The 115,343-nt window shown below is 44.4% G+C and carries 85 protein-coding genes, 3 pseudogenes and 1 other annotated feature (2 of these 89 running past the window's edge); of the genes and pseudogenes, 19 read left to right on the top strand and 69 right to left on the bottom strand.

Translation table 11 applies throughout. From position 1 onward, the window contains the following. The 5 genes from ACUTVW_RS12485 to metH all read right to left on the bottom strand — a co-directional run. On the bottom strand, window positions 1–477 hold the 5' portion of the coding sequence (locus tag ACUTVW_RS12485; protein ID WP_445646148.1) for a deoxyribonuclease IV. The gene continues 372 nt to the left of window position 1, outside the view; the window shows 477 of its 849 coding nt (coding positions 1–477); it begins with the start codon at window positions 475–477; the stop codon falls past the left edge of the window. Beyond that, entirely contained in the window at window positions 467–1,288 is an 822-nt protein-coding gene (locus ACUTVW_RS12480) for an Fpg/Nei family DNA glycosylase (protein ID WP_445646093.1), read from the bottom strand. The genes ACUTVW_RS12485 and ACUTVW_RS12480 overlap by 11 nt, the downstream gene beginning before the upstream one ends. Window positions 1,289–1,295: 7 nt before the next feature. Beyond that, window positions 1,296–2,105: a TIGR01457 family HAD-type hydrolase gene (locus ACUTVW_RS12475; RefSeq protein WP_445646092.1), complete on the bottom strand. Its 810-nt coding sequence runs from the start codon at window positions 2,103–2,105 to the stop codon at window positions 1,296–1,298. A 350-nt stretch (window positions 2,106–2,455) separates the two neighbouring features. Next, the gene (gene rnz, locus ACUTVW_RS12470; protein WP_445646091.1) at window positions 2,456–3,400 is read right to left on the bottom strand and encodes a ribonuclease Z; all 945 of its coding nucleotides are present in this window, start codon (window positions 3,398–3,400) and stop codon (window positions 2,456–2,458) included. A 75-nt stretch (window positions 3,401–3,475) separates the two neighbouring features. Next, the gene (gene metH / locus ACUTVW_RS12465) at window positions 3,476–6,916 is read right to left on the bottom strand and encodes a methionine synthase (RefSeq protein WP_445646090.1); all 3,441 of its coding nucleotides are present in this window, start codon (window positions 6,914–6,916) and stop codon (window positions 3,476–3,478) included. 178 nt (window positions 6,917–7,094) lie between these two features. Here metH and ACUTVW_RS12460 point away from each other — a divergent pair, with 178 nt between their 5' ends. After that, a complete protein-coding gene (locus ACUTVW_RS12460) occupies window positions 7,095–7,640 on the top strand; it encodes a cupin domain-containing protein (RefSeq protein WP_445646089.1) in 546 nt (181 codons plus the stop codon). A gap of 147 nt (window positions 7,641–7,787) precedes the next feature. On the opposite strand, the gene ACUTVW_RS12455 is transcribed toward ACUTVW_RS12460, so the two are convergent. The 8 genes from ACUTVW_RS12455 to ACUTVW_RS12420 all read right to left on the bottom strand — a co-directional run bounded on the left by ACUTVW_RS12455 (window position 7,788) and on the right by ACUTVW_RS12420 (window position 14,876). Further along, window positions 7,788–8,462, bottom strand: a complete 675-nt coding sequence (locus ACUTVW_RS12455; protein ID WP_445646088.1) for a GntR family transcriptional regulator — start codon at window positions 8,460–8,462, stop codon at window positions 7,788–7,790. 105 nt (window positions 8,463–8,567) lie between these two features. Next, window positions 8,568–10,211, bottom strand: coding sequence for an ABC transporter substrate-binding protein (locus ACUTVW_RS12450; RefSeq protein ID WP_445646087.1), 1,644 nt, complete (start codon window positions 10,209–10,211; stop codon window positions 8,568–8,570). Between the two features lie 37 nt (window positions 10,212–10,248). Continuing rightward, window positions 10,249–11,121: a carbohydrate ABC transporter permease gene (locus tag ACUTVW_RS12445; protein ID WP_090916763.1), complete on the bottom strand. Its 873-nt coding sequence runs from the start codon at window positions 11,119–11,121 to the stop codon at window positions 10,249–10,251. 12 nt (window positions 11,122–11,133) lie between these two features. Beyond that, window positions 11,134–12,063, bottom strand: a complete 930-nt coding sequence (locus ACUTVW_RS12440; RefSeq protein WP_445646147.1) for an ABC transporter permease — start codon at window positions 12,061–12,063, stop codon at window positions 11,134–11,136. 665 nt (window positions 12,064–12,728) lie between these two features. After that, window positions 12,729–13,520, bottom strand: coding sequence for an HAD family hydrolase (locus ACUTVW_RS12435; RefSeq protein ID WP_445646086.1), 792 nt, complete (start codon window positions 13,518–13,520; stop codon window positions 12,729–12,731). Window positions 13,521–13,548: 28 nt separating this feature from the next. After that, window positions 13,549–14,061, bottom strand: coding sequence for a hypothetical protein (locus ACUTVW_RS12430; protein WP_445646085.1), 513 nt, complete (start codon window positions 14,059–14,061; stop codon window positions 13,549–13,551). Window positions 14,062–14,193: 132 nt separating this feature from the next. Beyond that, window positions 14,194–14,403 carry a DUF896 domain-containing protein gene (locus ACUTVW_RS12425; protein WP_434750740.1) on the bottom strand — a complete coding sequence of 70 codons (210 nt, stop codon included), beginning with the start codon at window positions 14,401–14,403 and terminating at the stop codon, window positions 14,194–14,196. Between the two features lie 95 nt (window positions 14,404–14,498). Beyond that, window positions 14,499–14,876 carry a LysM peptidoglycan-binding domain-containing protein gene (locus tag ACUTVW_RS12420; RefSeq protein WP_445646084.1) on the bottom strand — a complete coding sequence of 126 codons (378 nt, stop codon included), beginning with the start codon at window positions 14,874–14,876 and terminating at the stop codon, window positions 14,499–14,501. Window positions 14,877–15,171: 295 nt separating this feature from the next. Between ACUTVW_RS12420 and lexA the strand changes: the two genes are divergently transcribed. Then, a complete protein-coding gene (gene lexA / locus ACUTVW_RS12415) occupies window positions 15,172–15,798 on the top strand; it encodes a transcriptional repressor LexA (RefSeq protein ID WP_056689962.1) in 627 nt (208 codons plus the stop codon). A 158-nt stretch (window positions 15,799–15,956) separates the two neighbouring features. On the opposite strand, the gene ACUTVW_RS12410 is transcribed toward lexA, so the two are convergent. Beyond that, window positions 15,957–17,261, bottom strand: a complete 1,305-nt coding sequence (locus ACUTVW_RS12410) for an aldehyde dehydrogenase (RefSeq protein ID WP_445646083.1) — start codon at window positions 17,259–17,261, stop codon at window positions 15,957–15,959. 419 nt (window positions 17,262–17,680) lie between these two features. On the opposite strand from ACUTVW_RS12410, the gene ACUTVW_RS12405 reads away from it, so the two are divergent. Further along, a complete protein-coding gene (locus ACUTVW_RS12405) occupies window positions 17,681–17,992 on the top strand; it encodes a hypothetical protein (protein ID WP_445646082.1) in 312 nt (103 codons plus the stop codon). A 57-nt stretch (window positions 17,993–18,049) separates the two neighbouring features. Further along, a complete protein-coding gene (locus tag ACUTVW_RS12400; RefSeq protein WP_445646081.1) occupies window positions 18,050–18,388 on the top strand; it encodes a hypothetical protein in 339 nt (112 codons plus the stop codon). Between the two features lie 566 nt (window positions 18,389–18,954). Here ACUTVW_RS12400 and glnA read toward each other — a convergent pair. The 19 genes from glnA to ACUTVW_RS12305 all read right to left on the bottom strand — a co-directional run bounded on the left by glnA (window position 18,955) and on the right by ACUTVW_RS12305 (window position 43,863). After that, window positions 18,955–20,283, bottom strand: coding sequence for a type I glutamate--ammonia ligase (glnA, locus tag ACUTVW_RS12395; protein ID WP_445646080.1), 1,329 nt, complete (start codon window positions 20,281–20,283; stop codon window positions 18,955–18,957). A 130-nt stretch (window positions 20,284–20,413) separates the two neighbouring features. Then, a complete protein-coding gene (locus ACUTVW_RS12390) occupies window positions 20,414–20,827 on the bottom strand; it encodes a MerR family transcriptional regulator (protein ID WP_056689944.1) in 414 nt (137 codons plus the stop codon). A gap of 82 nt (window positions 20,828–20,909) precedes the next feature. Further along, window positions 20,910–22,163 carry a methionine gamma-lyase family protein gene (locus ACUTVW_RS12385; protein ID WP_445646079.1) on the bottom strand — a complete coding sequence of 418 codons (1,254 nt, stop codon included), beginning with the start codon at window positions 22,161–22,163 and terminating at the stop codon, window positions 20,910–20,912. Between the two features lie 97 nt (window positions 22,164–22,260). Further along, window positions 22,261–23,547: a GTPase HflX gene (hflX, locus tag ACUTVW_RS12380; protein WP_445646078.1), complete on the bottom strand. Its 1,287-nt coding sequence runs from the start codon at window positions 23,545–23,547 to the stop codon at window positions 22,261–22,263. A 111-nt stretch (window positions 23,548–23,658) separates the two neighbouring features. After that, window positions 23,659–24,630 (bottom strand): AAA family ATPase, encoded by a 972-nt coding sequence (locus ACUTVW_RS12375; protein WP_445646077.1) that lies wholly within the window; start codon window positions 24,628–24,630, stop codon window positions 23,659–23,661. A 113-nt stretch (window positions 24,631–24,743) separates the two neighbouring features. Next, complete coding sequence (locus ACUTVW_RS12370) at window positions 24,744–25,307, bottom strand: DUF402 domain-containing protein (protein ID WP_110899344.1); 564 nt, start codon at window positions 25,305–25,307, stop codon at window positions 24,744–24,746. A 313-nt stretch (window positions 25,308–25,620) separates the two neighbouring features. Further along, entirely contained in the window at window positions 25,621–28,284 is a 2,664-nt protein-coding gene (locus tag ACUTVW_RS12365; RefSeq protein WP_445646076.1) for a PBP1A family penicillin-binding protein, read from the bottom strand. A gap of 167 nt (window positions 28,285–28,451) precedes the next feature. Beyond that, the gene (hfq, locus tag ACUTVW_RS12360; RefSeq protein WP_090916826.1) at window positions 28,452–28,694 is read right to left on the bottom strand and encodes an RNA chaperone Hfq; all 243 of its coding nucleotides are present in this window, start codon (window positions 28,692–28,694) and stop codon (window positions 28,452–28,454) included. A gap of 424 nt (window positions 28,695–29,118) precedes the next feature. Then, a complete protein-coding gene (gene miaA, locus ACUTVW_RS12355) occupies window positions 29,119–30,075 on the bottom strand; it encodes a tRNA (adenosine(37)-N6)-dimethylallyltransferase MiaA (protein ID WP_445646075.1) in 957 nt (318 codons plus the stop codon). Beyond that, entirely contained in the window at window positions 30,056–30,841 is a 786-nt protein-coding gene (locus tag ACUTVW_RS12350; RefSeq protein WP_445646074.1) for a class I SAM-dependent methyltransferase, read from the bottom strand. Before ACUTVW_RS12350 ends, miaA begins: the two co-directional genes overlap by 20 nt. Before the next feature lie 17 nt (window positions 30,842–30,858). Further along, window positions 30,859–33,165, bottom strand: coding sequence for a DNA mismatch repair endonuclease MutL (gene mutL, locus ACUTVW_RS12345; RefSeq protein ID WP_445646073.1), 2,307 nt, complete (start codon window positions 33,163–33,165; stop codon window positions 30,859–30,861). Window positions 33,166–33,187: 22 nt separating this feature from the next. Then, the gene (mutS, locus tag ACUTVW_RS12340; protein WP_445646072.1) at window positions 33,188–35,935 is read right to left on the bottom strand and encodes a DNA mismatch repair protein MutS; all 2,748 of its coding nucleotides are present in this window, start codon (window positions 35,933–35,935) and stop codon (window positions 33,188–33,190) included. Window positions 35,936–36,135: 200 nt separating this feature from the next. After that, window positions 36,136–37,386 carry a putative amidoligase domain-containing protein gene (locus ACUTVW_RS12335; RefSeq protein WP_445646071.1) on the bottom strand — a complete coding sequence of 417 codons (1,251 nt, stop codon included), beginning with the start codon at window positions 37,384–37,386 and terminating at the stop codon, window positions 36,136–36,138. Between the two features lie 215 nt (window positions 37,387–37,601). Next, a complete protein-coding gene (locus ACUTVW_RS12330) occupies window positions 37,602–38,162 on the bottom strand; it encodes an outer spore coat protein CotE (protein ID WP_123065763.1) in 561 nt (186 codons plus the stop codon). Window positions 38,163–38,237: 75 nt separating this feature from the next. Beyond that, a complete protein-coding gene (locus ACUTVW_RS12325; protein ID WP_445646070.1) occupies window positions 38,238–39,215 on the bottom strand; it encodes an aromatic acid exporter family protein in 978 nt (325 codons plus the stop codon). A 350-nt stretch (window positions 39,216–39,565) separates the two neighbouring features. Continuing rightward, a complete protein-coding gene (locus ACUTVW_RS12320; protein WP_445646146.1) occupies window positions 39,566–40,327 on the bottom strand; it encodes an ABC transporter permease in 762 nt (253 codons plus the stop codon). Window positions 40,328–40,407: 80 nt separating this feature from the next. Next, window positions 40,408–41,202 carry an ABC transporter ATP-binding protein gene (locus ACUTVW_RS12315; RefSeq protein ID WP_445646069.1) on the bottom strand — a complete coding sequence of 265 codons (795 nt, stop codon included), beginning with the start codon at window positions 41,200–41,202 and terminating at the stop codon, window positions 40,408–40,410. Between the two features lie 6 nt (window positions 41,203–41,208). After that, a complete protein-coding gene (locus ACUTVW_RS12310; protein ID WP_445646068.1) occupies window positions 41,209–42,216 on the bottom strand; it encodes an ABC transporter substrate-binding protein in 1,008 nt (335 codons plus the stop codon). 132 nt (window positions 42,217–42,348) lie between these two features. Further along, the gene (locus ACUTVW_RS12305) at window positions 42,349–43,863 is read right to left on the bottom strand and encodes a carboxypeptidase M32 (protein ID WP_445646067.1); all 1,515 of its coding nucleotides are present in this window, start codon (window positions 43,861–43,863) and stop codon (window positions 42,349–42,351) included. A 226-nt stretch (window positions 43,864–44,089) separates the two neighbouring features. On the opposite strand from ACUTVW_RS12305, the gene ACUTVW_RS12300 reads away from it, so the two are divergent. The 4 genes from ACUTVW_RS12300 (at window position 44,090) to ACUTVW_RS12285 (ending at window position 46,292) form a co-directional block, all read left to right on the top strand. Further along, window positions 44,090–44,665, top strand: a complete 576-nt coding sequence (locus ACUTVW_RS12300) for a beta-class carbonic anhydrase (protein ID WP_445646066.1) — start codon at window positions 44,090–44,092, stop codon at window positions 44,663–44,665. A gap of 173 nt (window positions 44,666–44,838) precedes the next feature. Next, window positions 44,839–45,405, top strand: coding sequence for a PadR family transcriptional regulator (locus tag ACUTVW_RS12295; RefSeq protein WP_251505293.1), 567 nt, complete (start codon window positions 44,839–44,841; stop codon window positions 45,403–45,405). Window positions 45,406–45,507: 102 nt separating this feature from the next. After that, window positions 45,508–46,005: a hypothetical protein gene (locus ACUTVW_RS12290; RefSeq protein WP_445646065.1), complete on the top strand. Its 498-nt coding sequence runs from the start codon at window positions 45,508–45,510 to the stop codon at window positions 46,003–46,005. 5 nt (window positions 46,006–46,010) lie between these two features. Further along, window positions 46,011–46,292: a YxcD family protein gene (locus tag ACUTVW_RS12285; protein ID WP_090916857.1), complete on the top strand. Its 282-nt coding sequence runs from the start codon at window positions 46,011–46,013 to the stop codon at window positions 46,290–46,292. 170 nt (window positions 46,293–46,462) lie between these two features. Here the strand turns inward: ACUTVW_RS12285 and tyrS are convergent, their stop codons facing one another. The 5 genes from tyrS to ACUTVW_RS12260 all read right to left on the bottom strand — a co-directional run bounded on the left by tyrS (window position 46,463) and on the right by ACUTVW_RS12260 (window position 50,839). After that, the gene (gene tyrS / locus ACUTVW_RS12280; RefSeq protein WP_445646064.1) at window positions 46,463–47,725 is read right to left on the bottom strand and encodes a tyrosine--tRNA ligase; all 1,263 of its coding nucleotides are present in this window, start codon (window positions 47,723–47,725) and stop codon (window positions 46,463–46,465) included. A gap of 113 nt (window positions 47,726–47,838) precedes the next feature. Then, window positions 47,839–48,079 (bottom strand) — a binding site (T-box leader). A gap of 61 nt (window positions 48,080–48,140) precedes the next feature. Beyond that, window positions 48,141–48,353 carry a hypothetical protein gene (locus ACUTVW_RS12275; RefSeq protein WP_445646063.1) on the bottom strand — a complete coding sequence of 71 codons (213 nt, stop codon included), beginning with the start codon at window positions 48,351–48,353 and terminating at the stop codon, window positions 48,141–48,143. After that, window positions 48,350–48,817: an Imm63 family immunity protein gene (locus ACUTVW_RS12270; RefSeq protein ID WP_445646062.1), complete on the bottom strand. Its 468-nt coding sequence runs from the start codon at window positions 48,815–48,817 to the stop codon at window positions 48,350–48,352. The genes ACUTVW_RS12275 and ACUTVW_RS12270 overlap by 4 nt, the downstream gene beginning before the upstream one ends. Before the next feature lie 72 nt (window positions 48,818–48,889). After that, the gene (locus ACUTVW_RS12265) at window positions 48,890–50,359 is read right to left on the bottom strand and encodes a protein adenylyltransferase SelO (protein WP_445646061.1); all 1,470 of its coding nucleotides are present in this window, start codon (window positions 50,357–50,359) and stop codon (window positions 48,890–48,892) included. Window positions 50,360–50,530: 171 nt separating this feature from the next. Beyond that, complete coding sequence (locus ACUTVW_RS12260) at window positions 50,531–50,839, bottom strand: Dabb family protein (protein WP_445646060.1); 309 nt, start codon at window positions 50,837–50,839, stop codon at window positions 50,531–50,533. Between the two features lie 210 nt (window positions 50,840–51,049). Between ACUTVW_RS12260 and ACUTVW_RS12255 the strand changes: the two are divergent. Continuing rightward, window positions 51,050–51,325, top strand: a pseudogene (locus ACUTVW_RS12255) (AraC family ligand binding domain-containing protein); the annotation flags it as partial. Between the two features lie 247 nt (window positions 51,326–51,572). Here ACUTVW_RS12255 and ACUTVW_RS12250 read toward each other — a convergent pair. Further along, the gene (locus tag ACUTVW_RS12250) at window positions 51,573–52,307 is read right to left on the bottom strand and encodes a pseudouridine synthase (RefSeq protein ID WP_445646059.1); all 735 of its coding nucleotides are present in this window, start codon (window positions 52,305–52,307) and stop codon (window positions 51,573–51,575) included. 285 nt (window positions 52,308–52,592) lie between these two features. Between ACUTVW_RS12250 and ACUTVW_RS12245 the strand changes: the two genes are divergently transcribed. The 4 genes from ACUTVW_RS12245 (at window position 52,593) to ACUTVW_RS12230 (ending at window position 57,085) form a co-directional block, all read left to right on the top strand. After that, window positions 52,593–53,801: an MFS transporter gene (locus tag ACUTVW_RS12245; RefSeq protein ID WP_445646058.1), complete on the top strand. Its 1,209-nt coding sequence runs from the start codon at window positions 52,593–52,595 to the stop codon at window positions 53,799–53,801. 107 nt (window positions 53,802–53,908) lie between these two features. Next, complete coding sequence (locus tag ACUTVW_RS12240; protein WP_445646057.1) at window positions 53,909–55,147, top strand: aspartate aminotransferase family protein; 1,239 nt, start codon at window positions 53,909–53,911, stop codon at window positions 55,145–55,147. A gap of 57 nt (window positions 55,148–55,204) precedes the next feature. Next, on the top strand, window positions 55,205–56,242 hold the full coding sequence (locus ACUTVW_RS12235; protein ID WP_445646056.1) for a zinc-dependent alcohol dehydrogenase: 1,038 nt from the start codon (window positions 55,205–55,207) through the stop codon (window positions 56,240–56,242). A 99-nt stretch (window positions 56,243–56,341) separates the two neighbouring features. Continuing rightward, window positions 56,342–57,085, top strand: a complete 744-nt coding sequence (locus tag ACUTVW_RS12230; RefSeq protein WP_445646055.1) for an HAD family hydrolase — start codon at window positions 56,342–56,344, stop codon at window positions 57,083–57,085. 162 nt (window positions 57,086–57,247) lie between these two features. On the opposite strand, the gene ACUTVW_RS12225 is transcribed toward ACUTVW_RS12230, so the two are convergent. The 7 genes from ACUTVW_RS12225 to ACUTVW_RS12195 all read right to left on the bottom strand — a co-directional run bounded on the left by ACUTVW_RS12225 (window position 57,248) and on the right by ACUTVW_RS12195 (window position 83,002). Continuing rightward, window positions 57,248–57,430 (bottom strand): YjfB family protein, encoded by a 183-nt coding sequence (locus ACUTVW_RS12225; protein ID WP_445646054.1) that lies wholly within the window; start codon window positions 57,428–57,430, stop codon window positions 57,248–57,250. Window positions 57,431–57,610: 180 nt separating this feature from the next. Then, the gene (locus ACUTVW_RS12220; protein WP_445646053.1) at window positions 57,611–67,435 is read right to left on the bottom strand and encodes an amino acid adenylation domain-containing protein; all 9,825 of its coding nucleotides are present in this window, start codon (window positions 67,433–67,435) and stop codon (window positions 57,611–57,613) included. Between the two features lie 36 nt (window positions 67,436–67,471). After that, the gene (locus ACUTVW_RS12215) at window positions 67,472–79,426 is read right to left on the bottom strand and encodes an amino acid adenylation domain-containing protein (RefSeq protein ID WP_445646052.1); all 11,955 of its coding nucleotides are present in this window, start codon (window positions 79,424–79,426) and stop codon (window positions 67,472–67,474) included. A gap of 268 nt (window positions 79,427–79,694) precedes the next feature. Next, a complete protein-coding gene (gene fabD / locus ACUTVW_RS12210) occupies window positions 79,695–80,900 on the bottom strand; it encodes an ACP S-malonyltransferase (RefSeq protein ID WP_445646051.1) in 1,206 nt (401 codons plus the stop codon). Between the two features lie 199 nt (window positions 80,901–81,099). After that, window positions 81,100–81,954 carry a Cof-type HAD-IIB family hydrolase gene (locus tag ACUTVW_RS12205; RefSeq protein ID WP_445646050.1) on the bottom strand — a complete coding sequence of 285 codons (855 nt, stop codon included), beginning with the start codon at window positions 81,952–81,954 and terminating at the stop codon, window positions 81,100–81,102. A gap of 50 nt (window positions 81,955–82,004) precedes the next feature. Then, window positions 82,005–82,463, bottom strand: a complete 459-nt coding sequence (locus tag ACUTVW_RS12200) for an SMI1/KNR4 family protein (RefSeq protein WP_445646049.1) — start codon at window positions 82,461–82,463, stop codon at window positions 82,005–82,007. Window positions 82,464–82,480: 17 nt separating this feature from the next. Beyond that, a complete protein-coding gene (locus ACUTVW_RS12195; RefSeq protein ID WP_445646048.1) occupies window positions 82,481–83,002 on the bottom strand; it encodes a GNAT family N-acetyltransferase in 522 nt (173 codons plus the stop codon). A gap of 230 nt (window positions 83,003–83,232) precedes the next feature. On the opposite strand from ACUTVW_RS12195, the gene ACUTVW_RS12190 reads away from it, so the two are divergent. Then, window positions 83,233–84,393 carry a S8 family peptidase gene (locus ACUTVW_RS12190; RefSeq protein ID WP_445646047.1) on the top strand — a complete coding sequence of 387 codons (1,161 nt, stop codon included), beginning with the start codon at window positions 83,233–83,235 and terminating at the stop codon, window positions 84,391–84,393. A gap of 229 nt (window positions 84,394–84,622) precedes the next feature. Here the strand turns inward: ACUTVW_RS12190 and ACUTVW_RS12185 are convergent, their stop codons facing one another. The 7 genes and pseudogenes from ACUTVW_RS12185 to ACUTVW_RS12155 form a co-directional block, all read right to left on the bottom strand. Beyond that, window positions 84,623–86,065, bottom strand: coding sequence for a 6-phospho-beta-glucosidase (locus ACUTVW_RS12185; RefSeq protein ID WP_445646046.1), 1,443 nt, complete (start codon window positions 86,063–86,065; stop codon window positions 84,623–84,625). A gap of 42 nt (window positions 86,066–86,107) precedes the next feature. Continuing rightward, complete coding sequence (locus ACUTVW_RS12180) at window positions 86,108–88,021, bottom strand: beta-glucoside-specific PTS transporter subunit IIABC (RefSeq protein WP_445646045.1); 1,914 nt, start codon at window positions 88,019–88,021, stop codon at window positions 86,108–86,110. Between the two features lie 343 nt (window positions 88,022–88,364). Further along, the gene (gene licT / locus ACUTVW_RS12175) at window positions 88,365–89,204 is read right to left on the bottom strand and encodes a BglG family transcription antiterminator LicT (protein ID WP_445646044.1); all 840 of its coding nucleotides are present in this window, start codon (window positions 89,202–89,204) and stop codon (window positions 88,365–88,367) included. Between the two features lie 243 nt (window positions 89,205–89,447). Beyond that, window positions 89,448–89,753, bottom strand: a complete 306-nt coding sequence (locus ACUTVW_RS12170) for a hypothetical protein (protein WP_445646043.1) — start codon at window positions 89,751–89,753, stop codon at window positions 89,448–89,450. A 192-nt stretch (window positions 89,754–89,945) separates the two neighbouring features. Beyond that, window positions 89,946–90,035, bottom strand: a pseudogene (locus tag ACUTVW_RS12165) (shikimate kinase); the annotation flags it as partial. A gap of 110 nt (window positions 90,036–90,145) precedes the next feature. Next, a complete protein-coding gene (locus ACUTVW_RS12160; protein ID WP_445646042.1) occupies window positions 90,146–91,234 on the bottom strand; it encodes an acyltransferase in 1,089 nt (362 codons plus the stop codon). A gap of 96 nt (window positions 91,235–91,330) precedes the next feature. Then, window positions 91,331–91,912 (bottom strand): 5' nucleotidase, NT5C type, encoded by a 582-nt coding sequence (locus ACUTVW_RS12155; protein ID WP_445646041.1) that lies wholly within the window; start codon window positions 91,910–91,912, stop codon window positions 91,331–91,333. A 168-nt stretch (window positions 91,913–92,080) separates the two neighbouring features. Here ACUTVW_RS12155 and ACUTVW_RS12150 point away from each other — a divergent pair, with 168 nt between their 5' ends. Continuing rightward, a complete protein-coding gene (locus ACUTVW_RS12150) occupies window positions 92,081–93,115 on the top strand; it encodes a hypothetical protein (RefSeq protein WP_445646040.1) in 1,035 nt (344 codons plus the stop codon). 56 nt (window positions 93,116–93,171) lie between these two features. Here the strand turns inward: ACUTVW_RS12150 and ACUTVW_RS12145 are convergent, their stop codons facing one another. The 4 genes from ACUTVW_RS12145 to zwf form a co-directional block, all read right to left on the bottom strand. Then, window positions 93,172–94,275, bottom strand: a complete 1,104-nt coding sequence (locus ACUTVW_RS12145; RefSeq protein WP_445646039.1) for a metallophosphoesterase — start codon at window positions 94,273–94,275, stop codon at window positions 93,172–93,174. A 254-nt stretch (window positions 94,276–94,529) separates the two neighbouring features. Continuing rightward, window positions 94,530–95,948, bottom strand: coding sequence for an NADP-dependent phosphogluconate dehydrogenase (gene gndA, locus ACUTVW_RS12140; protein ID WP_445646038.1), 1,419 nt, complete (start codon window positions 95,946–95,948; stop codon window positions 94,530–94,532). A gap of 69 nt (window positions 95,949–96,017) precedes the next feature. After that, window positions 96,018–96,683 (bottom strand): fructose-6-phosphate aldolase, encoded by a 666-nt coding sequence (gene fsa / locus ACUTVW_RS12135; RefSeq protein WP_434750677.1) that lies wholly within the window; start codon window positions 96,681–96,683, stop codon window positions 96,018–96,020. Between the two features lie 44 nt (window positions 96,684–96,727). After that, window positions 96,728–98,251: a glucose-6-phosphate dehydrogenase gene (gene zwf / locus ACUTVW_RS12130; protein WP_445646037.1), complete on the bottom strand. Its 1,524-nt coding sequence runs from the start codon at window positions 98,249–98,251 to the stop codon at window positions 96,728–96,730. Window positions 98,252–98,363: 112 nt separating this feature from the next. On the opposite strand from zwf, the gene ACUTVW_RS12125 reads away from it, so the two are divergent. Then, on the top strand, window positions 98,364–99,269 hold the full coding sequence (locus ACUTVW_RS12125; protein ID WP_445646036.1) for a LysR family transcriptional regulator: 906 nt from the start codon (window positions 98,364–98,366) through the stop codon (window positions 99,267–99,269). A 117-nt stretch (window positions 99,270–99,386) separates the two neighbouring features. Here the strand turns inward: ACUTVW_RS12125 and ACUTVW_RS12120 are convergent, their stop codons facing one another. The 5 genes from ACUTVW_RS12120 to ACUTVW_RS12100 form a co-directional block, all read right to left on the bottom strand. Beyond that, the gene (locus tag ACUTVW_RS12120; RefSeq protein WP_445646035.1) at window positions 99,387–101,393 is read right to left on the bottom strand and encodes a chemotaxis protein CheW; all 2,007 of its coding nucleotides are present in this window, start codon (window positions 101,391–101,393) and stop codon (window positions 99,387–99,389) included. Window positions 101,394–101,407: 14 nt separating this feature from the next. Beyond that, complete coding sequence (locus ACUTVW_RS12115) at window positions 101,408–101,833, bottom strand: chemotaxis protein CheW (RefSeq protein WP_445646034.1); 426 nt, start codon at window positions 101,831–101,833, stop codon at window positions 101,408–101,410. A 21-nt stretch (window positions 101,834–101,854) separates the two neighbouring features. Then, window positions 101,855–103,447 carry a methyl-accepting chemotaxis protein gene (locus tag ACUTVW_RS12110; RefSeq protein WP_445646033.1) on the bottom strand — a complete coding sequence of 531 codons (1,593 nt, stop codon included), beginning with the start codon at window positions 103,445–103,447 and terminating at the stop codon, window positions 101,855–101,857. Between the two features lie 549 nt (window positions 103,448–103,996). After that, on the bottom strand, window positions 103,997–104,680 hold the full coding sequence (locus ACUTVW_RS12105) for a hypothetical protein (protein ID WP_445646032.1): 684 nt from the start codon (window positions 104,678–104,680) through the stop codon (window positions 103,997–103,999). 148 nt (window positions 104,681–104,828) lie between these two features. Next, window positions 104,829–105,425: a cupin domain-containing protein gene (locus ACUTVW_RS12100; protein WP_445646031.1), complete on the bottom strand. Its 597-nt coding sequence runs from the start codon at window positions 105,423–105,425 to the stop codon at window positions 104,829–104,831. 251 nt (window positions 105,426–105,676) lie between these two features. Here ACUTVW_RS12100 and ACUTVW_RS12095 point away from each other — a divergent pair, with 251 nt between their 5' ends. Further along, window positions 105,677–107,215, top strand: a complete 1,539-nt coding sequence (locus tag ACUTVW_RS12095) for a hypothetical protein (RefSeq protein ID WP_445646030.1) — start codon at window positions 105,677–105,679, stop codon at window positions 107,213–107,215. 162 nt (window positions 107,216–107,377) lie between these two features. Here the strand turns inward: ACUTVW_RS12095 and ACUTVW_RS12090 are convergent, their stop codons facing one another. Further along, window positions 107,378–108,445 (bottom strand): ankyrin repeat domain-containing protein, encoded by a 1,068-nt coding sequence (locus ACUTVW_RS12090; protein ID WP_445646029.1) that lies wholly within the window; start codon window positions 108,443–108,445, stop codon window positions 107,378–107,380. A gap of 134 nt (window positions 108,446–108,579) precedes the next feature. Between ACUTVW_RS12090 and ACUTVW_RS12085 the strand changes: the two genes are divergently transcribed. Next, a complete protein-coding gene (locus tag ACUTVW_RS12085) occupies window positions 108,580–109,581 on the top strand; it encodes a serine hydrolase domain-containing protein (protein ID WP_445646028.1) in 1,002 nt (333 codons plus the stop codon). Between the two features lie 165 nt (window positions 109,582–109,746). Here the strand turns inward: ACUTVW_RS12085 and ACUTVW_RS12080 are convergent, their stop codons facing one another. The 5 genes and pseudogenes from ACUTVW_RS12080 to ACUTVW_RS12060 all read right to left on the bottom strand — a co-directional run. Beyond that, window positions 109,747–110,769: a serine hydrolase domain-containing protein gene (locus ACUTVW_RS12080; RefSeq protein WP_445646027.1), complete on the bottom strand. Its 1,023-nt coding sequence runs from the start codon at window positions 110,767–110,769 to the stop codon at window positions 109,747–109,749. Between the two features lie 14 nt (window positions 110,770–110,783). Continuing rightward, on the bottom strand, window positions 110,784–111,500 hold the full coding sequence (locus tag ACUTVW_RS12075; protein ID WP_445646026.1) for a DUF1361 domain-containing protein: 717 nt from the start codon (window positions 111,498–111,500) through the stop codon (window positions 110,784–110,786). A gap of 226 nt (window positions 111,501–111,726) precedes the next feature. Next, entirely contained in the window at window positions 111,727–112,707 is a 981-nt protein-coding gene (locus tag ACUTVW_RS12070; RefSeq protein WP_445646025.1) for a sigma-70 family RNA polymerase sigma factor, read from the bottom strand. A 35-nt stretch (window positions 112,708–112,742) separates the two neighbouring features. Next, window positions 112,743–113,189, bottom strand: coding sequence for a carboxymuconolactone decarboxylase family protein (locus ACUTVW_RS12065; protein WP_445646024.1), 447 nt, complete (start codon window positions 113,187–113,189; stop codon window positions 112,743–112,745). Between the two features lie 413 nt (window positions 113,190–113,602). Further along, a pseudogene (locus ACUTVW_RS12060) lies at window positions 113,603–114,208 on the bottom strand (cupin domain-containing protein); the annotation flags it as partial. 180 nt (window positions 114,209–114,388) lie between these two features. Here ACUTVW_RS12060 and ACUTVW_RS12055 point away from each other — a divergent pair. Next, the gene (locus ACUTVW_RS12055) at window positions 114,389–114,682 is read left to right on the top strand and encodes a hypothetical protein (RefSeq protein WP_445646023.1); all 294 of its coding nucleotides are present in this window, start codon (window positions 114,389–114,391) and stop codon (window positions 114,680–114,682) included. A 120-nt stretch (window positions 114,683–114,802) separates the two neighbouring features. Here ACUTVW_RS12055 and ACUTVW_RS12050 read toward each other — a convergent pair whose 3' ends face one another. Further along, window positions 114,803–115,343, bottom strand: partial view of an SMI1/KNR4 family protein gene (locus ACUTVW_RS12050; RefSeq protein WP_445646022.1) — the 3' portion only. It continues 71 nt past the right edge of the window; 541 of the gene's 612 nt are visible here — the last part of the coding sequence; its start codon lies beyond the right edge, outside the window — the gene reads right to left on this strand; its stop codon occupies window positions 114,803–114,805.

The raw sequence follows: 115,343 nt of genomic DNA, 5'->3' as shown, positions 1-115,343 counted from the left end.
TGTTCCCATGGGTCCATGATCTCCTGCCTGATTTTCAAGCAAAATCTTAGATTCACCTTGCCACCCTTCCAGCGCGGTATCCAAACAGTGAATCAAATTCCGATATCCCTCCAGTGGATCTTGGGTTTGAACATGGCCAAAATGAACGACCGTTCCAACAGAGCCACAGGCGTCCGAAATCTCAAGATCGTTGCGAATCGAAGAAACAATTGCATGAAACCCCGCCTCTCCACGGGTCGTGCCAAGTGCCGGATTCGTGGGATAGGGCGAGTGAGCGATGGATGCTAGTCCATGCTCCGCGCACCACCCCCTGCAATGTGCAGCATCCTTCAGATCCAGACGTTTCAGACTGAGACTGCGCGGGTTTTTCGGAAAATATTGAAAAGCCGTTGCTTCCATCTCATATGCTCTCTTGGCCGCCTGCAAAAATCCACCTCTGGTGCTGACATGTGCGCCGATACCGGTTTTAGGCCTCATGCTGACATTTCGGACAGAAAAATGCCTTTTTGCCCGTAATTTCAACTCTCTCAATCGTTCCCCCGCAGCGAGGACAAGCTTCGCCTTCCCGGTCGTAAACCCGGCACTGCTCGTCAAACTTACCTGTTTTGTTATCTCCCTGCATCAATGGCATTTCCATATAACCGCCCTCAGACGCAGCTTCACGCAGCACGGACTGCATGGAGTGGTACAACCGCTCGGTTAGTTCTGTCGAGTTTGCAATATTCTGCGTTTTGGAGCTTGGTCTAAGTCCAGCCGCAAAGGCAATTTCATCTGAATAACAGTTACCGATGCCTGCAATAATATGTTGATTTACCAAGGTTGTTTTGAGTGTTCCCCGGCGTCCTTTAAGCAACCCGGCAAAACGCTCCTTGCTCATCCGGCGATCCAGGGGCTCTGGACCAAGATCGGACATCGCTTCTTCCGTTTCTTTGGAAGTCATCAGATGCAGATAACCAAGGCGTAAACCGATAAAGAACAGAATATGTTCTCCAAATTGAATCTCTACCTGTGTGGTGCGGTCAGGACGCTCGTCCTCTGTACCCCAGAACAGCATGCCACCTAACATAAGATGTAACACCAGGCGTTTGCCGTTTGCGAGGTGAAAGACCAGATGTTTTGCGCGCCGTTCCACAAATATAATCCGATTGCCTGTTAGTTCACTTATGAACACATCAGTAGTTGTATTAATCGTCTTTTCACGGTTCACGACTACCCCTGTAATCGGTAAATCAAGTATATGCTCGGACAATAACGTCCGGTAATTTTCCATTTCCGGCAACTCTGGCATTCTTTATCTACTCCTTCTTGGAAGCTTGGTCTGCCCGTTGGGTCATCCATGCAATCAATGTATGCAAATCTTCAAAAACATGATCAGGACGTGCCTTCACAGCCTGAACATGTCCATCCATGTTCTCATGTGTAGTTACGCCTGTCAGAACAAGCAACGTCTCACAGCCCGCTGCTACACCTGCGGCAATATCTGTACGCATATTATCTCCGATAACAGCAACTTCTTCAGCTTTTAAGTTCAACCTGTGAATGGCTGATCTCATAATAATGCTTGAAGGCTTACCGATAACCGTTGGCTGCACGCCCGTTGCAGCCTCAATAGCAGCTCCAATCGTACCTGCACCAGGTGTTAATCCATCATCAGCAGGAAGTTGAAGATCAGGATTCGTCAAAATAAACTTAGCTCCCCCATTTATCCAGCGGAGTGCCTTCGTTAATTTTTGATATGAAAATTCACGGTCAATGCCTTGAATGACATATTCGGGCTCATTCTCTGTCAAAACTAAACCAGCTTCTTCAATAGCCTGTATAAGGCCAATCTCACCAATGCAGGCTACCTTCGCCCGAGGAGTTTCTGCAGCAACATATTCAGCCGCGGCCACCGCAGAAGTACATACCTCGGAAGCATCAGCGGCAATTCCCATGCCATTCAGATGATCTGCCACACCTTGCGGAGTACGGGATGAATTATTAGTCACGAACAAATAAGGCACTCCCTGCTCCTGCAATGTCCGAATGAGCTGATCGGCTCCATCGATACGATGTCTGCCATGATATAACGTACCATCCAGATCGATCAGATAGGCCTTAATCATACACAGCACTTCCTTTCTTCATTCCATTCACATTTCTTACCCGACAAAAAGTCGGGCATGAGAACAAACATAATATGTATGCAAGCGTGTAGGATGCTCATACTCGCAGGAACACGCAACAAGTCGAACCGAATCGAAGACAGACGGTTTATCTCGCGCGTCTTCTGTACAAGCTTGTCACTTCCTGCGCTTTCCCGGAAAATAATTCGGATCATTTCCCTGCTCATATTGCCCATCCTACACGCTTTCTGACCAGATTGCAAAAGGGACCTCGGGAACATTTCCCCCTCAGTCCCATCCCATTTGCCGGTTGTTGATTATTGCCTTCGCTATCCTTCAAAGCTTACGCTTTATTCCAATGAATCAGGCTTGCCATGCACCACAGGAATAAGCTGGTGCTCGTTCGCAAGTCGTGTGTTTGGGAAGATGGACTTCGCTTCTTCCAATAGAGGCTGAAGCTGCTCCTCATCCTTATAACGCGAACTGAAGTGAGTCATGATGAGCTGCCCTACATTCGCCGCTCGGGCCGCTTCCGCCGCTTCTCTAGACGTACTGTGATAGTACTCATTAGCTGTATCCGCTAGATCATGCATAAACGTTGCTTCATGAACGAGAACGTCTGCATCTTTGGCTAGAGGCTGCACGTTATCGCAAGGACGCGTATCCCCCAGGATCGTGATCACCATTCCGCGTTTTGGGGCTCCCAAAACATCCTCGGGACGTACCGTATCACCATTGTCCAGTATAATCGTCTCTCCCCGCTTTAACCGTCCAAACAACGGACCTGGTTTCAGGCCGTAAGCCGCTAGTTTAGCAGAATCGAGACTACCAGGACGATCTTTCTCAGTAATTCGATACCCATAACTATCGATACGATGTTCAAGTAAGGCAGACTCTACAATAAAGCTCTCATCTTCAAACAGAACACCGCCAGTATGCTCTACAATGTTCAAATCATAATTTAAGCGGGATTGACTAAGTTCCATCGTTGTTGCAATCATTCGTTCCGTTCCAGGCGGTCCATACACCGTGAGTGGAGTCGTTCCACCCTGATATGCTCTGCTGGACAACAAGCCCGGTAATCCAAACACATGGTCACCATGCAGATGGGTAATAAATATTTTCTCCAATTTGCTCAATTTGAGCGGAGAACTTAAAATCTGGTGCTGTGTTCCTTCCCCGCAGTCAAACAACCACAGAGCTCTTCGCTCATCCAACATACGTAGTCCAATGGACGTTACATTCCGTTGCAGCGTAGGTACACCAGCATTAGTTCCCAGGAAATATAGTTCCATTCTGGATCGCACCTCTTTCTTTTGCCAGCAAAAAACCTCCGACCATGCGGAGGGCTTGCCTGACAACTTAGGAATTTATGCTTTTTCAACGTTAAAATATTTAGCCTGCGGATGGCTGAACACCATCGCGGACACAGAAGCTTCAGGTTCCATCATGAAACCTTCGGTCAATTCTACTCCAATATCTTCAGGCTGCATCAGCTTGAATAACGGGCCCTGATCCTCCAGATCGGGACAAGCCGGATATCCAAAAGATACTCGAATCCCCTGATAACGTGCGCCATGACGCTGCTTCATTGTCATTTCAGCTGAATCCGGGAAGCCCCAGATATCTCTCATCATATGATGCACACGTTCAGCAAGTCCCTCAGCTACTTCCAGTGCAACCGACTGCAGTGCGTGTGAACGTAGATAGTCCCCTTGATCCTTCCACGCTGTGGAGAGTTCGCGTACACCATGGCCCGCAGTAACAACCAAGAAACCTACATAATCCATCTCACCGGATTCAACTGGTTTCAGGAAGTCGGACAGACACAGGAATGGCTCTACCTTTTGACGTGGGAACGTAAAGGTATGCAGAATGTTACTGGTATCTTGCGGATCATAAATGATGACGCTATTGCCGCTCGACTGTGCCGGAAAAAAGCGATACATCGCATGAGCCTGAATGATTCCGTCACGAACTGCCTCCTGCATAATGCCGTCTACGACCGCTTTCAGATCCGTTGCCTTGGGATCACCAGCAGCGAGCAGCTGTTCAACCGAACCGCGCAGCCCCAAGTGATGTCCTAGCAGCATCTGCATATTCACATAAGGCAGGATGTGTGATAACGGATAATTTCGCAACGTATGACGCTCCAGATCTGGCGGCACAAGCACAGGATGATCAGCGGAAATGGCCGAGCGTTCTACCCGGGTAAGTTCAGGAAGTACCTGGACCTCCCCTGCATTTGAAGCATCTGCTTCCTTTTCCGCCTCCATCTCGGCCTGCATCTCTTCACGCGCCACCGGATTCATCAGCTTGTTTGCCAGGTCCAGACCATCCATCGCATCCTTCGCATAGACAACCATGCCGTTATATTCAGGACGAATCCGATTTTTGGTAAACTTACGTGTAAGTGCGGCTCCACCTACCATGATGGGTACATCAATTCCGGCTGTGCGCAAATCCTGAGCGGTGAGAATCATCTGTTGTGCTGACTTAACAAGCAAACCGGACAGGCCGATAGCATCGACCTTCTCTTCCCGGTATGCCTCGATAATACGCTCTGGTGGTACTTTTATACCCAAATTAATGATCCGGTAACCGTTGTTGGACAAGATGATCTCCACCAGGTTTTTACCGATATCATGTACATCTCCTTTAACGGTCGCTAGAATGATCTTTCCTTTGACAGAGGTTTCATTCTTCTCCATAAACTGCTCCAGATAGGCTACGGAAGCTTTCATCACTTCTGCACTTTGAAGCACCTCAGCTACAATTAACTCATTGTTGTTGAAGAGACGTCCGACTTCTTCCATGCCGCGCATCAAAGGACCGTTGATGACTTGGAGCGCTGTATATTTGGCTAGAGCCTGCTCCAGATCGGGCAACAAACCCTCTTTGCTTCCTTCAACCACATAAGATGCGAGGCGTTCTTCCAGTGACAGGTTAGAGATTTTTTCTTTTTTCTCTACTTTTTTGTTTCGGAATGCCGCGACGAAAGCAGCCAGTGTATCATCATTTGTATTATATAGTAGTTCTTCCGAGAGTCTGCGTTCTTCTTCTGGAATGGATGCATAACGCTCCAGCTTTTCGGTATTCACGATCGCATAATCCAGTCCTGCTTTGGTACATTCATATAGGAAAACAGAGTTTAACACCTCACGGCCCGCTTCAGGCAGACCAAAGGAGATGTTACTGATCCCAAGGATCGTATGACACTCAGGTAATGCTTCCTTAATGACACGTATACCTTCAATCGTTTCTTTGGCTGAACCGATATACTGCTCATCACCCGTTCCTACCGGAAACACCAGTGTATCAAAAATAAGGTCTTCAGCCTTCAGGCCATATTTGTTCACGAGCAAATCATACGAACGTTTGGCTACCTCAAGCTTGTCCTCACGACTAATTGCCTGCCCACGTTCATCAATGGTTCCGACAACCACTGCTCCGCCGTATTTATGCAACAGCGGGGTTACTATTTCAAATTTCTCTTCGCCATCCTCAAGGTTAATGGAGTTAATAATTGCTTTTCCTTGAGAATATTGGAGGGCCGTATCAATAACCGCAGCATCTGTTGTGTCAATCATCAGCGGAACCTTGACCTTTTTGACAACAAGTTCAAGGAACTTAATCATATCTTCCGTTTCCTCACGGTCGGGATCCTGTACGCAAACGTCAACGATGTGTGCTCCATTTTTAACTTGTGCCCGGGCAATTTCCGAAGCTTCTTCGTACTTGCCTTCGACAATTAAGCGTTTGAATTTTCGTGAACCGAGTACGTTGGTGCGCTCACCAACCATGTAAGGACGATTATCCTGCTCAACATATACCGGTTCAATTCCCGACAAGGCAGGCGGGTGTGTTCCGTTCAATTCTCTTGGGGGGTACTTGGCGAGTGTATCACGCATGGCGCGGATGTGTGCAGGCGTTGTCCCGCAGCATCCGCCTGCAATGTTCAACCATCCCTGTTCTGCAAATGCCCCAATTTTCTGAGCAAGAGAGTCTGGTGACTCGTGATAATTACCATTCTCATCAGGTAGACCTGCATTCGGATAACAACTCACAGCTACAGACGCCATGCCAGACAGGGAACGGATATGGTCACGCATGAACTCCGGACCTGTCGCACAGTTTAGTCCCACCGAAATTGGGTTAAGGTGTTCTAAGGATATATAAAAAGATTCAATGTTCTGACCAGCCAAGGTCGTACCCATTGGTTCGATCGTTCCTGATATCATTAAAGGTAGCTTGATTCCGCTTTGGTCAAATGCTTGCTGAATGCCAATGCTGCCCGCTTTCACATTGAGGGTATCCTGTGAAGTTTCAAGCAGTAGCGCATCAACGCCTCCCTCTATTAAAGCAAGGGCTTGCTCGAAATAGCTGTCCACCAGCTCCTGGAATGTCACACCACCAGTCACAGACAACGTTTTGGTTGTTGGACCCATCGCACCGACCACGTATCGTGGTGACTCTGGTGTGGAGAAGCGATCAACCGCTGCTTTGGCAATTCTGGCCGCTTCCAGATTTATTTCGCGTGTACGATCTTGTATATCGTATTCCGCAAGCACGACTGAAGTCGCACCAAATGTATTGGTCTCAATTAAATCGGCACCGGCTTCCAGATAATCTTCATGAATACGCTGGATCAGTTCTGGACGTGTCAGCACCAACATTTCATTACATCCATCCAGATCTTCGCCGCCGAAATCTTCGCTGGTCAGATCCACTTGTTGAATCATTGTCCCCATTGCGCCGTCGAGGATTAATATTCGTTGTTTTAATGCATCGTGTAGACTAAGCTTATCCAATATCATCACCCCCGCAAAACGTTAAATCTTAGTTTAACAGAAACTAACTTAATGTGAAAGATCGGTTTTGCTCCCGAAAGGTCGCGAATTTGCAAGAATGAAGCAGAATTGTGAATCGACAAATTTTGTGCAATCCGATATAATATCAATTAATCCAAGTGGAAAAGAGGGAAAGCGCATGGCTGAAATTGTAATCCGAAATACGAACGAACGAATCACTGGAGACGAGAACGTTCGAAATTTCTTGAACAAATATGACGTATTATATGAGAAGTGGGACGCTTCCAAATTAAGCGCTGAACTGCAAAATAATTTCGGACTGACCGATGAACAGAAGCAAGAAGTATTAGAAACCTTCGATTACGAGATCAAAGATTTGGCAGCACGTCGCGGTTATCAAATCTGGGATGTCATCACTCTTTCAGAACAAACACCAGACATCGAAGAGAAACTGGCCAAGTTCGAAGAGATCCATACACATGCGGAAGATGAAATCCGCGCAATCGTTTCGGGTAAAGGCATCTTCGTCATCAAGTCAACGGATGATACAGGTTACTTTAATGTAGAGTTGTCTCCTGGGGACGTCATTTCTGTTCCTGAAAACACACCGCATTTCTTCACATTGATGGAGAACAAACAGATTATTGCGGTACGTCTGTTCATCGAAAAAGACGGCTGGATCGCCGATCCATATCCGGATCCGACATTTATCAAAAACGCTTAATCTATGTTAAGTGAATAGTTAACGTGCTTAATCAACCCCCTGCTCATAAGAGCAGGGGGTTGTGTTGATGTCTTTAAGTTACGTCTTGTAAGAGAATGGACCATCATCTGCAAGAGTATAGAAGTAAAATGACTCCATCATCTATCGCTAGGTGAAATAATGTGGATACTTGTCCTTTAACATTTCCTGCTCGACAACCACAAGTCTAAGATGTGCTTCCATTACTTGAGCCGCTTCCTCCGCCTGTCGTTCTGTGACCAGCCGTAGAATCTCTTTATGTTGAGAGATGATCACTTCGAGATTGGAATCCTCTGCTAGCCGAAGCAAACGCAATCGATTAAACGGCATGTTCAACTGCTGCAGCATCTTCCACGTCCGTAGCTTGCCAGTACCCTGAAATAAAATCTGATGAAATTCCTCATCCAGCTCAAACAACCGATAAAAGTTTTTTTTTCCTATACACACTTCCTGCATGGCAATATTGGTTTCAAGTCTGAACATGTACTCGTCAGGGAAGGAAGTACAGGCTAACATGACAATTTCCTTTTCCATCTTCTCTCGCATAAACCGGCCTTCTTCCACATGCTCCAGGTTAATATGCGAAACAATGGTACCACTCTGTGGAATGATGTCCAGCAGTTCTTCCTCCGCCAGCTTCATAAAAGCCTCGCGCACCGGTGTTCGACTCACCTTTAATTCATCTGCGATCTCTTTCTCCGAAATTTTGGTGCCTGGTTCGAGCTGCAGATGAAGAATTCGTTCTTTTAATAAATTATAAGAATAAGCCCGGGTAGAGCCTCTCTTTTTTTGATTAAGTACCATGCCTTGACCTCTTTCTCTAAGCCATATTCCCTTCATATTAGCACAAACTACCGTTCCACTTAAATATTCTTAGTGAAACGGTAGCTCGGCTTCAAATCATACAAATTATTTTTTGTTTTCCTTATACGTCTTATAGGTGTCATTCGCAAGCTTCACATAATTGGACAAGCCCTGGCTCTCCAGCTCTTTTAGAAACGTATCATATTCCGATAACTTCCGTTCACCTATTATAAACTTCAACGTATTTTGGTCTGTGTAGTCTTTGAGCGGGGTACTCATAAGTGTTACACGTTCACGATCTTCGGAAGAATACGGGATAGGCGGTTCAGCCGGAATTACTTCTTTTGTCTCTTTCATATTTTTCTGGAACTCAAGTTCTTCATCGCTAAACATGGATTGAAGTAGCTCTGTTGTGCCTCCGTAAGCAAATACCCCTCCAGAGAATCCAAAGTCAACACGAAGGTCTTTCGTACCTTTAGGGTTCAGTCCATTGTAGTTAACATCATCTGCCAACTTACGTTTGCCGCCTTCTTTAGTGTACGTCTCGTTCTCTACACCCCACTTGGTGAATTCCTGTCCTTCGTCACTGTAATACAACCAATCGATAAATTGTAAAATAGCTTTGAAATTGTCACTATCTTTAATCTTCCCAGAAATCATCACACCGTTTTCGAGTCTGGAACCCGACATCAACTGGCCTTTCGGCCCGCCCGGAACCGTAATCTTGGCGATCGAGAATTTCCCTTCACCCAACGTTTTATTCATATCATTCCGATGCAGCACAAGTGTCTGTGAGTTACCGTTAATCATAAATGATTTACCCGAAACGAACTTTTGAGTAGCTTGATCATCACCTTGTGTGAAACTTTCCTTATCAAGGAGCCCTTCTGCTACCATTTTGTGAAAAAACGTCAGCAATTCTTTGTACTCGGGTGTCGTTGCCGTGGCAACAAATTCATCCTGATCGGCTTTGTAGGTCAAGCCGTTTCCATATCCCCAGCCAGCCTTAGTCCCGAAACCAGTAGCTGCAATGTTAAGTGTACTGTTGAATTTGAAACCGTCTGAGAACGGCATGGAGTCAGGATAGATTTCTTTTAATTTTTTCGCAGCAGTATAGAGTTCATCCCAAGTTGCAGGAATGGCAATATTATTTTCTTTAAAAACATCCGTTCTTACGATTAATGTATAATCAGGCCATACTTCCTCATGTAATCCTGGTAATACGTAGTACTTGCCATCTTCTTGACGGAGCCCTTCAAGTTCAGGTTCGAGCTTCCACTTTTCCACCTTGTCCTTGAAGTTTGGCATCAAATCAATATAATCACTGATCGGCAGGACAGCTCCCGAAGATACAAACGCTGCCTCTTCTCCTGGATAAGTCTTTGGAATGACAAGTGGTGCATCACCGGAACTGATCAACAGGGATCTCTTCTGCGGATAGTCACTCATCGGCACAATGGTTGGCTCCAACGTTACTCCCGTCATTTCCGATATTTTTTTGAATAGCAGCCAGTCTTTTTTGTATGGATACGTCGGATGATCACTATATAAAATAGAAAGATTAAACGGTTCCGTTGCTTTGAACGCCTCACCTGCTTTATAACTCTCCATCGCTGATTTTGTGCCTACCTCCGAAACATCTGGGCCTGTTCCCGCACCACTGCTGCATGCAGCAAGTACAGCCGACATCGTCATTGCCAAGATCATCTTACCAACCAGTTTGCGTGGCTTTCTTTTCAAACCATTCATCCCCTTTTATTTAGTTTCTAACCCATGTGTGCAATGATTACTGCTTAACAGAACCCAACATGATACCGGTTACAAAGTAGCGCTGTACAAATGGATAGATGGTTAGAATCGGCAGGATCGTTAGTACCATCGTTACCGACTTGATGTTGGCTGCAATCTGAGTCAGATTATCCGCTGAAGTTGCTCCGGCAGTAGCACCGCTCGTTGCACCGGCGATCATGTTACGCAAATAGATCGTGACCGGGAACAGCTCTTTTTTGTCCAGATACAAGAATGCTGGAAACCAGGAGTTCCAATGTCCAACAGCATAGAATAGTACCATCGTAGCCATGACTGCTTTACTAAGAGGCAAAATAATACGCAGCAAAATACCATACGTGTTCAAGCCATCAATTGCTGCGGCTTCCTCTAACTCTTCCGGCATGTTTTCAAAAAAGGATTTCATGATCAGCATGTTATATATGCTTATTGCACCTGGGACAACCAGTGCCCACATGGTGTTATTGAAACCAAGGGAGTTGATCAAAACGTAGTTAGGAATCAGACCACCGCTGAAAAACATCGTGAACACGGCAAACATCGTCAGAAATTTACGCCCCATCAACCTTTTTTTAGACAGTGCGTAGGCAAAAATGGTCGTCATAAACATGGAAATCAGTGTACCTACCACCGTGTAAATAATCGTGTTTTTATAGTTCAACCAGAACATGTTGTCCTTTGAAATGGTTTTATACGTTTCCACATTGAACCCTCGCGGAAATAAACTTACCTTGCCTGAGTTGATGTACGCTTCACTACTGAAGGATTGGGCAACAACATTAAGGAAGGGGTAAAGTGTTATAAAAACGATAAACAACAAGAAAGTGACATTGAACACTTTAAATACCTTGTATGATCTGGATTCCTGCATGGTGCTCCTCCTTTACCATAAACTTCGTTGTGTCAGTTTGCGTGAAATTGCGTTTACAGTGAATACCAGAGTCAGCCCAATAATCGATTCAAACAAACCAATAGCTGTGGCATAACTGAAGTTGCTGGATTCAAGACCTACACGATATAAATAGGTAGAAATTACATCGGAAGTCTCATAAATAAGCGGATTATACAAAAGCAAGATTTTTTCGAAGCCTACTGCCAGGAAGTTCCCCATGTTCAGTATTAGTAAGGTCACAATCGTTGGCAAAATGCCTGGAATCGTCACATGAATGGTTTGTTTCCAGCGGTTCGCTCCATCAATTCGAGCTGCTTCATACAAAGAATCATCAATCGTTGTTAGTGCTGCCAGATATAAAATAGCTCCCCAGCCCATCCCCTGCCAAATTTCGGAAGAGATATAAATAGTTCTGAACCACTCTGCACGCTGCATGAATGGAATGTTATCCCCTGTAAAAAAAGCAACAAGTCCGTTGATTGAACCATTCATTGCTGTTAATTGTAGAATCATACCCGCTACGATAACAACGGATAGGAAGTGAGGCAGGTATGAGGCTGTTTGTACAAACTTTTTGAATCGTTTGCTTTTCACCTCATTAAGCATCAGTGCAAAAATAATGGGGACCGGAAACGTAAATAACAATGCGAGTCCGCCAAGCATCAAAGTGTTACTGAAAACTCGCCAGAACGTTGGATCCTCAATGAACATTTTAAAATAACGCAGACCAACCCAGGTTTCTCCAAAAATACTCCCACCCGGTACAAACCGTCTAAAAGCAATAATATTACCTAACATGGGACCATATTTGAAAATAATCAGATAAATGATGGGAAGAACTAACAGCGAGTACAATTGCCAATCTTTACGAATCAACGTGGCTGCCGTCCGCAACCTGCTTTCTTTACGTGAAGATATCATAGGGATTGTTGCCTTAGATGTTTCTGACTCCATGTGTCATTCACTCCGATCCATAACTTGATTAAGAGATGATATATTCATTCGTTGCCTGCCATGGATATCTTTGCTGATCATGCAGAGGATACCCGTGCTGTTCGATTCACCCCCACTACAAAATAAAATGTAAACGGTCTCATTTTTTTGTTTTTATGTACAATCAAACACATGCAAGATTGTGCAATCCGAATAGTCTTACATTGCTTGAAAGCTGTTCGAGGTTAGAGACATACATTGTGAAGCGCTTACAAAAACGATGAATGAATTATTATTCACTTCACTTTCTTAAAGGGATCGTATGTTGTTACTTTTATCGGGTTGAACATACACATACACATAAACTGGTAGATGATCTGAATTAGATTGGATAAGGTTATAAAATAGATTTCAAAAAACTAGTTATACTAGTATGTTAGTTGTATTTTAAATCAACCATTTTTGAATTTCAACATTTTTTCTTAAAAAAAATACATAATCACCTATAACAACAGTTTATAAACATTAATAGTTTGGATATAAGCAGACAAAAAAACATTGGTCATGACTGATGAACAAACGATCATTCATGTCATAACCAATGTTTGATAATTTAAGGAGATGTGTACAGACTTGCTTGAGCATACTCTTTTTTAGAAATTAGCGATTAGACCGTCTAATTCAGACAAATGTTTAATCTCATGATTCGGCGAATACGTTTCATTGTTCACTTTATTCTCACGGTTAATCCACACAGCACGAATCCCCGAAGACAGTGCACCACGAATATCTGTTGTTAACTTGTCGCCTACCATCATGCTTTCTTCAGGTTTAACACCTAGTTTCCTCAGAGCATGTTCGAAAATGGACGGATCCGGCTTCCCCTTGCCAAAGCTACCCGAGATAATAATCTCATCAAAGAAAGGAGATAATTCCGGAACACCATCCAGTTTCTCTTGCTGTAGAGCAGGGCATCCGTTAGTTAAGAGCAACAATTTGTACTTTCCTTGCAAATGACGCAGCGTATCCAGCGTTTCTTCATAAACATGCGGCCTGGATCTGCGTTGTGTCCCAAACTGGGAGGCCAAGCGTTCTGCAAGCTCTTCCTGATCCACACCTAGCTTGAGTAAACCACGACGCCATGACTCTTTACGATAGATCGGAGCCAATTGTTCTAACTGGCGAAATTCTGGTTGTTCTCCTCCCGTAAAGTTCGCCCAGAGTCCTTCAAAAGGGTTGATTCCAATCATTTTGGTAAAAGGAAACGTTTCATAGGATTCATATAGTTCACGTGCTTCGTGACGAACAGCCTCTTCGAGTGCTGCAGCATTAACACCTGTTTCTGTTGCCGCAATTAGACAAGTTTCATGAAATGCTTCTCGAACACTGCGTTCGTCCCACAATAAAGTATCATCCAGGTCGAACATAATCGCTTTCAACGCCATTCCGATCATCTGCCCCTTTATACATTAATTACTTATCAATGGTTTCCACGGTGATCTGGTGTGCCTTTGCAAATTTCTGCAATCGCTCGGTTATTGCATCTGTATCGTAACGGTTTAACAACTTGGTGAAGACCCATCGTTTTCCGCGACTATTGTGTTCAATCACAACAGTACCTGGTTCAAATCGGAACTTGATAATATCTTCAACACCTATAGAACGTTCGCGATTACCCTTCGTTGTAATGATCCGATTGCTGCTGATTTTAATGTAAGGACGGCGAAGCATAAAAATGACCGCCAAAAATACATAAAGCAAAATTGTGACCCAATCCCATGTTGTCATTGGTTTTTGAACCAAAAAAGTACTCATGAACAGGTACAGAAACGCCAGACCAATCAAAAAGATGGGGAATAACAGGCTTCTGCCTTTGTACATATCCTCACCTGGACCTCGTGTGATTGGTTGACCGCTTTTTTTACGTTGCTGGTTTAATTGCTTCGAATTCTTCCGAACCGTTCTCTCGAACGAACGCCGCGACATGTAAATCCCCCTTATGTGTCTTGTACCGGCTTACATAACTATACTGAAAACCGATATTCCCCCTTATAGTAAGCATTCCCAACTAACATGAAGAAACCTAAATATCATAACGATATGTTTAGGTTTCATTAATTAATGTTTGAGTTTGCCTTGGTGGCCTTGGTCTTTGTCGTCATCAACAATCTCAATTGAATCGAGCTGCTGTCTGAAGTTGCTACGAATGTTACCTAAATAAATCTCCCTCAACTTGGCACGTTCAACAAGTTCTTCCTCTGACAGTCCAGTGGATTTCTGCTTGCGAGCCAATTCGTTAATACGTGCTACCAGACTATCTATATCCAAGCTTGTCCCCTCCAAAAATACAAAGTCATATTAACTTTGACATGATAAAGGCAGCTTGTCAAGTTGGCGCGTGCCAACACAGATTGATCCGCATTTTATTTAACAAACTGAGGTAATGTTAGCACTTGACCTGTCTGGATTGTTGTGGATTCAAGTTGATTTACTTTTTTGATTGCTTCTATATAAATACGTGTATCCATCGTCATTGGTTTATGTTCCAAAGAAATACTCCATAACGTTTCTCCCTGAGATACAGCGATCTTTCCTCCGGGTAGCAAATCATTCTCATTACCGGCAAACACAGTTAGAACAGTGCTGCACCCAATAAATATAATTAATGATGCAATAACCAGTTTTATTAATCCCTGAGAAAGTTTAAACCGAGTTATAAACATTCGAAATTCCCCTATATTAGACTTCACAGCTTCTGAATGTACTGGTTCATAAATGCTCTGATACGTAGAATATCTCATTTCCACTCCGCCTCCAAACGTTTGTTCCTATCTCTTGAAAATAATATAACACGAACATTTGTTTTGTTCAAGACTTTTTTAGAACAATTGTTCGCTATTTTTAGCGACATTAAATCGTCTTTTTTCTACATTAATATTATGTGCAGATTGGTTTTGAACTCTCTTTTCCAGCGAATATGAGTCTAATTAGAAAAAAACCTTGAAATAATGCGTATTCTTTAGAACTTATGTTTGTACGAACGGAGGTTCTATGTTATAATTTTCCCAAACGTTACTAAAATGGGGTTGATACGGTATGTCGAAGATATCCAGCAGGCAACAGGCTATCCTGGAGTTTATACGAAATGAAGTCCGTTTGAAGGGGTATCCTCCTTCCGTACGAGAAATTGGCGAAGCCGTCGGACTGGCTTCCAGTTCCACAGTGCACGGACATTTGGATCGTTTGGAGAAGAAAGGGTTGATCAGACGTGACCCTACCAAGCCAAGAGCGATTGAGTTATTGAGTCAGGAAGAGTCCGAGCATTCTCATCAGTTCGCCCATAGCGTTGCACGTATTCCAGTTGTGGGTAAAGTAACAGCGGGTGTTCCGATTACAGCAACAGAAAACATTGAAGATTACTTCCCTCTTCCTACTCATTATGTAGGTGAACAGAAAGTGTTTATGCTTTCCGTGGTTGGTGATAGTATGATTGAAGCTGGAATCGTTAATGGAGATTATGTAATCGTTCGTCAGCAGCAAACAGCTGACAATGGTGATATTGTCGTTGCCATGACTGAGGATGATGAAGCAACAGTGAAGACGTTTTACAAGGAAAAAGATCATATTCGCCTTCAGCCGGAGAATGCCACGTTTGAACCGCTACGGTTGAAACACGTTAGCATTTTAGGCAAGGTCATCGGACTTTTCCGTGATATTCATTAATGCACCTGATTTATTAAATTACTAATATGTTATACCTGATGTAATACGAAAGAGGTTGCCCTGACTACAGGACAACCTCTTTCTTTTCATTCAACAATTCGAATTATATAATCTGCTGACAAAAATCTTAATTAAAAGCTGCGTTATAAACAACAAAATTACTTGTTGCGTTTAAGAATACTTTTGTGGTGCGAAAATACTTCAAAGCTTTGTTGTCCATGATATGAACCCATCCCACTCTCTCCCACACCGCCAAAAGGCAAATAATGCGAGGTCATATGGAACAATGTATCGTTGATACAACCTCCACCAAAGGAGACCTGATTCAATACCTGCTCCTGCATTACTTCATTCGGAGTAAACAGGTACAATGCAAGCGGTTTAGGCCGGCTGACAATTTCCTCAACCATCGGATCAAGATCACTGTATTTTAAAACAGGCAAAATAGGCCCAAAGATTTCTTCCTGCATCACTGGTGAATCCCAGGCAATATCGCCCAGAACGGTCGGTTCAATCATAACCTGATCACGATCTGAGCGTCCTCCCATTAACGTCTTGCCATTCGTAAGGAAAGCGGACAAACGATCGAAGTTTCGTGTGTTGACGATATGCGGAAAATCAGCATTTTGCATCACATCATCCCCATATACGTTACTCACCTCGGCTCTGATCTGTTCGATCAATTGATCATGTACCTCTTCATGTACTAATAAATAGTCTGGTGCAACACAAGTCTGTCCGGCATTAAGGAATTTACCACGCACAATGCGTTGTGCCGCCAGTTGCAAATCAGCATCCCGATGTACAATTGCCGGACTTTTACCGCCTAGTTCTAACGTCACCGGCGTCAGGTGCTCTGCAGCAGCCCTCATAACAATACGGCCAACTCCTGTACTGCCTGTGAAGAAAATGTAATCAAACTTCTCTTTAAGGAGAGCTGTGCTCGTTTCAACCTCACCTTCCATAACTGCAATGTACTCCTGAGGATATATTTCCTGGATGAGATCGTAGATCAAACGAGATGTAGCGGGTGTAAGTTCAGAAGGTTTAATCACTGCACAATTCCCTGCGGCTATAGCACCGATCAACGGCCCAAATGCCAATTGAAATGGGTAATTCCAAGGTGCAATAATCAATGCAACTCCATAGGGTTCAGGATAAATCGAACTATTGGCATCTGGCATTGCTGAGTTCGTTGGCACAGTACGCGGTGCAGCCCACTCACGCAGATGTTCCAGCGTATAATCCAGTTCACCCAACACGATACGAATTTCGGAGCTAAATCCTTCAGCCTCTGATTTATTTAAATCAGCGCGAAGTGCGTCCAGAATGCGTTGTTGGTAATTCTCAATCCCTTTTTTCAAGTTTTGCAGAGCCTGAATCCGATACTCTACTGATTTAGTCTGTCCTGTATTAAAAAACGTACGTTGTGTGGTCACAAGTTGTTTCGCTTGTTGTTCCAAGAATATCATCTCCAATTGATTGTTAAAAATCATATTGCTCAAAATCAAATTAATTATATCTCTTATATATGAAACTATCAACATACATCTGAAACAGGTTGGATAAATGGATACAAAAATAAATTAACAAGGATGTTATTTCTACCCTTTCCACTTTGTACTAAAATCACTTACTCTATTATGAAATTTTCATCTAATGATTTTATCACTATTGTGAATCCATTAGATTCTCATTGGTTTATTTCCCATCTTTTTATGGAGTCGCTTTAATGATATTTATACATTTTTTCAAAAGAAACTAATGATTAATTTTCATATAATATATAGAGTGATATATGTCATTATTTTACATAGAATTATATGGTATTTTTAGAAAGTAAAGTTTCTTAAATCATATATAAACCTTAGGAGGTATTAGAATGAAAAAGAAATTATACTCACTTGGAGCTCTGACTGCAATTGTAGCAAGTATCGCTATTCCAGCATCATTTGCTGCTGCCTCACCCTCTGCTCAAAATTCTTTAACTGCACAAAGTATCACGATTCAGGCAACGCAGAAATATGTAAGATATTCAGATGTGAACAACAAATATGGAAATGCAAGTTATGTTCCACAGACTTATGCTTATTCTGATGGTGTCTGGTATGGGAAACTAACACTAACTTCTACTACCTATTCAAATGGATTGTATTACGGAAACTATGAAGGTTACGTAACTAAGATGGAGTAGTTTATTTTAAAGAAAAATTCATTTTCATTAAATATAATAGTAGGGAGAGTTCATTGTATGAAAAAGACATTACTTGCCGGGTTATTAGCTGTATCTGCATGTTTTTCAATTGGATCCACTTCCTTCGCTGCTGATGCCACGATTTCAACACCTGGTGCTTTACCTTCGGAAGTTTCCGAGCCGATAGTTTCTCAAGCATTTTTTGAGCGTGACATTTACCTAAAAGTTGGCCAACCTGGTCAATGGTATAGCGGCTACACATATGATGTAATCTATAGTGATGGTGCTTGTGATATTGGCCCTGACTTTTTGGTTACTCCTGTTCAGCCTGGGCTTACAGTTGTAAGTGCAAACTTTGGTACTTATGTTATACTTTTTAAGTTCCATGTTAGCTAATAGTTTATCAACAAAATGACAAACTAAGTGGGTTTATTTTAGTCATCTATTTCGACTTTACTATATTAATAGGCACTTTCAGAGATTTTTCTGACAGTGCCTATTTTGAATCGAACTGGTTTTCCACACTTTTTCATTAAATAGCTGATATCTAGTAATCTCCAAAATGCCTTTATTAACGAATCCATATCTTATTTCAACTAGATCCAGTTATTTAAGCAAGGGTTCATTTGTATTGCTAAGTCTTTTGGACTTTCTATTAAAAGTGACTCAGCAAACGTACAGTCGAGATCATCAACTTTACTGCATACTCAGCCATGGAGCATGAATTGATTCAGAAGACATTCCTAAATTTCGCCGCTCGAAAATGTTCGGATATCCATTTTAAAGAAAAGACGATTGGATTGGATAAAACACTCGATTTTCATGCTGAAGGCGAGGATTAACTTTTGGAGATGCAAAAACCGGGGGACGTTTGGGGGACGCAACCTCAATAGAAGTGCAATTCCCTCAAAACGTCCCCCGGCTAGTTACTTCAAAACCCCGTAGTTACAAGGTTTTTTAGATTAGTACAACGTGATATATTGATCGCGTTCCCATTGGTGGACTTGTGTTCTGTACATGTCCCACTCAATTTCTTTCAGCTCGTAGAAGTGAGCCAGGGCGTGGTCGCCAAGAGCGTCACAGATGACTTCGCTGCGGATCAATTCGTTCAATGCTTCTTTCAGGTCAGCTGGCAAGCTAGGAATGCCTTCTTCCACACGCTCTTCTTCTGACATGATGTAGATGTTGCGGTCAATCGGAGCTGGTAAGGAAAGCTCACGTTTAATTCCGTCCAGACCTGCTTTCAACAACACAGACAAAGCCAGGTAAGGGTTAGCAGCCGGATCCGGGTTACGAACCTCAACACGTGTACTCAGTCCACGTGAAGCTGGAATACGGATCATTGGGCTACGGTTACTTGCAGACCATGCTACGTAGCAAGGTGCTTCGTAACCGGGTACAAGACGTTTGTATGAGTTAACAGTCGGGTTAGTGATTGCTGCAAACGCACGAGCATGCTTCAAAGTTCCAGCCATGAAGTGGCGTGCAGTTTTGCTCAGACCCAGCTCGTCAGACTCGTCAACAAATGCGTTCTCATTGCCTCGGAACAAGGATTGGTTACAGTGCATACCGGAACCGTTCATACCGAACAATGGTTTTGGCATAAATGTAGCATGTAATCCATGCTGACGTGCAATCGTTTTAACAACGAGTTTGAAGGTTTGGATCTGGTCTGCTGCTTTCAGAGCATCTGCATATTTGAAATCGATCTCATGCTGACCAGGAGCTACCTCGTGGTGAGAAGCTTCGATTTCAAAGCCCATTTCTTCAAGTGTAATAACGATATCACGACGACAGTTTTCGCCAAGATCTGTTGGCGCAAGGTCGAAATATCCACCTTGGTCATTCAATTCATTTGTTGGGTTACCTTTTTCATCCGTCTTGAACAAGAAGAATTCTGGTTCAGGACCAACGTTGAAGGAAGTGAATCCCATTTCTTCTGCTTCCTTCAGGTTCCGTTTCAAGATGCCACGCGGATCACCTGGGAATGGATTGCCATCTGGAAGATATACGTCACAGATCAAACGCGCAACGCGATTATCGGACACCCATGGGAAAATAAGCCAAGAGTCAAGATCCGGATAGAGGTACATGTCGGATTCTTCGATACGAACATAACCTTCAATGGAAGAACCATCAAACATCATTTTGTTATCCAAAGCCTTCGTCAGTTGGCTTACAGGAATCTCAACGTTTTTGATTGCTCCAAGCAAGTCGGTGAATTGCAATCGAACGAATCGTACGTTTTCTTCTTTGGAGATGCGGAGAATATCTTCTTTTGTATAACTCATGATTCCTCTCCCTTTCTTATCTGCGTATTTGGCTTGCATGTTATATTTGTACATTAGAATGTTCCACGGGTCAAGGAGTCTGACATCAGAAGTTTAAAATTTACCTTACCCGCCTCGTTAGGTGAATTAATTATTTCTTATTAAAAAACCGAGAAAGTTCACCTTGGATGAGAGACACTTGACCAGGTCTTTTGCCTGACACAAGCTGCTGCTTCAGCAAACGGTGAAGTTGTGTATCTGACAATTCTCTGCGTTTAACTTCCGTATCCGGCGTAATTACCGTTGCTTCCTCAGACTCTTTTGAAACGGGATTCATCACCTGCTTGATGCCTGCAATGTTAACACCCTTTTCAATCAGAGCTTTAATCTCTAGCAATCTCTCAACGTCGTTAAAAGAAAACAGGCGTTGATTACCTGAAGTTCTTGCGGGAACAATCAGACTATGCTGTTCATAATAACGAATCTGTCTCGCAGACAGGTCGGTAAGCTTCATTACAATACCAATTGGGAATAAGGCCATATTTCTGCGAATTTCGTCACCCATGTTCATCAACCTTCCAGTCATCTATTCTTGACCCTATTGTACATTTAGTTGTTACAAAGTGTCAATGACATGTTAGATAAACTCACAATAATTTACGATCTTTCATCGCTTGTAATGCCATTAAAACGCCATATTTAACATGGGAGTAGGTTAGTCCACCTTGCATGTATCCTATAAAAGGCTCTCGAATCGGTGCATCGGCTGATAACTCCAGGCTGCCTCCTTGAATAAAGGTACCTGCCGCCATAATGACAGGATGCTCGTATCCAGGCATATCCCAAGGCTCAGGCACAACATGGCTGTCTACAGCTGCTGCTTGCTGAATCCCTTGTACAAAAGCGATTAAATGCTCAGCAGAACTGAATTGCACAGCTTGAATGAGGTCGGTACGCGGCTCATCCCATGTAGGTTTGGTCACAAATCCGGATGCAGCAAACATCGCGGCAGCAAATATGCTTCCTTTAATAGCTTGACCGACAATGGTCGGAGCCATGTAAAGTCCTTGGTAGATGCCTCGCGTTGTGCCAAGCATAGCTCCGACCTCGCCCCCAATACCGGGTGCAGTCAAACGATAAGCCGCTAGTTGTACATATTTCTCTTTACCGCATATGTACCCTCCGGTTTCGGCCAGCCCACCACCAGGATTTTTGATCAATGAACCTGCCATCAGGTCCACGCCCACTTCCGTAGGCTCACGTTCCTCCGTAAATTCGCCATAACAATTATCCACAAATACGATTACGTCTGGCTTCAACGCTTTAACACGCGTCACCATATCAGCGATTTCAGCAATGGTAAAAGAAGAACGCCAATCGTAACCACGGGAACGCTGAATGCCTATAACCTTCGTCGCTGGAGTAATCTGCTGTTTCACTGCATCCCAATCGACTTCCCCTGTGGATGTCAGTGCAGTTTCAGCGTAGCCAATACCAAAGTCACGCAGTGATCCTGTTCCGTCACCAGGCTTCCCAATGACCTTATGTAATGTATCATAGGGCTTACCTGTGATGTACAGCAATTCCTCACCAGGACGTAACACGCCGAACAGAGCTGTGCTAATCGTATGTGTACCTGAGGCAAAATGAGGGCGTACCAGTGCACTCTCTGCACCAAACACATCTGCGTACACCTCGTCCAGCACCTCACGTCCACGATCATTATAGGCATAACCTGTAGAGCCCGCAAAATGGAAATCGCTCACTTTTCTACGTTGAAATGCATCTATAACCTTCCATTGATTGTGATCAACAATGCGATCGACCTGGTGCAACTGCCCTTCAATCTGACATTCCACCTGCTGTTGAAGTTCTACAATGTTTGAATCAAACCTTGCCATCTTGCTTCATTCCCCTTTTATAGCACGAAACTGATGTATTCGTAATCGAGTCAAATCAATTATCGTGTCAACTTATCACATTAATATGTCATGAAGGTTACAGTTCAATGAAATCTTCGAGTAAATAACTGAACTTCTCATATTCACCTTTTTGCAGCTCAACTTGGTAAATGACATCATTCTCTTCATATTCCGTTCCAACGACATCACCTATCTTGTAAAGTACAGATGTCAGATCCCCGCGCTCCGCCGGGATACGGAACCGTTTGGTATCTCCCGTTAGCTCAGCTTGAATCAATTCACGAACCTTGATCAAGTCTACTTCATCCAACGCACTTATTTTAATATGCTTATTATCTAAAGGAAGCATTTCTAGCTGCTCCGCCGTGCAGGCATCTTTTTTGTTGTAGAGTACAAGCTGAGGCTTGTCCCCTGCACCAAGTTGCTGCAAGATGGCATGAACCGTACTCATCTGATCCTCGCGCATTTCGGATGAAGCGTCTACAACATGTAAGATCAGGTCAGCTTCATTTACCTCTTCCAGTGTAGCGCGAAAAGCGGCAACCAGATCATGTGGAAGATTCTGAATAAATCCAACGGTATCCGTCAGAACAATTTCCTTGCCACTTGGCAGCTCCATCGTACGTGATGTGGGGTCAAGTGTGGCAAACAGCTGATCCTGAATATACACATCTGCAGATGTTAACTGCTTCAGGAGTGTTGATTTACCCGCGTTTGTGTAACCTACCAAAGCCACTTGAATAATACCCGTTTTTTTGCGGCGCTCCCGGTGCAGTTTACGATGACGTGTGACCTCTTCGAGATGACGCTTCAAGTCATCAATACGTCCACGGATATGACGACGATCTGTCTCCAGCTTGCTCTCACCCGGACCTCTTGTTCCAATCCCGCCACCAAGCCGTGAAAGGTTTTTCCCGTGTCCAGACAAACGCGGCAGCAAATAGCTATGCTGGGCCAGTTCTACCTGAATAATCCCTTCTCTTGTACTGGCACGCTGGGCAAAGATATCCAGAATCAGCTGTGTTCGGTCAATGATTTTCAGATCCAGTGCCTCTTCCAGATTTCGAACCTGTGCGCCCGACAACTCCTGATCAAAAATAGCCGTCGTTGCTCCCAGCTCGTCCGCAACCAAACGTAATTCCTCCACCTTACCTTTACCGATAAACCATTTGGTATCCCGGGTTTCCCGGTTCTGGGTTAATACACTCAGCACTTCAACGCCTGCGGTTTCAGCAAGCTTCACAAGCTCCTGTAATGAATATTCATGATTAATGCCTGAACGCTTTACCTCATCGGTGACCAGGCTGACCAGTATCGCTCGGTCTTTTTTAGTTGTTTCTGTATCATGTGTGCCGTTTGTCATATGTAAGTTCACTCCCCTGTTCCGTGTAAGTTCATTACACCACATAAATCCGTGGCATGGTTAAAGCCGAACCGGTTAGCCCGGCCGGCCCTGTTAAAAGGTTATTATCGCTTACTTTCGTTCAAACTTCAAATCCTCTGTACGGATTGTCATTAGCTCCAGCTTGCCTGGACTTCCATCCTCGTATTGCTCCAGCAAACGAACAGCCTGATGCCTGATCGATCTCTCAATCGCATTCCTTACATACCTGGCGTTACTGAACGCGTGCAGCGAATCATTCTTTTCCTGAAGAAGATGCTGCTTTAACTTGAGTATGGTCTGTGGCATCAAAATATAATCACGTTCTTTAGCCATAATTTCAGAGATTTGAATCAATTGGTCAATCGTATAGTCTGGAAATTCAACCTGAATCGGGAAGCGGGAAGGTAAACCCGGATTCGTCTGCAGAAAAAAATCAATTTCCTCCGAGTACCCCGCCAAAATCAGAATAAACTGATTTTTATGATCTTCCATTGATTTCACCAAAGTATCAATCGCTTCCTTACCAAAATCTTTCTCCCCGCCGCGAGCCAAACTGTACGCCTCGTCAATAAACAAAATGCCGCCAAGGGCTTTCTTAACCAAGTCTCTCGTTTTCTGTGCCGTATGACCAATGTATTCACCCACAAGGTCAGCGCGTTCTACCTCAATAAGATGCCCTTTACTGAGCACACCCATCTTCTGAAACATTTTGGCAACGATTCTGGCTACTGTTGTTTTTCCCGTTCCGGGGTTACCTTTGAAAACCATATGATATACGTGTGCACCGCTAACCAGGCCTGCCTCGGAGCGCATCTGCGCAATCTGAAGAAATGCATAAATCTCAAATACTAAATCTTTGATATTTTCGAGTCCGACCAGCTGCTCCAATTCACCCTGAATCTCCTGAAAATGCGCATGCTTTGTTATACTTTTGGCCGCTTGTACCGAGAGTGCTTCATCTTTGGCAAGTATTTGAGGTTCCTGGTTACGTAATACCACATTAATTTGTCTGGATGGTCTGCCCCCCGGTTGCCCTCCTGCAGCCATGACCCGTCCGTTCATTCGCCATCACCTCTATTTTATCGGGCTGATCTCTCCTGATTATTAATGTATTCTATCAGGTGTCCAGATATTAGAAGGATGTACAAGAAAAGTTTGGGGCAGACAAATTCGTTTCAGACCTGGATGTTTTTCCGAAACTCACCGTTCTCAAATAACGTCTGTCTGTGCTTCAGTGATAACTGAAAGTATGGAAATACGTGAGCATCAATCGCGTGCAACAATTCCTTCGCCGTTTTGTTTGCGAGATCATAATCACCCGTTGTAATATGTTTCCGAGACAAAGCATCCTCTAGCTCATCCTCGTCCAGCAAAAAGATTTCCCCATCCTTAAGCACAACAACATCAAGGTAAAGATCATCAAACCATGGAACGCCCTGATCCGTAATTCCTTGACTGCGGCAAGTATCGATGTACCACTCTACGATCCGTTGCTGATCATCAAACATCGCTGTAACGACAAAATGCTCTCCCTTCGGGTAATATTGCAGCCAGGAATATCCCTTGTCAGCAATACAGAAGGTAGTACCTCCATACGTCTTCCACAAGGGTTCTTTCAAATCCTGTATGGTATACAGCGTGATATAACCTGTAAAAATTTTGGACTGAACGAACCGGCATGTAAATTGTCGGTTCGTAATCCGGCGCCAGTTTGCGCGATCCCCGAATTTCCGTTTCATACGAACCCCTCTTTGCCGACTGCAGATCCACGATCTGCATTTTAGATTGGTGAACACTTATACGTTGACTAGAGCAATCACACAGAATCTGCTCTTCATAACGTATTACGAATAGCTACAGCTTACCATATTTAGAGGATACACTCAAAACCAAGCTTTCCAGGTTATTATCCTAGTTTGCATGATCCGGGAAATGGTAGACTAGCTTACCTTTTGTGCATAAAAAAACTGCTTCCCCGGGCGAACCGGGAAGCAGTTTTGAGAAAACGTATCTTCTTCTACTATATTCTAATGTAAAGCTACAATCTTATTCTCATCCTCCTGAACCGGATTGAGGTGTGGAAGGAGCTTCCGTCCCCCCGCCGTCTCCATTGGTTCCACTGTCTGGTGGAACGACCTGACCCGGTGTAGTCACTTCACCATTACTCGAACCGTCGCCTTCAGGACCTGTGTTTCCTTGACCTGGCGGAGTACCACCACCATCCGGCTGACCATTGCCAGGGCCCGATCCACCATTGTTACCGTTGTTACCATTCCCGTTATTCCCGTTATTCCCGTTATTTCCATTATTGCCATTCTCGTTACCATTGCCATTGTTGCCATTCGAATTGCCGTTATCGCCTCCGCCATTGTCCGGATTATCCGTACCTGGCACCTCAGGATCAGTACCTGTTCCATTGTCTGTACCCGGACCTGGCTGCTGTTCGACCTCTTGTGCCTCGATCATAAGCGAAACGGTATTCGATGGACTGGTTTCCTGTCCGGAAGCTGCATCATAGGCCGTTACATAATATTCATAGGTTAGACCCGCCAGCGCACTTAAATCCTGCGCACTCGTTGAGCCAACAGAGTCGATCAAATGTGTGAATTGAGCTTCTGAAGTCTCCTTACGATATACACGATACTGTGTATTCGCATCACCTGTTCCCGTCCAGTTGAGAGAAACGGTCTGCGTCGAAGAATCATAGGATGCATTCAATCCGCTGACTGATAACGCCGGTTGCTCTGGTTTCTCCACAGGTGGAGGTGCCTGACCGCCAGCAGGCGTTTTGAACTCTTTTACAGGAACACCTTTTAAGGCATCTCCCATGACTTTGGCAAAAAACGCTGCTGACAGCTTACTGCTGTTCTTGAGCATATGTTTAGCATCCGGATTGTCATAACCCATCCAGACGGCAGCCGTCCACTCTGGCGTATATCCAACAAACCATACGTCGCGGTTAGAACTGTTTCCAGCAATACCACTTTGTACCGTTCCCGTTTTACCCGCTACTGGTCGATCCAGACGTGCCGAGCGTCCCGTACCGTCATTTACTACATTTTGCAGCATCTGAGTAAGCTGATACGCATTTTGCTCACTCATGACACGTTTGGTCTCTGATTTATCATGTTTGTAAATGCTTTTATTGCTGCTATCTTCAATACTTTTAATCGAGTAGGCTTGCTGATACTCACCAAGGTTAGCAAATGCGCTGTAGGCTTGAGCCATCTCCAGCGTGTTGGTCCCTTTGCTGAGACCCCCGAGAGCGATCGCCAGGTTTTTATCCTGATCGGTCAGCTGAATACCTACACTTTTTGCAAAATTAACCCCGGTATTTACCCCGATCTTATCCAGCAGCCAAACAGCAGGAATGTTTTCCGACTTCGTTATGGCTTCCGTCATACTGATCGTGGAAGAGTACCCATGAAGGTTGCCTGGACAATAGTTGCCAAAACATTGCTTCGCGTTACTGAGGGCGGAATTTGCACTATATTGTCCTGACTCAAGTGCCGGAGCGTATGATACGATTGGTTTAAATGCTGAACCTGGCTGTCTTCGGCTTTGCGTTACGCGGCTGTACCCTTTGGTCTGGTAATCACGTCCGCCGAGCAAGGCAACAAGACTGCCATTTTCATGATTCATAATGACCATCGAACCTTGAACTTGTTGATCATCCTTGCTTTTTTCAAACAAACTGTCGTCCGAGAAAGCATTCTCCACAGCTGTTTGCGCCTGTGCATCCATGGTTGTATAGATTTTGAAACCGCCAATGTTGAGATCGTCTTCCGTCATGCCTGTTACGCGCTCTGCTTCACGGAGCACATAGTCAATAAAGGCTTGATACTTTCGGTCTTTCTCAGGCGGCGTATATTTATAAACCACGGCCTTTGCTTCGTTCATCTCCGCCTCGGTGATGTAACCTTGCTCATACATTAATTGCAGAACAACACCACGGCGTGTTTTCGAATCATTTGGATTACTTAGTGGATTGTATGCAGATGGCCCTTTAGGCATAGCAGCCAGTGTGGCGATCTGCCACAGTTTCAATTGTTTCAAATCACCCTGCCCAAAATAAAACTCCGATGCAGCCTTGATCCCGTAACGTTGATGACCAAAGAAAATCCGGTTCAGGTACATCGTCAAAATTTCGTCTTTGGAAAACTTACGTTCGAGCGCCATCGCAATCGATACTTCGGTCGCTTTCCGGAAGAACGTTTTATCACGCGACAGGAACATATTTTTAGCCAGCTGCTGTGTCAGCGTACTACCGCCCTCTACCATGGAACGTGCCATGATATCTTTGACGGCCGCACGACCAATGGACCAGATATCTACACCTTGGTGGTCATAGAAACGTTTATCCTCTGTTGCAACAAAGGCTTCCTTGACCAGTTTCGGAATATCATCGGATTCCACAGGATCCAGCTTTTTAATCGAAAGCTCACCAATAATATTGCGGTTGCGATCATATACCTTAGACGTTTCGTTAATCGTTGTTTTATCCATGTTGGCTGTAAGCAGGCGTTCACCACTGATTAAAATAAACAGATATCCGCCTAACGCACAGAATATGGCGATTGCCATCGTGAAAAATAAAGTCCATCCAACGCGTTTCCCCGTAATTTTTTTCTTTTTAGAGGTCTTTGGTTTCGCTTTTTGGTTTGACTTGTTATTGGTGTTGCGATTGTTAGACCTCGATAACGGATCGTTTGGCATGTTACCTCCTGACTCCCTTTCAGTTGCATGTTTTCTATTTCTCTGGCGAGCACAAGCTTATATTAAACCTATTTTGCCCGGAATGAAAAGAACAACCCTTATTAGGTTGCTCTGTTTCATTACCTATACTTGTAGACGAAATGGTTTGTGAAAAGGTTTCGAATTTTTTAAGCTTCGCCGCCGTTGTCTTGCTGCATCAGCGATACGCTGCGTTGCGGCGTGAACGTGGAGATGGCATGCTTGTAGACCATTTGCTGGCGTCCGTCGCTGTCAATGACGATCGTAAAATTGTCAAATGCCTTGATCGTCCCGCGGATTTGGAAACCGTTGGTCAGATAGACCGTAGCCGGAATGTTTTCTTTCCGCAGTTGGTTCAAGAACGTATCTTGGATGTTGATGGACTTGTTCATTAGCCGTACCCCCATTGGTTCATTTGAATTCGTAGTGTAAGTATTATTCAATATCGCTGAGTAGCTTTCGTGCTATTATATCATGAACAGTTTCATATAATCCACAAAAACCCCTTGTCCCCTTTTCCGCAGCCCCTGAATCAGAGATTTCCGAATTAGAAGACTTATCCATTATACACTGCCTTACAGATTTGCAAAAGAGGAACAAATTTCACGTAATAACCGTGTAACAAGGCCAAAAAACCTATGCCCGAAGAATGATCACTTAAAATTTATCCTGAAATAATTGGTTTGAATCATATTTGGTGAAACATTATTTTCATATAGAAGTAGCCTTAAAAATCCGACAATTCTATCATCATAAAAAAACCTCCAGCTTTTCAATTTCCATGAAAAGATAGAGGTTCCATCTGTCTGACCAAGGTTACTTCAATTTACGTGTAATCAGTTCGCTCACATGGTTGTAATGACCTTCGAAATTTTCAGTGTCTGTCATATCCACCCACTGAATGTCCTTCATATGGCGGAACCATGACAGCTGGCGTTTGGCAAAACGGCGTGTGTCCCTTTTGAGCCATTCCACCGCAGCATCCCAGCTAACTTCTCCTTGCAAGTACGCGGCAATTTCCTTGTATCCCAGGCCCTGCATGGAGATATGCCCCCGCGCAACCCCACGTTCCAGCAAGGCTTTTACCTCATCGACCAGCCCTTGCTCGATCATCAGATCGATTCGTTCTTCAACGCGTGCATATAACTTCTGGCGATCCATCGTCAAACCGATGATGAGCAGATCGTACGGAGACTCCTTTTTCTGAACAGCCAGCTGCTCCGACCATTTCTCTCCTGTTAGATGGAAAATTTCAAGCGCACGTACAATCCGTCGTTGGTCGTTCGCATGAAGACGATCCGCACTCGCTGGATCAACTTCTCTCAGCCGGTCATGGAGCGCCTGTGCCCCGTGCTGCTGAGCATAGCTGAACTGCTCTTCCCTGAAAGCTTCATCTGAACCACTATCCGAAAATTGGAAGCCATAACAGACAGACTCTACATACAGACCTGTTCCACCCACGATAAAAGGTGTTTTACCGCGTGCATGAATTTCAGGAATCAAACGTGTGCAGCTCTCCTGAAACTCAGCCACGGAATATGGATATTCCGGCTCATGTATGTCAATCAGATGATGAGGAACCCCCCTCATTTCTTCCGGCGTTATTTTCGCGGTTCCGATATTCATCTCCCGGTAAACCTGCATGGAGTCTCCCGAAATCACTTCACAGTTAAAAGCCTGTGCGAGCTCAATGCTCAATCTTGTTTTGCCTACAGCTGTTGGTCCAACCAGCACTAGCAGCTTTGGTTTTGTTTTAACTTCCGATCTCAACATTAATCACTCCGTACAAGGTTTTTGCATTGGCCCGATCCAGCACCTGGAATCCAAGCCTTTCAAACTCTGCGCTGCCGCGTTTTTCTTTCATGACCACTCGCTTGCGGGCGACTCTTATCGCCTCTCTAATGCTCTCTTCCGCTAATGCATGGGCATTCGCATAGTCCCGTAAAGGCTGGATTGCACTCGAATCCATCATCGGCTCACGAAACATCGGATCAAAATAAACCGTGTCACAGCTACCGTCAGGCAGCGAACGAAGCAGTTCCAGATGATTCTGATTCCGCAGTTCAATGCGCCGGAACGCCTCGTCTATGGAAGGCTCGTTGCTCTCATAATGGGACATGCCATCAAGTAGAAGTGTATAGAGCGGCTCGGAGCTTTCACAGGCAATCACACGGCCTTGAACACCTGTCGCAACCGCAAATACGAGTGCATCCGAACCGAGTCCGGCCGTACAGTCCACAACGGTATCTCCTTTGAGTACAGCACCTGCTTCCAGCATCGGATCAGACTCTCCACGTAGAACACGTTTGGCACGTACAAACCCCATACTCGGGTGGAATTCAAGCTCCGACGCATCCTTTCGGAACAAGCGTGCTCTACCTTTTAACACCACCAGAATCTCCTGCACCCCATACCGCTCAAGCAATTTGGGCAGAGATGTTCTGTTGCGTGCTACATAGGTGCCCCCAGTTGAAGCAGCCAGTGCTTGCGCACGTTCAACCAGAGTGGCCGCCTCCTTGTCACCCGTCGTTATATACATAATATCCCCCTATAAAACTACATCACTCGTTTAAATAATTTCTCCAGATCATATGTTGAAAATGAAATCACAATCGGTCTTCCATGTGGACAGGTGTATGGCTGCCGGCATGAACCCAGACGCTGTATCAACACTTCAGCCTCCCGATCCGTAAGCTTCTGATTTGCTTTAATCGAAGCTTTGCAGGAGCACATAATCGAAGCTGCTTCCCGCATCTTGGCCACATCAATGCTACGTTCGCTAAGAACCCATTCGGCCATTTCTTCGATAACGTCTTTTTCGTCCCCTTTGGGGAACCAGTAGGGGTGAGAACGTACGCGGAAGGTTTGTCCGCCGAAATGTTCCAGATAGACACCTGCCTGTTCAAACCAGGCAAGTCTTGCTTTTAGCTTTTCCGTCTCCGAAGGTGTGAATTCGAGTGTAATCGGCAGCAGCAGTTCCTGCGAAGCCTGGGCCGGATTGCCAAACTTCTCGTAATAATACTCGTAATTCACCCGTTCATGCGCCGCATGCTGGTCGATCAAATATAACCCTTCATCGTTTTGTGCAATTAAATACGTTCCGTGATGCTGACCAATCAGACTCAGTTCAGGGAACGCAGGCATGGAAGGATCGGAGTGCATTGCAGCTGAAAGTTTGGCTGGATCAGGCATTGCTGTCCTTTTCCAGCTGCGTTCTCCTTTTTGACCTGTCGAAGTGTAAGGCGTAAGGCTTTCCCTCACTGGAGCGCTGTATGATGGTGAACGATATGTGCCTGTTTGACCCTCGGCAGCATCTCGGGTTTCAGTTACACTCGCCACAGTCTCTTCGCCAGGGTTAGGATTACCCCCTGCGCTTTCGCCGGTATTCTTGCTTGAATTCACATTAAAGCTTTCTCGTGTATCTGTAACCAGATTCTCACTCTTCATTTCTTCGTATGCCGGAGTAGATTCTGGTGGCGCTTCAGGTAATGGATGGGTTTGCGTTAAAGCGGACGCCATCTGCTCCACTACTGATGCTGACCCATTCGCAGTGTCTGCACTTGTTCCTGTCACTGTTCCAGGCTCCGCTGGGGCATCCAGATCCGAATGATCGTCTTGTATTACTCCAGAGGATAAAGGAGCAGCTGGAGAAGATGATGAATGCAACGTTTCGGAAGGCAGCGTTTGCCCCGCGTCCTTCACATCTTTACCGTCTCTACTGTCTTTGAATGTTTTGCCAAGTGGACCATCTTGACCATAACCTGCAATAGTATCCTTTTCTTTCACCGGACCGCGCGGAAAAAGAAACTGTTCCTGAATAAAGGAACTGTCATCTCCACGTCTGATCTGCTGTTTCCGTACCTGTGGGATCAATACCTCCTGGCGCAATATACCACGCAGCGTGGTTTCCACAAACTCGTAAAGCTCCGCCTCTTTGCTGAAACGAACCTCAAGTTTCGCTGGATGTACGTTCACGTCCACGAGCGAAGGGTGCATCTCCAGTTGCAGCACCACCAGCGGGAAGCGATTAATGGGCAACAGTGTATGATAAGCTTTCAGAATCGCCTGGTTTAACCCATAGTTACGAATATATCGCCCATTCACAATCGTTGACATTCCCGCACGGTTCGCGCGTGTCCATTCCGGCAGACTAATCAGACCGCTGATTTTGTAATCCAGGTTCTCTCCCTCAATCGGCAGCATCGCTTTAGCCGCACTCGTGCCATAGATGGCTGCGACCACTTGTAACAGATCGCCGTTACCTAGCGTCTGCAGCAACGTATTTTCATTGTGGCGAAGGGTGAACGAAATATGAGGGTGAGACATCGCCATCCGATATAACACATCCGAGATGTGCCCCAGCTCGGTCTGAATGGTTTTCATATATTTTAGTCTTGCAGGTGTATTGTAAAATAACTCCTTCACCACAAACTCCGTTCCTTGTGGTGATGCAGCATCCTCATGCGCGCAGAGCTTACCGCCTTCAATCACGATACGCCGTGCTCGTCCGTCGTCTCCACTAGCGGTCAGTACTTCCACCTTGGAGACGGCTGCAATACTTGGTAGCGCCTCTCCGCGAAACCCGAGACTTGTGATCTGAAACAGATCACGTCCATGCGTTATTTTGCTGGTTGCATGACGGTAGAAAGCTGTTTCCAGATCATCCGGCTCAATGCCTGAGCCGTTATCCTTCACCCGGATGCGAAGCAGTCCACCTTCCTCGACCGCAACTTCAATCTTTGAGGCTCCCGCATCCACTGCATTTTCCAGCAGTTCCTTAACGACGGAGGCAGGACGTTCAACCACCTCACCTGCCGCGATTTGGTTGGCAATATGTTCATCAAGCACATGAATTTTCGCCACTGGCTCTCCTCCTCCCAGTTACTCAGGATAATTGCTGCGCCTTTAATTTCAGTTCATTCAAGATTTGCATCGCCTGCAAAGGCGTCATGTTCATCACATCAATCTCTTTCATATGACGGATCAGTTCGCGGGCAGGTTTATCTTCCACCATAACTGTTTTTGTAGGTTGAACAGTTGCTGACTGCGCGTCGTCGAAGATCGACAGCTGTACAACTTCCTGCTGTCCCTGTTTGGACAGCTTCTTCGTGTTTTCCTCCCGAATGAACGGCTCCTCATCAGAATTCGATGATTTGTAATGAATCGCCGCTTGCACTTCTGGCTGCTGTCTGGATGGCGCTCTGTTCTCACTCGTAAACTCACTGCCAACCGCCACCTGAGATGCAGCTTGTTCGAAGCCATGCAGCAGTCCATTGGCACGCTCAATGATGCTGTCAGGCAAGCCCGCAAGCCGTGCACAATAGATGCCATAACTGCTGCTTGCCGCCCCCGCAATCAACTTGCGGAGGAAGTTCACCTTGTCTCCGCTCTCCTGAACCGCCATCGAATAGTTAGCCAGCCTGTCCAGACTTTCCTCCAGATGAGCCAGCTCATGGAAGTGCGTCGATACCAGCGCTTTACAGCCAATCACGTCATGCACATATTCAATGACCGATTGTGCAATCGCCATCCCCTCACTGGTTGAAGTTCCGCGTCCTAATTCATCGATGATGATCAGACTGCGCGGTGTTGCTTTTTCGGTCATGACCTGAATATCTGCCATCTCCACCATAAACGTACTTTGACCGCCAATCAGATCATCCGCAGCACCAATCCGGGTGAATATCCGATCCATGATCGGTACTTCCGCTTGACCCGCAGGCACGAAGCAACCAATCTGCGCCAGAATCGAGATCAGCGCCACTTGTCTCATATACGTACTTTTCCCCGCCATATTCGGGCCGGTAATCAGCAGAATACGTGCTTCTTCCTTGGTCATCTCGGTGTGATTGGCAATAAAAGCGCCATCCCGCATGACGGCTTCCACGACCGGATGTCGTCCTTGCTCGACAACCAGATTATATCCATCGGTCAGCACGGGCCGCACAAAATTACGCTCCGCACTAATCACAGCAAAGGATTGATATACATCAATTTCAGCCACTTGCTCAGCAAGCTTCTGTAGACGTGCAATCTCTTTGTTAAGACGCTCACGTAACTCTGCAAACAGACCATACTCGATATCGACCATTTTGTCCTGAGCTTCAAGAATCAATGTTTCCTTCTCTTTCAGTTCAGGCGTGATATAACGTTCCGCATTCGCAAGTGTTTGTTTACGCTCATATCGCCCCTCAGGAAGTGAAGCAAGATTCGATTTGGTAATTTCGATATAATATCCGAAAACTTTGTTGTACCCGATTTTCAGCGAACGAATGCCCGTGGCTTCACGTTCTCTTGCTTCCAGCTCGGCAATCCACCGTTTACCGTTCACGGAAGCTTCTCGCAACTCATCCAGACGAGCGTGGTAACCTTCGCGGATCAAGCCTCCATCTCTAACCGACACTGGCGGTTCGTCCACAATGGCCTGTCCAATCTCATCACGTAAATCCGCGCAATCATCCATCGTTTCAGCAATGTGTCTAAGCGTTGTAGACGAAGAAGCTTCACAGTGCTGGCGCAAACTCGGAATTTTGTCCAGAGACGATTTGAGCGCATTCAGATCACGACCGTTGGCATTACCAAAAGCAATTCGTCCCACCAGACGTTCCAGGTCATAGATGTCTTTCAGCTCAGCTCGCAGATCCTCACGCAGAATAAACTGATTGTACAGGGTGTCTACCGCTTCCAGCCGTTCATTGATCTTTCCTTTTTGCAGAAGAGGTTTATCTACCCAGCGCCGCATCATGCGGGCCCCCATAGATGTCTCCGTGCGATCCAGCAGCCACAGCAATGAACCCTTCTTGGAACGTTCCCGTACGGTTTCCACCAGCTCCAGATTACGGCGTGTAAACGGGTCCAGAATCATATAATGATTCGGCTCATACGCAGATATCTGTGTCAATTGTCCAAGCGAGCGCTTCTGCGTCTCGCTTAGGTACGAAAACAGGCGGGCTACACATGCCTGACGTTCCGGCTCCAGCCTTGCCCATACGGACTCGCCAAATTGCTGACGCACGAGATCTTCCTTACTTTTGGTCCAGGCGGTGTAGACTACAGGACGCCCAATCGGAGATGACTCGGATTCTACCAGTTCCAGCAGGGCTGCATCTCCCAGAAGTTCAGACGGCTCGTAGATACCAATTTCGTCCTTAAGCCATTCCTTGGAATAAGGGACAGATGTCACGTACAGTTCTCCAGTAGACAGGTCACAGGCAGCAAGAGCGAGTGTGTTTTGGTTACCGGTCAGACATACCATATAGTTGTTGGACTTGTCTCCCAGCGTCTTGCCTTCCATCACAGTTCCCGGCGTAACCACACGAACGATCTCGCGACGTACCATGCCTTTGGTTACTGTCGGATCTTCCATCTGCTCACAGATGGCTACTTTATACCCTTTCTCAATCAGACGCTGTATGTAATTTTCAGCCGAATGATAGGGCACGCCGCACATCGGAATTTTGTCGTCCGTTCCCCCGTTACGTGCCGTTAATGTAATTTCCAGTTCCCTTGAAGCATGGATTGCATCATCGAAGAACATTTCGTAAAAATCACCTAGTCTGAAAAAAAGAAATGCATCCTGTGCTTCGGCCTTCACTTGCAAATATTGTTGAATCATTGGCGTATACTGAGCCATGATATCGATCCACCATCCGTTCCTATGATGTCAGGAAGATATGTCCTTGGAAGGCAATAAGGCGGTCAGGCACCAAAAACGCACCTCCGCCTTATGTCGGGCTATCCACCTGTTCCTTCAAGGGCTTACCGTTTCATATCTTCCGTATCTTAACGTATTAAAAGTCCTATATTTCATTATAACAAAAAAATGCCGCTTCTTCATGAACCTGCCCGAATATTCCAAAGTTTACGGATATCCCGGCTCTCGTCCCAGGTATGCCCCCGTTTGAACTGCCGCATCAAAGGAGCCGCATACCGCTCATAGCGGGCATATGCGCTCAATTGCTTGAGATCATCCATCAACGAGGGAATAGATGCCATCATGGTGTCTCGCTGCCCGTCATAAAACGCGGAATGCACCTTCGCTTCCGCCAGTGGGTGCTGCTTTAACTCATCGTAGCTGCACGCGATCAGACCTGCGAGGGCAACCACACCTTTGGCCACCACGGGAGAAACGAGAAAACTCGGCAAGGTTCGATATTCGAATCCGCCATAAGATTTCAGGCGAAAGTCACCGAGCGTCCCATACCTCGGCCGTCTGCCCGATCCACGCGGATCTTGCAGTACTGCGAGTGGCAGCGCCAAATAATTGTCCAGTGCACGCAGTAATCTGCCCGTCAATTGCACACCACTAAAATGAATGTGACCACCCAGCGGAAGCCCTCGTTGAGGCATTCCCCCTGCCTGCCAGATCAAAGAGGGGTCACTAATGCTGCGTGATGCTGCCGCAAAAGCCCGCAGCAAATGAGACAACAACTCACGCGGCTCAGCACTCGGGGCGGGCCGAAGCTCGGCAACAGGGTACACCCTTCTGCCCCCAATCGTTACCGAATCACATCCTGCGACACCCGCGCGTTCGAGATAACGGGAGGCAGGTACGATTTTGGACTCAGGCATCTGCACCAGTAGAAACTCCGGGTCCATGCCGAGTACAGGAACCCGGTTCCCCTGCCGTTCCTGATCTAATAAATCCTGATGTTGCTGCCAGCTTTCCCTGTACAGGGCAGCAAGGTCTGTTACACCTTTCCACGGGCTTGGATCAACCGAAATGACTGCACACCCACCATTCCCTGAAGATTCCAAGCGGACAGCCCCGTGATCCAGCCCTAATGTGTACAAGGTCTTAATCGCAAGGCGCTCTACACGTTTATACACGGACGAAGCTGACTCGCGATCCAGTTCCCCTTCTTGCCTTGCTCCCATTCCGCTTGTGTCTTTGCGTCTAATCCGAATCGCCTGAAGACAACTGATATCTACATCATACCGCACGCGCAACCCAGGTTCCCGCTGTCGCTGATCCCTTGTGGACAGCACTTCGACCCCTGCCTGTTTTAACCGCGCTATTCGTACACCGGAGCCCAGACGTGTATATGCCCGGGCAGCCTCTTCGGCTTCTTCCATGACGTTCATTCCATCCCCCCTCTCGCCATACTCCTGCTTATCAAAAAAAGACCCCGCAGCTGCGGAGCCTTCCCGTTAGATTCTTCAGGTACATGATCAGGCTCGTCACAACCCATTTTTTGTACTTTATGAAAGAAAGAGGGCTTATGCCCTCTCACCGCACCGTGTGGTGCATATGATACCTTAGGTTATGAACATTCACTTTCTCATTCGGGATGAGCAACTTACAGCTCATCATCCAGCAGGTCTGGATCGAGATCATCATAGTCTCCATCCGCGCTGCCATAGTCATAATCCTTGTCTTCGTAATCACCGCAACCATCCGTGCATACCTTCACACAGACTTTCGTTTCAGCCACGAGCTCTACAGCGAATTCCCGCTCAACCCGGATAATTACGCTGCCGCCACCCGCGGACACTGTGGCTTCCACACAGCTAGGTTCCTGCGTTGCATCCGCAGATACCTCTACTGTGGAGGTCCGGTGTTTCGGGTCCAGATAGGACAAAGGCACATGTTCTACATACGATACCGTTTCTTTAGCTACATCTGTCTGAGAATTTTTGTCATAGGAATACCAGATGTTGATATCGTAAGTACCAATAACTTCAATCCCGTCCCCCGCTGATACGGCTTCATACTGGTGGTTGATAATCCAAGCCCCCAAAATACTGGTCGGACCATTTGGCGGAGTCACGGTATGTGTTACGGTAGAGAACTTACGACCTTTGCCGCAGATCGCCTTCGTGATAATCTCTCTACATTGATGTTTATGACTCAATGACATCTTTAAACCTCCTCCATACAATCATTCACTACAAGTGTATGCAGGACATCCGTCTAGGGTGACAACTATTTTCTATTATTCGTTTACAGATTGGGAGCGATCTGAGATTGGAGAAGGCGCTTTGTCCTTCTTGGCGATTTTCAGATACATAGAAAGCTCGCGGCACAGCTGGAGAATAGCGGAACGCATCTCGAATTCTTCACGTGTATCGGGCAACTCCATTTGTCTGAATTCTTCCTGCACATCCGCCAGCAATTTTTCTGTCCGTCCGGTATACGATTCGGTCAACACATCTTGACTCAGCTGGTCGAACAGCTCCGCCACCATCTCGGCATGAGGCATTTTCTGATAGACCTGGGATACAAGATGCATCATGTGCTGGATGGAATCCAGTTGGGTTTTACGCATATAAAAGTATACACTCCAGCCTTCATTCGGATGAATGACCTGGTTCTCCAGTGAACGTTTGGCCGCTTCAATTCCGCCGAGTACGGCTTTATCCGCTTCAATTAATTCTTTGCCTGCCCATACTTCATTAGGGTTACGCAAGGTTGTCGAGAACTCCTGGAAGATTTTCGAGAACAACTCATCGATCCGTTTACGTATCCGGAACATCTGTGGATCAGCTGCCGGCATATACGCCAGATTCACAATCATCGCTGAACCAAGACCAATCAAGAGCAGAGCAATCTGTACGAGAATGACATGCACATCCATCTCTCCACCGCTAAATACCCGAAACACCACGACAGAACCTGTAACAATGCCTTCCTTAAAGCCCACCCGAACAATGACCGGGAAAGCCGTTAGTATGTATACTGCCAGCACCCAATAATGGAAGCCGAGAAAGTGAAAAAGTACACTTGCAAACAAAAGACCGACTACCGAGGCAAAGAAACGTGCCGATATCGTTCGAATACTCCTTTTTCTAGTTACATCTACGCCCAGAATCGCAAGCAAACCTGCTGACGTAGGTCCTGGCAAACGACACCAGTCCGCAATCAGTACAGCCATCAGCGCTGCGATTGCTGTTTTAATGACTCTAAAACCCATTTCACATTCCATCTCCTCTAAGCTGTACAAAAGTTCGTGGTCCATATGTCGTCTGTTTAGTATGACTCAACCCGTTACAAACTAGACGACATCAACCGGCATGCGCAAAACATGCCGGTCACAGAAACATACCACGAAGAAGAAACAACGGCCCTTGCTGCATCAGAATCATTAGCTGCTGCCAAAGGACAGCCGCTAATCTTCTGTGTTTCTGCCCGGCACTGAAGTACTTCCTTCCATCAAATATCCTACTTGATTTTACTATTGGGGGCAACGTGACACCTCTTGTGAAATTGTGTACATATGGTGAAGAATTATAAACAGATCTTTCGGTTACCCTTAATTTCGAGTTATCTTCTGCGGCCGGTTAACAACTTACGCTCGGCATAGACAACCAGCTGATACATCCCGGTCGCTACGGCTGCAATGATCAACAGACTCGATAATACAAGGGTGAAGTTGAATACCTGGAATCCGTAAATAATTAAATAACCCAGCCCCTGTTTGGCTACCAGAAATTCACCCACGATGACCCCCACCCAGGCCATACCCACATTTACTTTTAACGTAGATACAATCGTAGGGAATGAAGCAGGGAACACAACCTTGGCAAAAATTTCAGAACGATCCCCTCCAAAGGTGCGGATGACCTTGATATAGTTGGGATCAACTTCATTGAAACTGTTGTATACAACGAGTGTTGTAATGATTACCGTAATGGAGAGCGTGGTCATCACAATGGCCGTAAATCCCGCCCCGAACATCACGATAAAGATCGGTCCGAGCGCAACCTTGGGCATGCTGTTAAACACAACCATATAGGGGTCCAGGACTTTGGACAAAAAAGGAGACCACCAGATCAGAACCGCAAGCAACGTTCCGACAAGTGTCCCCAGTAAAAAACCGACGACTGTTTCACCTACGGTTACCCCGACATGTGCCCATATTTCACCGCTGGCAACATCCTTGCCAATCTGTCCAAAGATTTTACTCGGATAACTGAAGAGAAGCACATCAATCCACCGCAGTCTGCCCGCCAGCTCCCAGAGTAAAAACATGCAGACCAAGATGGACAGCTGAACCGTAAGAATATGATGCCGCCACTTAGCCATCTTACGATTGTGGTCACGATGAAGCTCTTCCAGCCAACCTTCACGTACTGACTGCCTGCCTTGTCCTGAATGGTTTTGACTCACGTATCTTTCTCACCTCCTCCAGACTGAACGAGTTCGTTCCACAGCGACTGAAACAGCTCATTGAAGCCCTCTTGCTCCCTTGCATGGAAGGGCTGTGCCTGCCGAATATGTTCGGGAATATCGAAATCTCGCCGGATGCGTCCAGGATTACGATCCAGCACAATGACTCGGTCGCTGACCGCAATCGCTTCTGACAAATCGTGTGTGACCAGCACAGAGGTTTTACCATACTCTTTTAACGTATCCGAGACGAGATCTTCGAGCTGTAGTTTGGTTTGATAATCCAGTGCCGAGAAAGGTTCATCCAGCAGGAGAATTGCAGGGTCTGTGGCAAGTGTTCGAACGAGGGCTACCCGCTGTCTCATCCCCCCTGATAATTCAGACGGATACTGCTCCTCTGTCCCGCCAAGCCCCATACTGATCAGAAGTTCACGAGTACGCTCTCTGCTCTGCGCGTGCAGATTGCCTGTCAACTCAAGCCCAATCAATGCATTGTCCAGAATGGTGCGCCATGGGAAAAGGTAGTCCTGCTGCAGCATATAACCCATCCGGGCAGAGGGACCCTGAACCGGCTTGCCTTCAACTTCAACCTCTCCTCGTGTGGGCTTCAGCAGTCCAGCCATAATTGACAATAACGTTGTTTTGCCACATCCACTCGGTCCTACCAGACTCACAAATTCCCCTTGGTTGATCTCCAGACTTAAATCCTCAATGACGAGTGATGCTTCGCGTTCACTGACATACACTTGAGAGATATTCTCCAGTCGGATCACGTTCCCGGAACCAGCCATTGATGCTCACTTCCTTCCCTGGAGCGCCTGTTCTGCAAAGGACGAATCGACAATGGTGTTCAGTTCAACCCGTTCCTTTAATTCTCCGGCAGCGCTCATCACATTCAGCAGGTTGTTCCACTCATCACCATCAATGATCGGATCTGTTGCATACGTGCCTTGTTCCTTATACCGGCTTACACTGCTGGTTAGAATCGCTGGATCAATGTCTTTGAAAAACGGGGTGATCACTTGTGCAATCTCCTCCGCTGTATGGGAATCCACCCAAAGCTGAGCTTTGTGCAATGCATTCGTGAATTTTTGTACGAGTTCCTGGTTTTCGTTCAGATAACTTTGTTTGGTCATAAAAACCGTATAAGGCAGATGCCCGCTTTCCGTTCCAAACGATGCCACAACTTTTCCTCTGCCCTCTTGTTCAAAGATCGATGCCTGCGGTTCAAACAGCTGGACATAATCCCCCGTGCCTGAAGCAAAGGCGGAAGCAATATTGGCAAAATCCACATTTTGAATCAGTTCCAGATCACTTGACGGGTTAATACCATGTTTGTTTAGAGCAAACTCCCCGGCCATTTGCGGCATGCCACCTTTCCGCTGCCCGAGAAATACACTTTGTCTTAATTGCTCCCAATCAAAGCTGTCCGGGGCATTCCGTGCGAACAAAAACGTTCCGTCCGTCTGGGTGAGCTGAGCAAAGTTAATGACCGGGTCTTCTGCCCCCTGTTGATAAACATAGATGGACGTTTCTGCTCCCACCAGCGCGATATCCACCGAACCCGCGAGCAATGCTGCCATCGTTTTATCGCCGCCAGCCGTTGTTTGTATATCGACCTCAAGCCCTTCTTCTGCAAAAAAACCTTGAGCCACGGCTACATATTCCGGTGCGTAAAATACAGAACGAGTCACTTCACCAATCGTAATCTTGGCTTCGTTCTCTTCTTTATTGCAGCTCGTCAGCGCCACAATGAGAATCAACAGAATCACAATGCCCCGCACAAACCATGGCGTATATTTCATCTTATTTCCCTCCTTTACTGGGTTCAGCAGCTTCTCTTTACTATGAATATGCCGAGGCCCATTAAAAGGTTAAGAACTTGCACACAAAAAAAAGGCCAACCAGAAATTTCTGGCTGACCTCCATCAGGCACGTTATAGTTTGTAAATTTCAGCATATTTGGCTTCCAAATAGTCAGCCAAGTAATCCGGATTCAGTTCTTCACCGGTTACTGCAACAATTAACTCCGACGGAGTACGGCTTTTACCATAACGATAGATCTTGTCTGTAAGCCATTCTTTGATTGGAAGCAGGTTACCTTGCGCAATCAGACGATCGAACTCCGGCATTTCTTTACGCAACGTATGCATGATCTGTGCGGCATACATATTGCCCAAAGAATAAGATGCGAAATAACCGAAATCTCCACCGGACCAGTGCACATCTTGGAGCACACCCTCACCATCGTTGGTTGGCATAATTCCGAGGTATTCCTTGTATTTGCTGTTCCACGTTTCTGGCAGATCCTTCACTTCCAGACCTTCATTGAACAGCATTTTCTCAATCTCATAACGAATAATAATATGCAAATTGTAAGTCAGCTCGTCCGCTTCAATCCGGATCAGAGAGCTCTCTACACGGTTAATTGCGCGATAGAAATCTTCCAGCTTCACTTCACTCAGTTGCGGGAAATGCTGCTGCAGATCTTTGTAATAACGTGTCCAGAACGGCAGGCTGCGCCCAATCATATTCTCCCAAAGACGAGACTGTGACTCGTGGATACCCATCGATGTGCCTTCGGCCAGCAATGTACCCGCCAGACTTTCATCGATATTTTGTTCATATAGGGCATGTCCACCTTCGTGCAGGGAGCTAAAGATGGCACTTGTTACATCGTCCTGCAGGTAGTTGGTCGTAATCCGGACGTCACCTGGATTCAGGCCTGTTGCAAATGGATGCACACTTTCGTCCAGACGGCCTGCTTCAAAGTCATATCCCATCTGTTCCAGGATGAACAGACTGAATTTCTCCTGCTGATCCGTCTCAAATATCTGATTCAGGAAATCAGTACGGGGCTTGTTCTCAGACGCATTGATTTTCTCCTGAAGTGGAACGAGACGTGCCTTGAGGCGGGCAAATACAGCGTCTACTTTTTCCACAGTCAATCCGGGTTCGTACATGTCCAGCAAGGTATCATACCTCGTATCCTTAACACCCCAGTAATCGATAAACTCCTGTTTGAGCTTCACGATATCCGTGAGGTATGGCGAGAATCCGGCATAGTCACTGTTATGTTTGGCATCTTCCCATGCCGTCTCCGATTTCGCGGTAAGTACGGTATATGTCTGGACTTTATCCGGCGGAACTGACTGACTGCGCTCATACTCCTTCTTGCATTCGTCTACCAGACGGCGGTCGGTATCTTCAAGTTGTTCCAGCACGTTTGGCTCGGTCAATGTATCCAGATAAGATTTCATCTCGGCGGAAGTTTGCAGTTTGAATGCTTCGGTAGAAAGCATCCCCAGCGTTTCCGAGCGAGTCGGAACTCCTTTTTTCGGTGCTCCTGTGCGCAAATCCCAGTGAAGCAAACCGATGGCTTCATGATAACTTTTTATTTTACGGGCCAGAATAAGGAAAGATTGCAATTGCTGCTGTGTTTGTTTATTCATTGTTACCGCTCACCTCTTCAAAAAAAATGTGTACACCCTATTGATGATACTTTTTGCATTGCGTATAATCAACTTTTGACAGAACCATCTTGCATTATTCTACTAAAAAGAAAAGAATAACGTGGTCTGCTGATCGCGGCATTCAACTAATCAAAGGCGTGTAGGACAGGCTGCATCTCATGCAAATGGCCGTGCTCGTCGTATTGGATAACAGGAGGCAATGGACATGAACAACATTCAAGAGATTTTGGCTTACAACAAATCATTTGTCGAGACTAAAGAATACGAGAAGTATACGGCTAGCAAGTTTCCAACCAAAAAGATGGTCATTATCACTTGTATGGATACTCGTCTTGTCGAGATGCTGCCGAAAGCGATGAATCTGAAGAATGGCGATGTAAAAATCATCAAAAACGCAGGCGCAATTATCTCCCAGCCTTTTGGTAGTGTTATGCGTTCCGTGCTGGTAGCTATCTATGAACTGGGCGCAGACGAAGTCTTGGTGGTAGGTCATACAGAATGTGGTATGGCTTCACTGCATGCTGAAACGATGATCGGTCACATGAAAGAACGCGGAATTTCCGAAGAGGTCATGTCCACACTTGAAAATTCCGGCATCCGTCTGCAAAAATGGTTGCGCGGGTTTGATAGTGTACAAGAAGGGGTAAGAGGAACTGTGGAAGTCATCAAGAAACATCCATTACTTCCTCCCAATGTACCTGTTCACGGTATGGTCATTGATTCGGCCACAGGCGAACTTGATCTTGTCGCTGACGGGTATGGACAACAGGCATCTCTCTAAATGGTTTGGAGTGCGGACCTTGATGGTTCGCACTTTTTTTTGTCTAAATTAAGGCAGTTATCCTGTCAGGTTGTCAAACCATACAGTTTCAGTGTACACTTTTATGAAAGCGGTCAACGAACGCAAAACGTTTGTTTTCGTTGGCCCAGCCCTAATATTAAGGAGACATGTGCATGAACATACTTTCCTACGGATTGCTCGGGCTGCTTACCCGCGAGGAGTCTTCCGGTTATGATCTGATGCTGAAGATTCAGCCGCATTGGCAGGCCAAACACAGCCAGATCTACCCGCTCCTGTCCAAGATGGAAAACGATGAGTTACTCGCCTCCCGCTGGGTACAACAGTCTGACAAACCGGACAAAAAAATGTATGCAGTTACGGAAAAAGGCATTCAGAAGTTACTGGAGTGGATGATTACTCCGGTTACGGCACCCGTTACGCGTGATGAATTCAATCTTCGCATTCTATGTGTCGGGATTGCCGAAGATGGCAGTATGAGACGCATTCTGAACGAGCGTAAAAGCTGGTTCATGGAGCGCATACGGTATTTTGAGGATTTGAAATCACGAATACCACAGGATAATCTTCGGGTAGGCAACCGGGATTTTGGAAGCTACATTCTGGTACAAAAAGGGTTAATGCATGCCCAGACGGGTCTGGAATGGTGTCATTGGGTGACCCAGCTTCTCGATGGTCAAGCTGCTATTCAAGATCCAAGTCCAAGTATTTCAGAAATTTAAATTAAATTTTGAAACGTTCCAGGCAGGTTGACCGTATTACATGAGTAAGGCCCATTTTGGGCGGAAATTAAACAAATTTAATCAGGGGGTACGATCTATACAATGAAGAAAAAATTCGGAGTTAAACATCTAATGATGGTTTTCATGGCATTTACACTACTGTTCGCAACCGTTGGTGTTGCAAACCCGGACAGTGCTGATGCAAGACGAGGCGGCGGATTCAAATCCGGTACGAAAAGTTATAGCAATACCCCTAAGAAATCCGACAATAACGTAAGTCAGTCGAATTCCCGTAACAATTCCAATACTGGCGCAGCTGCGAATAACCGTGGTGGATTCTTTGGCGGTGGCGGCGGATTCATGAAAGGTATGATGCTGGGTGGTCTTGCCGGTATGATGTTCGGCGGACTGTTTGGCGGCATGGGAGCACTCGGTAACATTCTTGGATTGCTCGTTAACGTAGCAGCAATTATGCTGATTGTAATGCTCGCTATGGCATTGTTCAGAGCGATTACCAATCGTCGCAAGCCTGCAGCAGATGGCCGTTATGACCGTCGTGACGACCGTGATGATGATCGTAACAGAAACGGACGGTACTAAGGTCTATGGTTCTGAGTATGGATGAGATTGTGAATGCGATTTGCATTCACATGGCAGAGCGCAAAGGTGTGCGTCCTACAGACGTAAACGTCGAACTGAGCTGGGAAGAAGATACAGGTTATTCCGCAGAAGTCTGGATTCAGGGCCGCAGTCAGTTTTTGGTCGAATCTAACATGATTGAAGCGATTCTTCGTTACCTGCACAGCGAGTACAATATTCGTGCGTACCGTGAAGATGTCACCCTGGATCTGGACGAAGAGATCACCGCGATTGTTAATCAACATTAAAATATAGCTAGCTACCAGCTTGTTATACAAAAGACCGTCTCTCCTCTGTCATCTGACAAAAATGGGAGACGGTCTTTTTGATTGCTTGATTTGTGATTGTACAACGGTGAGCACTCACACCTGTAATATCGCTAGTGTACAAGCCTATGTTACGCTCGCACTCTCAGTTACTAGGATTGGAGTTTAACCAAGCTGTAATTCTTTTTACCTTTGCGGATAATGATGAATCTACCGCCAATTGCGTGCTCTGCAGATACCGTGAATTCAAGTTCGGTGATTTTTTCACCGTTCATGGAGATCGCTCCTTTGGTCACGTCCTCACGAGCCTGACGTTTGGATGGCTCCAAGCCCAGATCCACAAGCCAATCTACAATATTTTTAGCTTCTCCGTCTGTTTCGTACGTTGGCATTTCCTTGAAACCCTGCTCAATCTCATCTGCTGTCAGGGAACGTATATCGCCACTGAACAGCGCTGCGGTAATGCGCTTCGCCTGCTCCAGCATCTCTTCGCCGTGAACAAACTTCGTCATTTCCTCAGCCAGAGCCTTCTGTGCTTCACGTTTATGCGGCTCTGTCTCTACCTTCGCCGCCAATGCCTCAATCTCTTCTTTGCTCAGGAATGTGAAGTATTTCAAGTATTTAATGACATCCCGGTCATCCGTGTTCGCCCAGAACTGGTAGAATTCAAACGGTGTCGTTTTGTTCGGATCAAGCCAGATTGCACCGCCAGCTGTTTTACCAAACTTCGTACCGTCCGATTTCAGCATCAATGGGATGGTCAACCCGAATGCTTTCGCTTCGGACCCTTCTTTTTTACGAATCAGATCCAAACCACTCGTAATGTTACCCCATTGGTCAGAACCCCCGATCTGCAGCTGCACATCCTCGTTCTGGAACAGATGCAGGTAATCCAAAGACTGCAGAATCTGGTAGGAAAATTCCGTGAATGAAATTCCACCTTCCAGACGACTTGCCACCACATCTTTCGCCAGCATCGTGTTCAGATTGAAATTTTTCCCGTAATCACGCAGGAATTCAATGACGTTAATCTTATGTGTCCAGTCGTAGTTGTTTACCATCCGAACCTGATTATCACCTTCGGTTACAAACAGCTTTTTCATCTGCGCAGTCAGCGCATCTACATTGGCTTGTACTTGTTCCAACGTCTGCAGAGAACGTTCAGCTTGACGACCGCTCGGGTCACCAATGGTGCCTGTGGCGCCGCCAATGAGAATCACCGGACGGTGACCGGCCAGTTGGAAACGTTTCAGCATCATAAACGGAATCAAGTGTCCGATATGCATACTGTCACCTGTCGGGTCTACCCCGCAGTACAGGGAGATCGCTTTCGTCTCCGTCAGTTCACGCAGCCCTTCCGCGTCCGTTTGTTGATTAATGGCGTCGCGCCACTGCAGTTCGTCGATAATATTCATTCCAATAACCCCTTTTCTTTGATCAAAATTCAGTCATGACTTACGTTCTGCTACGAATTCAAACGGTACTTTGATTTTTGGACACAAAAAAATCGTCGCCTTGTCTTCATAGACACAGGGACGATTAGAATAACCGTGGTACCACCCAGTTTGCATGGATAACCTCTCCGAACGTCATACGCTCAAATCCAGTAATCCATACCACTTTCAGCAAGTTATCGTTTGCCCATCCGCTTGGCATTACCCAAGTACTCCAGAGTGTAATTCGCAGCCCTTGTATGTATCAGGTTCCATCAACCCCTGACTTTCTGTAACAGGGACAAAGCCGCTACTGCGCTCTATCAACGTAATTCATGTATTTAATTATAGCCAGTATAGCGGAACGTTATAGGCATTGCAAGCGCAAGTCTTCCGATCATGCAGAGTATAATAAAAATTTAAAAGTTCTAATCCACAAAAACATTGCATCCTTGTTGGCAAAATTCACTATGCCAAGTTCATTACAACATGCCACAATTTCTTGTTCCACCTGGGAAAGCACGGCCCATCCTTGTTCTGATTTGTTCTTTTTCTCCACAAAAGTCGGAGCGTAACCATACCAAATGTCATGAATCTCCTGTTCGCTCATATCGAAGATTTCCCCTTTTTGGGTTGGACCGTTTCCAACTCCCGGCGTTTACCCTCTTGGTGCCAGCTTAAATAAGGTTCACCGATTGCTCGAAAAGCTTTTAAAACGTTATCTTCTATCTCCTGCCACACTTCATTTGTGTAATCCAGATGGGTGTTCACGTTATCTACACCGTATTTCTTAAGCAATGTTACGTGGGCGGCCGTAAAAATCATATCTTCCAATAACCAATAGAGCACCTCTTCAGTCCGCTCCAGCTTTTTAATCAAAGACGGTACACCTCGTTCATAGATCTTTACGATGTAATGTTTTTCACCGATTTCTACATAAGGCGCGCCTTCCCATTTGAATGACTCAACCAATCGGTTCACATAACTCTCCATCTGTTCACTAGGATAAGCCGTTCTTGATAACAGTTCAAGAAGTTGTTCAGCCAGCTCCTGCATACTGAATATTTTGGACATGAAAGCTACCTCCTAATGAAAAAGCTGCCATTTGGCAGCTTTATTCTTTTTCTCCTGTCATTCTCGAAAATTTTAAGTCCCGCAGAATGTTCGATACGAAGTGTCACAGGACACAGGCAACGCCCCGAATGCTTCCTGTTCCGGCGTATACGCATAAGGGCTCTGGAGAATGTCCAGCAAAGGCTGGATTAAACTGTAGTCGCCATCCTTCTCTGCTCGTTCCAACACTTCCTCTACCTTGTTGTTCCGTGGAATAACCGCAGGATTATGTCGTTTCATCAGCTCTACCACGTTTTCGCTGGATTCGGGCTGTCCACCTAATCTTTCTGTCCAGCGTGAATGCCACTCCTGAAAATCTGACTTGTCATTCAGATTAGACGTTTCCAGTTTATTCAAGGTCAGCGCCACGAACGTATTCGTGTAGTCTGCAGTATGCTTTTCCATTAGTTCAAGCAAGTCCTTGATTAAGATCTCATCCTCTGCTTCTTCCGTAAACAAACCGAGCTTGGCTCGCATCCCTGTTAACCAGTGATGATGATATTGCTCCGAGAACTGTGCAATAGCATCCTGAGCGAGTTGTACAGCCTGTTCTTCACCTTCATGAAGCAAAGGCAACAACGTTTCGGCAAAACGCGCCAGATTCCAGCCTGCAATGTAAGGTTGGTTTCCATAGGCGTATCGTCCTTGCCTGTCGATCGAACTGAACACTGTTGCTGGATTGTACGTATCCATAAAGGCACAGGGTCCATAATCAATCGTTTCCCCGCTGATCGCCATATTATCCGTATTCATCACGCCGTGAATGAAGCCAACGCACTGCCATTTCGCAACAAGCTCTGCCTGAAGTTTGATCACTTCCTGCAGTAGCCTCAAATAGCGCTGTTCGTTAGGCTCTACCTGTGGAAAATGGCGCTGCAATGTGTAATCTGCGAGCGCACGTATATCCTCTACCGAACCAAATTGCGCCGCATACTGGAAGGTGGCTACACGTATATGACTAGCTGCAACTCGTGTGAGAATAGCCCCTGGACGCGCTGTTTCACGATATATGTTCTCTCCTGTAGAGACAACAGCCAAGCTTCGTGTCGTCGGAATCCCCAGATCCGCCATCGCTTCACTAATAATATATTCCCGAAGCATCGGGCCAATCGCAGCCCGTCCATCCCCACCGCGAGAGTAAGGCGTCCGCCCCGATCCTTTCAACTGAATATCAACTCGCTCCCCTTGCGGGGTAATCTGTTCACCCAGCAGCAAGGCACGTCCATCCCCGAGCATATTAAAGTTACCAAATTGATGACCTGCGTAAGCTTGTGCAAGGGGCTTGGCTCCATCAGGGATTGTATTGCCTGCAAAAATAGCCACTCCTTCAGGACTTTGCAGTAAATCGGCATCTAATCCAAGGCTGGTCGCCAGAGTTTTATTAAAAATGATCCAATCTGGAGACTGTACAGGCACTGCATGTTGGCTGGTGTAAAACGTTTGAGGCAGTTCAGTATAGCTGTTCTCCAGATTCCAGCCTGCATCTAAATCACTCTTTATCATGGGTCACACTCCTTCTCCTAACAAAGAAACTTCTTTGTTTATCTTCATGTAGCTTTTGTGAACCCATGCTCATTTATGTAGTCGCATGGAAATTCCAAGGTGAAGACAACTCTTGTCTAACAGCATCGTACGAAAGCTAAAAAAACAAGTATTACTTACTTGAAGTATTACTCACTTGGCGGGAATTGCATAATCCGTTACGATCACATTCTCAATCCAGCCATCCAGAGAGTTTACGAAAGCCTGATGTGCTGGATGTGGCCCATAGGCACGAAGCGCTTCCTGGTCTTCAAAAGTCACTCGTAATCCAAGGGTAAATCCCTGAACGCGATCCGTCTCCTCCGTCACATTCACTCCAGCCGTCAGATCAACGATTCCAGGAATCTGATCCTGTAATGCGAGTAACTGAGCTACAAACTCCTGCTGCTTGGCAGGTGTAATTTTATCGTTAAATTTGAAAATGACCAAGTGTTCAAACATATCATCCCATCTCCTTATCATGATCATATCCATATCTATCGGAGGAAAATCTTTCATTCAGGTTCCACACTCTTATTTTAAATTAAACATAAACTGAACTCAAATAGATGTTCTCAATTCACCGCTCCGCTATAATAAGCAATATCGTTCAAGAAACCGGGCTTAGGTACACGTTATAATCCCCTCAACATACCAGAAAGAAGGTGCATCATGAGTCGCGAAGTGCGAACCGTCGTTTTTGATTCAGATTTGCAGCTGGAAGCTTACCAATTCGAAGGTATTATGCAGAAATTCCCTAATCATTTTCACGACTATTACGTGATTGGATTTATTGAGGAAGGCAAACGACATCTGATCTGCAACAACGAGGAATACCTATTAAACAGCGGAGACATCATTATTTTCAACCCACAAGATCCACATGCCTGTGAGCAGGTAGACGGAAGGAAACTGGATTACCGCTGTATCAATATTGAACCCGAGGTTGGTCTAACACCTAATCAATATCGACGTATCTTCGATCACGGTTCGGAGCCAAGACGATTACAGGAGATCAAGTGATGACTTCGATGCGTCATCATAGCAGCACGACTGAACACCTGGCGTGCGAAACTACCCTATGATAGGTGCAACGCGCAAGGTTTTTTTCTATGGCCTTTTCTTCATGTTGCCAGCACTCGTTTGGTTTGAATTCGAACTGAATGTTGCTCGATTCACACAATTTAGTACGATATCAAACTTCCTTTTCCTTGGTGTGGGTGCTTCTGCGCTTAGGATCCAATTGAGACATAAGCAGCTCAAGTTCATGCTGCTCCAGATGCCTCCATTCCCCTTTTTTTAACCGCTCATCCAGTGTAATGTTCATCATTCGAATGCGTTCCAACTTGAACACTCTGTACCCCAGCGCTTTGCACATTCGCCGTATTTGCAGATTAAGCCCCTGTGTCAAAATAATTCGAAAGACATGCTCGCTCTGTTTATACACCTCACACGGTTTGGTCACCACGTTAAGAATCTCCACACCTTTCGACATGGAATGTATAAATGCATCCGTAACCGGCTTATCCACCGTGACAACATACTCTTTCTCGTGATGATGCTCTGAACGCATTATTTTGTTCACGATGTCTCCGTTATTGGTTAGTAAAATTAACCCCTCAGATGCTTTATCCAGTCGGCCGACTGCAAAAATGCGTGAAGGATAATTCACATACTGAATGATGTTGCCTTCAACGTGTTCGGCTGCGGTACATGTAATACCAATAGGTTTGTTCAGGACGATATACACGGACTCTGGATTCCGTTCTGGAATCTTCTCCCCGTCCATCAGCACAACATCCCCTGGTTCCACTGTATCTCCTTTTACACATACCCTGCCATTGATCGTAATTCTTCCAGCTGCAATGCGCCGAGTGGTTTCTCTGCGGGAGAAATGTCCCGTCTCACTTATGTATTTGTTGATTAACATTTCTTTCACCACTTCTTATCATAATAGCGTACAAACATTGACTCTACTCTACAGCAAAGCACCAACCTCATCTTCTCATGAATTGAATAGTGACGCAACAGAGTCATTTTCGACACCATTTTTGAGTTTTGACAAGATGAATCAAAAGAATGATCTCTCCGCTAAAACTTAACAAAATTTTACAATAAAAAGCTTGTAAAATTTCTAAATTATGGTATAAGTTAAATATAAAATAAACATTTATTTCAATTTATAAAATTTATATCCATCCCAGGAGGTAGACACTTGAGAAGAATATTCGTTTTAAGTTGTGGCTTCTATCTGTTGATCGGCATCACCAGCGTTGTGCTTGGTGCCCTTCTGCCTGTTTTACTGCCTCATTATGAACGAGGTTACAGTGACGGAGGATTTTTGCTATTTTTGCAGTTTATCGGATTTCTTGTTGGCGTGCTCGTGTCACCATCCTTGACAGCCAGAATCGGGCGAAAATGGATGCTCACCTTGGCGTTGATTTGTATTATTGCAGCTTATTTGGTGCTCGGAGGGTTACCTTCATGGAACGTTCTGCTTCTGTTAACCATAATCGTAGGGTTTGGCTCAGGTATCATTGAACCTTCCGTTGGAGCCTTCACCATTGAATTCACGGAAAATCAAAAAGCGGTCGCCATGTCCAAACTGGATGTATTCTTCGCACTGGGTGCACTGCTCATTCCAGCAGCTGCCGCTTTATTCATCTGGCTGGACCAGTGGCATCTGACGTTCTTTACAGTTGCTGTCTCTGCACTAATTCTCATGATTACTTGGGTCACCATGCCTCGTTCTGCTGCACAATACCTGGAACAGGCCGGAGAAAATACAACCGCCCAGGGAACAGACAAAATTAGCTATTCCAAAAAACATCTGGGACTCCTCTCGATTTTCGTTGTCTTTTTCTTTGTCTACATGGGACTGGAACTTGGATTGATGAATTTCTTGCCTTCCATTCTCGTGGAACGCCTGGAACTGAAAGAATCTATCGCTTCTCTAAGCGTCTCGATTCTGTGGATTGCCATGATTATCGGACGCCTCTTCTCGGGCAGAATTGCAGAAGCTGTCAACTATATGCCTTTCCTGATCTGGAGCACCATCGGCACACTGCTGTTCACGGTTTCTATGGTATTTGTGTCTGGTCAATGGGTGACGTATATACTCATTTTTGGAACAGGGTTATTTATGTCCGGGCTATTCTGTATCGCACTCGTTTACGCGAATGTACTGATTCCCGGCATGACAGAGAGGACAACCAGTATTCTGATTGCCTCCGGCGGTATTGGCGGGGCGACACTACAATATCTCACAGGATGGAGCATGAGCGCTTTGCCTATCGTTGGCACCATTATGATTTTAGCGGGATTCTGTCTACTTTTATTGCTGACATTGATCCTCTCTCACCTTTGGAATCATCGTAATGAAACATTAAGCTCTACATTTCCGCAACACACCAAAGAAGTATAAATTTTTCAACTCATAAACTCCTCACTTGAAAGGGGTGATGCCCAACCCATCCGGGTCAGATCGTATCGTTCACTCAGCTTGTACACTAAACTATTGGAGGAATCTGCATGCAAACTTTAACCAATAACCGCTTTATAGTCGGAAAAGGGATTAAGTTGATTGACGATTCAGGTGTGGAATATTTAGACGGTGTCTCGGGCACGTTTAATCTGTCCTTAGGATATAATCATCCACATGTAGTCAATAAAATACAGGAACAAGTCGGCAATCTTACGCATATGTCATCCTCCTTCACCGAACCTTACGTCAACGAAGTATTGGATCACTTGATTGAGTATGCTCCGAACCATATTGATGCCGGATGGATGCGGGATATTACCGGCTCCACTGCTAATGAATGTGCAACTAAAATTGCCCAGAAATATACAGGCGCTACGGACATCATTAGCCTGTATCTTTCTCACCATGGACAGACCCAATTTGCAACGGGCATCTCAGGGAATGCCTTCAGACGCAAGCGTTTTCCAAACTCATCTGCCCCGAATGCGGTTCATGTACCCGCACCGTATTGTTATCGCTGTCCGTTCAAAAGCGAAAGCAGTGAGTGCGGATATCAATGTGTCGAAGCGATATCTGATGCCATTGACTATGCCAGTTCCGGCTCGGTTGCTTGTATGATTATTGAGCCCATTCTCGGAAATGGCGGCAACATTGTACCACCGCTCGGATATTTCAAACGCCTTCGTAAATTATGTGATGAGAACAACATGCTTCTTATTGCGGATGAAGTCCAAACAGGTGTTGGGCGAACAGGGACGATGTTTGCCAGCGAACTGTTTGATATTCAGCCAGACATGATTACACTTGCCAAGGGACTGGGTGGTATTGGCGTGCCTGTAGCTGCTGTATTGATGCAATCCCGATTGAATGTGCTCGAAAAACATGAGCATTCCTTCACCTCAGGTAGCAACCTGATCTCGGTCACCGCTGCCAAGTCCACGCTGGAGGTTGTCTCCGAACCGGGATTCCTGGATGCGGTCAAGCGAAAAGGAATTTTGCTTGGAGAACTGCTGAATGAACTCGCGCTGAAATATCCTGGCATCGGTGAAGCTCGCGGTGTTGGACTGATGTGGGGACTTGAAATCGTGGGTGATCACAACGAACCGGATACCCCAAAAACCAATGCGATCATTGACCGTGCTTTTGAAGATCAACATCTGATCCTGCGCAGTTCGCGATACGGCTTCGGTAACGTCGTTAAAGTACGCCCTTCTCTGACAACAACGGAAGACGAATTGGTCGAGATTGTTGATCGATTGGATTCCGTGCTGGCCAGCGTTCATTAATTATTGGAAGTGTTATTGAGCAAATGACATGTAGAATGAATTTAAGGAGGTTTTATCATGCTTGCATTAGTATATAAATCTGCATGGGATGTTGCACTCGAGGAACGACCTGTTCCCGAAATTACCAGAGACAATCAGGTTCTTGTCCGTATACGAGCAACCGGAGTATGCGGAACCGATCTTGGCATTGTCAGCGGCAAATATCATGCGATTCCTTCTGTCATTCTTGGACATGAATCAGCGGGAGAAGTAATGGCTGTCGGTTCCGCCGTCTCAACGCTGCGGCCTGGAGACCGCGTTGTTATTGATCCTACGTACTACTGTGGTCAATGTGACATGTGCAGAACGGGTAGACAGAATCACTGCACCCATAAATCCGTTACGGAAACGGGAGTAAGTGCGGATGGCACATTCACGGATTATTATGTGACCGAAGATCGCTTTTTATATCAATTAAAAGATCATGTAAGCTACGAAGAAGCAACGTTAACCGAGCCGCTAAGCTGCATGCTGACAGGTATTAACCAGATTCATTTGTTGCCGAATTTCAGAACGATTATTCTTGGAGCCGGGCCTATTGGTATCCTGTACAGCTATGCGCTTGCTTCCAAAGGTGTCACCGGAAGTCTGGTCGACATCTCCGAAGAACGTTTAGCCATTGCGGGCTCCATCGCGCCCGACCGCTGGCAAGTTCATTCTTCCTTTGAACAGGCGATTGCAGACATCGCTCCAACAACCGGACAAGTCGATATGATTGTGGACACCACTGGTGTTGTAGGCACACAAGTATTGTCACAGCTGGCCAGCGGCGGATATTTAATGCTGGTTGGTTTACGTGATGGCAATACGTCCTTCAATCCGAAGGAAGTTGTAGATCGCAGTCTGAAGATCATTGGCTCTATCGACTCACTTGGAACATTTGCAACCGCACATTATATGATTGAACAACAGATTATACCTGCCAAAAAAATCATAACCCATTCCTTCCCCCTGGAAGATTATGAAGAAGCATTCCGCACGCTGGGATGTGATATTCCTGGACGTACCCTGCAAGCTTCATCTCATGCTATTAAGGTTGTGTTGCAATCCAGTTAATTCAGTTTGCCTCAAGCTGGAATGAAGGATAGAATGCTGGATAAAAAGAAGTTAAACTTGAATGTATCTGAATCACTCACTTAATAGGAGGAACGCAGCATGAGAGCAAAAGAGGAAGCTGGACGTCTGGTTATGAATGAGAATGGAGATCCGTCCATTCAAGCAGTCATTTTTGACATGGATGGCGTACTGATTGACAGTGAACCGATCTATTTTGAGATTGAACGCAGTTCATTTGATCATTTTGGTGCAGCCGTTACGCAAGAAGAACATCATTCTTTTGTCGGAGTAACGCTGGAATCCATGTGGCAGCAAGTCATCGACAAGTATCGGGTCAAGGTGCCCCTGGAAGAGATTCTTGCGTATCATCAGCATAATGTGATGGAGAAGATGTTTACTCATCCTGAACTTACTGCCATGCCTGGCGTGGAACGATGGGTTAAATGGCTGCATGAACAGCGCATCCCGATTGCCGTTGCCTCCTCTTCCCCCCGGGCACTCATTGATCTAATCATGGAGAGAACAGGGTTGGGGTCGTACTTTAAAGTGCGCATGACTGGCGAAGAGGTTGAACATGGTAAACCAGCCCCGGACATTTTCCTCGTGACAGCCGAGCGAATCGGCATATCTCCGGCACAATGCCTCGTTATTGAGGATTCACGCAACGGTGTCCAAGCCGCCAAAAGTGCAGGCATGCGCTGCATCGGCTATCATAATCCAGGTTCAGGGGATCAGAATCTCTCCAAAGCTGACGTGCAGATTTCAAGTTACGACGAGTTATGGGCGATGAAGGATTCATTATCTTTGAAAAGCGCTACACCGGACTTATCGAGAACCATATAATATGGGACTACTACAAAAATCGATGTATTCATTCGAACTTATGATTTCATAGCGTAAAACAAACGCGAAGCAGCTCAATTCCTGTGAATTGAAGCTGCTTCGCGTTATGCTTGCTGCATGTTTTGTAAAGCATACCAAACTTAAGATACGGTCGGAACTGGCTTAACCTGAAATATCCAGACTCCCACCCAAGTTAGGATGAGGAGCAGGCACGGATTTTAACATCTCTGCCATCTGTTGACCTTGCTGCTGTGCCATGTCTTTCGTAATAGACATCACCTGCAGACTCGCCGCCTGTGCCACCGAAGCCTGGTTCATCGCCATTGACATTGCTGCAATATCCATCTGAATCCTCCTTTCCTGATCTTCGCGTATAGGTGTACTTATTATATATCGGTTAGAAGGAATCAAATGTTACCACTCCTCATCATACCTTCAACAAACAGGCTCGAAAACAATGACAATAACAACCCAAACAGCTACTTCGATTCATTAGAACCAGAGCGGTTTGGGTTGATCGCTGCTTTAATAACTTTTCGATGTGATCAAGTCAAGGTCGTTGATGTGAACTTCCGAGTTTGTTACCACTTGTTGAATGACAGAAATAAAGTTGTTTTGAATCTGTTCAACCGTGGTGAGGTCATAAACCTTGGCATTGTACATTAATATGATTTTCATTTGCTCATGGGGTTTAATAATCAAAGTAAAATCGAAACTGTTGTGTTCCGTTCCCCCGACATTCGTGATTTCAAGCGGTACTTCACCTTTTTTACCTAGATTCTCCAGCTGATCCTGTACCGGAAAATTTTGATATACGACAACATGGTTGATCAAATCTTGTTTCTGCTTGGTCAGATTTTGAATATCATATAACGAGTACGTATCATAAGCATGTGAATCCACTGCTTGTACTTGGGTCCTTTTCATCAGTGTGATAAAGGATTCTTCACCCTCAGCCCGAATACGAACAGGAATAGCATTAATAAATAGTCCAATCATGCTTTCAATCCCAGGAATAACTGGGGGTCTGCCCGATACAACACTACCAAATACGACATCATTACTTTCATTATATTGTTGCAGTAAAATACCCCACGCGGTTTGCATAAATGTATGCACCGTCACCTGCTGTTGCTCCGCAATTTGTTTCATTCTCTGAACCAATGCCTCATCCAAATGACAGTTTAGCGTTCTGGAATCCTGTCTTTCATGCTCCGGTTTAGTTTTCCCTCCAGGTAATCTGGTTTGTCCCTCATAACCTTCCAGGTAACGACTCCAGTAGGTTATCGCTCCTTCATTGTCCTGCTGCTCCAGCCATTCAATAAATTGACTATATGGTGTTAACAGCGTCATTTCAGGTTTTCGTTTTTCCCGGATCGCAAAATAATTCTCGAAAATCTCTTTACTGATCAGAGACATACACCAGCCATCCATCAAAATATGATGAAAACTCCAAATGACATGATAATTTTCTGGGGCTGTTCGTATAACAGACATCCGGATTAACGAATCTTTTTGCAAGTCAAATCCTCTAGCCTGATCCTGCTTGATGTGTTGATCGATATACGCTTTACGTTGCAATTCGCTTCTGCCTGATATATCCTCAACTTTAAATTCAAATTTCTTCTCCTGATAGACAATTTGAAGAGGAATGTCCAGCATTCCAGTGTAAAAATTAGTTCTTAATATCGCATGCCTTTGCATGATTTGATCCAAACTTTGTGCAAAAGAGGCAACATCCAAATCTCCAGCCATATCAAACAAAATTTGTACAAAGTACGCACCCGAAACAGGATTCCTCTCACTTTCGTACAGCATTTCCTTCTGCAAAGGGGTAAGTGGATACACATTCTCGATTTGACCGATATTTCGAGTATATTCAACCATTTGGTCCCATTGATCCAGTGTCAATCCCTTAAGTGAAAGATCGCTTGGGGTAAGTTCCGTTTGTTCTTTAGTTATGCAATGCTCCATTACTTTACGAAGATTATCCTTATAAGAATAGGCCAGTTGCTCCATCGTTTCTCGTTGATATTGTTTCTGACTATAATTGATAGTCAGTGACAATTTCCCTTCTACAACGATACTGTTAATATTAAGCACAAACGGTCTCTTGTTATTTTCACTGACGGATGGTCCGCTGGAATACGTTGAAATTCGAATGCCATCCTGATCCGAATCCTGATTTATCTGACCCATATAATTAAAACTGATTTCGGGATTTCTCCCTAATTTGCCTTCTTCATTCTCCGGCGACAAGTACCTCAAAATCCCGTAACCGATCCCTTTATTCGGGATCTGGCGCAGTCCTTCCTTGACGGACTTGATTCTTCTGGATATGTTAGCCCCCGCTTCCATAGCAACCATAACCGGATACAAGCTCGTGAACCATCCCACGGTACGTGTAATATCTAGTTCTGGAAGAATGTCTTCCCTGCCGTGCCCTTCCAGGTTCACGACAATTTTATCCATGCCTGTCCAATCATGGACAGCCATTCCAAGAGCCGTAAGCAATATATCATTAATCTCTGTATTGTACGCACGGTGGATCTGCTTTAATAACCGATCCGTTTCCTCTGCCGTCCAATGCAAGGTAATCGTTTCGCTGTCTTTTCCAATCGTCTCCTTACAATCCATGTCTTTAGGGAGAGGACTTAGCTCAGCCTGATCCACAGAATACCAGTACGAGTACTCTTGTTTTATCAAAGCAAGATCTGAAAAAGTAGACAAACCTTCTGCCCATTGTTTAAACGAAGTCGTTTTTTGAGGCAGGCAGATTTCTTCCCCTCTGAGGAACTGATCAAGCCCCGTTTGAATATCTTCATACAAAATACGCCATGACACTCCATCAATCACCAGATGATGAATCGCAATCAGCAAATGATCCCCTTCAGCGCATTGAAATAAGCCAAGTTTAATCAATGGGCCCTGAGCCAGGTCCAAGCTGCTCTGGATTTCTTTTGCTTTACTTTCCACCAAAGGTGCCGGATCAGATTCATTCTTCAGATTGAAGATATCCAAGCTGTATAATCCGTCTTCTTCAGCTCCGCGGTTCCACGCTTCATATCCACCTTCTGGTACCTGACGATAAACGATGCGAAGTGCATCATGCTGCTTGATCATTTTCTTCATGATGCTGTGAATGAAGCCGATATCGAACCCATCTTTACGGTAGAACATCATTTCCTGGTTGTAATGATGTGCATCCACCATGTTTTGATCAAAGAACCAGCGCTGAACGGGTGTCAGTATGACTTTCCCTGTCACTTCCCCTTGATCATAATAAGTGTTCACAGAGGTGACGTGTTCACTTAATTCGGATACGACCGGATAGGTGAAAAAATGCTTCATTTCCACTTTATAGCCTGATTGAAGCAATCGTGATGCTACTTGAATACATTTGATTGAATCTCCCCCAAGTTCAAAAAAATGATCTGATCTGCCGATCCTCTGAACGCCAAGCACAGCTTCCCATGCAGAAATGATTGCTTGTTCCACTGGGCTCTGCGGTGCCTCATATTCGGCTACCTGCTCTACATGTTTTTTGGGTAAAGGTAATGCCTTCCGGTCAACCTTACCATTGGAGGTTAATGGAATATGCTCTACATGAACAAAATAAGAAGGGATCATGTAATCCGGGATTTCATGAGCTAATGCTGATCTGATCTCCTTGGCTGACAATGCGCTGCTACCTTTCCAATAAGCACATAATTGCTTTGATCCATCCTCATGTTCATGGGCGATCACAACCGCTTCCTGGATCGTGTCTATTTTTAAAATAGCCGTTTCCACTTCACCCAGTTCAATTCGATAACCCCGAATTTTCACCTGATGATCGATTCGTCCCAAATATTCAATATTACCATCTGGCAGCCACCTGGCAGCGTCTCCAGTTCGGTACATTTTTCCTTTAGTGATCGAGGCATATTCTACGAATTTCTCTGCTGTCAGTTCAGGTCGATTCAGATAACCTCTCGCCAGCCCTTCCCCTGCGACATACAACTCTCCTTGAACACCAATTGGCTGCAGTTGTTGATGTGTGTTCAATATATAGGTTTGCAGTGTCGGAATCGGTTTACCAATGTTGCTCTTGCCCGCCTGTATTTCCATTTCCGTGATTTCCTTATAGGTTACATGAACGGTGGTTTCAGTGATGCCATACATATTGATCAACTGAATGAATGGATATTTTTCCCTCCAGCTTTTTAATAAAGTCGGATTAAGAGCTTCCCCTCCAAAAATCACCTTTCTTAAATTCAGATTTTCTCCGTGACTTGTTAATTCCTCCCGAAGAAGATGGTAGAAATACGTTGGCGTTTGATTCAAAATGGTTACTTGTTCGTCTCTTAACAATTGTAAAAATTGCTGCGGACTTCTAGCTGTCATTTGGGGTACGATAACCAGTTTGCCTCCATAGAGCAAGGCACCATACATTTCCCATACTGAGAAATCGAAGCAAAAGGAGTGGAACAGCGTCCAGGTATCTGATGGTTTGAAATCAAACCTATTTTGACTGTTAAACAACAATCGAACCACGTTTTTATGTTCAATGCATGTGCCTTTGGGTTTCCCTGTCGTTCCCGAAGTGTAGATCACGTAAGCCAGCGCTGTTGGGCAAACAGTTACTCCCAAATTGGAACCATCTTCATGGTAGGCGTCTAATTCATCAAAGTTGATGCTTTCTCCAGTAAAAAAGATACGTTCCTGTATATGCCGCTGCAGCAGCAATACATGTACACCCGAATCTTCAAGCATGTATTTCACACGATCTTCTGGATAATCAGGATCAATCGGTACATATGCGCCGCCTGCTTTCAAAATCGCAAGGATTCCCACCACCATGTCTAATGATCGTTCCGTAATAATTCCAATGAACTGATCTTGTTGAATCCCTTTGCCATACAGCGTTCTTGCCAATTGATTGGCTTTCCTGTTCAGTTCCTGATAGGTCAGCTGTTGACCTTCAAACACAATCGCGACGTGATCAGGAGTTCGTTCCGCCTGCTCTTCAAACAGTTCATGAATCGTTTTATCCATGGGGTATTCAGCCTTGGTGTCATTAAAAGATTCCAATATCTGCACTTTCTCATCTGCTGTCATCAGGTTTATAGCATCGACCTGGATTAGCGGGTTGTCAGCCACCTGCTCCAGCAGTTGAATCAAATGACCTTGAATCCGTTCTATGCTTGCTCGATCATAGACATTGCCGTTGTAATAGAACATGCATTTCATGGCTTGGCCTGGTTTGATAATCAGGTTAAAATCATAATTCGTTTGTTCATCTGCCTCTACATTTGTGATTTGAAGTGCTGTCTTCTCCTGATCTCCGAACTGTTCCGTAATGCCTTGTACCGGATAATTTTCAAAAACGAGAATATGATCAATCAAATTTTGCTTTTGTCGGGTTTCCGCCTGAATCTCATATAATGGATACGTTTCATGTGGATGCGAAGCGACAGCTTGCTCCTGATTCCGTTTCATCACCGCAGCAAATGTTTCGTTTACTTGCGATTGAATCCGGACAGGGATCGTATTGATGAACAAGCCGATCATGCGTTCAACTCCAGCAATCCCTGCTGGTCTGCCTGATACCACACTCCCAAATACGACATCTTGACTGTTATTGTATTTCTGTAGCAGCATTCCCCAAGCCGTCTGCATTAGCGTGTTCAGTGTTACCTGGTTCTGACTTGCGACATATGAGATACGCGCTGTTAATTCCTGACTCAGTGTGCATATGAGATTTTCCGATTGATATTCGTTAATTTTCCGATGGATATGTCCTTTTGGTAAAGCGGTTTGCTCCTCATATCCTTGCAAGTAGTCACTCCAGTATTTCAAAGATGCTTCATCATCCTGTTTATCCAGCCATTCGATATAGAGTTTGTAAGGTGCAGCTGCCTGTTCCTCACTTCTCCGTTGTTCAAGTATCGCAAAATAACCATCAAACAGCTCCTGAATTACAAGAGAAAGACACCAGCCATCCATTAAAATATGATGATAATTCCAAATGAAACGATAGGTTTGATCCTGTGTTTGCAAGATCGAAATCCTCATCAACACATCCTTAGACAAGTTAAAGCCCTTCATTTTATCTTTCCTTGTATAGTCTGCAACGTATGCGTCACGATCTTCTTCCTTCATTTCACGCAAATCTTCGTATAAAATCCCGTTTGGTTTATGACGGTAAACCACTTGTAAGGGACCGTGTTTCCATTGGCCATGAAAATTCGTTCTGAGAATCGAATTCCGCTCAATGAGTTGATCCAAACTTCTTTCAAATGCTCTCACATCTAAAGAACCGTGAAGATCCAGCGTCGTTTGAAGTACATATGCTTCCGAACCTTCATAACGCAGATGGTGAAAAAACATCCCGTTTTGCATCGGTGACAACGCATATATATCTTCGATTTCACCAATACGCTCAGATTGGCGAACCAGATCTTCTAATTCTTCAATGCTCATCCCTTTCAAGGATAGATCACTTGGCGTTAATTCCGGCTTCTCTTTGCTCAAGCAATGCTTTGTTAATTCTTGCACATGGTTCTTGAAATAGGCCGCCACTCGCTCCATCGTTTCCTTATGATATTGTGTACGGCTGTACTTCAAGGACAAGCACAATTTCCCTTCCATAATCAAAGCATTCACATCGATGAGAACATTTCTTCTGTGATTCTCACTTCCTGTAGCTCCACCGGAATAAGGAGACATTTGCATCCCGCTATGTTGAAGATCCTGATCAAATTGTCCCAAATAGTTGAAACTGATTTCAGGATTCAAGGTGAATGGAATATCTTTCTGATGTGTACTTAAATATCTTAAAATCCCGTATCCAATCCCCTTTTTAGGGATGTTGCGAAGGATCTCTTTGTTTGCTCTGATGAGCAGAGATATATCGGAATGTTCTTTCATGTTAAGCACAACCGGGTATTGGCTTGTAAACCACCCGACCGTTCGTGTAATATCAAACTCCGGAATAATAGATTCTCTGCCATGTCCTTCTAGATTGACAAGTACTTGGTCACTGCCCGTCCATTGATAAATGGACATGCCTAGTGCACTAAGCAAGAGATCTGTAATCTCTGTGTTATACGCACGATTTGCATGTTTCAATAACTGCTCTGTTTCCGTTACCGTCCATTCCATCGTTAATTCTTCGCTATCTTTTTCGAGGGCATAACTTCTTTTGAAATCGGTTGGCAATGGTTTAAAGGAGGATTGTTCAATTACACTCCAGTATTCCAATTCCTGTCTCATAACTTCGCTGTCGGCGTATAACTGCAACTGTTCTGCCCATAATTGAAACGATGCCGTTTTGAGTGGCAACTGCATCGGTCTTGCAAGTCTTAACTGTTCATAGCTCTTTGATATATCTTCAATCAAGATTCGCCATGAAACCCCGTCGATCACCAAATGATGAATCACAATCAATAGATGATCGCCGTCTGCGCATTGAAACACACACAATCTCATCAAAGGGCCCTGCCCCAAGTTGAACAATCGTTGGAGTTCATTGGCTTTCTTCTCGATTTGAAGCGATGGTTCTGCTAACGACTTCAAGTCCATTATTTCTAACGTATAGAATGACTTGGTTTGGTCCAGCCCTGGATTCCACTGCTCATAACCTTGTTCGGTTCGATGATACACTGTGCGAAGTGCGTCATGATGCTCAATCATTTTATCAAGCACCTGACGAAGGGTAGTCTCGTGAAAACCTTCTTGCCTATACAGCATGATGGACTGATTATAGTGATGAGCATCCACCTCGTACTGCTCAAAAAACCAACGTTGGATAGGCGTCAGTAACCCTCTGCCCGTGACGATTCCCTGGTCAGCTTTTGTGCTTATGGGCTGAACATAAGGAATTAGGCTGGCAATGGTTGGGTTCTTAAACAGATGGTCCATCTGTACCTGATAACCGGCCTGGTATAACCTCGAAGATACTTGAATGGACTTAATCGAATCCCCGCCCAGCTCAAAGAAATTATCCCGGAGCCCGATGTTCTGCACCCCCAGTACACTTTCCCAAATAGATACCAGTTGTTGCTCCATAATGGTGCGCGGCGCTTCGTATTCCATTCCCTTCAACATATGTTCTTTGGGAGCGGGCAGTGCTTTACGATCCAACTTTCCATTGGATGTAAGCGGCATCTGATCCAATTGCACAAAATAGACTGGTATCATGTAGCTTGGCAAATGCCTGGATAGTTCTTCCCGCAGCTCCGTAATGGTCATTGCTTCAACTCCTACGAAATAGGCACATAATTGCTTTGTTCCCGCTTCGTCTTCAATGGCGATTGCAATAGCCTCTTGAACACCGGTTATATTTAAAAGTGCACCCTCCACTTCACCAAGTTCAATCCGGTATCCACGAATTTTTTCTTGATGGTCCATTCTTCCGATATATTCAATATTTCCATCAGGCAGCCACCTTGCAAAGTCACCTGTCTTGTACATCTTCGCTCCAGGCACAAACGGATCATCTACAAATTTTTCCGCCGTCAGGTCAGGACGATTCAAGTAACCTCTGGCGATCCCCGCTCCCGCTACACATAATTCTCCCTGTACTCCAACAGGCTGCAATTCACGGTGTTCACTTAAAATGTAGATTCTATTATTCGAAATGGGCTTCCCGATCGAGATATATTGCTCCGTGGAGCTGATTGTAAGAACTGTAGATACCACACTATTTTCAGTCGGGCCATACTCGTTGCATACTTCAATCCTTGGATTGATATGATTTAAACGGTGTATTAACGAGGGCACAATTTTCTCTCCCGCAGCAACTACATTTTTCATGGAAGCCCAATCCTCTGCTTGTGCTTGTTCCAAAAGAGTCATCAGGAAACTGGGCGGGCTTTGAATATGCGTAATTTTCTCTTTCCTGATCATCGAATTGATGGCTACCGCATCTTTACATTGCTGCCCGTTTAACAGATACACAGTCGATCCTGAGATCATCGGACCAAAAAAGTGAGTAATGAACGAATCAAACACAAAGGGATTCAGCATTAATACTCGGTCGTTACCTCTAAAATGATAAAAATCCGATTTCCATTGTAAAGAATTCACAATGCTGGCGTGTTCAATCATGACACCTTTGGGATTACCAGTTGTTCCTGACGTGTAGATCATATATGCTAGGTCACTTGCACTGGCTGAGTACTCCAGATTCAAATGACTGTTACTGCAATGGGCAGTATCTTCGAGAAGGATAGACGTTCCCATATATTGCTCAGGTTTTTGTATATAACTGTGATGGAGCAACCAAGCGGCATTGGAGTCCTCAAGGATAAATTGAATACGATCTGCAGGATATTCCGGATCAATCGGGACATAAGCTCCTCCAGCTTTCAGAATACCTAATAATCCTACAATCATCTTCAGTGAGCGTTCCGCCATGATTCCAACGAATTGCCCTGTCTGCACTCCCTTAGCTTGAAGTGTCCGGGCCAATTGATTGGATTGTTGATTTAAATCTCTGTAAGTTAATACACTACTCTCAAATATGACAGCAGGATGATCTGGCGTCCGCTCCGCCTGTTCTTCAAATAATTGATGCATTAACTTATGCTGCGGATAAGCCACTTTTGTTTCGTTAAAATCGAACAACAGCTCGTTCCGTTGAGAAGTTGACAACATTTCGACTTGACTCAACGCCAGATCGGGTTGGTGCAATAGGATAGCAAACAACTGATCCAGATGCTCTGCGGCTTGCAACATATAATCTTGATCATAACGCTCTGCGTCATAGGTTAATTTCAAATGAACATTCTCGTTCTCCAGATCAAAGTGAAATATCGTTGCCGCTCTTACGTTATTGTCATCAAGTACTGTCTGAGCTTTCCCTAATGAGATCAATGTATGGATCATTGGTACGTGGTTCGAATCGTACTGAATATTTAAACGTTCAACCATTTTTCTGAAAGAAATTTGTTGATGTTGGATAGCCTCACTGAAAATGACCTTCATTTGATTAAATATGGACTTAAATGACATCGTATGATCGATATTGTTTTTTAAGAGAAGAACCTTATTCGAGAGCGTCAAGTCACTGTTCTTCTCTTCCATCACTCTCATGCCCATCATTATTTTGGTTTCATTGGTGTATTTATATAAGAGACACTGAACTCCGGATAATAATATCGTGTACATGGCCATGGGATTGTTTCTAGAGATCGATTTGATTTTATTAGATACTTCGACTGACAATGGCTTATAAATATAATTTTGTTGGTTAGTATCGTGTGCGTGTTTGAAATTGATCTTGCAATAAGGCAAATGAACAAGAACATCTTCTTCTTCAAATCGGCTTGCCCAATACATTTCTTGTTTCTTAAATATAGACATACGGCACCCCGATCACTATTTATATTTTCAGTTCATTTAGAAAAAATCCATCTCTATCAGATGGGTCAGTGTATCCTCATTCGTGTTTTCGTCAGCCAATTGGATCTCATTGATTTCTATATCAGGCTCGCGGCATATCGTTGTCAGAATCAGCAGTAAATGTTGTGACATGGCTTCAATCGTTGTTTTTTCAAACAACATCGTGCTGTATTCAAAAGAGGCATCGAATTGGTGATCCGACTCAGTGACATACAGCGTTAAATCAAACTTGGATACGCGATTATTTGGAGCATAAGGCTTACAGGTGATGCCATCCATGTGAATCTCTGACGGACCTGTATTTTGTAATACAAGCATGGTGTCAAACAACGGATTCCGCCGTGCGTCCTTGGTTCGATCCACTTTTTTGATTAATTCCTCAAATGGATAATCCTGATTCTCATAAGCGTTCAACATATGTTCTTTAACTTCCAGCAGATAAGATGCAAATGTTTTATCCGCCGCAGGCTGATTTCGAACAACCAGTGTATTCACGAACATGCCCATCACCGGCTCCAGATCCGCATGTGTTCTTCCTGCAATCGGCATACCCACAATGATATCCTCTTGTCCACTATACTTAGACAACAAAATCGTATAAGCAGCGAGCAAGATCATGTTTAATGTTGTTCCTGTCTGAGCTTCCAATTTTCTCAAGCTTAAGACCAGATCTTCTTTCACAGCAATTTCCATTAGTTCTCCCTCATAACGCGGCGATTCAGGTCTTTCATAATCTGTTGGCAATTCCAGTAGCGGAATCTTTTCACTGAAGACCTCGAGCCAGTATTGCTCCTGCTTTTTCATCCAGTCACTTTCAAGTTGGCATTGCTGCCATTCCGCATAGTCCTTGTATTGAATTCGAAGAGGGGATAACTTTTCTCCGCGATATAACTGACCGAGTTCGGTCATTAAAATCTGCACAGATAGTCCATCTGCAATGATATGGTGAAGATCCACTAGCAGTACATGGCAATCTTGCCGAAGCTTAATCAGTCCTGCTCTCATAAGCGGTGCCTCTCCCAGATCAAAGGCACGAACAAACTGCTGGATCTGTTCTTCCATTTCTTCTTCCACTGCATGAATAGATTCAATCACAAACTTTGCTTCAGGGTAGATGATTTGTCTGGGTTCTCCGTGGATGACTTTAAAACCAGTCCGAAGCGATTCATGGCGATCCACTAACTGCTCGAAAGCTGCTTCCAATCGTGTCCGATCAAGCATTCCTTCCAGCATAAACATACCTGACATGTTGTAGATGAGTTCCTCGCCTGCTTTAATGCTCATAATGTACATTCTCATTTGTGCAGAAGAAATAGGGTAATATTCTTTTGCTATCACTTGAGGAATAGACTGATTCACCTGCTGCTCCAACTGATCCATGTAGCGGGCCATTTGTTCTATCGTCTGCCATTCAAAAACGTCTCTGACCGAGATACGCACACTCAGATTTTGATTGATTTTGTACGCCAGCTTGGTTGCACGTAAAGAGTTACCTCCTACATCAAAAAAACTGTCTTTTATACTGATTTGATCTATACCAAGTACATCCTTCCAAATGGGTAGTAACGTTTTTTCCATGGAAGTCCGGGGTTCGATGTATTCACTTCCCGTTTGTATATTTTCTAGTGGAGGCGGAAGTAAACGGCGATTAACTTTCCCGTTAGATGTCAGGGGCAGTTCATCAAGCTGAATAAAATAAGCAGGAACCATATAATTGGGAAGCAGGATAGAAAGATTTTGTTTCAACTCTCCAACGGTCTTTTCGAAATCCGCCGTAAAATAAGCACATAGGGATTTGTCTCCGTTCTCATCTTCATGTGCAACAACGATAACTTCATTCACACCTGGTACATGTAATAATGCCGCCTCAACTTCTCCCACTTCGATTCGATAGCCTCGAATTTTAATTTGATGATCGAGTCGTCCCAAATACTCGACATTGCCATCCGGCTGCCACCTTACCATATCTCCCGTCTTATACATCGTTGCACCTTGAACAAATGGATCACGCACGAATTTTTCCGCTGTCAGTTCAGGCAAGTTCAAATATCCTCTGCCTACCCCGTCGCCGGAGATGCACAATTCCCCAACAACACCCACAGGCTGAACTTTTTCATGCTTGCTCAATACATACAAACGGTTATTGCCTAACGTTTGACCGATCGGCAGATGATCTCGTCTGTTTTCTGAATCCAGCTCCTCCGGAACCACACGGTACGTCGCAGCATCAACACAGCATTCAGTCGGACCGTAAACATTCATAATGGTTGGCGGCGGGGTATCGTGGAGTGAAAATAAAGCTGTGAATTCAGCAACACTTTGCTGAGAAAGAGCCTCTCCCCCGATGAGCATATATTTTAATGAGATTCCTTGAACGTTTTCTACCCTGGAGAGTAACTTCAGGTGAGCAGGTGTACCATCGGTTAAATCGATTTGGTACTGCTTGTAATAATTCATTAACTCTAGTCCTTCCCCCACCGTCTCCTTGTCGACAACAAATAAGGCATGTCCGGACAACAGCGCACCAAAAATCTGTTTAACCGATGCATCAAAATAGTAAGGAGCTATTAAAGCAACATGCATACCGATATTTGAATCATTCACGACCTGGCTGTACAACGATGTAACCAAATGATGAACCTGACGATGTTCAATCATGACGCCTTTTGGCATTCCCGTTGTACCGGAAGTATAGATTACATAAGCCAGTTGGCTGGAATCCCCTGTCCCTTCCAAGTTGGAGAGATTAGCTGCATAGCTTTTTTCATCGTTCAAATCTACAATTTTCCCATCGAACAGCCCTTTTTGTTTAAGGTGCTGTTGCGTGACCAACAACATCGCTCCTGAGTCACGCAAGATATGCTGGATGCGCTCTTCGGGAGAATCCGGATCAAGCGGTACATACGCCCCGCCCGCTTTGATAATGCCAACGATGCCAACAATCATGTCAATGGAACGCTCTGTCATAATTCCTACAAGTTGATCCGTGCATACACCTTCAGCCCGTAGCGTATATGCCAACTGATTCGCTCGTTCGTTCAATTGACGATATGTTAATTGCTCATCACCATAACTCAGAGCCAATTGGTCCGGGGTTTGTTCTACCTGTGCCTCGAAGCGTTCCTTTACGGTCTGATCTCGGGAATAATCGATTGAACTATCATTAAAATCTTGTAAAAGGACATACTTCTCCCGTTCAGACAACATTTCAATATCAGATAATACAACATCCGGCTCCATCACAATGTCTCTGAGGATATTGAGTAGATGTGTCTTCATTCGGTCGATGGTATTCCATTCAAATAGTTCTGTCTTGTAATTCAAGTGCATCTCCAGATACTCGTTATCCTCTTCAACGATGAACATCAGATCATATAACGATACGCCGAGGTTGATCTCTCTCACTTTAAAATCGCAGTTCTTTTCCTGCCTTGAATTCAACGCTGTATTTTGAAAAATATACATGGTATTAAATAAGGCTGTTCCTGTCGATTCCCGATGTATGTTTAATTTTTCAACCAGATTGTCAAATACATAGTCCTGGTTATTCAATGCATCGAGAGATTGATTTTTGATCTCTTCGAGATAGGATCGAAACGATTTATTCCCGGCAGGCTTAGATCGAATCGCTACCGTCTGAATAAAGACACCGATCATATGCTCAACATCTGGATGATTTCTTCCAGATGTTGGCGTTCCTACGATAATATCTTCTTGAGCTGTATATCGATGAAGCAGCACGTTGTACGCAGCTAACAACACCATAAACAGTGTGGTTCCTGTTTGTTTGGCTAGTCTATTCAGAGACTCTTTCAGATCCAGGTCCAGAACAAATGACAGTCTTGACCCAGCCGAAGTCAAGTGCGGTGGCCGAACAAAATCGGTGGGCAGATTTAGGTAAGGTATTTCCCCACGGAATTGATCCAGCCAGTACTTCTCCTGCTGTTTATATGCTTCACTTGCCATATACTCTTTCTGCCAAGCAGCAAAGTCCTTGTACTCAATCTTGATTCCCGGCATACTTTTTCCGGCATATGCATCCATAAGTTCATTCGCTAGAATAGCCACGGAATACCCGTCCGATATAATATGATGCATCTCAATGAGAATCACTGCATAATCCGCTTCTGCACGAATGAATTCGGCGCGTATTAATGGAGCTTGTGAGCAATTAAACGGTTTAGTAAACGCCTTGATATGCTGCTCAAATGAATCATAGCTTTGCTCTGATCGTTTCACTTGAAAATCAATTGAAGGAGTAATGGCTTGGTAAAGTTCTCCTTCAACGAGATGAAAGCTGGTGCGAAAAGCTTCGTGACGCTGCACCATTTGTTCTAATGCGTCCATTAATCCAGCTTCATCTATATCTCCTCTGACTGTCAGATAACCGCACATATTCTGGAACACACTATTTGGCTCGAATTGATCCAGAAAATAGATTCGTTGTTGTGCAGGAGAAGTCTCGTAAAGCTCTTTGACCTCCAAGAGGCTGATCGGAACAAGTGGGCTTACGTTCTCGTCTGTAATCAGACTGGCAAGCTCCTTCAGGTGTTTATGCTTGAATAATTGAACGATTGAAATATGTTGTTGAAACTGCTGATGGACTTTGGAGAGCATCACTGTCGCCTGCAGAGAGTTGCCTCCAAGATCAAAGAAGTGATCATTTCTGCCCACTTGACCCAAAGACAATACGTCCTCCCAAATCCGCGCCAGCTTTCGTTCAGTATCATTGGCCGGATACACAAACTCGGCAGTATGCCTAACGCTAACAGCACGTTCCGTTTTAAATTGATTGTACATATCGTCTAATCGCGCCTGTTGTTGATCTGAAAATAAGGTCAATGACGAAATCCCGGCTTCAGGATGACTGACCATACGATGCAGTAAACCTATGAAACCTTCAGACCACAATTTCATGATCTCATGTCCGATCAGGTCGGTGTTGTAATCAAAATCCAGATAAATTTCATGGCTGACATCCGTTATATTGAGAAATAAATCATATGAAATATGTTTAATCGGATACGACACAAGCTCCGTTTCTATATTATTGAACTGAAGATGATGAATCGTTCGGTCCATATTAAATAAAATGCGGGTCTCCGGTGCGCTCATAGGGGCAAGCTGCTCGGATACAAGCGTTAATGGGACATGCTGATATTCCATGGCAAGAGCCAACCGCTCTTTAAGCTGAATAATATGGTCCGCAACGGACTGCTCCGCTAACAAGGTATGATGAACAGGCAGAATATTGACACAGTTGCCCATCAAAGCATTTTTCCTCATATGAGACTGACCTGCTGTAGGCACACCGACCACAAGCTGAGACTGCCCTGTAAGCCAGTGCAAAAATAAATGAAACGCGGCAAACATCGTGACAAACAAACTGTTTTTATTATTAATACTTAACGTTCGCAAGGATGCTGTTAAGGAATGATCCAGTTTCATGGAGTATCGTGCACCTGAGTACCCCTTTTGCACCTCAACAGACCGTACCGTTGGTAGAACTACGTTCGGATAAGCTAAGGAAAATTGCTTTTCCCAGAATTGAACCCCATGCTCAAACGCGCCTCTATCCTGTTGAAATTGCTGCCAAGTTAAATACTCACGAAACGGAGTAGCTTCTGGCAATTGAACTGGAATTTTCCGAACAAGAGAAGAGTAAATCTGTTCCAATTCCTGAATAAATAAAGCAATCGACCAGCCATCTGCAATAATATGATGAAAGGTCATCACCATAACATACTCATTCGCTGCTTGTTCAAGCAACGTAATTCTAAACAAGGGTTCCCCGGATTGCAGGTTGAATGCTTGACTTGCATGGGTAGATAACCAATCGGACATTTCCTGTTCTTGCTTCTCGTCGGCATACATGGAGAAATTCAGCCATGTGCAGTGAAATTCCATGCCCGCTCGAACTTCCTGTGTCTCACGATCCACATGAACAATAGTTCGCAGAGCTTCATGACGCTGTACAATCTGATTCACAGCCTGCTCCAGAGCGGACCGATTCATGTGACCCTTCATTTTCAAAATAACACTCTGATTTAATGCCGCATTTGCATCTTCACCGTGCAGTGAAGTTAATAATATTTGTTTTTGCTCCAAAGACAGCGGAACTTCCATTACAGGGGTAGCACCAGGAATAAAGCCCAGCTCCCGCAAATCACTGATCGTCTCTTTTACAATCTTAATGATTGTATTCATGTCATCCATGGAATGAACCGTAGATATAAAACAGTTGCGGCCTTCCCAAATATATAAACCTTTATGGATTAAATGGTAGAAAAACAACTCCATATCCCCAAAGGAAATAAATCTGAACAGTGATCCAAAGTTCACCATCTGAATAGGTACATTCGATGTTTTAAAAACCTCATTTAATTCCTTTGCAAGGTACTCTGTTCTTTCATTTAGTTCTTTGTATAGCGTTCCTGCTTCAGATTGAAGATGCTGCAGTACGGCTAACGTTACTCGCATGGTAAGCGGATGAGTGCAAAACGTTCCACCCACAAAGGTTTTTTTGTCTGCATCGGGAGGAAACGAATGGTCACCAAAATTCCAGGAGCCTCCATCTACAGCATTCATAAATTCCGCTTTTCCTGCCACAATACCAATCGGAAGTCCGCCGCCAACTACTTTTCCATAGGTAACCAAATCCGCCTGAACTCCAAACCATTCCTGTGCTCCACCCAACCCGATTCTAAATCCGGTAATGACTTCATCAAAAATAAGTGCAGTGCCCGATTGTGTAGTAATCTCTCTAAGTTCATGTAAAAACGAGGTTGGTTGAAGATCAGGTCTTCGACTTTGCACCGGCTCTACAAGCACAGCAGCCAATTCATCACCCATATGACGGATCTGTTCTAGGGATTGCGGATGGTTATAATTCAGAATGATCAAATCATCCATTGAGCTTTTCACAATTCCAGGAGCCATGGGCAATGCAGAAGATAAAACTTCTTCGGGATTCGCTACCCCAAGTACGCCGTCATGTGTACCGTGATACGATCCGGAAAATAATACAACTTTGGAACGCCCGGTGACCGCCCTTGCCAAACGCAGCGCAACCATGACAGCTTCGGTTCCTGAATTATAAAAAGCGACACGCTCTACACCTGTCAACTCTGAAATTTTGGTTGCAACATCTCCTGCCAAGTCTGACATGGGACCCAATGGAGGCATCTGCCCTTGAATGCTTTCGGCCATAATATTTTGGATGAACGATGGATTATGACCAAATAGATTGACACCAAACCCCATTGTCAGATCCAAGTATTCGTTCCCGTCGATATCCCATACTTTGGACCCGTCAGCGCGTGTAGCCGTGATGGGATACACCATTTCCTTCCAATACGAGCGGAATCCAGCAACATTGCGATTATTGGCATGCACATAGCGGTTCTGATCTGTTTTTAACTTGGAGCCTTTCGTTTTAGTCGTATACCTCGCAATAAATTGTTCAATATACTGATTCTGGAGCGCTGAGAATGGACTTTCTTCTTGAATTTTCAGTGATTGATACGGTATAAATGGCTTGATTTCCTTGGCGTCGGAATTAGATATTACCTGATTGGTTCCATTCTCTTTACCGTTCTCATTCGTTTTATTATTTTCAATGTTTGATTTCGTATTGGATACTTCTCTGACTTCTCTAACTTCATAAAGTCCATTCTGTTTCATGTGCTTAGGAGCCAGCTGAGCAGCAGTTTGCTCTCCCAATAACAAATTCAGGCTTTTTAATTGCGACTCCATCAGCTGAATCGCAGACACCACAATTTGCTCTGAATGCGCTCCTGATTGGGCTGCATTTGTATGAGAGACCGATGCAGCATGTTGTTTTTCAGAAGGTTCCTGTTCTGGCCTAACACTTGTGTGGGCAGATACATTCTTTTCTTTCGTGTTCTCTGTCACATATTGCACTAAGGCGTTGATATTCGTAAGCGTCTCAAAAAACATTTCCATCGGGATATCCAAACCAAATGCGTCTGATATTTCTTTCTGGATTTGCACAAGAATGATAGAGTCCAGCCCCATCTGCAGAAAATGGGCATGTTCATCTAGTTCTGCCAGTTTCAGACCGGATGCACGACTGATGCTTGTCTTAATTTTCAATTGCACATCGTTTGTTTTTTTCTCCATTGGAACCCCATTCCTTTCTACCTTATGTTTCGCAGATACCGGTTGTTTGACTTCGATCCAACACCTTTTCTGCTCAAATGGATATAAAGGTAATGGAATTTTAGGGATGACCTCGCCTTCATACAACCTCTCCCAATCGATCACTGCCCCTTGTGTAAATAACTCACCGAATGAATGCAAGGATTCTGCTTTTGACAGTGTATAGAGATGGTCAGAAGTGAGTGTTCTGTCTTTTTGGGCATAGCCAAAATAAACATCTGTCAGCTTGTTTTCACCTCGTGAAATTTGTTTCAATTTTTCTAATAGTTCCTGTGTACTCGTTATAACGATGGCGAGACGGTAATCAAGACTGGCTCTTCCCCTACTTGCTGTATAACAGATTTGTTGAACGCTGACGCTGCTGCGCTCTTCTATATACTGAATATACATTCTGATCAGGTCATTCAGCGCCTGTTCATTAAGAGCAGATAACACAAACAGGTGAGGCTCTTGATCCGAAGTTTGGTGTACTGTCTGTGATGGAACATATTCTTCAAGAACCACATGCGCGTTTGTGCCGCTGAAGCCAAACGAGCTGACTCCGCATCGTATCGGTCGATCCACATCACCCAAATCCATCAATTCCCGATTCACATAGAATGGTGAGGATTCAAATCTCAAGGCAGAATTAGGTTTATCAAAATGAACCAATGGTGGAACCTTTCTATGCTGTAACATGAGAACAGATTTAATTAATCCGGTTATACCCGCAGCTTCAAAACTATGTCCCATGTTGGTCTTGGCGGACCCGATCGCACAAAACTGTTTTCGATCCGTATATTTTTCAAATGCTTTACGTAAAGCATTAAATTCAACGGGATCCCCTAATTTAGTCCCTGTTCCATGTGCTTCTATAAAGTGAAGTGTGTCCGGAGAAATACCGGCTTCTTTCCACGCCTGTTCAACTACATTCGTCTGTGACTCAGGATTAGGTGCCGTAATTCCCACCGTTTTTCCATCCTGATTAATTGCACTTCCTTTAATTACGCCATAGACATAGTCGCCGTCCGCGATGGCTTGCTGCAGTGGCTTTAACATCACCGCCCCGACACCTTCTCCAAATCCCGTGCCGCTTGCATCTTCGCTAAATGCTCTTGTCAATGCATCAGGTGATTCCATGTCCAGTCCGATACTGATTGGTAATAAGGAGGTTCGAATGCCTCCTGCAATGGCCATCCTGCAATCTCCTGCAAGTAAACCTTTACATGCCATATGAACCGCAACAAGTGAGGAGGAACAAGCCGTATCTATCGTTATTGCTGGGCCTTTCAAATTTAAAAAGTATGCAATTCTGCTCGCTAGCACAGACGGTAAATTACCAATAATATAATGTTTGATCTCTGATGCATAACTTGCCGTGATAAGCCGTTCATAATCATAGCCGACCTTGGAATAACCCACATACACCCCTACATGACTTCCGCTGATCTCCGCACCTGCATATCCCGCGTCTTCGAGCGTATGCCATGCCGTTTGCAGAAACATTCTTTGATTTGGGTCCATAAATTGAGCGGTTTTCGGGGTTACGCCAAAAAACGAATAATCAAATGGATCAATTTGATCTAAATAGCCCCCCTTGATCCTTTCCATTCCATCCATATCACTACGAATAGACTGAAGATAATCCGCTGCGTCTTTTATCCGACGTTCAGGATAATTTTGAATACAGTGCTTCCCCTCTTCCAATACATGCCAAAACTCACTTGCATTGGAGGCTCCGGGAAGATTCATAGACATACCGATAATGGCGATATCATTGGACGATGACTGATGCTTCGGAGCGGGATGCACACTCTCGTTTTCACTGCGGTCACCAGCCAGATATCCTACCAAATCCGTTATAGAGGGATAGGTGAAGAGATCCGTAACAGCAAGCTCTTCTCCATATTTTTCTTCTAACCGCTCAGCAATCTGGGCCAGCTGCAACGAAGTGGCACCCATATCAAAATAACTATCCTCAAGTTCAATTTTCTTCCCGACCAACACTTCTGAAAATAGAGATATTAATTCCTGTTCCAGAACTTGAACGGAAACAGGCACTTTTTTTCTTTGCTTGTCATTCATAAGCTCTTCTTGGATAAGTGCTGATTCTGTTAAAAACTTCCCTGCTTCATATTCCTTGGCTAAATGATAACGCTGGATTTTTCCACTTGTTGTTTTGGGTAACTTTTTAACGGGCAGTACTTCCTTGACACTCCATCCTCCATGAATGTACAGGTGTTTTTTAATGTTCATAGCTAACGGCACAAAGTGTTCAATCCTTTTTTTATAAACGACAAATACAATAATCTCTTCACTCTGACTACTCGAATCATATACACCGCAAGCAGCAATTCTGCCGAGATCAACCTCATCCAGTTGAATAGCCACACGTTCGATATCATGGGGATAAATATTTTTACCATTAATGAAAATAATGTCTTTCTCCCGTCCTGTGACCACAAGAGTACCGTTCATGGTAAAACCCAGATCCCCTGTATTCACCCATCCATCGCGAGTGAACAACTTCTCGGTTGCCAGTGGATTATTGTAGTATCCTTGGGTGACGTTCTCTCCCTGAATTTGTATTTTACCGATAACATAATCCGGAACAGGGTTCATCTCCTCATCACATATCCGGACATGACAATAGTCAATAGCCTGACCAACGACAGCGAACGAAGCCACATGCTCTGCTTCCTTCTCAACTTCGACAACAAGTTCACCAAAATTCAAATAATCGCGGTGGACATACACCGAAGCAAAAGCTTTCTCTACTTCAGGAAAGGAGACAGCCACTGAGGCCTCCGCTAATCCATATACGGTGAACATAGCTGTTCTCTTCAACTGGTATGCTGACAATACATTAAGGAACTCATCACATACCTCTGGTAATATGGGTTCGGCCCCATTATAGATGACTCTGACACATGACAGATCCCATCCCTCGGCCTTGTCCTCACGAAAAAAATTCAAAAAATACCTATAACCAAAGTTAGGAGAGGATAGAATGGTTGCTTTATGTTGATTGACTTTTTTCATCCATAGAATTGGTTTTCGAATAAATAATTCCGTTGGGATCAGATACTGGTGAATACCTGCCACTAGTGGTACGAGGTGGAATCCGATCAAACCCATATCATGGGTGAGGGGCATCCAGGAGAGAAAACTATCTTCTATACTGATCTTTGCACAATTGATTGCAGCACATGCGTTGTATATCAAATTGCGGTGTGTGAGCATGACTCCCTTAGGATCACCGGTTGATCCGGACGAAAATTGAATAAACGCCAAGTCCTCTGACTTGGGCTCATTATATTTAACAGCATCATATTCATATACCTTGTCCTGTATTATTTCCGCTCTCTTCTCCAGCTGACGATGAAAATCAGACAGTTCATGCTGCAAAGCGAATTTTTTCATTTTATCAAGCACCTTCTCAGATGCAATCATAAAGGGGGCATTTAACAAATCCCAAATACGGCATACTTTCATATTTTGTTCTTCATCTTCACCAATACTTACAGGTACGGGTATCATTCCACCCAGTAAACAGGCCCAGAACGCGATTAAAAAGCGTTTGTTTTCTTGAATCTGAAAAATAATTTCCTGCCCGGGTTGTAATCCGATTTTTTGTAAATATCCCAAATAACCTTTGGCTGCATTAAATAATTCACTATAGGACATCCAAGTTTCGATTTTATCAGAATCAATAAAACGAATACCCCGGTCTGTCATTTTGCTTCTGTCGCGAATGACGTCAACGAGTGTTTGAAATTGACTGGTATACATATCTCTCCTCCAAATGGATCATCTCTGGAAAACTTATCTAATTAGTTACACATATTTCTTGCAAAATTTTACCATAGAAATATATGTAATTTCAAGAAATTTATTGTTACTATATGGTAAAAAATAGTTTTTATTGGGAGTGTGATTTTACATATTCACGACAATGGAAATACATTTTTTGATCATTTCAGAGCATATCCAATAACAAACAGACAGTCTCAAGACGAGACTGCCTGGGTGACACGGCTTATGGCAGATATCAAACCTGCTAGATAGTATTCATCATCGCTTTTTCGTTCATAGGAGATTGTTTCGCTCTAAGAATACAATGACACAATTCGATAGAATCATGTATATCTTTTTCACTGAGTTCATGGCGATTATTGTCTAGCTGTTCTTTCATCATTTGTAATTTAGGAAATAATAGCTCAACTGTTTTATTGTATATTGCCAGGTCCTGACTGTAATTCCGTGAAGTGAATGCCGTGATCATCAGTTGAGACAACTTTTGTTTACGTATGGTTAACAGTTTGTCTTGTCTTGCCTGTGAATTCGCAAGTATCGTTAAATCGGAAGGTTGACCTAAAGAGTAAGGCACAATGTTCTTCGTTATTTTATTCATAAGACTCACCAACACTTGTTTGGAACCCAGTTCAATGACCTCATCAACCCCCTGTTCTATTAAATAGTGCATAGACTCCAACCATCTTACTGGCCAAGTCATCTGGTTATTTAAATAATCCACAACGGGTCGATCCGACTGATATGGCTCCGCTGTGACATTGGAAATGATCGGGTAGGCTGCATCGCTATAACGATATTGATGCAATTCAATCTTGAATTGTTCTGCCGCATCTTGCATCATGAGAGAATGATACGGACCGGATACTTGAAGATAAGAATGTTTTGTATCCTTGGATTCCGTCCTTCTTATCACTTCTTCTAGAGATTGGCGATGGCCTGAAATGACAAACTGCTGGTTTGCATTTATACAAGCAATACTTACCGGACGTTCGTTGGTCGAGACTTCTTCACATATTTCTTGGAGCGTTCCCACTCCGATGTTTGAAATAGCACACATGGTCCCTTGCTGATATGGATCTGCATTATGCATAATGATACCCCGTTGTCTTACAAGTTGAACAGCATCACGAAAAGATAGAACATCTGCACATACGAGAGCCGAATATTCCCCCAAGCTGTGCCCTGCCATGTAAACAGGTGTCATCCCAATTTCCTGCATGTATACGCGAAAAGCAATAACACTAACCGTTAACAGCGCAGGTTGGGCATTCATCGTCAATGTCAAATCATTCATGTTTCCTTCAAAGCATAGCTTTTTTAGATCGAAAGAAATAGCGTCACTAGCTTCTTCAAATAAGAGCTTGGCTACATCAAACTGATTCCAAAAATCTTTTCCCATTCCAACGATTTGAGACCCTTGTCCGGGAAACAACAGAGCAACGTTACTCATCGGGCATCCTCCATATATTCAATGTTCATGTTTCATTTAAATTCATTTAAAAACCAAAAAATCCCTTGTTTTCAAAATTCATATTAAACTTTCTCGTTAAGATAAGCAATAAACTTGAATATAAAAATAGACACCTCCAATGACGGAGATGTCTGTTTAACTGATCTAATCAAATCTTACAGTTGTCTTACCCAAGTCCTTAAATTAGCCCATACTTCACAAAACTATGATACAGTCCGTCTTCTTCCACGGAGCCCGTGATATCATCGGCAATAGTTTTCAGACCGGGTTTCGCATTCCCCATAGCAATACCTACAGCACAGAATTCCAGCATCTCGGCATCATTCATCCCATCTCCGATAGCCAGCGTATCTTCCCGCGACATCCCCAGATGCTGCAACAAATCTGCAATGGCAATCGCTTTGTGGATTCCCGGGATCATCAGCTCACCGCTGCCCTCTCCAAAAACAGGTACAGTGCATTGAATGACTTCGAACTTGCCTTCAAACTCCTCTTTGATTCGTTCAAACGCAACCACCGGGCTTTCCAGAAAGCAGACCTTGTTGACATCATCCTTATACAGATCGGCTTCACCATAGGTTAAGCCTGCAATAAACGGATGAGGTTTGGTTTCCTTTTTCTCCCGGGCGACTGGATCATTCTCAATATCTCCATAGATGCGGCGTTCCAGATGAGTCTGAAGATTACTGCTCGCATACAATGCAGAGTTGGATTCGAGATAGAAATCAACGCCATGTTCATTGAAGAAATCGACCATATGACGAACATCTTCTGCAGTTACTTTTTTATGATATAACACATCAGATCCGTATTCGACGTACCCTCCGCCTGCTCCAATCAATCCGTCAAAGCCTATATCCCAGATCGAATCATAGATCTCAGCCTTGGAGCGGCCTGTGCAAAGATACAGCAAATGTCCATTCTTACGAGCTTGTTTGCAAGCCTCTTGTGCAGACAATGGGATGTTACCGTCGTCGTCTACCAATGTGCCATCAATATCAATAAATACAACTTTTTGTTTAATATTGCTCATCTGTTATTCCCCCAATTGCATTCTCTGTCTGAAACAATACGATTCACTACCTAGGCGTTCCGAGGCGTTCGTTGATCAATCAACTTTTCTAGAAATTCTGCAAAAGAATTCGCATACACTTCTGGCTCTCCATTAAAGTAATCCAAGCACATCACCTTAAATTCACCGCTTTCATCAGCTGAGCGTGTATCAAAATAGTACAGTACATCCTCATCAGGAATAAACAGTTCCAGCTTGCCTTCCTGCTTCGCCTGTTCATCTGCAAGTCTGTAGATATAGAGAATGTCCGTATCTGTGTACTCTCTGTGCTCTGATGAAGTAATTGTTAAAATTTGTGTCCCGCTTAACATCGCTTGCCCATAATTGAGAAGCCACCATCGGTAGGAAGGCGGTAACAAAAACCCAAGTTCCCGTTCAACTTCAACAATCCAGCTTTCCTCGACTTGATGGTTCGGGAACCATTTTAACGCCTTTGTGTGGGCCAGTTTCTCAATCAGACTTGTGTACATTCCTACATCTCTCCGATCTAAACGTTTAGGGGTTTGTCCATATGCACGATCTGCCATTCATTCAGTTCTTCCGTAATAAACGTAAAGCCCTGACGTTTCCAAAACTCTACGGCCCCCGGCAGAAAACGATGGGTGTGCAGATATAACGTGGTATAAGGCATTTTGGCTACGATCTGCTGCAGTTCTTTGACCAATAGTGAACCAATGCCATATCTGCGGTAGGCAGGATCAACGTAACATTTTACAATCTCAGCCGCAGTATGTTCGGGGTATCGACCATCAATAACCTGAATTCGCCCATCGTAAGGAACAATGCCAATCGAGCCGATAATGCCCGCTTCACCCAATCGAGCGATCACAAAAACAGTATCCTTTCGATTCATATAATGTTCGCTGAACTGTTCAAAGTCCTTAGGAAGTACGGTGTGATCCATCATGGGAAACACTTCACTTCGTACACTCATAGCAAAATGAATCGCTTCCTGTATCTCATGGGATTGAACAGGTCTTACTTCCGGTTTCATCTGATCTGCTATCAACCATATCACATTCCCTTATGTTCAATTATGAGGTGCCTCTCTTCATCTTAACGAATTCCATCAAACCTATCAATCGACTAAACTCAATCCAACCTATCATGTATTGACTTCAGATCAACCTATGAATCTATCGGTACTCCCGACCCATTTTGGAAGAAAGCCCGCGCATTTTCATAGAGTCCGCATAGGATAAGTCGTGTCAAAATCCAATTGGGAAAGGGGTCAAGCCAATGTGGTTATCGTTTAGCATCGTGGCCGTTCTCATTTTAATATCCACCTGGTTCACCCTTCGTTATCTAGACCAAAGGGACGCAAGTAAATTTGATCCGCACGCTCCCCATCAACTGTTGCTTAAGTTCAAAGAAGGTACAACCCCTGATCAGATGCACACCCTCCATCGAAAAAACAAATGTAAAGTCACTGAGACCTATGAAGACCTGGGATGGTATCGTATCGAATCTCGCAAAAAAATGAACCGCATACTCAAACTATATAAAGATCATACTCTCATTGAACATGCCCAACCCAACTATCTGGTTCAGACCTCGTTTATCCCCAATGATCCGTTCTTCCCTTATCAGTACAATCTGACCAAGATTAATGCCCCGGCTGCATGGGATATCAACCAGAGTAACAGCACAATTAAAATCGCTATCATTGACACTGGTGTACAGTTAAACCACCCTGAGCTGGCTTCAAAGCTCTTGCCCGGTTACGATTACGTGGATTATGACAATATCCCTGAGGACGGAAACGGCCATGGTACACATGTTGCTGGTATTGCTGCCTCGATTACCAATAATGGTGTCGGCATTGCGGGTACAGCACCTTTGGCTTCTATCGTTCCGCTTCGTGTGTTGGATAACAACGGCCAAGGAACGATTGGCAATGTAGGCAACGGGCTTGTTTTTGCTGCCAATAACGGCGTTCAAGTGATCAATCTTAGTCTGGGTGGTCCTACCGGAGATACGTTCCTTCAAGCCGCTGTTCAGTATGCATGGGATCGCGGGGCTGTCATTATTGCAGCCGCCGGCAATGACAATACCTCATTCCCGATCGTGCCTGCTTCTTACCCCAATGTCATTGCTGTGGCATCCACCAATTCATACGACCTGAAATCGAACTTCTCGAACTACGGTCCTTGGGTCGATATGGCTGCACCGGGTGATAGCATCCTATCCACGTATCTTGGCAGTTCGTATGCCTATCTCAGCGGAACATCAATGGCCGCTCCGCAAGTTGCTGGCGTGGCTGCTTTACTCGCTGCTCAAGGCAAAACAAATGCCCAAATCCGTGATGCCCTCTGTTTCGCTTCAGACCCTGTCTCCGGTTCAGGCATCTATTGGACGTACGGACGGCTGAATGCCTATCAGAGTGTGCAAGTCCCATAATGCTGCTTCCGTTTTCCGTTCATTTATCAATCCCGTACAGGAAGACAGTTTCATTTTCCAACGCACATAAACAAGCAGATAAAAACTATGGAGCGTCTATACGATAGACATTCCATAGTTTTTATCGATTCATTTTGTTATACAGTTTTCTCTATTGCCTGACCAAAAAACAATCCCGTGTGAACGGGACTGTTCTATGTCTACCTTTATACGATATGAACAACTTCAATCAGAAATATTGTGCTCCATTACTCGCAATAACCTCTTTGTACCAATGGAAGCTTTTCTTTTTCACACGACGAAGTGTTCCGCTTCCATCGTTATTTCTGTCTACATAAATGTAGCCATACCGTTTCTTCATCTCTCCCGTACCTGCACTAACCAGATCAATCGGCCCCCAACTGGTGTAACCGATCAGTTCTACACCGTCCTGAATGGCTTCCGCCATCTCAGCAAAGTGGCTGTTCAGATACTCAATGCGATAGTCATCTTCAACCGTATCATTATCCAGCAACACATCGGTTGCACCAAGTCCATTTTCGACAATAAACAACGGTTTTCCGTAGCGATCATGAAGCTGGTTACACGTAATACGAAGCCCTTTGGGATCAATAGTCCAGCCCCATTCGGACGCTTGAAGATACGGATTCTTCACCGATCCAAACACGTTGCCTTCGGTAGAGTCTTTCAACACTTCCGGATCAGCACTGGTACAACGGCTTGCATAATAGCTGAAACCAATGTAATCAACCGTATATTGCTTCAAAATTTCGGCATCTTCCGGCTGCATCTCAATACGGATATTATTTTCTCTGAAAAAGCGCTTGGTATAACCCGGATACTCTCCCTTCGACTGTACATCAATGAAAAAGAAGGACTCCCGATCTTTATCCATCGCTTTCCACACATCTTCCGGATGTGAACTATAAGGGTATACCATACCGGCAGCCAGCATACAGCCCATCTGAGCACTCGGAATGATCTCGTGACAAGCTTTAACTGCCAGCGCACTTGCAACGAGTTCATGGTGAGCCGCCTGATACAACACTTGTTCCTTGTCTTCACCTTCCCCCAGCACGATCCCCGCACCGATATAAGGCAGATGAAGCAGCATGTTGATCTCGTTAAATGTCATCCAGTATTTCACTTTATCCTTGTAGCGATTAAAGAGTGTTTTGGCATAAGTTTCGAAAAAGCCAACCATCTTGCGATTTTTCCAGCCGCCATAGTTCTTCACCAAATTCACAGGCACATCAAAATGACAGATGGTGACGACGGGTTCAATATTGTACTTCAGCAGCTCATCAAAAACATCGTCATAGAATTGAAGTCCTGCTTCATTCGGTTCTGCATCATCACCATTCGGGAAAATTCGTGCCCAGGCTACCGAAAGCCTGAGGCACTTGAATCCCATCTCGGCAAATAACGCGATATCTTCCTTATACCGATGGTAAAAATCAATCGCGTCATGGGAAGGATAGAACTCGTCTTCTTGTGGTTCGAACGAATCCAGATTACCGAGTGCAATCGGAAAACGATTGGTTCCAATCGGAATCAGATCAACAGTTGTTAACCCTTTTCCTCCTTCAAGATAAGCACCTTCCAGCTGATTGGCTGCCGTAGCTCCTCCCCAGAGAAAATCCTCTGGGAAGGCCTTCATTTTTTCAAACATCGAAGTACCCCTCCTATTATAAGCATTTATAATCGGGTTAGATTAGCTCAGCACAGTAAGCAGTTTATCCTTCTCGTTCACACTTGCGCTTTTAGTCGGAACAACGTCCAGATAGTTAGAAGTATTCGTAATGATAATCGGAGTAACGATCTCATATCCCGCGTCTTTGATTGCTTGCAGATCAAACTCCATAATCAGATCACCTGCATTGACACGGTCCCCATCTTTGACATGAGCTGTAAAATGTTGACCTTTCAATTGCACCGTATCCTGACCAATGTGAATCAGCATTTCCACACCATCATCTGTAACAAGACCAATCGCATGTTTGGTACGGTACACGGTTTGCACAACACCCGTAATCGGAGATACCACTCTGCCACTGGATGGACGGATCGCAATGCCTTTGCCCATATGTTCTCCTGCAAACGTAACATCGTTAATTTCTTTCAGTTCAACCACTTCACCAGCCATCGGGCTTACAATCTCATAACGGTTGTTCGGGTTAGGATCAAGTACAGGAGCTGGTGCAGCCGTTTTTTCAACTGGATCTTTGAAGCCAACAACATATGTCAGGATGAAACCAAGAATGAATGCGATAATTGTAGCTGCAACAACCCAGAAGAATACGGAATTCATTCCTTCTGTAGGGCTTACATAACTCGGATAACCGAAGATTCCAAGACCACCAATGATGTAACCTTTCGCCCCGAACAATCCAAGGATACCTCCACCAATACCACCAGCAATACAACTCATAATAAATGGTTTTTTGAGTGGTAGTGTCACACCGTAAATCGCTGGCTCAGTGACACCAAATATTCCGGAAATGAACGCAGGTGCACCGAGTGTTTTCAGCTTTTGGCTTTTCGTTTTCAACATGACCGCAAGCACTGCACCAATTTGAGCGAAGGAAGCTGCAAAAGACAATGCCAGAATCGAATCATAGCCCAGAGTTGCAAGGTTAACGAATACCAATGGAACGAGTCCCCAGTGGAGTCCGAACAAGACGAATACTTGCCACAAACCACCGATTACAAGACCTGTAAGTAACGGACTCAGTCCGTAAATGGAAGATGTAAATGCTCCTAACAGTTGACCCGCCCATGTCGCAATCGGACCAATAACCAAAAATGTAAGGGGTACAATAACAAGCAAAGTACAGAATGGAACCAGGAAATTACTAACTACTTTAGGCATAACCTTTTTGAAGAAACGCTCAATTTTAACTGCGAAGAACGTTGCTATAATAATCGGAATAACGGATGAGGCATAATCCATCAGAATGACCGGTATACCTAGAAACTCAATCCGAATCGGTGATTCAAACAAAGTACCTGCAAACAAAGTATACATCGGTTCCCCGCCTCGAATTCCCGCCAGTGTTGGGTAAACTAACGAAGCACCAATCGCCATCCCCAGGAATGGACTTCCACCAAACTTTTTAATAGCTGTGTATCCAAGGAAGATCGGGAAGAAGTAAAATAAACAATCTCCAATGGCGTTTAACAGAGCATACGTGCCAGCATCCTTATCAATCCAGCCCAAGGACAAGAACATCGCCGTGAAGCCTTTAATCATCCCCGTCGCAGCAAGCAATCCGAGAACTGGAGTAAACACACCGGAAATCATATCTACAAAGCGGTTAAACAAATTGCCTTTTGGACCGGAGTCTTCATCCGTCGCTTCTACTTGACCTTCAGCCGACAAATTTCCTGCTTTTACCACTGCTTTATATACATCCGGCACTTCATTGCCGATAACAACCTGATACTGCCCTCCACTTTGCATAACCGTAATCACGCCCGGCAGATTTTTAAGCTCTTCCGTTTTGGCTACGCTTTCATTTTTCAGCTTAAACCGAAGTCTTGTTACACAATGAAATACACTTTTTACGTTCTCAGGTCCCCCGACCCGTGACAGAATGTCTTTTGCCAATTGATCGTAGTTGCTCATTGTCATTCTTCCTCTCTAAGTAGACTCCCCATGCTTGTGAAACAAAGAAAACCTGAACTACTGAACAATCACAACGTACCGGAAATCCGGAAATCAGTCGTGTTATTCAGCAATTCAGGTTTTGCCCTTAACGGTTGCAACCCTGTAAGGCTGTACACATTGTTATTTGATTATTATTACTTGGCAAGCACATTGATAGTCCTTCTACCTTGCGGCCAGGAATTGCCTGATTGAACAGTAACAATCCGTTCGGATAATGTATGCGCTTACTTATTGAAATCATCATAGTACATCTGGACTATGTTTGCAAGCATTTTTTATATTTACTTGTTACACCGCCGGTTTATTCAGAGGTTGCATTCACAACTCGCTCGATATGAATCGTTAAATACATCATTTCTTCGTCAGTTAGTTGATAGGTGTAGTTATTTTCAATAAATTTTTTGATTTTCACAGAGCACTTGTGTGCATCCGGGTACTTTTTCTGAATCATCTGGAACAGTTCGTCATCACTGTTGCTCTTGTAGTGCTTCCCTTTAACCATTCTCTGAGCGAAATACTTCAGGTGTGTAACAAAACGGGTGTAGTTTAAGCCGTTCTCATCAAAGTCCATTTTGAAGTGATATTTGATGATCGTCAGAATCTCCTGCATAACCTGCGTCATGCTACGTATATTAGGCATCTCTTCGTTAAGTGCCGCATTCACAAAATGCAGTGCCATAAATCCTGCCTCATCCTCCGGTAAAAGCACACCAAATTGATCACAGATCATATTTAACGCTTCAAGCCCAACTTCATACTCATCTTTATACAGTTGCTTCGTCTCCCATAACAACCCGTTCCGAATCGGAAGATTGTTGCGGAACCGCTCGATGGCAAAATGAATATGATCCGTCAGATGCAGATAGATACTCTCGTTTAACTTCTTGCCGAGTTTCAGCTTGGCATAAGCAATAATTTCTTCGGACACTTTCATGTACTCAAGCGGGATGCTTGCAATTAACGCCTTGAAGTTTTCCTGAATATCTTCATTCTGTAAAGTAAATATCTTGTCAACATGCTGGTCAGAGATCAGATCACCTGTCTTCTTTTGAAAAGCGATACCCCGACCAATAACAATAACTTCTTGTTCATCTTTGATGGCCACTACCGCATTATTGTTTAACACCTTCTCGATTTTCACTTCATCACTCCAATATACAGAAAAAGGCAAACCACACCTGCGCTTTGAGGTTACTGGAGATGCCTTTATCTCTTCAATGTAAACTGATATGTGCGTTCATGGTATTACATTTCACTGGTTTATGCAACAAAAAACGGTTAAAGCTTTAATGGAACTTATCTACTCTTGTGTATAACCTAACCCCGGCAAAGTAAATGGTGATCGTATTTAGTATAGGTTGCTGTAGTCATTCTTCAAAATCAGTTATGTTTTTTTATTTTTGTTGTCCCGCTCTAATTCTGCCTCAATCTTGCGATTGATCACATCCATCCTCTCGGATGAGATCCGGTCTATATCTTTGTAAGTCTGATCCGTCTCATACGAATCTAACTCTTCTTTATTCATTAATTTCAAATGATTTTTGATCGCCAGAATATCTTCACGCATATACATGGTTTGCCGGTATTGATCAATAACAACTGCAAAGATGATACCTCCGACCAGGATGGGTCCGTAAGGAAACAAAAAACATAACACAACACCAACTAATAATAGCATTAAAAAATACATCTAACTCCTCCTTCTTCACAGATTATTTCAATCCCAGCATAACGATCCTTAAGATATTTACGTATGAAACTACAAATTAAAATGTCGCCGGATCCATTGGGCAGTGAGCTCGGGGCTTTGGTTTGTATTATCTATCCGAAGATAACGTTCATCTGTAACCTCTCCCGGCCTTTTCCCCTTTGAAGAACCTTAGTCAAAATACGGGGACACAAGATCAATTGCCATATGGTTATGAAATAACTTTAGGTCCGTGATCTTCTCCAATTCCTGTCCTACGGTCATTTCACTATCTTACCTTGTTTAAAGAAAATTAAAAAGAGACTTCAAAGTCTCCTATGAAAAGACTTGAAATCTCTTTGTACTTGTTGACATCATTTTTGATGAAAGAATAATTAACGTCCGATAAGAACCCATCCCCATTTCAACCGACGCAGTGCCATCGCACAGAGCCAGGAGAACAACAATGCTGCGATGTACGATAGTACAATACCAAGACCGAAATGACGGGTAAAATCATCCGTAAGCGCATATCTCCAAACCATCAGTACCAAAGGATGAATTAAAAAGATACCAAATGCGACTGTACCCAAGGAATCCGTAAAGCGAGACACTTTATATTCACTTCTCCGCTCTCTTGTGCCTATCTTCTCACTCAAAACCAAGAGCACCAGACAAGCAGAAAGTGTAAATACATTTCGTACAGTGAACAGCACGGTATACATCACCATTGGCCATTCAATCAAGTTCGTTTTAATGAAGCCCGAGGCATACATGGAAATCGCTGCACCGCTTATGAGCGCAACCAGAAGCACATAGCGGAGGCGCATCATTTTTTTCATCAACCATTCGAAGTTCAGTCCCATCCAGGCTCCGAACCCAATCACAATCAAATAACTGGGCAATAGACTGCCTGTTCGTCCGAAGTCAAACTTCAAATTTAATACGTAAAACAATGCTTGACCCGCAATAAAATACAAAGGCATATACCTTCTAAACCATGGTCGTTTTGTTAAAGAAAGAATCCAAGGAAACACGATATAAAATTGAAGGATAATTAGAAAAAAGTACAAATGTGTATGAGCCGTTCCTAGCATCAGTTGCTCCACAAACTGTTGACTGCTCTCAAGTGCTTCCTTGCCTGCGAGCCACTTTTTGATCATAAAATAGATTAAGGACCACGCTACATACGGTACAAATATATAAAACATTCGCTTCTTGTAAAAAGAAACAATCCAACCCTTCTCACTCAGCTTGGCACTATAGTTATAAAACAAAACCAGTGAAGATAGAAATAAAAAAGCCGGGACTGCAAATTGAAGAAAAGTGTTCCAAAAGTAAAATAAATCATGATCAAATGTGTTTTTGGGATAATGCGCAACTGCTGTTGATGTTGCATGAATAGCGACAACTGCCATAATCGCGATAGCGCGATAGAAATCCAGATACTCTATACGCCGGGGGCGATTAATCGGTGTACTCATACCTATAACCTCACTTATGTCTGATAATAGAAAAATTGTCTCCGGTAATTCATTTTTCAAATCTTATTGTAGTCCCCTGTCCAGAAGATTACAATCCTATTTTTTATAATTTTCGACAACATGTTTATGTATAAGTTTATCTATCCATAGTTTCGCATTTTTCCAAGAAGACATCTGCGGAAAGTTGTACTGCTCCCGTTGTTGTTTGTTCCACGGATGCGGAATACAGATCACTTTCTTTCCACTTTCCACTGCCGGAATCAGATTATGGGGCCCGTCATCGATTAAAAGATCGAATGTGAGCAAGTTTTTGCGTTTGCACGTAATGAATTGCTCTAGTTTAATAAACGGCATATGCATCTGAAGCCAATTCCACTTTTCATGGACCGTTCTTGGTTCCGCTGCTGTAACAATGATTAGATCATATGCGTCGTTTAATTTCTGCATCTCTTCTACTACATACTCATCATATAATTCTAGCTCTTCGAATAAACCAGGACGCCCGTAAAACACCTCATGTGTACTATCAGGGTGACGCAAGTGCGTTGTATCCCAGTCGACCATATCTTCATATTGGAGAGAGTGCGTTGGGAAGCTTCTGTTGTTATGGTATATAGCCCGCTTGACCAGTTGACAAATGGTGTCATCCATATCTACGGCAATAATCGGTTTTCTCATTTTCATTCCTCCCTGATACGAAAACAGTATATCATCTAGCAAGGGGAGGGGCTATGGTTTTGTGTCCCTGAAGGTGATCATTACGATCATTTCCCTGTTCATTCACGTTATAATGTATAATTTCTAAAAGAACTACATCATTACAACTATTTAATAGGAGGAACTGTATTGAAAAGAATGGCTTCTATGGTCGCACTTATTGCTGCGATTACACTCATATTATCCGCACCCCTCGCTTTAGCGTCAGAAGTGTCAGGAACTAGTGATTTCCCTCCGTATGTAGATACTCGTGAGTCTGCTGAACATCTGGATCTGAAGGTAAAAAAACAGTTAACCGATGAACTTGTTCAACTTGTTGGTAAACAGGATATTCAATTCACTACAATTGACAAGTCATTTGATCCGTGGGTCATTGATGGCACGGTAGATGGAAATGCGCGTGCCGATTTTTCACAAAGATATGATGCTAATCATAATCGTGTCGTGTCTACCCTTCTCATGTATAATGGTGCCGATCTGAATAAGGTGATGGATAATTCGCTGCGCCTCAAGCTCAATGCCTTCTTAAAGACATTTGAAGATGAAGACATGTTCATTAAAATGTTTGTTGAGCGCTTTAAAGCGAATGATGAGGATCAGGGACATCTATATCAAAACTATTGGGTCATCGTTGGCCCAAGTCAACAACTATACATTGATGTCGATAATGGGAATCGGATGTCAGCAAGCTTGCAATATAAGATTGAAGATAGCTATGCCTGGCTGACGGATATAGCAAGAAACTCAATCAAACGGCTGGGGATTCCCACGCAGAAGGCTTTTGATTACACCCTCTTCGCCGTAGAAGGCAAGGATATGTTATGGCAATATCGGGATGACGAAAATCTAAATTACGTACATATCGGCAGCAAGACAGGAAAGGTATGGAGAATCACCAATGAATTGGGCATAGATTGGAACAACGAGGCTGATTTCAAAAAGTCTTTTGCCAAACCTAAGCTGAGTAAAAGTAAAGCACTTTCCATCGCAACACCAAAAGCAAAATCCATCTTTGGCCTTCAATTGAAAGGATACAGCGTTCGTATCCAAGATAACCAATACACTTTTACGAAAAAAGGGGCCACTACAATCATCGGTGAAATCAACAAAAAGGGTGCTTTTTATTCGTTTGAAGCCATTCCCGTAAATGGAGTACGGAACTAACTGTACGTTTGTAGAGAGAACAAAACAGCCCCTTCTATTACGAAGGGGCTGTTTTGTTATTGTGCAAAGGTCACGTTAATCTGCACAATCTCGGAACGGCTGCTTGTCCGGATTGGCGGTCCCCAGAAACCGTATCCTGAGGTGACAATCGAGTGCATGGAGCCCTTTTGCAGATAACCCCAATCATTCTCATAGATCGCTTGTGTGATCCATTGAGCAGGTGCAATCTGTCCCCGGTGGGTATGACCAGATACAAGCAAATCGACCTTGTTCTGCTCAGCAATACCCAGATCATACGGCTGATGATCCAGCATGATCACAGGCTGATTCCGATCTGTATTTTGCATAAGCGTTGCTACGTCTGCCCGATCTTCTTCCGTTCGGTCTTTCCGTCCAATCAACGTAATTTTGTTGTCCAAAACAATTTTATCATCATACAGCACCTGCATATTACTTTTCTCTAGTGCTGCGATCAGATTCTGAACAGGCCCGTCAGACTTGTCATGGTTCCCCAGTGAAGCATATACGCCATAAGGAGCCTTGATTTCACTTATAATATCGGCAATTCCACTCTTCTCATACATCTCCAGGTTGTCATCGATCAGGTCACCAGGATATAAGACGAGGTCTGGCTTAAGGGCATTAATTTCTTTCACCATCCGTTTAGCATGGGCAGGGCCAGACAACAATCCAAAATGCATATCCGCAGCCATGACAATATTCAGCTTGTCGATCCCTTCGACTTTTTTATCAATCTGAATGTTATATTGTCTGACGACCGGACTGTACGCGTTGAAAATTCCGTATCCCATTGTAGAGATAAGTAAAACCAGCGTAACTACACCTGCCCATTTGTGAGCGTGATGTCTGGGAATTCGCGTCAAGCGGAGAAGCCACAACGTCAGGTGTACAACAGGTAATATCATTAATAATAGCGAGAAAACCGCCAGCCAATAAGAACCGATGACACCGAGAAACGAAATACTGCCAAATATGCGTGCCAAAATAAAAGAAGCGGCCAGAAAAACAAGTGCTACGATATACAACCAGCGAAATCTGGCTGCCACGACGGGTTTCATCCAGCTCCAACCGCTCCAGCCTATGTAGAAGACTAACAATCCATATACGAGTAAAAACAAGATACCTATCAGTACAAACATGCCTAGCCTAACCCCCACCATCTAAAAGTTATATACTGCTATTTTAACAGAATCAATTCCGTCTGAACTAGTATAACGTAATTAGAGGCAATCCAGCATCTTTTGCGCACTACAGATAGGTACATTTTATTACAATTTGGTGATATTTAATTTTGAACAAACCTTATCCCTGCTCCAAAACAAAAAAAAGCACCTCCGCAACTCTCCCCTGAGTAAACTCAAAAGGATTGTTGCAAAGGTGCTCTTATTTAAAATTACTCGTTAGTATCCATCCATTGAAAGTGGAATGAACCTTCTTTGTCCACACGTTGGAACGTGTGAGCACCGAAGTAGTCACGTTGTGCTTGCAACAGGTTTGCTGGCAAACGCTCTGTACGATAGCTGTCGTAGTAAGACAATGCACTGGAGAAACCGGGTACCGGAATACCTTGTTTCACCGCAGATGCCACGACTTCACGCCATGCATCCTGGTAAGATTCCACGATGTTTTGGAAGTACGGATCAAGCAGCAGGTTTTTCAGGGCTGCGTCTTTGTCGTATGCTTCTTTGATGTTCTGCAGGAACTGTGAACGGATAATGCAACCACCGCGGAAGATCATTGCGATGTTGCCGTATTTCAGATCCCAGCCGTACTCGTCAGATGCGGCACGCATCTGTGCGAAGCCTTGGGCGTAGGATACGATTTTACTTGCGAACAGCGCTTTGCGCACGTTCTCGATGAACGCTTTTTTGTCACCAGAGAATGCTTCAGCTTGGGGTCCGTTCAAAATTTTGCTTGCAGCGATACGCTCGTCTTTCATCGCTGACAAGAAACGAGAGAATACGGACTCCGTAATCATGGACAAGGGTACGCCGAGATCCAGCGCGCTTTGGCTTGTCCATTTGCCTGTTCCCTTTTGTCCGGCGGCATCCAGAATGACATCAACCATCGGTTTGCCTGTTTCCGGATCGTATTTGGAGAAGATGTCCGCTGTAATCTCGATCAGGTAACTGTCGAGTTCACCTTGGTTCCACTCTGAGAAAATTTCATGCAGTTCTTCTACGGATACGTTCAATACCGATTTCAGCAAGTGGTACGCTTCACCGATCAATTGCATATCACCGTATTCAATACCGTTATGCACCATTTTAACGTAGTGTCCCGCACCGTCAGGTCCGATATACGTGCTGCACGCATCATCGCCAACTTTGGCAGAAATCGCCGTCAGGATTGGTTCTACAAGCTCATAGGCGCTTTCCTGACCGCCTGGCATAATTGCAGGTCCTTTCAATGCACCTTCTTCACCACCGGATACACCTGCACCGATAAAGCGGAAACCTTTGGCTTCCAAATCTTTGCTACGACGCTGTGTATCAGGGAAGTACGCATTACCGCCATCGATAATGATATCTCCTTGATCCAAATGAGGAAGCAATTGCTCAATGGTCGCATCGGTGGCTTTACCCGCCTGTACCATGATTAGAATTTTGCGTGGTGATTCCAAGGAAGCTACGAACTCTTCGATCGAGAACGTTCCGATCAGGTTTTTACCCTCTGCTTCTTTGAGAAGATCATGTGTTTTCTCAGGTGAACGGTTAAATACCGATACCGAGAAACCTTTGCTCTCAATATTAAAAGCCAGGTTTTTCCCCATTACCGCTAGTCCAATGACACCAATCTGTTGTTTACTCATTATGTCCTCCCGATACTCCATGATTTATATATATATTTTTTCATTAAACCTTTTTGTTTCGTATGGCTTTTATTGTACTGTTTTTTTCCAGTCTGCTGCAAATTTCTCCATGCCTTGATCTGTCAGCGGGTGCTTGGAGATTTGCTCAATCACAGAAAATGGAACTGTTGCAATATGCGCTCCAGCCATCGCAACACGAGTCACGTGATCCGGATGTCTTACGGATGCCGCAATGATCTGTGCATCCAGATGATGTGTGCGGAACAATTCAGCTACTTTGGCTACCAGTTGTACGCCATCTTCCGAGATATCGTCCAGACGTCCCAGGAACGGAGATACGTAAGTTGCACCTGCACGAGCTGCAAGCAATGCCTGATTCACGGTGAAGATCAATGTCACATTTGTTTTTACACCTTTTTTAGTCAAATAACGGCAAGCTTCCAGACCTGCAAGCGTCATTGGCAATTTGATGGTAATGTTTTTATCGTTGTTATTGATTTTGATTAATTCATTCGCTTGAGCGATCATCTCTTCAGCGGTCAGCGCATCTGGCGTTACTTCAGCAGAAACAGACTCCACTTCAGGCACAAGCTTCAGAATTTCTTCGATGCGGTCTTCAAATTTCACGCCTTCTTTGGCAACCAAAGAAGGGTTTGTTGTTACACCAGATAATACGCCGATTTTATATGCTTTTTGGATATCTTCCACGTTAGCTGTATCGATAAAAAATTTCATGATTAAATAACCTCCGATTAGTTTGATTTTTTAGTTGTTTTGAATTAGATGTTGCCGTTAACTGCCATGGGTACATCGCTGTCTTGCTCAGAAATCAGTTCATTGGGCTCATCGAACCACCAGTGGTGACCTTCCGCCTCAAGCATGGCATCCGACTCGGCCGGTCCATAACTTCCTGCTGGATATAAGTGAAGTGGCAGCAGATTTTCATTGAATGCATCCAGAATCGGTTGCACCCAAGCCCAGGATAACTCAACTTCATCCCAATGTGCAAAGAATGTTGGGTCACCATGCAGCGCATCGCGAATTAAGTTCTCATAAGCTTCTGCCAGATCTCCCTGATTAGGAGCAAGATCAATATGAACGGGTTTGAACTCCCCTTTGTTTTCAGGATCGCTTGCGTTCAGTTGCAGTGTCATGCTCTGGTCCGGGCTCATTTCAATCACAAGCAAATTCGGCTTCGAACCATTGTTCTTCATCAGGCGACCTTGGCCCGAAGGTTCTTTGAACTCAATCACAATTCGTGTTGATTTCTCCTTCATTCTTTTACCCGTACGGATGTAAAACGGAACACCTCTCCAGAAGAAATCATCAATTTGCAGCTTCGCGGCAATAAATGTGTCATTCATCGTGTTCTCGGCAACACCTGGTTCATCTGTGTAGGCATGTACCGGTTTCCCTTGAATTTTGCCTGCAGCATACTGTCCACGAATGATACTTGCCTCCACCGTTTGCTTCTGCAGGGGTTGAATGGACTCCATAATGTGTTTTTTCTTCTGACCCACATTTTCGGAAGTGCTGTTATATGGAAGCTGAATCGCCATCATCATAAGCAATTGCAACATATGATTCTGGAACATGTCACGCACAGCACCTACATGATCATAATAGGATGCGCGTTCTTCAACACCAACAGTCTCATTCGCCGTAATTTGTACGTTAGAGATATAACGGTTGTTCCACAGAGCCTTCATAATCGGGTTGCTCTGATGAAGTGTCTCCAGCTTCTGAACCATCGGTTTACCCAGGTAGTGGTCAATCCGGTAAATCTCTTCCTCTGTGAATGATTCACTCAGCTTGCGGTTAAGGTCGCGAGCCGATTGCAGATCATGACCGAATGGCTTCTCAATGACGAGACGTTTCCATCCTTGCGTGGAACCCAGCCCACTTGCCTGAATATTTTCAGCGATTGGTTCGAAGAACTCCGGACCAACCGATAGATAAAACAAGCGATTGGATGTAATGCCAAGTTCAGCCTCTCTTTGCTCAACCACTTGAAGCAACTTTATATAATCTTCCTTATGGCTGATATTCAATACACTGTAACGAAAAGCTTTTATAAATGATTTGACCGATTCATGGTCTCCCTGACGTCTTGAGAAATCATGTAAGGATTTTTCCACTTGCGCCTGGAAAAACTCATCCGACCACTCTCTGCGGCCCATGCCGATCAGGGAGAAGGTTTCAGGAAGCTTTTTCTCAAGGTACAGATTATATAGGGCAGGATATATTTTTCTTTTGGCTAAATCTCCAGTAGCACCAAATAAAACAATTGTTGTTGGTTCCATCTTACCGTGCTCCTTCCAAGTAACTCTGGTTTCTTTGTTGTAGTTACACTATAATACGTTTTATAGCTATACAAGTAATTAATATATTTCACAGGAGCTATAGACGATATCTATGACAACAAATTACGAACTATATAAAGTCTTTTATTGGGCTGCCAAAACAGGAAGCCTGACCCAGGCCGCCAAAGCACTCTATATCACTCAGCCCAGCGTCAGTCATGCCATTAAACAACTGGAAGACAGCTTTGGACTCACTCTGTTTTATCGAAACTCCAAAGGCGTATCTTTGACTCAGGAAGGTGCCAGCCTGTATTCCTATATTGAACAGTCCCAAATTTTGATCTCTCTTGCGGAAGAAAAAATGGCCGCACTGAAAAATCTGGACAACGGAGAACTCCGAATTGGCGGTAGCGACTCGCTGTTCAAACATTACATGTTATCGTATCTGGAGCAGTTTCATATACATTACCCTAACATTAAATTACATCTAAGCCATGGAACAACGCCTGAAGTTATAACGTTCCTGAAAGAAGGTAAAATTGATCTTGGCGTTGTCCGCATGCCGATCGTTGACCCACAGCTGGAAGTACGGGAGAGCATTCAACTAAAGGATTGTTTTGTTGCCGGCGAACGATATGCCCAGTTGAAGGGAAAAGTGCTAACCCTTGAACAACTGCTTGAACATGAGCTTATCCTGTTTTCCCGGAACAGCCGGGTTCGGATGGCCATCACAGAACTCTTCAATCATTATAATTACACGTTAAAACCAGAAATCGAGGTCGGCAGCGTTGACCTCCTGATTGAATTTGCTCGCCGCGGCTTGGGAATCTCTTATGTCACACGAGAATTTATCTCCAAAGAGCTGGAAGAAGGCTCTCTCTTTGAAATTCAGCTTGACGTTCCTCTTCCTCCTTCTCATGTAGGGATCATGACAAAACGGAATATGCCGATCTCCTCGGCTGCTAATCGCTTTATGGACTTAATTTTCAAAGGACTAACAGACAGCCCGAGAATATAAGTCGTTCATCGCATGACAAAGAGCCTCGAGATCCCATTCAGGATCTTGAGGCTCTTTGTTTTCTTTGTTTTTCAAATAAAATAGTGTGATTCCCTGCATGCAGTGGACTTTGCGGCTTTAGTGACTTACCAGATAGGATGCATCCAGGATCAACGCCACTTTACCGTTACCCAAAATCGTTGCACCGGAAAGATGGTTCATTGCCCCGAGATACGTCCCAAGTGACTTGATCACCACTTCCTGGTTCCCGATAATTTCATCTACTGCATAGGCTGCGATTTTATCAACCGAGCGTACAATAACGAGGGGAATCGTTTTGGATTTACGATCTGTACGTGAGTATTGAAGCTTGTCACACAGCCGGTAAAATGGCACAATGCGTCCATGATTCAGAATGGATTGCTGTCCCTGGATCATCTGAATATCTTCCGGTTTAATGCGCACAATCTCCGCTACGTTATACATCGGCAGAATCAGTACCCGGCCAGAGACATTCACCAGAAGCCCCTTAATAATCGCGAGGGTGAGCGGTAAACGAATTGTAAACGTTGTGCCGACACCAACCTCTGTATCAATATCTATGATGCCATTCAGCCTGCCAATCTGGCTTCTTACGATATCCATACCTACACCGCGACCGGAAACATCACTAACAGATGATGCCGTTGAAAATCCCGGTTCAAAGATGAGATGAACAGCTTCCTGGGCATTCAAACGAGCCGCTTGTTCTTCTGTTATAATACCTTTTTTCAGTGCAGAGGCTTTAATCTGCTCTCCATCAATGCCCTTGCCATCATCGGAGAAACGAATCACGACATGATTTTCTTCATGATACGAAGTCAATTTTATTCGACCTTTGGCAGGTTTGTTCTGCTTGGTTCGAACCTCGGCGCTCTCAATACCATGATCCGCACTGTTCCGAATCAGATGGATCAACGGGTCGCTGAGTTCTTCGATAATCATGCGATCCAGCTCCGTCTCTCCGCCTTTAATGACCAGCTCAATATCTTTCCCGAGCTTTTGCGACAAATCCCGAACCAACCTCGGGAACCTGTTCAACAATTGATCAATAGGCAGCATCCGCGTCTTCATAACTCCGTCCTGCAGTTCCTTAATGACTCTGCCCATATGGTCGGACACCCCGCCAATGCTTTGAATCACTGGGGAAGGTTCCTTGCGGGCACCAGAACGGCTCAAATCGGCAAGAGAGGTCTGATCAATAAGCAGCTCACCGACGAGATTCATCAAATGATCCAAGCGCTCCACACTTACGCGAACAGTAGGCTGAGTCGACTTCATCTTATCTTCTTGAAGAGGGACTGACGTGTCGGGTTTCTCTATTCCAACTGTTATTTCATTCTCTGTTAATTCAGATGTTACAGCAACCTCTTCTGTCGCCATAATATACGGACCAACATCCACGCTTCGAATATCCGAATCTCCAGATAGCGCACTCTCAATCTGAGTTTGATCCAGAGAAGAAGCTGTAATGATCACAAACTCGTTATAATGCGCCTCTCCCAGTTCCTCATCAAGACCCTGCTTTTCAATAGATGTCGCTAATACACTGCCGCATACATCTTCAACCCGTTTGCACAAGATATGATATCTCGCTTCTTTCATCAAACAATCTGAGCTTAATACAATACGAATGGAAAAAATCTGTTTGCCTTTTTCAAGTAACTCACTGAATAGAGTAGACTCCACAGGCTGTATAGCAGGTGACTTGGTCTGCTGGGCCGATGCCGGCTGATGAATCATGTCTTGTATTTCTTTTACCACTGCACGAAAATCAGTATAACTTTCTCCCCGCACATATTGATCTCTAAGCACTCTCATGGCATCTAATGAGCGAAAAAGTGTATCAATGAGTTGTGCGGTAATTTCCGGTTTCTTGGATCGCACCCATTCCAATGCATACTCCACTTCATGAGTCAGATCACTTAATTCACGAAAATCCATAGTCGAAGCCGAGCCCTTAATCGTATGAGCGGCTCGAAATAATGTCTGCACGAGTTCCACGGAAGGTGAAAGTTCAAGTGCAAGCAATGACTGATCCATCCGTTCCAATTGATCATTCAGTTCTTCGATAAATATGTCGCGATAGGCGGACAAATCCATCATTGGTGCATTCCCTCCTAACCGCCCAATATTTCATCCAGCTTCAAAATCCCAACCAGATTATCTCCCTTTTGGCCCACACCCTGAAAGAATATTTCAAGGTTGCGTCCTTGACCTCCAGTAGGCGGATGTATTTCCGAATACGTTGTGACTTTGCTGACTCGGTCTACAATCAAACCGATATATTCATCCTGATAACGCACCACAATAATTCGGGTCGCCCGAGTATCCGATTCGTCCGGCATGCCCAGCAAATTACGCAGGCTCATGACACAGACGACTTTACCACGCAGATTCATAACCCCTTTGATCCCTGGCCTGCTATACGGAATATCAGTAATACTTTGCATTTTTATAATTTCGTGAATTTCTTCGATTCGAATGGCGCAGGTCTCTGCGCCGACAGACAGTTCAATATATTGTTCCTTCTGAAGTGAAGACATCGTTTCACCCTCAATTCGTTATTATGACTGGGTTTTGAAAGCAGATGCAGATACAGCCAACTCTTCTGCAAGATGCGCCAGCGATTGACAAGTTGCTGCCGTTTCTTCGGATGCAGCGGCAGATTCCTCACTGGATGCAGAGATCGACTCTACCGAACTCATCACCTCAGCAGCTTGTGCAGCTTCTTCCTCACATGCAGCGGCAATCTCATTTACCTTTTGAGAAGAATTGTTGACCATCTCAATAATTTGATCAAAGGCCTGCCCTGTTTTGGATGATTGCTGCACACTATCCGAAACGGCTTGTACGCTTTGTTTCGTATTCTCTTGCATCAGTTTAATAATCGTTGTGATTTCTTTGGTGGCTTCACCGCTGCGTTCAGCAAGTTTGCGAACTTCGTCAGCCACAACCGCAAATCCTCTTCCCTGTTCCCCTGCACGTGCTGCTTCAATTGCTGCATTCAATGCGAGCAGGTTCGTCTGCTCAGCGATATCGTCAATAACTTCGATGATGTCGCCAATTTTACGCGAATCTTCTTCAAGCTTCGCCATTTTGGCATTAACAGCTTGCATACCTTCCAGGGAAGTCTGTACGACATGACCACCTTCACGTGCCGTTTTCACCGTATCATTGGACAACTCGGCAGCTTCTTCAGCACTTGCAGCTACAGAGTTGATTGCCAGAGACAATTCCTTAAACAATTCGGAGATGTTCGCTGCTTCACTGGACTGACTTGTGCTTGTACTTGCAATTTCCTGTGTACTTGCAGAGATCTGTTCAGACGATGCTGCAACGCTCTGTGAATTCATGACAATGTTATTAATTAAATCTCTCAGATTGTCTACCATGCGATTGAGCGCAAAGGCCAGTTGTCCAACTTCATCTTTCGAAGAAATATCGGACTTCAGGGTTAGATTACCGTTTGCGACTTCCGTTGCTAGACCCAGCATGGCCATGAGAGGTCTGGAGATCGAACGGGAGATGACAAATCCAATGATAATACTAAAAATAATGGAACCAATGACCAAAACAACGGTAACCGAAAATGCACTTGTATAGGCTGTTTCAGACTTTATATTGTTCTGTTCCGCCAGTTTCACGTTCAGGTTCACCATCTCAGCCATCGTGGCCACTACTTCATCCCCAGGAGGCTTGAGTGTGTCTTTCAAAAAAACCAAAAACCCTGTATCATCATCGCTTTTTGCCAGCTCTACACCTTGCTCAAAGATTCGCATGTAGTTTGAGTATTGTGTATCGAATTTGCTAAGTAGTTCAGTTTCTTCGGGGGTAGTTGCCAGAGGACGGTAGCCATCAATTTGATTCTGAATGTTAGCTTTAATAGTATTAATATTATCTACAATACGAGTGATCTCTGCGGCATTCTTTTCAGAGTTGAGATCACGAATGTTAACCCGCATTCTCTGGTAATTCGCCTGTGCCCCGCTCAATTCTTTTACTGAAATCAGATTGCTGTTATACATTTCTTTCATGTGTTCATTCGTAGTTCTAAGTGTAGTAATTGAATACACTCCAAGGATTGCAAGAATCAGAGATACAACCAAGAACGCTGAGATAATCTTTGTTGCTGTTTTCAAGTTGCCAAACCACTTCATTTTATCTCCCCCTAAGTTTCTTCGTGTCTAGTTATGTAAATAAAGTTTGCTAATCCATTCTATGGATCGCTCTCCAGACAGCATACGATGTATTTCGACAGAATTATTATAAAACTGAATAGTTAAATTTCATTTTTTGTAAACTTTCATTTTTATGTAATTTTATTATAATTAATAAGTAACTTGTTTTAGTATAACAACATACTAAAAAACTAAATTAAATCATAAAACTTTCACTTTCATGAAATTGTTATATGTATTTTCATACACACCACTTTACATAACGATGCCATATCTATGTTCTGTTTTTAAATCAGACCTATATGTTAGTTCATAGTTCTTTCGACTTCTTTGTTCCTAAAACCACAAAGTAAAGCTCACATTTCTGTCACCGAAATATTTAATAACGTGACTTAAGTCTAATAATTTTTCATAAGATATGATTCAATTGACCCAAAAAAGAACAATCAAATTCATTAAAAAATGAGCTTGATTGTTATCTTAAACCATATGAGATTTTTAGCTATTTGGATCGAAATCAGCTCGGTTTTATGCATCTCCTTCCATTTGTTCCAGCTCTGCTATACGGTTTTTAATTCGCTGTGGAATCAGTTTAAAAAGCTTGTCCCATGTCATGAACATCTCCGGTTTTAACACATACTCTTCAAACTGCATGGATGGCACAAATGCTTTGGTTTGCAAATATTTTTTGACACGCGCATCGATCTGTTCACTGGTTTGAAAAAATTGCTCAAACATTTCATTGACAAGCAACCCGTCACAACCCGCTTCCACTCCCGCTGCACTATACAGATTCGGCAATAATTCAAACACAACAGGCAATGGTGAAAAGGCATGTTTTCCTGGCTGTGAGTACAGGCACACATGATGGCCTACCAGATTAACTCTGTCTTTTAATAGCCCTCTTAATATCCTCCCATGAAAGCTAGCCTCGCAGTCCACGACCTCTCCATGATGGCCTACATACACCCATACATGCTCCATCTCATAGAGGTGTCCGATCTCGTAATCCCACCAAATTGCATATTCAATAACATACTGAACCGCTTCAGAAGGAAACTGAATCTCTCTTCGAAAGGATGGAGAAGGTCCAGGACGTTCGAACACCGTCACGCCAACGAAATCCGGATAGAAAGGTTCATTCTGATCAAACATGATTACTGGTGCATAACTCATCGCTGTTTCAAGCCATTCGTTTTCTGTTAAAGCCATCGGTGATATCCTCCATTTTCATTGTTGTACTTCTATATTAACAGAGAGAGGCTCACTGTCGTCAACGCCTGCAACTTAAAAACCTGCAACCCAATATGCTCGGCTGCAGGTTCTAACATTTTTTTAATTAAGGTGCAGTTGAAAGACTTCAGGATTGAGGTTTATGGTTTGGTGCAGTTGATGCTTTGGAAGCTTGAGCTGAGGCATCAGAAACTGCTGTTCCACACCCGATATTCGGACCCAGAATGGCATCATTTTGAATGGAGGCAACCGCTTTGGCATAAGCTTCTTCATCCAGACAATACGCGCGGTGTGCCACCTCCGGCGGTGTAGCGGCAAGAAAATCCGCCCCAAATACAATATCAGGTGTCGGTTGATCAAATATCGTTAGTACATATACATCATCTGTCTCCGCCACAAACCAGTGAAACCAGCCCTTGGGAAAAACAACCACTTGCCCCGGCTTCAAACGATACGTGATCCGTTCACGTGTGAATGGATTGAACACGGATGCTGTAACTTCACCGTTGATCACCACAACCATTTCCGTGACATTGGGATGCCAATGAGGCTGTACAATAATGCCTTTGCTCAGGTAAACGTTAAAAAATCCATTCTCAATCGTTGGCAGTTGCTCACCAAACAGCTGAGTTACGTAGTTGCTTGAATCTCTTCGGTAATTCACTACAGCGTTAGAATCCGCAGCGAGTGGAACGTTTGGGGATTTCAAGATTGGATTGATCATCAGTTTTATTCTCCTCCTTGGGCAAACATCTCGTTGTTGTACTGTATGCTGAAAACTCATGAGATAATACTGCATCTAAGCTACGCACCTAGTCGTGCATCCAAGCAAACTTGTCTCTACTATTAAAAGAATAACAAGCATCCCTGCTACCCGAATTGGAAGTTTATCAGACTAGGATGATATAATTTTAATATGAGAATTCAACTTTATTTTTTTACATTGCAGACTTTCTATGTCGAGAGGAGTTAATTATGTTTCCATCCATTGGGGATATTTATTGCATCTATGATGATCAAATGCAGCAATATACAGCATGTCAGGTCACTGCTCTGAAAGCAACGGAAGACAAAAAAACACGCACACTAGCCGCCATCCTGCAATTGGACTGGTCTGGAGATCAACTTCCAACAGAATCCGAACTTGATGCGATGAAACCACTGATTCGTAATTTCTATTTTTGGAATGACGTTTTAGAGCATAACTATGTAAAAGCGGATATTCCTGAACTGTATATTTTAGCCGGTAACCGACCTCCGCTGATCACTGAAGAACCCCGAAGTTACGATACAGGATGGTTGGCCGGAGAAAGTTTGTATCGTCAACGTCAATGGGAGCAAATTGATGAACGCCGTAGAACTCTTTTTAAACAAGCAGCGAATGATAACGAGGCCATCATGGTTGGTGGAATTGAAATGAGACGTAACACCAGTACGATTCGTAACTTCACCCCTACCTCGGCAGAAGATGTGGCTACTCTTGAGAGTCTTCCGTGTCTGACCCATATCGAGATGGATACATATCATGATGCCATTATTCCTTTTCTGCAGGAGAATCCCTTTGTTTACGAACTTCACATTAAGAACCACGGTCAACGTGAACTGAATCTCAGCCACACGCAATTGACCCGACTTGTTGTGGATGCCAGCGGATTGGAGCAACTTGTTTTGAATGACAGGATGGATTTCCTAAGTCTCACTGGAGAGATAAGCCCAAGTCTTCATATCGATGCAGCTGCCGAAGGAGAACGACTGACCTTGAGTATAGCGGAAACTTTGCCCGAGATTCGCGGTATTTCCCGTCTAGGGAGCCTTCAATTGTATAAAATTACGGAGCTTGATATTGAATCTGTCGTTCAAACCTACCCCGAACTTTCCCAATTACGCTTGTGGGGTAAACCCGGTACGATATCTGGTATTGATTCCATTCAGCACCTGACCTCCTTGCAAATGTTCAGCACGAATGATTTATTTGGCTTTGATGGAGACCAATTTCCAAGTCCCGAGCAACTCCCTGAACTACATACGCTCTGGATGAGCAGTCTGCCGGCAGAAGCAGCCAAGTCAATCAAAACCCGATATAAAAAAGTGGCTGAAACCCGAATCAATCTGGATATCACTCAGCCTCGTAAACCGGAATGGCTCGCAGAAAATCTGAACAATCCGTTTCGGGACTGGGACGGCAGGGAACAGATTAAGGCAGTACATGCCAAAAAAGCCGCGCAGTTGTATAAACAATCTCTGAAGCGGATTCGTGAATTAAGCCAGCAGACGGTTCAAGCAGACACGCTCTCTGAGCTTCTAATCTCCTTCACCCATGAGTATACACAGACGTTCAATCAAATGGATGCCAAGTCAGAATTCATTGAAACGATGGAGCGTGAAGAAATTAATGGGGCACTTGTTGACTTGCTTGATCAATTAGAGGAGCAGTTGGAAACCAACCATCCCGGTTCCTTCAAGGTTAATCGAGAGCAGCTATACGAAGTCTTTGATCGCACGAGGGATTTTTAGAACAGACGTTGGATTTCAGTTGAAGAAACCTCTGATCAGATCATATCTTATGTTTTGTTCAGAAAGGTAAACAAGGGACTGGAGCTTTTGTTTCATGAAGAAACAGGCTTCAGTCCCTTCCGTATCCAGATCACAATTATATCCGTCCATAACACCTTGCAACTAATTCAAAAGACGTTCGATGTATACCTCAGGCTCGGCCATGAATTGTTCAAACGTGCATAACAAGCCATGCTCCAAATGTTCAATATCGGCATAACCTATCATTTTTTTGCTCGGATTCCAGACGATCAGCATATGGGAGTATTGATCCAGTTCAGAGGATAAACGCAGCAGTTTCTGCCTGCCCATCTTCATCTCCACCGTATCCGTCAGCGAAAAAAAATCAATAAATCCAACACCAGCAGGACGGCTTGGCAACTCGATTTTACGTGAACCTTCGGTCAGAAGATGAATTAATGCATTGGGAAGCTTGTATGATTGGAGCGCATGCAGTTTGTTGCTCAGATGATGAAACTCTTCAGGCTCATGTGATCTCAAGTAGTCCGCCATTTCACTATTTTTCTGACTGACCGCAATTGTATATGCCCGCTCCCCATCCGTCTCCTCCAGGGTCACGTCTGCACCTTGTTCAACCAAATATTTGACCATTCTCATACTGTTCTGACGTGCTGCCACAGTGAGCGGTGTTGCCTTGTATGGATAAACCATATCCGGCTCGTTGTAGTTGATGTCCACACCTTCGTTTAATAGATATTGAACGGTCTTCATATCATGATCCGACACTGCTTTTCGCAACGTTTTGCCGCCATATTTACGGATATCCAGCCCAAGCTCGTTCAGCACCGTTATATTCTTTTTGTTTCCGTAGTACGCCTCGTCGTATGCACTGGATTGTAACCGACTTATTCCGTTTAATGTCGCTCCCTGCTCAACCAAATAACGAATCATATCAGCACCACAGTACCGCGCCGCATATAGGATGGCCGGATGATCCTTGGCATTCATCTCGGCTCCTCGCTCTACAAGTAGTCTGACAACCTTGGGCTGATTACAGATCAATGCCAAATCTAGCGGGCTAAGCACGATATTTTTACTCAACGAAATTTTTTCTGCCAAGTCCATGCCTTGCTCTATATATGTTTCAATACTGGCAACATTCCCTTGATAGATCGCGAGGGCTTGATCAGGCAAGGTTTTGAACGTTCCTTGATTACCGATTTTGTACACAAGGTTTACCTCCTGTTGCAATGATTATAAAGAAATCGATGTTTGTTGAGCTGCCCGAATGAATATGCTAATATAGTGGGCAGCTATTTCGAATCTACATCTTAAACACACCAACGTGCCACAGAAAGGACAATATGAATCTTTCAACCCTTCACCATACATTACAACACATCATTCCACCGCTGGATCTGCGAAGTTGTCTCGTCAGTGTGCGTGGAGAGATCGTTTACAAACATTATCGGGATGCTCAGGCTGAGACCCATATTGCCAAAATCAATTCATGTACCAAGAGCTTCATCTCTGCGCTCATCTGTATTGCCATGGATCAAGGGCTATTGCCTGAGGCAGATACGCCGCTTTCCGCCTTTTTCCCGCAACTCACTTCTGATCCTGACCCACGTAAACCAGCCATTACGCTGGAGCAACTGCTTACCATGACAGCCGGATTTAACTGGGATGAGTTTGGCGGACAAAACTCATTTCCACGGATGACACGTACGGATCATTGGGTGAATTTTGCTTTAGAACAGCGTTTGCGGCATGAACCTGGCACACATATGGAATATAATTCGGGAGTTTCCCAAATTCTATCTTCAATATTAGTGCAACATGTAGGCATAAGTGTAGCATCATATGCTGAGCGTTATTTATTTGGCCCACTGGGCATTCACGATTACGAATGGGAGCAAGATCCCCAAGGTGTACACACAGGTGGTTTTGGCCTGAGACTGCTACCAACCGACCTGCTCAAATTCGGACAACTCTACCTTCAGGAAGGGAAATGGGAAGGAAAACAGCTTATTTCCAGCCAACTCGTCAAACGTTCGACGCAACCCTTCATCACGGTACCTCCGCCAAACCATGGCAGTTACGGCTGGCACTGGTGGGTGGACCAATATGCAGGTCAGGATCTTGACGAAAAATCGGCGTCCCAAAAGAAGGTTTCAGAGAATCTCAAACCACTGCATTATTACTATGCCAGAGGATTCGGAGGCCAGTATGTATATGTTGTTCCCGAGTTGGAACTTGTGACCGTGCTGACCAATGACAAGCGCAAAAAGGAAAAGCCACCCATCGATGTATTCCCTAGATTAATCGTGCCTGAGTTGTGGAAGCTAGTTCACTTGACCGATTAGATTCGTATGATTCCAGGAGATATTCCGATCATAAGCCCTTGCCTAAACCGCGCAGTATTAAGCGGAAAAGCAAGGGCTTCACTACTGGCGGCTGTTACTACTTCTGCTCTTCCGTGGTTTTACCCTAACTCTCTAAGCTCATGCAGCTGACCTTCGCCACTCTCGTTATACCAGCGCTTCCTCTACTGCCAACGTTATGGGATACGGACCCGACTCCTGATTCGATATAACCACAAGCTGAACCCCATGCTTCGGATATACACCCGACATAAACGAAACACCTGGATCAAAACCCATCACATGTGTTTTGAAGACCTCATTTTCCCGAAGTTCAATCCATATCCCCAAACCATAATACGCCTCATCCTCGTCATGTGCGTGTGGTGTCAACAGATAACGTGTCATCTCCTCACTCAGCAACGTGTACCCCAGCAAAGCATCCCAAAAACGAATCATATCCGGTGCAGTGACATAAGCCCCACCATCTGATCCACCTTGAACGGGAATGGAGAAAATATTGCTTGTCCATGTCCCATCGTCAGCATCGATATATCCAGTTGCTGTATTACGCGGAAGCTGATCTGTCTTGAAATAACCTGAATCCTGCATACCGCATCGTTTGAAAATATGTTCCTCCACGCACGTTGTAAACGCAACGCCAGTGTATTGTTCCACAATGAGTCCCAGCACGATGAATGCCGCATTGTTGTAATGGAATTGCTGCCCGGGAGCAAATTTCATCGGCAGATCCTGAAACATCGGCAGAAAATCACTAAGATTCCGCATCGTGTAGACGGGTCTGTCTTTCCATAATGCTGAAAAATCGTCCATAACGTCCTCATCAAAATAATCCGGCACACCGGACGTGTGTGTCAGCAATTGGTGCACCGTGATCTCCGGATCCCACGCCGGAAAGGTCAGGTTTAAGACATCTTTTAATGTGGACTCCAACGTAAACTTCCCTTGTTCTACCAATTGACCTATGCTTACAGCAGTGAAGAGTTTACAGCCCGAAGCGATGCCAAAACGTGTATTTATATTATTTACAAGTTCATCACTGCGGCTCGCATACCCTCGCACCATCTGAAACAGTGGCTGACCATGATGTTTGCACAACACAACACCCGAAAAGTCCTTATCTTCCATAACTTCTCTGACTTTTTCCGTTATCTTTACTGCATCCAACATATCGAAGTACTCACCTACACTTTCTTGTCATTGGTTTGTGTACTTGCTTTATCTGGTCCAGATCCTCTCGTATTCATCAGATAATATAACGTAAGGTAGATCGTGAGAAGAAACGTCCCAAAGAACATACAAAACGCCAAAGAGGGGCGGCTTACACTTTCGTGCATCAGCCTGATTAACAGTTCACGATTGGTCAATGCATCCCAGCTGTTTAACCGATACACACGCCCAAGCAAAACACCATAACTCCCAAGCGCTGTTCCGCCCAGTACGAATATCCATGACACTGCACGTCCCCAGCGTTCATAGATGACTTCCTGAATCTGATACATCGACAGAAACCCTACCAGTAACCCTGCCCATACAAACATCAGCACAACCATGAGATCATACCAATAGTGGAACTCAGCAGCGTTTCCGGCAAAATATCTTGAGCTTCTTGACGTCAAATGAAGCAAATCCGTTACGATATATGAAGAGTTCGGGAAAAACAATAGCCACAGCATTGCACTAGGAACTGCCAGCCATATGGCTCCTGCCCACTTCAAACGACACAAACTATAGGTTATCGATGAGAACAAAAAGGGGATCCAGCCCAAAAACAAATTCCAGATCAGGAAGCGGAAATACCTCTGATCCAGCCAATCTGCCGCCGCATAGTACAGACCCAGCGTGACGACAGTAACTGCACTTAGAAAAACAAACATGTGAACATAGTTCAATTTTTTCAAAGAATATAACCTCACTTGTGGTAAATTCCAAATGCCACTTCAAATATTACATATATTTACTCCTTTTCAAACCCATTAAATCATACCATGTAAATAAGTAGAATCAAATTTGGGATAGATGAGTTCGATGCGAAATAACCTCTCCAATGTTGTTACCCTTGGTGTATTTTATACTAAAAAAAGCGACAGTCCTGATTACAGGAGCATGCCGCTTTCTTATGTGTGGTTAACGTTTATCCTTGCATTGATTATAATCTTCGCCCAAAGGCTGCACAGTCCCCAGTTTGTGTGGATTGACAATAAGATACACACCATCGATTCGATCCCCTGAAGTATTCATTTCCACACATACCACTTCAGATACCTGCCCGTCTTTCATCAAGGCAAGCTGTGGCTCACCGTTAATAAACGTAGGCTTCCACACTCTCTCTCTTAATGAGATGAGCACTCTGGGAGAGGTCAGAATGGCAAGCACGCCTTGGTGTACACGCATGGTTTTCATAATCGTCCTCACTACACCGCCCCCGTCCGCTGTGAATACGGGCTGATCTGTCAGCAGTTCAAGCATGGCTGAAACATCATGACGGAGAAATGCTGTGGTAAAACGGCTAAGTACTTCCTCTTTGGTTTTCCAATCGGCGTTGGGAGGCTCCATCGCTGGAAGTTGTTCAGGCAGATTTCGTCTGGCACGACTGTATATTTGTCGACAGTTACTCTCTGTTTTCCCCAACCAACCCGCGATCTCCGAATAGTCATGCTCAAAGGCTTCTCGCAGAACAAAAACAGCACGTTCCATCGGGGATAGACGTTCCAGCATCACCAGATAGGCGTATGAGATCATTTCTTTTTGCTGTATCGATTCCTCTGGCGTAATTATTGCATCATACACACCTAGTGGCTCGGGAAGCCATTCTCCAACATAATGCTCTCTCTGGTTACGGGCAGAGTTCAGCAGATTCAGACAGCGGTTCACGATGAGTTTTGCGATATAAGCCTTGGGTTGATGAACATCCTGATTCACCATACTTTGAAGTCCTGCGAAGCAGTCCTGAACGATATCTTCTGCCTCTGTCACTGTGCCCAGCATCCGGTAAGCGATGGAGAAAGCATAACTTTTATACCGTTTATATAACTCACCAACATCCAGAGAAGACGGTTTCGGCATATTTTTATTTTGATTTGGATCTGACTTGAGATTGGACTGCATGAGATCGCCTCCTCTGGCTCGGTTCGTTTGTCATTTTAGTTAAAACAACCGGGGTACATTCCTGTCGTAATCGCGATACGATTCCAGCTGTTAATGGAGTTAATCGCCATGATCAAATCAACGATTTCTGTTTCACTGAACTGTTCACGCGCTTTATGGTATAACTCAAGAGGAACTCCATGTTCCGATATCCGCGTCACGGCCTCGGCCAGTTCAAGCATAACACGTTGTTTCTCCGTAAATAAAGGCACTTCATGCCACACACTCAGCAAAAGAATATGATCCCCGTAATCGCCCAGCTTCATCAAATCTTTAGCATGCATGTCCAAGCAAAAAGCACAGCCGTTGATCTGAGACACCCGGATTTTCAACAGCTCATATAACACCTTATCTTCGAATTGTCCGGATACATGTTGCTCCATCGCCATCATGGCTTTGAAAGCACCCGGGTTTGCCGCTCTGTAGTTCATTCGTAAATTCATTATTCATTCGCCTCCATCATTTGGTCTACATACTGAAGACAAACAACACATAACGTTTGTGACAGCGATATGAAAAAAATAAAAAAAGGCGCTCTAAATTGAACGCCTTTTTATCGTTATATTTATTGAATTCACGTCTCGTTATCTGAATTCAACTGTAAGGGTAGTTCCGTATAGTATGGACACCCTGGTTCGTGGATAATACGCGGATCTACCCAGGTACCCCAATGTGGATGACGATTCACATATGGAACCATATTCGGTTGCATATTCGGTTGCATATTGGGCTGCATGTTCGACTGAATGCTTGGTTGTACGTTGGGCTGCATGTTCGACTGAATGCTTGGTTGTACGTTGGGCTGTATGTTCGGTTGAATGTTCGGTTGAATGTTCGGTTGAATGTTAGGCTGCACGTTGGGCTGGATATGAAGTGGTTCGATGTTAGGTTGGAGGTTTGGCCCTACGTTAGGCATATGGTTTGATGACGGAGCATTCTGAGTTTTACAATCTGTCGGCGGGCCGATAATTACCGTTTTTTGAATGGGAGCCAAAGCTTCCTGCACTTTGTGTTCATCCAGACAGTAGGTGTGAGCCAGTACGTTTGCAGGTGTCAGCCGCAAGATATCGGAGCCGAATATCGCTTCGGGTACAGGTGCATCAAAGATTGCGAGCAGATGTGTGTGATCTGCCGTTGCCACTTCATAGTGCCACCAGCCTTGAGGTACGTTAGCCGTTTGCCCCGGTGTGATCGGGAAATGCAGCAATTCATTTGTGAAGGGGTTAATGAGGGAAACAACCGCCGAGCCACTTATGCAATACACAAGCTCGGTTGCGTTCTGATGAATGTGAGGTTCAACGACATTGCCCGCACGGAGAAAAATATCCAATAACGAGCTGTTGCCCAACGTATTGAGCTGTTTCACCGAAAGTGCATTAATGTAATTATACTCATCTTTCTTGAAAAGCGGATTTTTGCTCAGATCATACGTAAACTGTGTGGCGGGTAAAGTGAAATCCATGTACGAGGTTGCCAAAATAAAACGCCTGCCCTTCGCTCTCGGTTTAGGTAATAACCTATACCTCAGCTTATGCCCAGTGCCCAGATCGGTGCCCATTTAGACTGGGCTAAATCTCTGTGTCAGCGAGTGATGAATCCGCATAGGCTGATATCATCAATCCAGACATTGGAGGTTTGTGATATGTCATATGTTCCAGGTTCCACATCAACCCAGCAGTTAGGTTACCCTTACCCTTATTATCCACCGCCTTACCCTTATCCATATCCCTACCCTTATCCGCCAGTCGTGCCTTTTCCTCTTCCTTTTCCTATCGGGGGACTTGGGCCTTGGTGGCATGGAGGTTATCCGGGACATTACCCTGGGTATCCGGGAGGGCCACACGGCGGCGGGCCAGGAGGTCACGGGAGCCATGGCGGACCCGGTGGACCAGGAGGTCCCGGCGGGTTTCATGGTCACCGTTTTTTCCAGTGGTAGAACCTGAAGATTTCACGTTCTAACATCAAAAGCGGGCAATTGTCACAGGAGCTATTAAAACAGCTCCTGTCTTTTTTTATTTTATTTTTATATCCGATATCACTCATTTACATCAAATAATTAATATTCAATTTCATGGATTACATTCAGATTGCGGTTAGACATCCGAAGCAGCTCCGTAAACGAAGATGTAACGTAATAAACAAAGTCCGGATCATGCACATACATAATAATCTGCCCATAGATACCTGCCTCTGTTGGATCAAAATCAAGCATCAAGTAGAGCGAACCTCCAGCCATTGTAGCAAACGGAAGCCATGATTTATGAAACAAGTACGGTTTTAGTTCAGGATCCAACTGGCGAATCTCTTCCTCCCCGTAATACTCCTCCAGCTTCTCGTCAACATCACAGAAGTACTGTTTGGTCTCCCGAATCTCATGTAGCGACATCAGATAGAATGGATTACATGAGCCTTGCTCCATATCTCCCGGGTATAACATATGCAGACCATAACCACTGCCATCCGTATGGCGGTAAAAAGCTCGGAAATCATTGGGTAGGCGAACTCCAAACTGCTTTTCAACCTGATCCAGTTCGGCTTCCGATGCCCCTTCCAATTGAAGATACGTGTCATACAGCGACCTGATCTCTTCATCCTGT

The organism is Paenibacillus sp. TSA_86.1, assembly GCF_052691815.1.
This window is presented reverse-complemented; position numbering and strand designations above follow the sequence as displayed.

Excerpts from the sequence above, each read along its gene's own strand:
- ACUTVW_RS12145 (WP_445646039.1), bottom strand. The coding sequence starts at position 94,275 with ATGTTTGTACTGATAGGTATCTTGTTTTTACTCGTATATGGATTGTTA.
- ACUTVW_RS12160 (WP_445646042.1), bottom strand. The coding sequence starts at position 91,234 with ATGAGTACACCGATTAATCGCCCCCGGCGTATAGAGTATCTGGATTTC.
- hfq (WP_090916826.1), bottom strand. The coding sequence starts at position 28,694 with ATGAACAAGTCCATCAACATCCAAGATACGTTCTTGAACCAACTGCGG.
- ACUTVW_RS12225 (WP_445646054.1), bottom strand. The coding sequence starts at position 57,430 with ATGGATATTGCAGCAATGTCAATGGCGATGAACCAGGCTTCGGTGGCA.
- ACUTVW_RS12435 (WP_445646086.1), bottom strand. The coding sequence starts at position 13,520 with ATGGCGTTGAAAGCGATTATGTTCGACCTGGATGATACTTTATTGTGG.
- ACUTVW_RS12335 (WP_445646071.1), bottom strand. The coding sequence starts at position 37,386 with ATGAACGTCATGGAAGAAGCCGAAGAGGCTGCCCGGGCATATACACGT.
- ACUTVW_RS12290 (WP_445646065.1), top strand. The coding sequence starts at position 45,508 with ATGAAGAAAAAATTCGGAGTTAAACATCTAATGATGGTTTTCATGGCA.
- ACUTVW_RS12440 (WP_445646147.1), bottom strand. The coding sequence starts at position 12,063 with ATGATATCTTCACGTAAAGAAAGCAGGTTGCGGACGGCAGCCACGTTG.
- ACUTVW_RS12065 (WP_445646024.1), bottom strand. The coding sequence starts at position 113,189 with ATGAATTTACGAATGAACTACAGAGCGGCAAACCCGGGTGCTTTCAAA.
- ACUTVW_RS12180 (WP_445646045.1), bottom strand. The coding sequence starts at position 88,021 with ATGAGCAACTACGATCAATTGGCAAAAGACATTCTGTCACGGGTCGGG.
- ACUTVW_RS12475 (WP_445646092.1), bottom strand. The coding sequence starts at position 2,105 with ATGATTAAGGCCTATCTGATCGATCTGGATGGTACGTTATATCATGGC.
- ACUTVW_RS12250 (WP_445646059.1), bottom strand. The coding sequence starts at position 52,307 with ATGTTAATCAACAAATACATAAGTGAGACGGGACATTTCTCCCGCAGA.
- ACUTVW_RS12115 (WP_445646034.1), bottom strand. The coding sequence starts at position 101,833 with ATGTCTTCACTTCAGAAGGAACAATATATTGAACTGTCTGTCGGCGCA.
- miaA (WP_445646075.1), bottom strand. The coding sequence starts at position 30,075 with ATGTTGAGATCGGAAGTTAAAACAAAACCAAAGCTGCTAGTGCTGGTT.
- ACUTVW_RS12120 (WP_445646035.1), bottom strand. The coding sequence starts at position 101,393 with ATGATGGATTTGTCCGCCTATCGCGACATATTTATCGAAGAACTGAAT.
- ACUTVW_RS12450 (WP_445646087.1), bottom strand. The coding sequence starts at position 10,211 with ATGAATGGTTTGAAAAGAAAGCCACGCAAACTGGTTGGTAAGATGATC.
- ACUTVW_RS12405 (WP_445646082.1), top strand. The coding sequence starts at position 17,681 with ATGAAAAAGAAATTATACTCACTTGGAGCTCTGACTGCAATTGTAGCA.
- ACUTVW_RS12185 (WP_445646046.1), bottom strand. The coding sequence starts at position 86,065 with ATGTTTGAAAAAATGAAGGCCTTCCCAGAGGATTTTCTCTGGGGAGGA.
- ACUTVW_RS12110 (WP_445646033.1), bottom strand. The coding sequence starts at position 103,447 with ATGAAGTGGTTTGGCAACTTGAAAACAGCAACAAAGATTATCTCAGCG.
- hflX (WP_445646078.1), bottom strand. The coding sequence starts at position 23,547 with ATGACAAACGGCACACATGATACAGAAACAACTAAAAAAGACCGAGCG.
- ACUTVW_RS12300 (WP_445646066.1), top strand. The coding sequence starts at position 44,090 with ATGAACAACATTCAAGAGATTTTGGCTTACAACAAATCATTTGTCGAG.
- ACUTVW_RS12085 (WP_445646028.1), top strand. The coding sequence starts at position 108,580 with ATGAATCTTTCAACCCTTCACCATACATTACAACACATCATTCCACCG.
- fabD (WP_445646051.1), bottom strand. The coding sequence starts at position 80,900 with ATGAGTAACGTTGCTCTGTTGTTTCCCGGACAAGGGTCTCAAATCGTT.
- ACUTVW_RS12220 (WP_445646053.1), bottom strand. The coding sequence starts at position 67,435 with ATGTCTATATTTAAGAAACAAGAAATGTATTGGGCAAGCCGATTTGAA.
- ACUTVW_RS12400 (WP_445646081.1), top strand. The coding sequence starts at position 18,050 with ATGAAAAAGACATTACTTGCCGGGTTATTAGCTGTATCTGCATGTTTT.
- ACUTVW_RS12365 (WP_445646076.1), bottom strand. The coding sequence starts at position 28,284 with ATGCCAAACGATCCGTTATCGAGGTCTAACAATCGCAACACCAATAAC.
- rnz (WP_445646091.1), bottom strand. The coding sequence starts at position 3,400 with ATGGAACTATATTTCCTGGGAACTAATGCTGGTGTACCTACGCTGCAA.
- ACUTVW_RS12445 (WP_090916763.1), bottom strand. The coding sequence starts at position 11,121 with ATGCAGGAATCCAGATCATACAAGGTATTTAAAGTGTTCAATGTCACT.
- ACUTVW_RS12215 (WP_445646052.1), bottom strand. The coding sequence starts at position 79,426 with ATGTATACCAGTCAATTTCAAACACTCGTTGACGTCATTCGCGACAGA.
- ACUTVW_RS12240 (WP_445646057.1), top strand. The coding sequence starts at position 53,909 with ATGCAAACTTTAACCAATAACCGCTTTATAGTCGGAAAAGGGATTAAG.
- fsa (WP_434750677.1), bottom strand. The coding sequence starts at position 96,683 with ATGAAATTTTTTATCGATACAGCTAACGTGGAAGATATCCAAAAAGCA.
- glnA (WP_445646080.1), bottom strand. The coding sequence starts at position 20,283 with ATGAGTTATACAAAAGAAGATATTCTCCGCATCTCCAAAGAAGAAAAC.
- ACUTVW_RS12205 (WP_445646050.1), bottom strand. The coding sequence starts at position 81,954 with ATGAGCAATATTAAACAAAAAGTTGTATTTATTGATATTGATGGCACA.
- ACUTVW_RS12095 (WP_445646030.1), top strand. The coding sequence starts at position 105,677 with ATGTTTCCATCCATTGGGGATATTTATTGCATCTATGATGATCAAATG.
- ACUTVW_RS12260 (WP_445646060.1), bottom strand. The coding sequence starts at position 50,839 with ATGTTTGAACACTTGGTCATTTTCAAATTTAACGATAAAATTACACCT.
- ACUTVW_RS12350 (WP_445646074.1), bottom strand. The coding sequence starts at position 30,841 with ATGTATATAACGACGGGTGACAAGGAGGCGGCCACTCTGGTTGAACGT.
- ACUTVW_RS12125 (WP_445646036.1), top strand. The coding sequence starts at position 98,364 with ATGACAACAAATTACGAACTATATAAAGTCTTTTATTGGGCTGCCAAA.
- ACUTVW_RS12285 (WP_090916857.1), top strand. The coding sequence starts at position 46,011 with ATGGTTCTGAGTATGGATGAGATTGTGAATGCGATTTGCATTCACATG.
- ACUTVW_RS12270 (WP_445646062.1), bottom strand. The coding sequence starts at position 48,817 with ATGTCCAAAATATTCAGTATGCAGGAGCTGGCTGAACAACTTCTTGAA.
- gndA (WP_445646038.1), bottom strand. The coding sequence starts at position 95,948 with ATGAGTAAACAACAGATTGGTGTCATTGGACTAGCGGTAATGGGGAAA.
- zwf (WP_445646037.1), bottom strand. The coding sequence starts at position 98,251 with ATGGAACCAACAACAATTGTTTTATTTGGTGCTACTGGAGATTTAGCC.
- ACUTVW_RS12105 (WP_445646032.1), bottom strand. The coding sequence starts at position 104,680 with ATGGCTTTAACAGAAAACGAATGGCTTGAAACAGCGATGAGTTATGCA.
- ACUTVW_RS12420 (WP_445646084.1), bottom strand. The coding sequence starts at position 14,876 with ATGAGATATTCTACGTATCAGAGCATTTATGAACCAGTACATTCAGAA.
- ACUTVW_RS12390 (WP_056689944.1), bottom strand. The coding sequence starts at position 20,827 with ATGGGTGACGAAATTCGCAGAAATATGGCCTTATTCCCAATTGGTATT.
- ACUTVW_RS12235 (WP_445646056.1), top strand. The coding sequence starts at position 55,205 with ATGCTTGCATTAGTATATAAATCTGCATGGGATGTTGCACTCGAGGAA.
- ACUTVW_RS12320 (WP_445646146.1), bottom strand. The coding sequence starts at position 40,327 with ATGGCTAAGTGGCGGCATCATATTCTTACGGTTCAGCTGTCCATCTTG.
- ACUTVW_RS12230 (WP_445646055.1), top strand. The coding sequence starts at position 56,342 with ATGAGAGCAAAAGAGGAAGCTGGACGTCTGGTTATGAATGAGAATGGA.
- ACUTVW_RS12325 (WP_445646070.1), bottom strand. The coding sequence starts at position 39,215 with ATGGGTTTTAGAGTCATTAAAACAGCAATCGCAGCGCTGATGGCTGTA.
- ACUTVW_RS12315 (WP_445646069.1), bottom strand. The coding sequence starts at position 41,202 with ATGGCTGGTTCCGGGAACGTGATCCGACTGGAGAATATCTCTCAAGTG.
- ACUTVW_RS12100 (WP_445646031.1), bottom strand. The coding sequence starts at position 105,425 with ATGATCAATCCAATCTTGAAATCCCCAAACGTTCCACTCGCTGCGGAT.
- ACUTVW_RS12455 (WP_445646088.1), bottom strand. The coding sequence starts at position 8,462 with ATGGTACTTAATCAAAAAAAGAGAGGCTCTACCCGGGCTTATTCTTAT.
- ACUTVW_RS12460 (WP_445646089.1), top strand. The coding sequence starts at position 7,095 with ATGGCTGAAATTGTAATCCGAAATACGAACGAACGAATCACTGGAGAC.
- mutS (WP_445646072.1), bottom strand. The coding sequence starts at position 35,935 with ATGGCTCAGTATACGCCAATGATTCAACAATATTTGCAAGTGAAGGCC.
- ACUTVW_RS12155 (WP_445646041.1), bottom strand. The coding sequence starts at position 91,912 with ATGAGAAAACCGATTATTGCCGTAGATATGGATGACACCATTTGTCAA.
- ACUTVW_RS12070 (WP_445646025.1), bottom strand. The coding sequence starts at position 112,707 with ATGCAGTCCAATCTCAAGTCAGATCCAAATCAAAATAAAAATATGCCG.
- ACUTVW_RS12375 (WP_445646077.1), bottom strand. The coding sequence starts at position 24,630 with ATGAACGGACGGGTCATGGCTGCAGGAGGGCAACCGGGGGGCAGACCA.
- ACUTVW_RS12080 (WP_445646027.1), bottom strand. The coding sequence starts at position 110,769 with ATGTTGGATGCAGTAAAGATAACGGAAAAAGTCAGAGAAGTTATGGAA.
- ACUTVW_RS12480 (WP_445646093.1), bottom strand. The coding sequence starts at position 1,288 with ATGCCAGAGTTGCCGGAAATGGAAAATTACCGGACGTTATTGTCCGAG.
- ACUTVW_RS12190 (WP_445646047.1), top strand. The coding sequence starts at position 83,233 with ATGTGGTTATCGTTTAGCATCGTGGCCGTTCTCATTTTAATATCCACC.
- ACUTVW_RS12370 (WP_110899344.1), bottom strand. The coding sequence starts at position 25,307 with ATGAAACGGAAATTCGGGGATCGCGCAAACTGGCGCCGGATTACGAAC.
- ACUTVW_RS12200 (WP_445646049.1), bottom strand. The coding sequence starts at position 82,463 with ATGTACACAAGTCTGATTGAGAAACTGGCCCACACAAAGGCGTTAAAA.
- ACUTVW_RS12305 (WP_445646067.1), bottom strand. The coding sequence starts at position 43,863 with ATGAATAAACAAACACAGCAGCAATTGCAATCTTTCCTTATTCTGGCC.
- ACUTVW_RS12055 (WP_445646023.1), top strand. The coding sequence starts at position 114,389 with ATGTCATATGTTCCAGGTTCCACATCAACCCAGCAGTTAGGTTACCCT.
- ACUTVW_RS12385 (WP_445646079.1), bottom strand. The coding sequence starts at position 22,163 with ATGGCAAGGTTTGATTCAAACATTGTAGAACTTCAACAGCAGGTGGAA.
- ACUTVW_RS12430 (WP_445646085.1), bottom strand. The coding sequence starts at position 14,061 with ATGTCGCGGCGTTCGTTCGAGAGAACGGTTCGGAAGAATTCGAAGCAA.
- ACUTVW_RS12170 (WP_445646043.1), bottom strand. The coding sequence starts at position 89,753 with ATGTATTTTTTAATGCTATTATTAGTTGGTGTTGTGTTATGTTTTTTG.
- ACUTVW_RS12330 (WP_123065763.1), bottom strand. The coding sequence starts at position 38,162 with ATGTCATTGAGTCATAAACATCAATGTAGAGAGATTATCACGAAGGCG.
- lexA (WP_056689962.1), top strand. The coding sequence starts at position 15,172 with ATGTCGAAGATATCCAGCAGGCAACAGGCTATCCTGGAGTTTATACGA.
- ACUTVW_RS12275 (WP_445646063.1), bottom strand. The coding sequence starts at position 48,353 with ATGAGCGAACAGGAGATTCATGACATTTGGTATGGTTACGCTCCGACT.
- ACUTVW_RS12265 (WP_445646061.1), bottom strand. The coding sequence starts at position 50,359 with ATGATAAAGAGTGATTTAGATGCAGGCTGGAATCTGGAGAACAGCTAT.
- ACUTVW_RS12310 (WP_445646068.1), bottom strand. The coding sequence starts at position 42,216 with ATGAAATATACGCCATGGTTTGTGCGGGGCATTGTGATTCTGTTGATT.
- ACUTVW_RS12295 (WP_251505293.1), top strand. The coding sequence starts at position 44,839 with ATGAACATACTTTCCTACGGATTGCTCGGGCTGCTTACCCGCGAGGAG.
- tyrS (WP_445646064.1), bottom strand. The coding sequence starts at position 47,725 with ATGAATATTATCGACGAACTGCAGTGGCGCGACGCCATTAATCAACAA.